Annotated in this window: 103 protein-coding genes, 1 pseudogene and 1 riboswitch (1 of these 105 only partly in view); of the genes and pseudogenes, 47 read left to right on the top strand and 57 right to left on the bottom strand. The window is 39.0% G+C overall.

Features of this window, described 5'->3' with window-relative positions; genetic code table 11:
- The first annotated feature begins 1 nt into the window (after position 1).
- Complete coding sequence (locus MMY79_RS03370) at positions 2–145, top strand: entericidin A/B family lipoprotein (protein WP_003655297.1); 144 nt, start codon at positions 2–4, stop codon at positions 143–145.
- A gap of 125 nt (positions 146–270) precedes the next feature.
- Positions 271–1,407, top strand: coding sequence for a succinyl-diaminopimelate desuccinylase (dapE, locus tag MMY79_RS03365; protein WP_252612015.1), 1,137 nt, complete (start codon positions 271–273; stop codon positions 1,405–1,407).
- 33 nt (positions 1,408–1,440) lie between these two features.
- Here the strand turns inward: dapE and MMY79_RS03360 are convergent, their stop codons facing one another.
- The 6 genes from MMY79_RS03360 to pilG all read right to left on the bottom strand — a co-directional run bounded on the left by MMY79_RS03360 (position 1,441) and on the right by pilG (position 10,052).
- Entirely contained in the window at positions 1,441–1,908 is a 468-nt protein-coding gene (locus MMY79_RS03360) for a hypothetical protein (RefSeq protein ID WP_252612013.1), read from the bottom strand.
- Positions 1,908–6,413, bottom strand: a complete 4,506-nt coding sequence (locus MMY79_RS03355; protein WP_252612011.1) for a hybrid sensor histidine kinase/response regulator — start codon at positions 6,411–6,413, stop codon at positions 1,908–1,910. Before MMY79_RS03355 ends, MMY79_RS03360 begins: the two co-directional genes overlap by 1 nt.
- 148 nt (positions 6,414–6,561) lie before the next feature.
- On the bottom strand, positions 6,562–8,643 hold the full coding sequence (locus MMY79_RS03350) for a methyl-accepting chemotaxis protein (protein WP_252612009.1): 2,082 nt from the start codon (positions 8,641–8,643) through the stop codon (positions 6,562–6,564).
- Between the two features lie 43 nt (positions 8,644–8,686).
- On the bottom strand, positions 8,687–9,223 hold the full coding sequence (locus MMY79_RS03345; RefSeq protein ID WP_005309806.1) for a chemotaxis protein CheW: 537 nt from the start codon (positions 9,221–9,223) through the stop codon (positions 8,687–8,689).
- A gap of 59 nt (positions 9,224–9,282) precedes the next feature.
- Positions 9,283–9,645 (bottom strand): response regulator, encoded by a 363-nt coding sequence (locus tag MMY79_RS03340; protein WP_016137139.1) that lies wholly within the window; start codon positions 9,643–9,645, stop codon positions 9,283–9,285.
- A gap of 23 nt (positions 9,646–9,668) precedes the next feature.
- Positions 9,669–10,052 (bottom strand): twitching motility response regulator PilG, encoded by a 384-nt coding sequence (pilG, locus tag MMY79_RS03335; RefSeq protein ID WP_000389061.1) that lies wholly within the window; start codon positions 10,050–10,052, stop codon positions 9,669–9,671.
- Positions 10,053–10,336: 284 nt separating this feature from the next.
- Between pilG and MMY79_RS03330 the strand changes: the two genes are divergently transcribed.
- The 4 genes from MMY79_RS03330 (at position 10,337) to MMY79_RS03315 (ending at position 17,038) form a co-directional block, all read left to right on the top strand.
- Positions 10,337–10,972 carry a hypothetical protein gene (locus tag MMY79_RS03330; protein ID WP_252612007.1) on the top strand — a complete coding sequence of 212 codons (636 nt, stop codon included), beginning with the start codon at positions 10,337–10,339 and terminating at the stop codon, positions 10,970–10,972.
- Between the two features lie 68 nt (positions 10,973–11,040).
- Complete coding sequence (locus MMY79_RS03325) at positions 11,041–12,150, top strand: efflux RND transporter periplasmic adaptor subunit (RefSeq protein ID WP_252613416.1); 1,110 nt, start codon at positions 11,041–11,043, stop codon at positions 12,148–12,150.
- 15 nt (positions 12,151–12,165) lie between these two features.
- A complete protein-coding gene (locus MMY79_RS03320) occupies positions 12,166–15,264 on the top strand; it encodes an efflux RND transporter permease subunit (RefSeq protein WP_252612005.1) in 3,099 nt (1,032 codons plus the stop codon).
- A 58-nt stretch (positions 15,265–15,322) separates the two neighbouring features.
- Positions 15,323–17,038, top strand: a complete 1,716-nt coding sequence (locus MMY79_RS03315) for a proline--tRNA ligase (protein WP_252612003.1) — start codon at positions 15,323–15,325, stop codon at positions 17,036–17,038.
- 244 nt (positions 17,039–17,282) lie between these two features.
- On the opposite strand, the gene MMY79_RS03310 is transcribed toward MMY79_RS03315, so the two are convergent.
- The 4 genes from MMY79_RS03310 to MMY79_RS03295 form a co-directional block, all read right to left on the bottom strand.
- Positions 17,283–17,624: a YegP family protein gene (locus MMY79_RS03310; RefSeq protein ID WP_005309794.1), complete on the bottom strand. Its 342-nt coding sequence runs from the start codon at positions 17,622–17,624 to the stop codon at positions 17,283–17,285.
- Positions 17,625–17,835: 211 nt separating this feature from the next.
- Positions 17,836–18,180 carry a zinc ribbon domain-containing protein YjdM gene (locus MMY79_RS03305; protein WP_016137144.1) on the bottom strand — a complete coding sequence of 115 codons (345 nt, stop codon included), beginning with the start codon at positions 18,178–18,180 and terminating at the stop codon, positions 17,836–17,838.
- A 91-nt stretch (positions 18,181–18,271) separates the two neighbouring features.
- Complete coding sequence (locus MMY79_RS03300) at positions 18,272–18,628, bottom strand: DUF488 family protein (RefSeq protein WP_016137145.1); 357 nt, start codon at positions 18,626–18,628, stop codon at positions 18,272–18,274.
- A 107-nt stretch (positions 18,629–18,735) separates the two neighbouring features.
- Entirely contained in the window at positions 18,736–19,188 is a 453-nt protein-coding gene (locus MMY79_RS03295) for an SRPBCC family protein (protein ID WP_174759921.1), read from the bottom strand.
- 211 nt (positions 19,189–19,399) lie between these two features.
- Between MMY79_RS03295 and MMY79_RS03290 the strand changes: the two genes are divergently transcribed.
- The 3 genes from MMY79_RS03290 (at position 19,400) to MMY79_RS03280 (ending at position 21,987) form a co-directional block, all read left to right on the top strand.
- Positions 19,400–20,122 (top strand): folate-binding Fe/S cluster repair protein, encoded by a 723-nt coding sequence (locus MMY79_RS03290; protein WP_252612001.1) that lies wholly within the window; start codon positions 19,400–19,402, stop codon positions 20,120–20,122.
- A gap of 146 nt (positions 20,123–20,268) precedes the next feature.
- Positions 20,269–20,979, top strand: a complete 711-nt coding sequence (locus tag MMY79_RS03285) for a DsbC family protein (protein WP_252612000.1) — start codon at positions 20,269–20,271, stop codon at positions 20,977–20,979.
- 183 nt (positions 20,980–21,162) lie between these two features.
- Positions 21,163–21,987, top strand: coding sequence for a tetratricopeptide repeat protein (locus MMY79_RS03280; RefSeq protein ID WP_252611999.1), 825 nt, complete (start codon positions 21,163–21,165; stop codon positions 21,985–21,987).
- Positions 21,988–22,018: 31 nt separating this feature from the next.
- Here the strand turns inward: MMY79_RS03280 and MMY79_RS03275 are convergent, their stop codons facing one another.
- The 4 genes from MMY79_RS03275 to MMY79_RS03260 form a co-directional block, all read right to left on the bottom strand.
- Positions 22,019–22,942: an AEC family transporter gene (locus tag MMY79_RS03275; protein WP_252611993.1), complete on the bottom strand. Its 924-nt coding sequence runs from the start codon at positions 22,940–22,942 to the stop codon at positions 22,019–22,021.
- 56 nt (positions 22,943–22,998) lie between these two features.
- Positions 22,999–24,108 carry an NADH:flavin oxidoreductase/NADH oxidase gene (locus tag MMY79_RS03270; RefSeq protein WP_252611991.1) on the bottom strand — a complete coding sequence of 370 codons (1,110 nt, stop codon included), beginning with the start codon at positions 24,106–24,108 and terminating at the stop codon, positions 22,999–23,001.
- Between the two features lie 9 nt (positions 24,109–24,117).
- Complete coding sequence (locus MMY79_RS03265; protein WP_252611988.1) at positions 24,118–26,256, bottom strand: TonB-dependent receptor; 2,139 nt, start codon at positions 26,254–26,256, stop codon at positions 24,118–24,120.
- A 133-nt stretch (positions 26,257–26,389) separates the two neighbouring features.
- Positions 26,390–26,956, bottom strand: coding sequence for a DNA-3-methyladenine glycosylase (locus tag MMY79_RS03260; protein WP_252611986.1), 567 nt, complete (start codon positions 26,954–26,956; stop codon positions 26,390–26,392).
- Between the two features lie 76 nt (positions 26,957–27,032).
- Here MMY79_RS03260 and mutM point away from each other — a divergent pair, with 76 nt between their 5' ends.
- Both mutM and MMY79_RS03250 read left to right on the top strand, forming a co-directional pair.
- Positions 27,033–27,857 carry a bifunctional DNA-formamidopyrimidine glycosylase/DNA-(apurinic or apyrimidinic site) lyase gene (gene mutM / locus MMY79_RS03255; RefSeq protein WP_252611984.1) on the top strand — a complete coding sequence of 275 codons (825 nt, stop codon included), beginning with the start codon at positions 27,033–27,035 and terminating at the stop codon, positions 27,855–27,857.
- A gap of 20 nt (positions 27,858–27,877) precedes the next feature.
- On the top strand, positions 27,878–28,168 hold the full coding sequence (locus tag MMY79_RS03250) for a peptidylprolyl isomerase (protein WP_252611982.1): 291 nt from the start codon (positions 27,878–27,880) through the stop codon (positions 28,166–28,168).
- Positions 28,169–28,178: 10 nt separating this feature from the next.
- Here the strand turns inward: MMY79_RS03250 and MMY79_RS03245 are convergent, their stop codons facing one another.
- The 3 genes from MMY79_RS03245 to typA form a co-directional block, all read right to left on the bottom strand.
- Positions 28,179–28,532, bottom strand: a complete 354-nt coding sequence (locus MMY79_RS03245) for a gamma-glutamylcyclotransferase family protein (protein WP_252611980.1) — start codon at positions 28,530–28,532, stop codon at positions 28,179–28,181.
- A 139-nt stretch (positions 28,533–28,671) separates the two neighbouring features.
- On the bottom strand, positions 28,672–29,103 hold the full coding sequence (gene mscL, locus MMY79_RS03240) for a large conductance mechanosensitive channel protein MscL (RefSeq protein WP_042897461.1): 432 nt from the start codon (positions 29,101–29,103) through the stop codon (positions 28,672–28,674).
- A 258-nt stretch (positions 29,104–29,361) separates the two neighbouring features.
- On the bottom strand, positions 29,362–31,191 hold the full coding sequence (gene typA / locus MMY79_RS03235) for a translational GTPase TypA (protein WP_131323268.1): 1,830 nt from the start codon (positions 31,189–31,191) through the stop codon (positions 29,362–29,364).
- Positions 31,192–31,361: 170 nt separating this feature from the next.
- Here typA and MMY79_RS03230 point away from each other — a divergent pair, with 170 nt between their 5' ends.
- The 5 genes from MMY79_RS03230 to MMY79_RS03210 all read left to right on the top strand — a co-directional run bounded on the left by MMY79_RS03230 (position 31,362) and on the right by MMY79_RS03210 (position 36,924).
- Positions 31,362–32,732 (top strand): uracil-xanthine permease family protein, encoded by a 1,371-nt coding sequence (locus MMY79_RS03230; protein ID WP_252611978.1) that lies wholly within the window; start codon positions 31,362–31,364, stop codon positions 32,730–32,732.
- 63 nt (positions 32,733–32,795) lie between these two features.
- A complete protein-coding gene (locus tag MMY79_RS03225; RefSeq protein WP_252611976.1) occupies positions 32,796–33,809 on the top strand; it encodes a class I SAM-dependent methyltransferase in 1,014 nt (337 codons plus the stop codon).
- Between the two features lie 21 nt (positions 33,810–33,830).
- The gene (locus tag MMY79_RS03220; protein ID WP_252611974.1) at positions 33,831–35,291 is read left to right on the top strand and encodes an amino acid permease; all 1,461 of its coding nucleotides are present in this window, start codon (positions 33,831–33,833) and stop codon (positions 35,289–35,291) included.
- A 265-nt stretch (positions 35,292–35,556) separates the two neighbouring features.
- Positions 35,557–36,762, top strand: a complete 1,206-nt coding sequence (locus MMY79_RS03215) for an RtcB family protein (protein WP_252611972.1) — start codon at positions 35,557–35,559, stop codon at positions 36,760–36,762.
- Positions 36,763–36,765: 3 nt separating this feature from the next.
- Positions 36,766–36,924, top strand: a complete 159-nt coding sequence (locus MMY79_RS03210) for a hypothetical protein (RefSeq protein WP_005036254.1) — start codon at positions 36,766–36,768, stop codon at positions 36,922–36,924.
- A gap of 124 nt (positions 36,925–37,048) precedes the next feature.
- On the opposite strand, the gene omp38 is transcribed toward MMY79_RS03210, so the two are convergent.
- A complete protein-coding gene (gene omp38, locus MMY79_RS03205; protein ID WP_238612556.1) occupies positions 37,049–38,107 on the bottom strand; it encodes an outer membrane protein Omp38 in 1,059 nt (352 codons plus the stop codon).
- Between the two features lie 379 nt (positions 38,108–38,486).
- On the opposite strand from omp38, the gene MMY79_RS03200 reads away from it, so the two are divergent.
- From MMY79_RS03200 to MMY79_RS03190, 3 genes are all read left to right on the top strand, one after another.
- On the top strand, positions 38,487–39,002 hold the full coding sequence (locus MMY79_RS03200) for a GspH/FimT family pseudopilin (protein WP_252611969.1): 516 nt from the start codon (positions 38,487–38,489) through the stop codon (positions 39,000–39,002).
- A 108-nt stretch (positions 39,003–39,110) separates the two neighbouring features.
- Positions 39,111–40,286, top strand: coding sequence for an acetyl-CoA C-acyltransferase (locus MMY79_RS03195; RefSeq protein WP_252611967.1), 1,176 nt, complete (start codon positions 39,111–39,113; stop codon positions 40,284–40,286).
- Positions 40,287–40,416: 130 nt separating this feature from the next.
- Positions 40,417–40,860 (top strand): VOC family protein, encoded by a 444-nt coding sequence (locus tag MMY79_RS03190; RefSeq protein ID WP_009389331.1) that lies wholly within the window; start codon positions 40,417–40,419, stop codon positions 40,858–40,860.
- A gap of 49 nt (positions 40,861–40,909) precedes the next feature.
- Here the strand turns inward: MMY79_RS03190 and MMY79_RS03185 are convergent, their stop codons facing one another.
- The 5 genes from MMY79_RS03185 to MMY79_RS03165 form a co-directional block, all read right to left on the bottom strand.
- On the bottom strand, positions 40,910–41,398 hold the full coding sequence (locus MMY79_RS03185) for a DUF934 domain-containing protein (RefSeq protein ID WP_252611964.1): 489 nt from the start codon (positions 41,396–41,398) through the stop codon (positions 40,910–40,912).
- A complete protein-coding gene (locus MMY79_RS03180) occupies positions 41,391–43,034 on the bottom strand; it encodes a nitrite/sulfite reductase (protein WP_252611962.1) in 1,644 nt (547 codons plus the stop codon). Before MMY79_RS03180 ends, MMY79_RS03185 begins: the two co-directional genes overlap by 8 nt.
- Positions 43,035–43,199: 165 nt before the next feature.
- The gene (locus tag MMY79_RS03175; protein ID WP_252611960.1) at positions 43,200–45,605 is read right to left on the bottom strand and encodes a glucose/quinate/shikimate family membrane-bound PQQ-dependent dehydrogenase; all 2,406 of its coding nucleotides are present in this window, start codon (positions 45,603–45,605) and stop codon (positions 43,200–43,202) included.
- A gap of 173 nt (positions 45,606–45,778) precedes the next feature.
- Entirely contained in the window at positions 45,779–47,011 is a 1,233-nt protein-coding gene (locus tag MMY79_RS03170) for a carbohydrate porin (RefSeq protein WP_252613414.1), read from the bottom strand.
- A 155-nt stretch (positions 47,012–47,166) separates the two neighbouring features.
- On the bottom strand, positions 47,167–48,285 hold the full coding sequence (locus MMY79_RS03165) for a CaiB/BaiF CoA-transferase family protein (RefSeq protein WP_252611958.1): 1,119 nt from the start codon (positions 48,283–48,285) through the stop codon (positions 47,167–47,169).
- A gap of 210 nt (positions 48,286–48,495) precedes the next feature.
- On the opposite strand from MMY79_RS03165, the gene MMY79_RS03160 reads away from it, so the two are divergent.
- The 5 genes from MMY79_RS03160 (at position 48,496) to MMY79_RS03140 (ending at position 54,331) form a co-directional block, all read left to right on the top strand.
- Positions 48,496–49,506, top strand: coding sequence for an AraC family transcriptional regulator (locus MMY79_RS03160; protein WP_004789200.1), 1,011 nt, complete (start codon positions 48,496–48,498; stop codon positions 49,504–49,506).
- Between the two features lie 170 nt (positions 49,507–49,676).
- Complete coding sequence (locus MMY79_RS03155; RefSeq protein ID WP_252611956.1) at positions 49,677–50,882, top strand: acetyl-CoA C-acetyltransferase; 1,206 nt, start codon at positions 49,677–49,679, stop codon at positions 50,880–50,882.
- Positions 50,883–50,900: 18 nt separating this feature from the next.
- On the top strand, positions 50,901–53,036 hold the full coding sequence (locus tag MMY79_RS03150; RefSeq protein ID WP_252611954.1) for a 3-hydroxyacyl-CoA dehydrogenase NAD-binding domain-containing protein: 2,136 nt from the start codon (positions 50,901–50,903) through the stop codon (positions 53,034–53,036).
- A gap of 164 nt (positions 53,037–53,200) precedes the next feature.
- Complete coding sequence (locus tag MMY79_RS03145; protein WP_252611951.1) at positions 53,201–53,455, top strand: hypothetical protein; 255 nt, start codon at positions 53,201–53,203, stop codon at positions 53,453–53,455.
- 15 nt (positions 53,456–53,470) lie between these two features.
- On the top strand, positions 53,471–54,331 hold the full coding sequence (locus tag MMY79_RS03140; protein WP_252611948.1) for a patatin family protein: 861 nt from the start codon (positions 53,471–53,473) through the stop codon (positions 54,329–54,331).
- 29 nt (positions 54,332–54,360) lie between these two features.
- Here the strand turns inward: MMY79_RS03140 and MMY79_RS03135 are convergent, their stop codons facing one another.
- The gene (locus tag MMY79_RS03135; protein WP_252611946.1) at positions 54,361–54,780 is read right to left on the bottom strand and encodes a GNAT family N-acetyltransferase; all 420 of its coding nucleotides are present in this window, start codon (positions 54,778–54,780) and stop codon (positions 54,361–54,363) included.
- 12 nt (positions 54,781–54,792) lie between these two features.
- Complete coding sequence (locus tag MMY79_RS03130) at positions 54,793–56,004, bottom strand: SAM-dependent methyltransferase (RefSeq protein WP_252611944.1); 1,212 nt, start codon at positions 56,002–56,004, stop codon at positions 54,793–54,795.
- 127 nt (positions 56,005–56,131) lie between these two features.
- Between MMY79_RS03130 and MMY79_RS03125 the strand changes: the two genes are divergently transcribed.
- Together MMY79_RS03125 and MMY79_RS03120 are read left to right on the top strand one after the other, a co-directional pair.
- Positions 56,132–56,773: a hemolysin III family protein gene (locus tag MMY79_RS03125; protein ID WP_252611942.1), complete on the top strand. Its 642-nt coding sequence runs from the start codon at positions 56,132–56,134 to the stop codon at positions 56,771–56,773.
- A gap of 133 nt (positions 56,774–56,906) precedes the next feature.
- Complete coding sequence (locus MMY79_RS03120) at positions 56,907–58,217, top strand: MFS transporter (RefSeq protein WP_252611940.1); 1,311 nt, start codon at positions 56,907–56,909, stop codon at positions 58,215–58,217.
- Positions 58,218–58,283: 66 nt separating this feature from the next.
- Here MMY79_RS03120 and MMY79_RS03115 read toward each other — a convergent pair whose 3' ends face one another.
- Both MMY79_RS03115 and secA read right to left on the bottom strand, forming a co-directional pair.
- Positions 58,284–58,730: a hypothetical protein gene (locus MMY79_RS03115; protein ID WP_252611938.1), complete on the bottom strand. Its 447-nt coding sequence runs from the start codon at positions 58,728–58,730 to the stop codon at positions 58,284–58,286.
- A gap of 130 nt (positions 58,731–58,860) precedes the next feature.
- On the bottom strand, positions 58,861–61,581 hold the full coding sequence (gene secA, locus MMY79_RS03110) for a preprotein translocase subunit SecA (protein ID WP_252611936.1): 2,721 nt from the start codon (positions 61,579–61,581) through the stop codon (positions 58,861–58,863).
- A 406-nt stretch (positions 61,582–61,987) separates the two neighbouring features.
- On the opposite strand from secA, the gene MMY79_RS03105 reads away from it, so the two are divergent.
- The 3 genes from MMY79_RS03105 (at position 61,988) to MMY79_RS03095 (ending at position 64,255) form a co-directional block, all read left to right on the top strand.
- Positions 61,988–62,629: a peroxiredoxin gene (locus MMY79_RS03105; protein ID WP_252611934.1), complete on the top strand. Its 642-nt coding sequence runs from the start codon at positions 61,988–61,990 to the stop codon at positions 62,627–62,629.
- A gap of 238 nt (positions 62,630–62,867) precedes the next feature.
- The gene (locus MMY79_RS03100; protein WP_252611932.1) at positions 62,868–63,680 is read left to right on the top strand and encodes an MBL fold metallo-hydrolase; all 813 of its coding nucleotides are present in this window, start codon (positions 62,868–62,870) and stop codon (positions 63,678–63,680) included.
- Entirely contained in the window at positions 63,677–64,255 is a 579-nt protein-coding gene (locus tag MMY79_RS03095; RefSeq protein WP_252611930.1) for a dual specificity protein phosphatase family protein, read from the top strand. Before MMY79_RS03100 ends, MMY79_RS03095 begins: the two co-directional genes overlap by 4 nt.
- 28 nt (positions 64,256–64,283) lie before the next feature.
- Here MMY79_RS03095 and MMY79_RS03090 read toward each other — a convergent pair whose 3' ends face one another.
- The 5 genes from MMY79_RS03090 to MMY79_RS03070 form a co-directional block, all read right to left on the bottom strand.
- Positions 64,284–65,342 carry an SPOR domain-containing protein gene (locus MMY79_RS03090; RefSeq protein ID WP_252611927.1) on the bottom strand — a complete coding sequence of 353 codons (1,059 nt, stop codon included), beginning with the start codon at positions 65,340–65,342 and terminating at the stop codon, positions 64,284–64,286.
- A complete protein-coding gene (gene folC / locus MMY79_RS03085) occupies positions 65,333–66,619 on the bottom strand; it encodes a bifunctional tetrahydrofolate synthase/dihydrofolate synthase (protein ID WP_252611925.1) in 1,287 nt (428 codons plus the stop codon). The genes MMY79_RS03090 and folC overlap by 10 nt, the downstream gene beginning before the upstream one ends.
- The gene (accD, locus tag MMY79_RS03080) at positions 66,616–67,512 is read right to left on the bottom strand and encodes an acetyl-CoA carboxylase, carboxyltransferase subunit beta (protein ID WP_252611923.1); all 897 of its coding nucleotides are present in this window, start codon (positions 67,510–67,512) and stop codon (positions 66,616–66,618) included. The genes folC and accD overlap by 4 nt, the downstream gene beginning before the upstream one ends.
- Positions 67,509–68,312 carry a tryptophan synthase subunit alpha gene (trpA, locus tag MMY79_RS03075; RefSeq protein WP_252611922.1) on the bottom strand — a complete coding sequence of 268 codons (804 nt, stop codon included), beginning with the start codon at positions 68,310–68,312 and terminating at the stop codon, positions 67,509–67,511. The genes accD and trpA overlap by 4 nt, the downstream gene beginning before the upstream one ends.
- Before the next feature lie 245 nt (positions 68,313–68,557).
- Positions 68,558–69,607, bottom strand: coding sequence for an AraC family transcriptional regulator (locus tag MMY79_RS03070; RefSeq protein WP_252611921.1), 1,050 nt, complete (start codon positions 69,605–69,607; stop codon positions 68,558–68,560).
- 120 nt (positions 69,608–69,727) lie between these two features.
- Between MMY79_RS03070 and MMY79_RS03065 the strand changes: the two genes are divergently transcribed.
- A complete protein-coding gene (locus MMY79_RS03065) occupies positions 69,728–70,603 on the top strand; it encodes a metal-dependent hydrolase (RefSeq protein WP_252611920.1) in 876 nt (291 codons plus the stop codon).
- Positions 70,604–70,611: 8 nt separating this feature from the next.
- On the opposite strand, the gene MMY79_RS03060 is transcribed toward MMY79_RS03065, so the two are convergent.
- The 5 genes from MMY79_RS03060 to MMY79_RS03040 form a co-directional block, all read right to left on the bottom strand.
- Positions 70,612–71,607 carry a DUF2804 domain-containing protein gene (locus MMY79_RS03060; RefSeq protein WP_252611919.1) on the bottom strand — a complete coding sequence of 332 codons (996 nt, stop codon included), beginning with the start codon at positions 71,605–71,607 and terminating at the stop codon, positions 70,612–70,614.
- Between the two features lie 269 nt (positions 71,608–71,876).
- Positions 71,877–72,089, bottom strand: coding sequence for a hypothetical protein (locus tag MMY79_RS03055; RefSeq protein WP_252611917.1), 213 nt, complete (start codon positions 72,087–72,089; stop codon positions 71,877–71,879).
- 152 nt (positions 72,090–72,241) lie between these two features.
- Entirely contained in the window at positions 72,242–72,751 is a 510-nt protein-coding gene (locus MMY79_RS03050) for a DUF1543 domain-containing protein (protein ID WP_252611915.1), read from the bottom strand.
- A gap of 10 nt (positions 72,752–72,761) precedes the next feature.
- Positions 72,762–73,991, bottom strand: coding sequence for a tryptophan synthase subunit beta (gene trpB, locus MMY79_RS03045; RefSeq protein ID WP_002116129.1), 1,230 nt, complete (start codon positions 73,989–73,991; stop codon positions 72,762–72,764).
- Positions 73,966–74,634 carry a phosphoribosylanthranilate isomerase gene (locus MMY79_RS03040; protein WP_252611912.1) on the bottom strand — a complete coding sequence of 223 codons (669 nt, stop codon included), beginning with the start codon at positions 74,632–74,634 and terminating at the stop codon, positions 73,966–73,968. The genes trpB and MMY79_RS03040 overlap by 26 nt, the downstream gene beginning before the upstream one ends.
- Before the next feature lie 126 nt (positions 74,635–74,760).
- A riboswitch (cobalamin riboswitch) is annotated at positions 74,761–74,968 on the top strand.
- Positions 74,969–75,003: 35 nt separating this feature from the next.
- Here MMY79_RS03040 and MMY79_RS03035 point away from each other — a divergent pair.
- The 3 genes from MMY79_RS03035 to MMY79_RS03025 all read left to right on the top strand — a co-directional run bounded on the left by MMY79_RS03035 (position 75,004) and on the right by MMY79_RS03025 (position 78,326).
- Positions 75,004–76,866, top strand: coding sequence for a TonB-dependent receptor (locus MMY79_RS03035; protein WP_252611910.1), 1,863 nt, complete (start codon positions 75,004–75,006; stop codon positions 76,864–76,866).
- A gap of 94 nt (positions 76,867–76,960) precedes the next feature.
- The gene (locus MMY79_RS03030) at positions 76,961–77,539 is read left to right on the top strand and encodes a cob(I)yrinic acid a,c-diamide adenosyltransferase (RefSeq protein WP_049838110.1); all 579 of its coding nucleotides are present in this window, start codon (positions 76,961–76,963) and stop codon (positions 77,537–77,539) included.
- A 73-nt stretch (positions 77,540–77,612) separates the two neighbouring features.
- Positions 77,613–78,326 (top strand): glycerophosphodiester phosphodiesterase family protein, encoded by a 714-nt coding sequence (locus MMY79_RS03025; protein WP_252611908.1) that lies wholly within the window; start codon positions 77,613–77,615, stop codon positions 78,324–78,326.
- A 27-nt stretch (positions 78,327–78,353) separates the two neighbouring features.
- Here MMY79_RS03025 and MMY79_RS03020 read toward each other — a convergent pair whose 3' ends face one another.
- Positions 78,354–78,887, bottom strand: a complete 534-nt coding sequence (locus MMY79_RS03020) for an META domain-containing protein (RefSeq protein ID WP_252611906.1) — start codon at positions 78,885–78,887, stop codon at positions 78,354–78,356.
- Between the two features lie 208 nt (positions 78,888–79,095).
- On the opposite strand from MMY79_RS03020, the gene MMY79_RS03015 reads away from it, so the two are divergent.
- The 3 genes from MMY79_RS03015 (at position 79,096) to MMY79_RS03005 (ending at position 82,457) form a co-directional block, all read left to right on the top strand.
- Entirely contained in the window at positions 79,096–80,268 is a 1,173-nt protein-coding gene (locus tag MMY79_RS03015) for an acyl-CoA desaturase (protein ID WP_252611904.1), read from the top strand.
- Between the two features lie 99 nt (positions 80,269–80,367).
- A complete protein-coding gene (locus tag MMY79_RS03010; RefSeq protein ID WP_252611902.1) occupies positions 80,368–81,810 on the top strand; it encodes a protein adenylyltransferase SelO family protein in 1,443 nt (480 codons plus the stop codon).
- Between the two features lie 65 nt (positions 81,811–81,875).
- Positions 81,876–82,457 (top strand): L,D-transpeptidase family protein, encoded by a 582-nt coding sequence (locus MMY79_RS03005; protein WP_252611900.1) that lies wholly within the window; start codon positions 81,876–81,878, stop codon positions 82,455–82,457.
- A 71-nt stretch (positions 82,458–82,528) separates the two neighbouring features.
- On the opposite strand, the gene MMY79_RS03000 is transcribed toward MMY79_RS03005, so the two are convergent.
- The gene (locus MMY79_RS03000) at positions 82,529–83,215 is read right to left on the bottom strand and encodes a response regulator (protein ID WP_003655179.1); all 687 of its coding nucleotides are present in this window, start codon (positions 83,213–83,215) and stop codon (positions 82,529–82,531) included.
- 21 nt (positions 83,216–83,236) lie between these two features.
- Positions 83,237–84,895 carry a sensor histidine kinase efflux regulator BaeS gene (baeS, locus tag MMY79_RS02995; RefSeq protein ID WP_252611896.1) on the bottom strand — a complete coding sequence of 553 codons (1,659 nt, stop codon included), beginning with the start codon at positions 84,893–84,895 and terminating at the stop codon, positions 83,237–83,239.
- A gap of 132 nt (positions 84,896–85,027) precedes the next feature.
- Between baeS and MMY79_RS02990 the strand changes: the two genes are divergently transcribed.
- From MMY79_RS02990 to MMY79_RS02975, 4 genes are all read left to right on the top strand, one after another.
- Complete coding sequence (locus MMY79_RS02990; protein WP_005309618.1) at positions 85,028–85,405, top strand: hypothetical protein; 378 nt, start codon at positions 85,028–85,030, stop codon at positions 85,403–85,405.
- Between the two features lie 291 nt (positions 85,406–85,696).
- Complete coding sequence (locus tag MMY79_RS02985) at positions 85,697–87,499, top strand: acyl-CoA dehydrogenase C-terminal domain-containing protein (RefSeq protein ID WP_252611894.1); 1,803 nt, start codon at positions 85,697–85,699, stop codon at positions 87,497–87,499.
- 167 nt (positions 87,500–87,666) lie between these two features.
- Positions 87,667–89,448: an acyl-CoA dehydrogenase C-terminal domain-containing protein gene (locus MMY79_RS02980; RefSeq protein WP_252611892.1), complete on the top strand. Its 1,782-nt coding sequence runs from the start codon at positions 87,667–87,669 to the stop codon at positions 89,446–89,448.
- 122 nt (positions 89,449–89,570) lie between these two features.
- Positions 89,571–90,053, top strand: a complete 483-nt coding sequence (locus MMY79_RS02975; RefSeq protein ID WP_004789131.1) for a phosphate-starvation-inducible PsiE family protein — start codon at positions 89,571–89,573, stop codon at positions 90,051–90,053.
- Positions 90,054–90,101: 48 nt separating this feature from the next.
- On the opposite strand, the gene MMY79_RS02970 is transcribed toward MMY79_RS02975, so the two are convergent.
- Positions 90,102–90,485: an RcnB family protein gene (locus MMY79_RS02970; protein WP_004789127.1), complete on the bottom strand. Its 384-nt coding sequence runs from the start codon at positions 90,483–90,485 to the stop codon at positions 90,102–90,104.
- A gap of 164 nt (positions 90,486–90,649) precedes the next feature.
- Here MMY79_RS02970 and MMY79_RS02965 point away from each other — a divergent pair, with 164 nt between their 5' ends.
- Positions 90,650–91,096 carry a hypothetical protein gene (locus MMY79_RS02965; RefSeq protein WP_252611890.1) on the top strand — a complete coding sequence of 149 codons (447 nt, stop codon included), beginning with the start codon at positions 90,650–90,652 and terminating at the stop codon, positions 91,094–91,096.
- Between the two features lie 278 nt (positions 91,097–91,374).
- On the opposite strand, the gene MMY79_RS02960 is transcribed toward MMY79_RS02965, so the two are convergent.
- A complete protein-coding gene (locus MMY79_RS02960) occupies positions 91,375–92,838 on the bottom strand; it encodes a phospholipase D family protein (protein WP_252611886.1) in 1,464 nt (487 codons plus the stop codon).
- 75 nt (positions 92,839–92,913) lie between these two features.
- Complete coding sequence (znuD, locus tag MMY79_RS02955) at positions 92,914–94,989, bottom strand: zinc piracy TonB-dependent receptor ZnuD (protein WP_252611884.1); 2,076 nt, start codon at positions 94,987–94,989, stop codon at positions 92,914–92,916.
- Positions 94,990–95,125: 136 nt separating this feature from the next.
- Between znuD and MMY79_RS02950 the strand changes: the two genes are divergently transcribed.
- Both MMY79_RS02950 and aspS read left to right on the top strand, forming a co-directional pair.
- A complete protein-coding gene (locus tag MMY79_RS02950) occupies positions 95,126–95,890 on the top strand; it encodes a DUF4184 family protein (protein ID WP_252611881.1) in 765 nt (254 codons plus the stop codon).
- Positions 95,891–96,060: 170 nt separating this feature from the next.
- Positions 96,061–97,845 carry an aspartate--tRNA ligase gene (gene aspS / locus MMY79_RS02945; RefSeq protein WP_252611879.1) on the top strand — a complete coding sequence of 595 codons (1,785 nt, stop codon included), beginning with the start codon at positions 96,061–96,063 and terminating at the stop codon, positions 97,843–97,845.
- Between the two features lie 64 nt (positions 97,846–97,909).
- Here the strand turns inward: aspS and MMY79_RS02940 are convergent, their stop codons facing one another.
- A complete protein-coding gene (locus MMY79_RS02940; RefSeq protein ID WP_252611875.1) occupies positions 97,910–98,938 on the bottom strand; it encodes a stealth conserved region 3 domain-containing protein in 1,029 nt (342 codons plus the stop codon).
- 203 nt (positions 98,939–99,141) lie between these two features.
- Here MMY79_RS02940 and MMY79_RS02935 point away from each other — a divergent pair, with 203 nt between their 5' ends.
- Positions 99,142–99,360 carry a hypothetical protein gene (locus MMY79_RS02935; protein ID WP_174732785.1) on the top strand — a complete coding sequence of 73 codons (219 nt, stop codon included), beginning with the start codon at positions 99,142–99,144 and terminating at the stop codon, positions 99,358–99,360.
- 38 nt (positions 99,361–99,398) lie between these two features.
- Here MMY79_RS02935 and MMY79_RS02930 read toward each other — a convergent pair whose 3' ends face one another.
- Positions 99,399–100,328, bottom strand: a complete 930-nt coding sequence (locus MMY79_RS02930) for a lipooligosaccharide outer core biosynthesis glycosyltransferase GtrOC6 (protein WP_252611873.1) — start codon at positions 100,326–100,328, stop codon at positions 99,399–99,401.
- A 29-nt stretch (positions 100,329–100,357) separates the two neighbouring features.
- Positions 100,358–101,113: a glycosyltransferase family 25 protein gene (locus MMY79_RS02925; RefSeq protein ID WP_252611871.1), complete on the bottom strand. Its 756-nt coding sequence runs from the start codon at positions 101,111–101,113 to the stop codon at positions 100,358–100,360.
- Between the two features lie 68 nt (positions 101,114–101,181).
- Between MMY79_RS02925 and ghy the strand changes: the two genes are divergently transcribed.
- A complete protein-coding gene (gene ghy / locus MMY79_RS02920) occupies positions 101,182–102,072 on the top strand; it encodes a glycosyl hydrolase Ghy (protein WP_252611868.1) in 891 nt (296 codons plus the stop codon).
- Here the strand turns inward: ghy and MMY79_RS02915 are convergent.
- The 8 genes from MMY79_RS02915 to MMY79_RS02880 all read right to left on the bottom strand — a co-directional run bounded on the left by MMY79_RS02915 (position 102,069) and on the right by MMY79_RS02880 (position 111,677).
- Entirely contained in the window at positions 102,069–103,103 is a 1,035-nt protein-coding gene (locus tag MMY79_RS02915; protein WP_252611866.1) for a glycosyltransferase, read from the bottom strand. The genes ghy and MMY79_RS02915 overlap by 4 nt on opposite strands.
- An 11-nt stretch (positions 103,104–103,114) precedes the next feature.
- Positions 103,115–103,879: a glycosyltransferase family 2 protein gene (locus MMY79_RS02910; protein WP_252611864.1), complete on the bottom strand. Its 765-nt coding sequence runs from the start codon at positions 103,877–103,879 to the stop codon at positions 103,115–103,117.
- Positions 103,876–104,631: a polysaccharide deacetylase family protein gene (locus tag MMY79_RS02905; RefSeq protein WP_252611862.1), complete on the bottom strand. Its 756-nt coding sequence runs from the start codon at positions 104,629–104,631 to the stop codon at positions 103,876–103,878. The genes MMY79_RS02910 and MMY79_RS02905 overlap by 4 nt, the downstream gene beginning before the upstream one ends.
- Positions 104,628–105,656, bottom strand: coding sequence for a glycosyltransferase (locus MMY79_RS02900; RefSeq protein ID WP_252611861.1), 1,029 nt, complete (start codon positions 105,654–105,656; stop codon positions 104,628–104,630). The genes MMY79_RS02905 and MMY79_RS02900 overlap by 4 nt, the downstream gene beginning before the upstream one ends.
- A gap of 22 nt (positions 105,657–105,678) precedes the next feature.
- Positions 105,679–106,569 (bottom strand): ELM1/GtrOC1 family putative glycosyltransferase, encoded by an 891-nt coding sequence (locus tag MMY79_RS02895; RefSeq protein WP_252611858.1) that lies wholly within the window; start codon positions 106,567–106,569, stop codon positions 105,679–105,681.
- Between the two features lie 67 nt (positions 106,570–106,636).
- On the bottom strand, positions 106,637–107,563 hold the full coding sequence (locus MMY79_RS02890; RefSeq protein ID WP_252611856.1) for a branched-chain amino acid transaminase: 927 nt from the start codon (positions 107,561–107,563) through the stop codon (positions 106,637–106,639).
- 24 nt (positions 107,564–107,587) lie between these two features.
- On the bottom strand, positions 107,588–110,338 hold the full coding sequence (gene glnE, locus MMY79_RS02885) for a bifunctional [glutamate--ammonia ligase]-adenylyl-L-tyrosine phosphorylase/[glutamate--ammonia-ligase] adenylyltransferase (protein WP_252611854.1): 2,751 nt from the start codon (positions 110,336–110,338) through the stop codon (positions 107,588–107,590).
- 67 nt (positions 110,339–110,405) lie between these two features.
- On the bottom strand, positions 110,406–111,677 hold the full coding sequence (locus MMY79_RS02880) for a HAMP domain-containing sensor histidine kinase (RefSeq protein ID WP_252611851.1): 1,272 nt from the start codon (positions 111,675–111,677) through the stop codon (positions 110,406–110,408).
- A gap of 272 nt (positions 111,678–111,949) precedes the next feature.
- Here MMY79_RS02880 and MMY79_RS02875 point away from each other — a divergent pair, with 272 nt between their 5' ends.
- A complete protein-coding gene (locus tag MMY79_RS02875) occupies positions 111,950–112,165 on the top strand; it encodes a hypothetical protein (RefSeq protein WP_252611849.1) in 216 nt (71 codons plus the stop codon).
- A 16-nt stretch (positions 112,166–112,181) separates the two neighbouring features.
- Here the strand turns inward: MMY79_RS02875 and MMY79_RS02870 are convergent, their stop codons facing one another.
- The 3 genes and pseudogenes from MMY79_RS02870 to MMY79_RS02865 all read right to left on the bottom strand — a co-directional run bounded on the left by MMY79_RS02870 (position 112,182) and on the right by MMY79_RS02865 (position 114,963).
- Complete coding sequence (locus MMY79_RS02870) at positions 112,182–113,165, bottom strand: hypothetical protein (protein ID WP_252611847.1); 984 nt, start codon at positions 113,163–113,165, stop codon at positions 112,182–112,184.
- 11 nt (positions 113,166–113,176) lie between these two features.
- Positions 113,177–113,275: pseudogene (locus tag MMY79_RS19440) on the bottom strand (XRE family transcriptional regulator); the annotation flags it as partial.
- Between the two features lie 407 nt (positions 113,276–113,682).
- Positions 113,683–114,963, bottom strand: coding sequence for a hypothetical protein (locus MMY79_RS02865; RefSeq protein WP_252611845.1), 1,281 nt, complete (start codon positions 114,961–114,963; stop codon positions 113,683–113,685).
- 180 nt (positions 114,964–115,143) lie between these two features.
- Here MMY79_RS02865 and MMY79_RS02860 point away from each other — a divergent pair, with 180 nt between their 5' ends.
- On the top strand, positions 115,144–115,343 hold the start of the coding sequence (locus MMY79_RS02860) for a helix-turn-helix transcriptional regulator (RefSeq protein WP_252611843.1). Its footprint extends 520 nt past the window's final position; 200 of the gene's 720 nt are visible here — the first part of the coding sequence; it begins with the start codon at positions 115,144–115,146; its stop codon lies beyond the right edge, outside the window.

Raw genomic sequence — 115,343 nt, 5'->3', positions numbered from 1 at the left:
AATGATGAAAAAAGTTTTAGCTGCTTCTGTCATGATTGCTGTTGTTTTAACAGGCTGTAATACGTTTAAGGGTTTTGGTAAAGATGTTTCTAAAGCAGGTGATGCTGTAACGAATACTGCTGAAAAAACACAAGATAAAATGTAAGTTAGAGTTATCACTAAAAAACCTTATCATTCCGATAAGGTTTTTTTATTTTTACGTACCCATCACGTAGAGATTCGCCTATTATATCGGACTATATTTCACCTGATCAGCACGCAATTTCCGGTATGAACCATTCAGATACTCTCTCGCTTAGCCTAGAACTTTTACAACAACCTTCTGTTACTCCAATTGATCATACTTGCCAGACCATCATGGCAGACCGTTTAAGCCAAGTTGGTTTTCATATTGAACCAATGCGTTTTGGTGATGTAGATAATCTCTGGGCACGTCGCGGAACTGAAGAGCCTGTATTTTGTTTTGCAGGCCATACTGATGTTGTCCCAACAGGCAAGTTAGAATCGTGGAATTCAGATCCATTTGCACCTGAAATCCGCGATGGAAAATTATATGGTCGTGGTTCGGCAGATATGAAAACTGCTTTGGCTGCTATGGTTGTCGCATCTGAGCGTTTTGTAGCAAAACATCCAGACCATAAAGGCTCTATCGCATTTCTGATTACGTCCGATGAAGAAGGCCCTGCGATTAATGGTACGGTCAAGGTTATTGAGACGCTTGAACAACGTAACGAAAAAATTAAATGGTGTTTGGTAGGTGAACCTTCAAGTACTCATAAATTAGGTGATATTGTTAAAAATGGGCGTCGTGGTTCGCTTAATGCAGTATTAAAGGTCCAAGGCAAACAAGGCCATGTGGCTTATCCACATTTAGCACTTAACCCTATTCATGAAGCAGCACCTGCTTTAACAGAGCTATGCCAAAGCGTGTGGGATAATGGAAATGAATATTTCCCAGCAACATCATTTCAGATTTCAAATATTCATGCTGGAACTGGTGCAACCAACGTCATTCCAGGTACTTTAGAAGTTACTTTTAACTTCCGTTATTCAACAGAAGTAACAGCTGAACAGCTTAAACAACGTGTTCATGAGATTTTAGATAAACACGGTTTACAGTATGAAATCGTTTGGAACTTGTCTGGTTTACCTTTCCTAACACCAGTTGGTGAACTCGTTAATGCGGCTCAAACTGCTATTTTAAATGTAACTGGCACTGAAACTGAGCTTTCAACAAGTGGTGGTACTTCTGACGGGCGCTTTATTGCTCCAACAGGTGCACAGGTATTGGAGTTAGGGGTTCTTAACGCAACAATTCATCAAATTAATGAACATGTTGACGTGCATGATCTTGATCCACTCACTGATATTTATGAGCAAATTTTAGAAAATTTATTAGCTAAATAAAAATTAAAAAGGAACTCAAATGAGTTCCTTTTTTTATAGATGAAGTGTGTTTTGTATATATTGCAAATTAGGCACGTGGTAGCGTTGATTCTCCATACGTACATATTTAAATACAGTTGGATGCTGTAAAGTGTCTTGTGTATCTTCATTTTCATCTACGACTTCAGAAATACGTAAACGAACTGAAGCTGGCATCGATTTGCAGATGAGTGCAAAACGTTGGCTGATATCTTCACTTTCAATAACCAATGCCACCGCTCGCGAGTCAACATTATTATGCAATGAATAGACTGGAAGCTTTACGTCATGCCATTCAATATGCTTAATACCATTTTTAACATCCATAGCTGATAACACGATGTTTTGTGGCAATAGCATCGGCACTTGCTGATCACATTCAATAATATATGCATCAATAAAACCAGTTGAAACAGTAATTAAATGTTGAAGTTCTTGCTGATCCATTTCATTAATTAATGATGTACTTATCTGACTCTTCATTAGGCAAGTTCCTCTTCACGTTTCGTGAAAAAAGCATCAATATTGTGAAGTAAGTCTTCTTCTTGGAAAGGTTTACCCATGTATTGGTTGACCCCTAAAGCAAATGCTCGTTCACGGTGTTTTTCACCAGTTCTTGATGTAATCATAATGACTGGCATATCTTGATGCAGATCATGATGTCGTACGAGGTTAAGTACCTCAAAACCATCCATTCGCGGCATTTCGATATCAAGCAACATCAGATCTGGTTTAATATTTTCCAACTGCTCAATTGCATCAATACCATCTTTAGCAGTGACTACGTCATAGCCTTGGCGTTCGAGTAAACGAGTCGTCACCTTACGGACTGTAACAGAGTCATCTACAATCATAATGAGACGGCGTTCGTCAGACTCGCGTTGTCTATAGACAGTCTCATTGAGCGACTTATGTCGACGAGTAGACTGAATTTGGCGAGCAATATTTTGTCCATCTAAAATTAGACAAACTTGACCATCACCTAAAATAGTTGCGCCTGCAATCGCACCAATACTAGAAAACTGCTGCCCGATTGGCTTAACTACAATCTGCGCTCGTGAACCAATAAGCTGATCAACCAATAATGCAATAGTTTGTCCATTATTCGTCTTAATCATTAATACTGGTAGCGAATACATCATCCCACTTAAACGTGGAATCGGTTGATTACCAACAAACTCAGATAAGTAGCGTAATGGATAACGTTTATTTTCAAATTCAAAGAATTCTTGTGCGCTTCCAAAATACTGTTCTAATGATGTTGGGGAAACTCGAACAATTCGATCAATTTGAGCCAACGGAATTGCAAATTGTTGATCTGCAACTTTAACCATTAAGGCATCACTAACAGCTACTGTGGTTGGAACACGTATGGTAAAGATCGTTCCTTGCCCATAAACAGAATCGACACTCACATGGCCGCCCAAAGCTTTAATATCACTTTGTACAACATCTAGCCCGACACCACGGCCTGAAATCTGAGTGACTTGATCGGCTGTACTTAACCCTGGATGGAAAATCAGTTGTAGAATATCTTGATGTTCTAATACTTGTTCAGGATTAATCAAACCAGACAAGAGAGCCTTTTGACGGACCTTCTCGATATCAATACCTTGGCCATCATCTTTAAAGGTAACAACAACATCCGTACCTTGACGATTAATATTCAGTTCAATACGTCCAGTTTCTGGTTTTTGCGCTTGTTCACGTTGTGCACGATCTTCTAGACCATGGTCAATTGCATTTCGAAGCATGTGCTCAAGTGGTGTAACCAAACGCTCTAGCATTGTCCGGTCTAGCTCACCTTCGGTATTATTCACAAAAAGCTCTGCTGGTCGATCCAATGCCGTAGAAGTCTGTCTCACAATTCGTTGTAAACGAGGTAGCAATCGAGAGAATGGTACTAATCGCGTTCGCATTAGTCCTTCTTGAATTTCGGCTTGAATACGTGATTGCTGTACCAGCAAACTTTCGGTGTCTCTGATTTTTTCTGATAATGTATTTTTGAAATCCACTAAATCCGATGCAGATTCGGCAAGTGATTTCGATAATTGATTCAATGAAGAATATTGGTCCATCTCTAGAGGATCAAATTCTGTATAACGAGAATGCTCAATACCGTGTTTTGCAATAATCTGGCTTTCTAATTCGCCTTCCATTCGACGTAACTGGTCTGCAAGTCGTTGAATGGCTAATTCCATTTCCACTAGCGTATGACCAAATTGACTGAGATCCATTTCAATTCGTGAACGGTTAATCGAATTTTCACCAGACAAATCAATCATTTTCTCGATTAAATCTGCTGAAACACGAATCATCTCATTATTTTGTTCAAGATGCTGCGTTTGCTCCCATGCTCCCAACATTGGCGGTGGTTCTGCCCCATCACCTTGCACGAAGCTCATGACAGGTTCAGTGCCAAATAGATCAGTTCTAGTCAACTTACTTGGAATTTGTATTGCGGTTTCAATAAATTGAATATTTTCTAAACTTTGTTGTAAACCATCGAAATGTTGATAATTTTGCTTAAAAATTGCCTCTTTTAGCCAGACAATCGCACTCTCTAGCAAGTTGTCATAAATATTTGAGCTAAAATGATAAAGCGCAAATTTTTCAAAAGCATTTTCAAGTTGATAAGCAATCGCTTGTACGGTTTCTAGTCCCAGCATACGGGAACCACCTTTCAAGCTGTGCACTGCTCTTTGTAGCTGAAGCAAGATACTACGATTAGTACGCTGCTCAAACCACTGCTTTAATAGGTGATCAGCCATCTCTAAGAGCTCAGCCGCTTCCTCCATAAATGTCTGTTCGACAACAGAATCAATATCCTGATCTTGGATGCTGTCTGTATAGCCTTCTGCATCAAAAACTTGTAATTCTGTGTGTTCAACAAGCCTAATATTAGACTCAACAATCTGCTCAAAATTAGAAGTTAACTCATCGAGATTTAAGCCAGTATTGTCTATAGCTTCTTGTTGTAATACTTCAAAAATTAATTCCGGTATTGCATCTGTTTCAGACTCAGCTTGCGTCTCTTTAACAGTAGATCCAAGTGAATTATAGACCTTGGCTGCACTCTTAAGCGCTTGAATAGTATGAGAAGCAGCGTAATCTAGGTGCTGTTCACGTACTATTTGTAGACGATCAGCCAAATCATCTTGGACCAGACGGATAAAATCAATGAGAGCAGTTGAAGTAATTAACTGTCTTTGAATTAAGCGCTCATAAATACTTTCTAATTCATGTGCGATTAAACCAATATAATTTGCCTGAATCATATTTGCCCCACCTTTTAAGGTATGCAAATAACGCATCAGATTATTAAGAGCAGCGAAGTTCTCTTGATCATTAATCCAAATATTAAGATCTGTATCCATTCCTTCAAGCAACTCATCAGCTTCTTCAAGAAAAATATCTAACAGCTCTGGATCGAAATAACGGTTTACGTGCTCACTAGACATGAACTGGCGATCTAAATGCACACTCTGACTCATTGCTACATGATCAGTTAATACACTTTCGATAGAAACCGAAGATTCATGTGATGTTTGTTCTACATCAATACTAAATAACGACTCAACAACGTCCTGATCAGTGTCTAATGATTCCGAATTAAGGCTTGGAATATGTTGGGTATATAGTTTTAGCTCTTCCAAAACATTGTGGTGTTGCTCAATAATACTAACTCGTTGACCCGCAGCTAATGCATCAAATAATTGAATTAATTGTTGATGTGCTTTCTGATAAATTTCAAAAACATAATCTGATTGCAATAAATCAGGGCGATCGAGCAATACGTCATAGCTATCTTTCAGCTGGTTCGTATATTCATATAAACCAACCATGGCCTGAGACTGAGTATGTTGCAGTAGCAAATCAGCTTGTTCACTCAAACGTTCAAGATAGTGAGGAAACTCTGAACAAATTCCTTTCTCAAAATCCAACTCTGCATCAAGTAATTCTGAAACATCAAGCTGTAACAGCTGAGATACCAAACCATGTGGAGGCATGAGTGGGCTTGAATGCTCCCCATGCTGCTCCATATAAGCATCCCAAACCTGATTGAATTGCTTCAGGTTAGAGTCTAATTGTTCATTAGAGCAATGTGCAGCTAATAGATCTAAACTATTTCGAATAAACTGACGGTAATCACGAAGTAGTAAAATTTCTTCTGAATGAGAAGAAAGTTCTTCTTGTAATAAGATTTTGAATAAATGCTCAACCTTCGTACTAGCATCAAAAATTGCTTCTACTTGAGCCATTGCCGAGCTACCGCGCAATGTATGTAACGCACGGATGAGCGCATTATAACTTTCGTGCTGATGTATTTCTTGTTCTAAGAACTGATCGATAGTCGCTAAGTGCTCTTCCGCTTCTTCCATAAATAAAACTAAGGTTTCAGCAAGGTTATGTTCACTTTCTATAGTGGTTTCTAGAGTTAAATTATCTGACACCGGTTCTAAATCATTCACCTCTAAACCAGTCTCAGTTTCCGCAGTGAGAGTATCAGACAATAATAAAAGTTCTTCTAAAGCAGGCTCTAAACTTTGCTGTTGTTGTAATTGTTGTCCCAATAAAATAAGAGGTCTAAAATCTACTGTATGTTCCTTTTTAGATTTAAAGTCATCTACTAATTTAAAGAAATAGAACTTAAATACCAACTGAACATATTGTTGGATGTTAGGAGTTAATGTGAGACTCTCATTGATGATCCGATTAAGCGTATCTTCTACAGTCCAAGCAAGCTCAGCAGAGGATTTCGCTGCAATCATTCGCCCTGAACCTTTCAAGGTATGAAAATGGCGACGGATGTCAGTCAGCGTAGCAACATTTCTAGATTGCATCCATTCATGAATCAAAGATTGCAATTCAACAAAAATTTCTTCAATTTCTTCAACAAAAATATCAAGAAATTCGTCATCTTGTTGAGAATAGCTATCTTCCGGTAGCATCATTGCTTCAGTTAAAGTTTTTAATATTTCTTTCATAGCAAAGGCTTCTTTTGCTTGTCTCCTAAATGGAGAAAAACGACAGAGTCAACACCAGATAAATAACTGTGTCCCCAATATTTATCTGGTGTTGTTAATACTTTTTAGAAGAATAGCTAGTATAGAAATAGCTACCCTCGTCCCCAATTTAATCAGGTAATTTAAAGTCCGTTACCGATTCACGTAATGACTCTGCCATATTTGCTAATTCAGAAACAGAACGCGCTGTATCGAATGTTGCAGTTGTCGTTTGCGAAGTAATTTCTTGTACGACGGTCATGGTTGTCGCAATGTGACTCGCAGATGCTGACTGAAGTTTTGCTGCATCAGAAATACTGGCCATTAGGTTTGCCAAGTCACCAGATACTTTTTGAATCTCGTCCAAGGCAATACCCGCATCTTTTGCCAAGTTCGCTCCGCGCACAACCTCAGTTGTTGTTTGTTCCATTGAAATAACAGCTTCGTTAGTATCGGTCTGAATTGTTTTAACCAGAGTTTCGATCTGTTTAGTTGCCGATGCTGAACGTTCCGCAAGACGCTGTACTTCATCTGCAACCACGGCAAAACCACGTCCTGCCTCGCCTGCCATAGATGCTTGAATTGCTGCATTTAATGCAAGAATGTTTGTTTGGTCCGCAATGTCATTAATTAACGATACGATGTTACCAATTTCTTGTGAAGACTCACCCAAACGCTTAATACGTTTAGAAGTTTCCTGAATCTGTTCACGAATCGTGTCCATACCTTCAATTGAACGGTTTACCACTTGTGCTCCATTAGAAGCAATTTCTACCGAACGCTCTGCTACCTCGGTTGATTCCGATGCATTTGAAGATACTTTGTCAATTGATTGCGCCATTTCATTCATTGCGGTTGATGCGCCGGCAATTTCTTGTGCCTGATGCTCTGATGCTTCTGCCAACTGGTTAGTAATATTTTGTGTATCATGCGTATAACGGGCAACTTCCTGAGACGTTTCATGAATTCGGGATACAAGATCACGTAATTGGTCAATCGCAAAGTTAATCGAGTCGGCAATCGCTCCAGTAAAGTCTTCAGATACTGTTGCATATGAACGCAAGTCACCATCTGCCAAGTCAGCGATTTCATCTAGTAAACGTAAAATCGCGTTTTGGTTACGGTCATATTCTTCTTGTAAAGTAGCTACACGTTGTTTGTCTGCTTTACTACGAAGTGATAAAAGCTTCAAGACTGAACTAATTAAACCAAGAAGTGATAATGTAAGAAGTGCAACTAGAGCAAAGGCTTTCCAACCATATTGTGTTTGCTTAGAAAGATCACCCAATACAGATAACATTTCATCAGATTCCGAGAGGATCTCCCCTGATGACTGACGTACGTTTACAATCTGATCTGTATGCTGAAGAACTGATGCTGCGGCAGATTTTAAAACTTTATCATATTCAGATTTAATACCTTCCAAAGATTCGCGTACTTCTGGAGACTCAACTCTAGTAACGCCCAATTCAGCATTTCCATTTAGCTGTGCATTTAAATAGACACCAAATGTCTCAATATCGACACCAAAGTCATGTGCTGAGGTCTGAGAATTCTCTGAACCAACTAAAACAGTGTTAATAGAACGTAAAATACGTTCTGCAATAAATACTTGGTTCTTAGCAATAATCACCTGACTACTCGGTGCTTTTTCGCGAACCATCTTATCAACCATCAAGTTATATTCAGCCTGAATCTCAGGAATAGAATCACTAATCGAGATGTTCATGTTGTATAACTGATTAATTACGTCCTGATGTGACGAGATCAAGTTAATGTCATACGACAAAGCTTTCCACAGAACCGCAACCTTTTTGTATTCTTTTGAAGATGTACCATGAATATTTTCAACATCTTTCATATTTTCTGCAAAAAGTTTATTTGATTCAGCTAAGTCTTTCATAGCTTTAGGTGATCCAGAAGCCGTTGCTTCTGTAGCCTGTCTAGAAATCGTTTGTGACAATAAACGCAACTCACCCAAACTACGTGTTAATTCGTTATGTCGAGGTACGCTATAAAATAAATAAACGAGCGAAGTTAAAGCAAATACCAAACATAACAACGCTACATAAAGGATAGGCTTGGACTTTTCACTTTCCCCAAATAAACTGGCGTATTGCTCAATTCCTGACTGGATTTTTGCAATAAAATTGAGACCCGATTTTTCGGACGCAACACGATTGCCGCCTTTCTTTTTAAGCTTAAAGCCCATAGCTTCTCCCCAGAAAATACTCTGTTTTTCACAGCGTAAAAAATTAGTTTATAAATTTTGTCGATGCATTCATGTAATGTGGGTTTTGCAATAAACGACTAAATAAAAAGACATGCCAATGCTGGTTATGTTGATGAAAATAACCTTGGCAATAATCTTTTAGGTTTTCCTCTAAGTCTAAGCTTTGAGAAAAAAAACTTTTTTTATTAAAGTGCTGAATCCCCAAGACCTGATCCACAACCAACCCCACATACTGGTCGTGATGGCTAATACATAACACTTTTTGGGCAGACGAAAATGTACTTCGTTGCCCTGAAATAAAATGAGCCAAATCAGAAACCGAAAGCAACCGCCCCCGAATGTTCGCCAAACCCTTCACCCAACTTTGAGCATTTGGAACTGGCGTATATTTCGGTGGATAGATAACTTCTGACACTTCTCCAAGTGGTGCGACGAAGTATTGCCCTCTCATTTCAAAAGCAATCCCTGACCATCGCTGTGCTTCATTTTGAACTGAAGCGTAATTCTTATTACCCCGTTTAGACAAACGAAGTAACTCGATAAATCCATTCGCTGCCATACTCGATCCTATAAAACGGGCACACAATCCCGTTATTTATGTTTTTATGGATGGATGAGTTAATTTAGAAATTGTTTAATTACATCAATCAATTGCTTTTCTTCGATAGGTTTAATCAAATAATCGATTGCACCTTGACGCTTGCCCCATACTCGGTCAGTTGCTTGATCTTTAGTGCTCACAATAACAACTGGAATATGTTTAGTTTCTTCATCACGGGTAATCTGGCGTGTTGCCTGAAAGCCATTAACACCTGGCATTACCACATCCATTAACACTAAGTCAGGCTGTTCTGCTTTTGCCAAAGTTACACCATCTGCACCATTAGATGCTTCAAGTACGTCATAGCCATGCTTGGTTAGAATTTCTCTAAAACGATAAGTCTCTGTTGGTGAGTCATCAACAATAAGAATACGTGCCATTTCTTTGCCCTTAAATTAGTTAATTATGAACTTACATGATTACGAATCGCGTTTAACAATTCATCTTTGCTAAAAGGTTTCGTCAAGTACTCATCTGAACCTACCACACGCCCTTTTGCCTGATCAAATAAACCATCTTTACTAGAGAGCATGATAACGGGAATGTTCTGATAATTTTGAGAGTTTTTAATCAAAGCGCAAGTTTGATAACCATCTAAGCGAGGCATCATGATATCGACAAAAACAATATCTGGATTTGCCTCAGCAATTTTGGACAAAGCTTCAAATCCATCTACCGCAGTAATCACTTCACAGCCTTCTCGCTGTAATAAAGTTTCTGCTGTACGGCGAATAGTTTTTGAATCATCAATTACCATTACTTTCAGATTTTGGAATGCATCTTCCATTTAATCTTCCATCCCCATAAATATAAAATATAAATGCAATTTAACTTAAATTTGTTTTTACGCATTTATACGCATTTTTAACATATCTCATGGTCTATTTTCAATGAGGCATTTTTGTCTACTTTCTCATTTATAAACAATAACTTTTAACCTCATCACACTTTAATTAAAATTATCATTTTTTTTATAATGACTATATTTTTATTCAGCTAAATAATAACTAATATAATAAAGATTAATTATTTAAAAATAAGCGATTTAGCTTTCTTTTTTGGGGATTTTCAATGAATAATCGGATGAAATATGCCTTTTATAGGAGCTGCTTGTCTGTATCTGTAGGCATTATTTCCTTCGGTTCACTCTGTTTATCAACGACCTTGGCTCTAGCTGATACTCCCAAAGTAGTCTGGTATCGTTATTATGATCAACAAGGTACAGCCAACATTAGTACGTCAGTCACTCCTGCTCACATTCGTTACGGTTATGAAGTTCTAGATCAAAATATGCAAGTGATTAAAAGAAACCACTCTTATAATGCTCAGGCTGATTTAAATCAATCAAATCAAAGAGCACTGTCGGCACGGCATAGAGAACTAGATATCAAATTAAAAAATGCCTATAGCAGTAGTAAGACAGCCATGCTTAAAAGAGATCAGGCATTACTTGCTATAAAGAAGCAAATTAACTATCAAGAGGAACAACTCGACCAGTTACAACAAGACAAAATTTTATTTAAGCGTCAAGAAATGGAATATTTCAGAAAGAGAGAAGTCATTCCTGAGCGACATAAGACTTTGATTGAAAACAATCTAAATAATATTTATAGGGTCAAACAAACACTTGAAACACTTTCCAAGACTTACAAACGTACCAATAGCGAGTATGAAAATATTATCGAACGTTTAAAAAAGCTTGAATAACTGTAAAGGTTTATCAAGAATAGGGGCAAAATAAAATTTGAATTATAGGATGATGCTGTATGCATAAAATGCATCTCACCCCTTCCACTATTTTTAAACTGAGTATTATTAGTTTATGTTTGATTTTAGCTGCATGTAATCAGCAAGAAACGACTAAAACAACGGCATCAGCTCCAGCAAAAATTGAACTCATTCCTCAAGACCTGATTGCAGTTAAAGAAGGAGCACTTGACTCTCAAACTGCATTTACGGGAACCATCCGTGCGGTTCAGCAAAGTTCAATTCAGGCTCAAGTGAGTGCCACGGCGACGACTGTAACTACAAATGTTGGTCAACAGGTACAAAAAGGCCAAGTTTTAGTGAGATTGAATAATCAGGACAATGTTGCACGATTAGCACAAGCGCGCGCCAACCTTGCCTCGGCTCAGTCACAAGCTGAACTTGCACGCAATTTAATGAACCGAAAGCAACGACTTTTTAATCAGGGGTTTATTGCTCGTGTCGAGTTTGAACAAAGCCAGGTTGACTATAAAGGGCAACTTGAAAGTGTAAAAGCCCAACAAGCGAATGTTGATATTGCTCGTAAGGCTGATCAAGACGGTATTATTACCAGCCCAATTTCAGGCGTCATTACTAAGCGACAAGTCGAACCTGGTCAGACTGTATCAGTTGGTCAAACATTATTTGAAATCGTAAATCCAGACCAACTTGAAATACAAGCCAAGCTACCCATTGAGCAACAGTCTGCTCTTAAAGTAGGTAGCAGCATTCAATATCAGATTCAGGGAAATTCTAAGCAATTAAATGCGACGCTTACACGTATTTCACCTGTCGCAGATCAAGACAGCCGACAAATCGAATTTTTTGCCGTTCCTAAAGAAAAAATTGATTCGTTAAGCATTGGCGCTTTCATTAATGGAAATATTCTCCGCAATGACACTCAGCAAGGCCAAACGATTCCTTTAGACAGCATTCAAAATATGCAACATGATCCTTTTGTATGGGTGGTACGTAATCACACCATTCAAAAAGTTAAAATTCGAGTAGTTGAACAGCGCTATAACGACAATATTGCTTTAGTTGATGGTCTACAACGTACAGATCTAGTGAGCCGTATTCAATTTGAAGATTCCGACATTAATAAAAAAGTGACGGTTACAACCGAAAAAAATAAATAAGGTAGCAAATAGCATATGTGGTTTACTCGAATCAGTGTGAAATATCCCGTTTTTACTATTATGATGATGCTCAGCTTAATGGTACTCGGGTTAGCTTCTTGGAAACGAATGACGGTTGAAGAATTTCCGAACGTCGATTTCCCATTCGTAGTAGTGACTACGCAATATGCTGGTGCTTCACCTGAAGCGGTTGAATCAGATATTACAAAAAAACTCGAAGATCAGATCAATACAATTTCAGGGATTAAACAAATCACTTCACGGTCAAGTGAAGGCTTTTCGATGATTGTGGCTGAGTTTAATCTCGATACTTCATCGGCCCTTGCAGCACAAGATGTTCGTGACAAAATTGCTCCAGTCACAGCCCAATTTCGTGATGAAATTGATACACCGATTGTACAACGCTACGACCCCTCTTCTAGCCCGATCATGTCGGTGGTGTTTGAATCAAATAGCATGAGTTTGGCTCAACTAAGTTCATATGTAGATAAACGTATCGTGCCGCAGCTTAAAACCGTGTCTGGTGTCGGCAATGTGAATTTATTGGGGGATGCCAAACGGCAAATACGCATAAAAATTCTTCCTGAGCAACTGCAAAGTTATGGGATTGGCATTGATCAGGTCATTAATACGCTAAAAAATGAAAATATTGAAGTTCCCGCAGGAACCTTACAACAGAAGAATTCTGAACTGGTTGTACAGATTCAATCAAAGGTCATTCATCCACTTGCTTTTGGTGATTTGGTGATTGCCAATAAAAATGGTTCACCAATTTTTCTAAAGCAAGTTGCAACGATTGAAGATACACAAGCCGAACTACAATCAAGCGCATTTTATAATGGAAGAACAGCAGTCTCTGTCGATATTTTAAAGAGTTCCGATGCCAATGTGATTCAGGTTGTCGATAAAACCTATCAAACTTTAGAGAAATTAAAAACACAAATGCCTGCGGGTTTAAACTACAAAGTTGTGGCCGATAGCTCGAAAGGAATTCGTGCTTCAATTAAAGATGTGACCCGTACCATTATTGAAGGTGCTGCCTTAGCAGTTTTAATTGTTCTATTATTTTTAGGCTCTTTCCGCTCTACCGTTATTACAGGTCTAACCTTACCGATTACTTTGCTAGGAACCTTAACTTTCATTTGGGCTTTTGGTTTCAGCATTAATATGATGACGTTATTGGCTCTATCGCTCAGTATTGGCCTATTAATTGATGATGCGATTGTGGTTCGGGAAAACATCGTAAGACATACTGAACTTGGCAAAGATCATGTGACTGCTGCCTTAGAAGGTACGAAAGAAATTGGTTTAGCGGTACTCGCGACCACACTTACCATTGTAGCTGTATTTTTACCTGTCGCCTTCATGGGCGGACTGATTGGACGTTTCTTTTATCAGTTTGGCGTAACGGTGAGTACAGCCGTTTTAATTTCAATGTTTATTAGTTTTACGCTCGATCCAATGCTTTCTGCTCACTGGAAAGATCCAGTCAAGAAAAAAGATAATTGGCTACAACGCTTTTTTAACTATATTTCTAATGTGTTAGATCGACTTACTCATGTTTATGAAAAACTCTTAAAGCTGGCTTTACATTTCCGTTTCATCACAGTCATTATTGCAATTGTTTCACTATTTGCTGCACTAGGACTATCTAAACTGATTGGGACCGAATTTGTACCTACTCCAGATAAAGGTGAAGTTCGTATTCAGTTTGAAACCCCTGTAGATGCTTCTTTGGAATATACCCAAGCAAAATTACATCAAGTTGATAAGATTATTAGACAGTTTCCCGATGTGGTTTCTACTTATGGCGTGGTCAACAGTGAGGTAGACTCTGGTAAAAACCATGCAGGTTTAGGCGTGACCTTAAAGCCAAAACAAGAACGTAGCTCAGATTTGAATACACTCAACAATGAGTTCCGTGATCGTTTGCAAAGTGTAGCGGGTATTCGAGTGACCTCTGTTGCCGCAGCACAAGATTCTGTCTCTGGCGGACAAAAGCCAATCATGATCTCTATTAAAGGATCTGACCTAAATGAGCTACAGAAAATTTCAGATCGTTTTATTGCTGAAATGGAAAAAATTAAAGGTGTCGTAGATTTAGAAAGCTCATTAAAAGAACCTAAACCGACTCTAGGTGTCCATATTAACCGCGTACTGGCAAGTGATTTAGGCTTATCTGTTTCTCAGATTGCAAATGCGATTCGCCCATTAATTGCGGGTGATAATGTCACAACTTGGAAAGATCGCGATGGCGAAAATTATGATGTGAATGTACGTTTAAATGAAAATAAACGTATGCTTCCACAAGATGTGCAGAACCTATATCTCAATTCCAATAAGACCAATGCGACTGGGCAAAATATATTAGTTCCACTTAGCGCAGTTGCAACAACTGAAGAAAAACTCGGTGCTTCACAAATTAACCGACGTGATCTTGAACGTGAAGTACTGATTGAAGCAAATACCTCAGGACGACCTAGCGGCGACATTGGTCAAGACATCGATAAAATGCAAAAGGCATTTAAACTACCTGCTGGATATACATTTGACACTCAAGGGGCAAATGCTGACATGGCTGAATCTGCTGGATATGCCTTAACAGCCATCACCCTTTCAATTGTATTTATCTATATTGTTTTAGGTTCTCAGTTTAATAGTTTTATTCATCCTGCTGCAATTATGACCTCTTTACCATTGTCCCTCATTGGTGTTTTTCTCGCCCTATTCTTGTTCAAAAGCACCCTAAACCTGTTTTCGATTATCGGTATTATCATGTTGATGGGACTCGTCACCAAAAATGCGATTTTGCTCATCGACTTTATTAAGAAAGCAATGGATCAGGGGACAAGCCGTTATGATGCCATTTTACAAGCAGGCAAAACTCGTTTACGTCCAATTTTAATGACGACAAGTGCCATGGTGATGGGGATGGTTCCTCTAGCTTTAGGTCTTGGTGAAGGTGGTGAGCAAAGCGCGCCAATGGCTCACGCTGTGATTGGGGGCGTGATTACTTCTACCCTATTGACTCTTGTGGTTGTACCCGTCATTTTCACTTATCTAGATGACTTGAAAAACTTTATGCTGCGTCAAACTCGACGATTCATGTCATAATGCAGCGATTATCGTATAATCTGCGTTTTTATAACGCTTAACTTTTAGGACTTTTTCCATGCGCGCAAGCCGCTTTTTATTTGCAACGTTGAGAGAAACCCCAAATGATGCTGAAGTGATTTCACACCAGCTCATGTTACGTGCGGGGATGATTCGTAAATTGGCATCTGGTTTATATACATGGCTGCCGATGGGAACACGTGTGCTTAAAAAAGTAGATGCGATTGTTCGTGAAGAAATGAACCGCTCAGGCGCAATGGAAGTATTCATGCCCGTGACTCAACCCGCAAGTCTTTGGGAAGAATCGGGTCGATATGAACAATATGGTCCTGAATTATTACGCTTTAAAGATCGTCATACGAACCCATTCGTACTTGGGCCAACGCATGAAGAAGTTATTACAGATATGGCGCGTAACGAATTAAAAAGTTATAAGCAACTTCCGGTAAACTTCTATCAAATTCAAACCAAATTCCGTGATGAAATTCGTCCACGTTTTGGTGTAATGCGTTCACGCGAGTTCATCATGAAAGATGCTTATTCTTTCCATGCAACTCAAGAGTCATTACAAGAAACTTATGACGTAATGTACGATACCTATAGCCGTATTTTCACTCGCTTAGGTTTAGATTTCCGTCCAGTACAAGCCGACACAGGTTCTATTGGTGGTTCAGCTTCACACGAGTTCCACGTATTGGCTGCTAGTGGTGAAGATGACATCGCATTTTCAACTGAATCTGATTATGCAGCTAACGTTGAAATGGCTGAGGCTGTTCTAGTTGGTGAACGTGCGGCACCTACGCAAGAACTTAAATTGGTTGAGACACCAAACCAAAAAACGATTGATGATGTATGTCAGTTCTTAAATGCTGACCCTAAGCAATCTGTTAAAGCATTATTGGTTCAAGGTGTTGCTGACGAAAAAGGTAATGTTCCTGTTGTTGCTTTATTTGTACGTGGCGACCATGAACTTAATGAAATTAAAGCTGAGAAGCATCCTTTAGTGGCTGCCCCTCTTACTTTTGCAACTGAAGAACAACTTCAAGCATTTGGTTTAACTGCTGGCTTTACAGGTCCACAAGGTTTAGTTGAAAAAGGCTTAACCGTAATTGTTGACCGTGCTGCATCTGTTCTTTCAGACTTCGTTGCTGGTGCAAATGAAGCTGATAAACATGCTGTTGGCGTAAACTGGGAACGTGATGCGCAAATTACCGAAGTTTTTGATTTACGTAATGTAGTTGAAGGTGACCCATCTCCAGATGGTAAAGGCACACTACAAATTAAACGCGGTATTGAAGTAGGTCATATTTTCCAGCTTGGTACTAAATACTCTGAAGCGTTAGGCTGTAAAGTTCTAGGTGAAGATGGCAAACCATTTACAGTAACCATGGGATGCTACGGTATTGGCGTAACACGTGTTGTTGCAGCTGCAATTGAACAAAACTACGATGACAAAGGTATTATGTGGCCACAAGCTATTGCACCTTTTGAAATTGCAATTGTTCCAATGAATGCACACAAATCACCACGCACTCTTGAAGCAGCAGAATCACTTTATGCAGAACTTCAAGCTCAAGGTTTTGATGTGTTGCTTGATGATCGTAACGAACGTCCAGGCGTTAAGTTCTCTGATCTTGAGTTGATGGGTATTCCACACCGTATTGTGATTGGTGAAAAAGGTCTTGATGCTGGTACTTTTGAATATAAAGGCCGTCGCGATGCTGAAGCGAGCAATTTAACCAAAGAAGAACTTTTAGCTAAGTTAGTACGTTAATTAAATACATGTCATTGCCTCAAATGGTAGTGGCATGCAAATGTTATTTATATCGGTATCGGTAATAACTTACTTTTGTTTCGGCAAAAGTAACAAAACCATTTGTATGACTGACGGTACGTCCATGCTACCGCAGCCATACAAGCGGCATCCCTGCCACTATCACAATAGTAAATTTCGTACTATTCTGTTCAAATAAAAAACTGCCCCTTAAAAGAAACAGTTTTTAAATCACCATAAAAATCTATGCCTGAACCGTTAAGTCTTTAATAGTTGTCGATGAACCATTGGTTTTAACAGACTCAATTCCTTTATCGCGTGAAGCTTCGCTCGCATAGAATTGACTTGTGCCAATAATTTGATGATTTGCAGCTTTTAAATTGAAATAAGGTTTCCCATTCTTTGCAGTTAAACGCTCATATCGTGCGTCATCACCACTATTTTTCTGAATTGATTCAATACCATTTACCGCAGAAGCTTTAGCCTTATATAGCTCACTATTTAGAATAGGTTCACCATTTCCTGCCTTTAAAATAAAGCGGTATTGTCCATCACTCGCTAGTGAAATTTCGTACCATCCTGCCATAAAAACCTCATTTTTTTGTTGGTGTGGGTATGACTTTCGTTATTATTCTGGACGAAAGTTATTTGTTATTTATGACAATATAAATGGGCTATCATTCTTTGAATAGCCCATTTTTTATACTTTTTCGTAATAAAATTATAATGATGTTAGAAAATTAAAAAGTAGATATATAAGTGTATATCTCTACTGAAATGTAATGAAAATTAACAATTTAAGCTTTTTTTACAAATTCAGATTTTAACTTCATCTGACCAATACCATCAATTTTGCAATCGATATTGTGGCCATCACTAGCATCTGGAACTAAACGAATTGTTTTTACTTTCGTACCTACTTTTACGACCGAAGATGAACCTTTAATTTTTAAGTCTTTAATGACAGTTACACTGTCGCCATCAGCTAATACATTTCCATTAGCATCTTTAATAATTTCTTGTTCTTCAGTAAGCGATGCATCCCCTTCTTTCCACTCATTTGAGCATTCAGGACAAATCAATAAGTCGCCATCTTGGTAAGTATATTCTGATTGGCATTTTGGGCAGTTTGGCAAAGACATGAAAAAAATCTCAAAAAGTATATTATGCGAGATATGACTCATTTTTTAAAGTTTTAAATAAAAGACTTTTACCAAAAAAAAATTTATACATTCATTTTGAGTTTTTACTTAATAAATATTCTTTCAAAATAATTGCATGGTTATTCTCAACATCTTTTGCTGAGTATAAAAGCGTAACTGTATGTTCTGCTGCGATGTGTTGTAGCTCTTCAACTGCGGAGTTGGTTTCAAGCTCTTTTAAATAACGCTGCTTGAACTCTTCCCAATGATCTGGCGTTGCTGCATGGAACCACTTGCGCAGTTCAGTTGAAGGCGCTACTTCTTTTAGCCACAAATCTAAATGGGCATTTTCCTTACTAATCCCCCTACTCCATAGGCGGTCAACCAAAATTCGCTTCCCATCACTAGGGTCAGCATTTTCATAAATTCTTTTAATGTGTATATCCATAATCTTTCTCAGGGTAAGGTTTATATTTTAGATAGATCTTATAAAAGAAAAGTGAGCAGATTTAGCTCCACTCACCTTTTAAAGATTTCATTAAAATTTTAGAGGATTTACTGATCAGGGATATCCGCTTCGATTAACAAAGTCAGTAAAGATAAAGATTCTTGCCATCCTAAATAGCACGCCTCTTCGGGAATAACTTCTGGTATACCTTCTTGCGTGATGTGTACTTCAGTACCCACCATTACAGTTTTCAATGTAATAGTGACTTGCATCGTGCCCGGTAAATTTGGATCATCAAATTGATCGTTATAGCGAATTAATTCATTTGGAACTAATTCAACATATGTTCCACCAAAAGCGTGTGTTGAACCTGTCGAAAAATTGGTAAAACTCATTTTATATGAGCCACCAACATTTGCATCAAAACTATGGACCTTGGCAGTAAAGCCGTGCGGCGGCAGCCACTTTACTAAAGCATCTGGATCTAAAAATGCACGGTAAACTCGCTCGGCTGGAGCCTTAAACACGCGATGAAATTTCACTGTTCCTGTTGCCATCATATTCTCCTTATTTTAATTTCTTTTAAATTATCGAAATTATGCTTATTAGCTTAAACCTTCAGATTTATCCAAACGTATATTTTTGGTGTTTTTCAAACAAAATACTTTCTTCGGGCCTAATCAAATTACGAAAACTATGGCTGATTTTTTAGTAAAAATGGAGCAAAATAGTCAGCAATCATAAAGAAACATATTGAATTTGAGATTAATCATGAGTCTGCTCGCTTTCTCCTCATATGCTTTAAACGGTGTAGATGCACAAAAGTTTTTACAAGGCCAAGTTACTGTAGATACTGAACGTTTAGCTGAAAATGAAACTCGCTATACAGCCATTTGTGATCTTAAAGGTCGTATTCACTTTGGCTTGTGGCTAAAGAAGATTAATCCTGAAAGTTTTGAAATTGTAGTTACTCAAGATCAAGCAGAAGAGTTTGCCAAACATGTTAAAAAATTTGGTGCTTTTTCGAAAATGACCTTGAGTGAGCAAGGCCCTGCTTTTCCAACGATTTCAGGTCATCAGACTGAATTCTCTGCACAAGAAACTGATATTTCTGAATGGCAAAAACAAGCCATTATGACTGGTCAAGCGTGGATTACTCAGGCTACTGAACATGTATTCCAACCACAAGAATTACGTTTACATCAACGTGAAGGCGTCAATTACGATAAAGGTTGTTACCTAGGTCAGGAAATTGTGGCGCGTCTTTGGTTTAAAGCAAAACCAAAACATTGGTTACATCTGGTTCAAGGTACAGGTGAAGCACCTGCTTCAGCAACTCAATTAAATAACGATGTTGAAATAGTTAATAGTATTGCAAATGATAAAGGCTATCTTGCTTTAGTCGTTGCAAAACCTGCTGCTCTACAAGAGTTAGGGCTTCAAGTTCTTGAGTTACCTGAAGCTTTAAGTGGTGATGTTGCAAGACCACAATAATAATTTTTATTAGTTTAAACTGCCCACTTCCAAGTTAGTGGGCTTTTTTATAGATACAAAACACTAATGAATTCATTAGATTAGAATATCAATTTTTTAAGTTTTATATGCCATCATTAACCCTGTTGAAATTAAAGAGAAAAAAGATGAAAACTAAACTTGCTACACTCATGTTGAGTTTGGCTATTTTCGGTTCTGCTCATGCTGACGTTAAAGCACTTGAACAAAATCTTAAGACGAATTATCCCGATTTACCTGTAAAAGGTGTTTATCAGTCGCCAGTTCAAGGCATTTATGAAGTGTATACAAGTGGTCGCATTGTCTATACCAACCAAGATGCTAAGTACTTTTTTGTTGGTAATTTAGTCGATATCAAACAACAAAAAAATATGACTGAAGAACGTATTGCCGAATTAGGTAAAATTGATGTTAAAAGCTTACCGCTCAATCAAGCAATTAAGTACGTAAAAGGAAAAGGCGAACGTACGATCTATATCTTTAGTGATCCTGATTGCCCATATTGCCAACACCTAGAACAAAATATGGTTGGGGTTGATAACGTAACGGTATATGTTTTCCTTTACCCTCTGACCAGTTTGCATCCAAACGCCGAAAAAGTATCTAATCAAATCTGGTGCTCAAAAAACCCAGGAGAAGCTTGGACGAACTATATGCTTAACCGTAAGTTACCTACGACCAGCAAAAACTGTTCAAGCCCAATTCAGAAAAATATCGCTTTAGGTCAAAAATTAAATATTGATGGAACACCTACCCTGTTCTTGCAAGATGGTCAAAGAATTTCTGGCGTACCAAGTGATGCCAAGCAAATTGAAGCATTACTTCAGTCAGTAAAATAATAATATTACCCACTCCGTTGTATGAATGTGAGTGGGTCTTTTTCTCCACAATTTGCCCAAAGTGCAGCGCTTTATATACAAATCGGCTGTTTACTTTCAGCAATCAATATTTATGATGAGAAATTGAAACTATTTAATGCATCAACGGAATGATGTAGCTACGAAGTAAAAGGTTAAAAAGAAATGAAGAAATTACTAATCGCAAGCCTAATCACACTTTCAAGTGCATCAATTTTTGCAGCGGATAGCACCTCAGCTGCTACTAAAACAGATGCGTTTAAACAAGCCGAACAACTCTACGCAGCAAAAAATTACCCTGCTGCCTTTCAGGAAATGCAGCGCTTAGCCCAAACAGGCAATGCTCAAGCGATTTATAACCTAGGTTATATGACCCAAACGGGGCAAGGAACAGCAAAAGACTCTTCTAAAGCCCTCAAATATTATGAAGATGCTTCAAATAAGGGTTATGCCCAAGCGAGTTACACGCTTGCACAAATTTATGAGACTGGTGAATTAGGGGTTGCCAAAGATAGCAACAAATTCAGTCAATTTATTCAAAAGGCATCGGCTCAAGGTTCTGATGATGCAACTGTGAAAATTGCGACGATTTTATTCGCTCAGAAAAAACCGCAGTCACATCAAATTGCCCTTCAAAAGTTGGCGCCTTTAATTAGAAAGGGTAACTACCCTGCTACTCAGGTGAAAGCCCTCTATGATATTAGCCAAGGTGTGGAAAATAAAAATCCGTTAATGAAACGCCAAGGCATCGAAGCTTTACAGTCAATCGCTCAAAAAGGCTACGCTCCTGCGTCTATGGCTTTAGCGACTATGATGGCGAATGGCAATATCATTCCGCAAAATTTACCTGAGGCCAAAAAGATCTTTACTGAACTTGCCAATCAAAATGTTCCGAATGCTAAAGAGTCTTTAGCCTCGGTTGATAAGATTATTGCAGAAAAAAGTAAACAGACTGCAAATGCTCCGGCACAGGCGGCACCGAAAAAATAATGGATGATTAGCCCCTTATGGGGCTTTTCTTTTACCACCACAAAGCAATAAGCCCACTCACCCCAATGAAACCAACAACTGTACTAATCATAAGCGGCGTTAATGCTTTTTCATTTAATCCATAAGCCTGTCCAAAAATTCCGAAAGCGATCGGCATTGGTAAAGCGGCAATTAATGTTCCTGCGTAAAGCATCTCACGACTTACATCTGGAGTTATCAAAAAAAGTGCAAAAATAACCGATGGCATCAAGATAACTTTAAATATCGCCAACAAAATACTTTCTGTATTTACTGTTGTTATTCCAATACCCACTAAACTCCCGCCAATTGCAAACAAAGCCAAGGGCGAAGCTGTGCGTCCAAGTAACTCTAGAGACTGATCAAGCGTTGTAGGAAGATTAACATCGAAAAGAATACATCCCATCCCAATCAAAATCGCGATAATGACAGGATTTTTAAGTAAATTTAAAAAAGTCTGTTTTAAAAGTGGTAATACTTTCTGCTGTTGGTGTAAGCCAGCTTCGGCCAGAATGAGCATCAGCGCCACAATCAATAAATTCTCAATGATGAGTGTCAAAGAAATATAGATCGCTGCGTGATTACCTATCAACATAGTTAAAATAGCTGTTCCCATAAATCCAGTATTGGACATAGATGCACCCATCGAGATGACGGCGCTATGGGTTAAACTATTTTTAAAATATTTTCGATAAAGAATAAAAGCCAAGAAAAATAAAATTAAGGATCCACCACCATAAGCAAGAAAATAAGCTGGGTGCCAAATATCTTGCAAGTTTTTATTTGCCAATGAGTGGATTAAAAAAGCCGGTAAGGAAATTTTAATTACAAATGCGCTAAGTGCCCGGATCTGTTCAGGTGTTACCAATTTAATGAGGACACAAACATAGCCCATCAATAGCAATATCAAGATAGGTAAAATAACCTGAAAAACCACTGAACGTCCTCACTTAACAAAAGGAAAATGGGCAAAGATGACTTTGCCCAACACAATTAAAAAGAGTTAAAAAGTTGCTTTAATCCATGAGGTTGGCAACGTAAATACTGAGGCGTAATTTTAACTTCTGCCCCTAAAGCAGCGGCTGCATGCCAAGGCCATCTTGGGTCATATAACATTGCACGAGCAAGACCAATAGCATCAGCTTGCTGGTTCTCCAAAATCTGTTCGGCGTGTTCTGGCTCAGTAATTAGTCCTACAGCAATGACTGGAATAGACACATGCTTTTTGACTTGTTCAGCAAATGGAACTTGGTAACCTGCCCCAATCGTAATAGATTGATGCTCGTGCAAACCACCACTAGACACATGCACGTAGGCTGCACCCAACTGCTCTAAAGCTTTTGATAAGCCAACCGTAGATTCAACATCCCAGTGCTCGATACTCTCTAACCAATCGGTCGCAGATAGTCTAACACCAACTGGATAACCTTCAGGTACAGCCAATTTAATTGCCTGAAGAACCTCAAGAGTCATACGCATACGGTTTTCTAAAGAACCACCATATTCGTCTGTGCGTTGATTGGCAATTGGCGATAAAAACTGGTGCAGTAAGTAACCATGCGCAGCATGAACTTCAATCAACTCAAACCCAGCTTCTACTGCACGTTTTGCCGCAGCAGCAAAGTCTTGTTGAACTTGTTTAATTTCATCTATTGTTAATGCATGTGGCGCTGCATCATGAACCGAAAAAGTACTTGTACTTGGGGCAACCGTTTGCCAACCATGAGGCTGATTTTTTGCAATTTGACCTTTACCCAACCACGGCTTTTCAGTCGATGCTTTACGACCAGCATGTGCTAACTGAATTCCAAATGGCATAGGAGAAAGTGTTTTAACTTTCCCCAATAAAGTTTTTATCTGGTCACGTTGCTGGTCATTCCAAAGGCCAAGATCAGCATAACTAATACGCCCTTCAGCCTGTACGGCAGTCGCTTCTACAATACAAAGTCCTGCACCAGACAATGCATAGTTTGCCCATTGCTGTTCATGCCAATAGGTAATTTCACCATCATCTGTTGCCGAATATTGGCACATCGGAGCAATTACAATTCTATTGACCAGTTGTAATGAACCAAAGTTAACCGTTTCAAATAATTTTGCCATTTTTAATTCCTAGAATTGCTTAATTACACGTAAACCAGCACTCCAGTTACGTCCATCTGCTGGTTCAAAGTAGCGTCCAACTGGTTGAGTTGAATCATTTACGATCACTGAACCTGCATAGTTTTTATCAAATAAGTTATCAACACGGGCAAAGCTATTCACTTTCCAGTCGCCCATTACCCATGCATAACCAACATGAGCTGAGGTTACACTGTAGCTTGGCGCTGCGTCACTGTTAGTATCATTCACGTATACTTTATCCATATACTGTACATCTACCCCGCCATATAGACCGTGCGATGGCTGCCAAGTCAAAGACGCATAAGCTTGGTTTTTAGCAATACCTGGAATAGCATTTCCTGATGGAATTTGAGCAATACTTCCTAATGCTGGAATATCAGCATCAAAAGTTGCATCTAAATATGTATAACTTGCAGTCGCAGTTAAATCTCGCCACAACTTTTTATTCCATGCAAACTCTACACCTTCACGTAAAGTTTTATCTGCATTACGGAACGTTGATCGGCCATTTGAATTGCCTGCGGAAACGATGTCATCTTTGGTTTTAGTTTGAAAAACTGCCAAAGTAAAATCACCTAATTGGTTTTGTGATTTTAAGCCTGTTTCATAGGTATCGCTTGTTGATGCTGTTAAATCAAAATTAAAACCACTTTCTCCGTCTGGACGATATGCCATTTCAGTAAAAGTTGGCGTTTCAAATCCTTTCGCATAACTCACATAGGCCATCAGTTCAGGTAAAATTTGCCAGCTTAAAGCAGCAGAAGGCAAAACTTTACTGTAATCAGTCTTACCACTATCGTCACCATTACTTAAATAGTTATCTTTAGATTTGTAATGGACATTGCTATAGCGTACACCCGTGTCTAAACGCCAAGTTGGTAAGAACTGCCATGAAACTTGTAAATAGGGGTCGATATTCCACAAAGTATTGTCTTCATCACGACGCAAATTACCTTTGACGCCATAAGAAGGCTGTCCGTTTACTAAATTAAAGTTTTCAAAACCTTTCCGGTCTTCATCCATCGCATCAAGTGCAACACCGACACTTAGAGTGGTATTTGGAAGTAACTCTTTGCCTGTCCAACGTAAATCAGCACCATAATAATCACGTTCAAAATCAATGACCCCACCGGCCTGATTGATACTTGCATCTTGTGTTGATTTAGGAATAGATTGATATTGAGTAACTTGACGATTACCTAAGTATGCCATGGCATATAGTTCATTTTTATCATTAATCGGTTTAGACCAAGTCACGCCCGTTTGAGTTTGTTCAATATCTTTACGGACATTAAATTGTTTTAAAAATGGAACTTGTTGCTTTGGATTAGCATTCCACTGGTCATGCGTTAAACCCTGTGGGTCATCTGCATGGATTTTGACATAGTTGGTGACCCAGTTGATTTTACTACCATCATCAAGATTCCAACTGAGCTTTGCATTGTTTAATACTTTTTCTGCACCACTATGTTCTCGGTAACCATCAGTGTCGAAGTATGATGAACTAATAACATAGCTTGGTTCATTCGCACCCTTTGCCCCACCTTGTAGCACAAGTCCAGCTCGACTTTTATCGTGGCTGCCTCCCGAATAGCTTAGCTCAATTGAGTCTTTCCCTTGACCTTCTTTAGTAGAAGTTAAAATTGTACCGCCCGATGAGTTTCCATATAGCGATGAAAAAGGTCCCGTTAGAACTTCAACATGGTCCAGACTACTTAAATCGATATTAGACGTTTGACCTTGCCCATCTGGCATTGTTGCAGGAATACCATCCACATACAGGCGAATGCCTCGAACACCAAATGTTGAACGTGCACCAAAACCACGCATAGATAACTGTAAATCTTGTGCATAATTTTCACGATTGCGAAGCTGTAAACTCGGTATACCCTTCACAACTTCGGTTAAATTTACTTGTGAAGAAGTATCGACTTGAGGTGCATCTATTCGAAAAACCGAAGCTGGTGTTTGCAAATAGGTTGTATCGGTACGGGTTACCTCAACATGTAAAGTTGGCAATATAGCAATGTCTTGAGCTGAGTCATCTGCCCAAACAAATGGGCTAGAAATGCAGCCCATACTCATTAAAATACAGTAGTGAAGTCGGTCTAAGCGTAATAAGGACATGCTTATTTCCTTTATTTATATTGTAGTTATGATAACAAAAAGCTGTGTCATGTCTGGATATTGAATTCGATCTGCATTGTTGTAAATCTGGAACAGTCTTTTCAATATTTAAAAATTGATTTCCAAATTTGAATTAACGGCTTAAAGACGGATGGTCTTTCCAGCAATATCGTTCCGGCCAGTCTTTTGCTTCTTCGGCATAGTCAATTCCAATACGTGGCGTCATGACCACTTCCGGCTGTGTTGAAGTTGCTTCAATCCATAGCCCAGATTTTTCACCTAATGTTTGACCTTTTAAAGTCCGATCAATACCTAAATAGCGTGTCAGTTTGCCAGGTCCAGCTAAAAGCTTATATTCTTTTTTGGTTGAAGCATTATTTAAAAATGCAGAACGAATCATCACCCCTTCAGGGATGCCTTCTGTCTGAGTAATGAGATTGAGCATTTCATACATGCCATAAATTAAATAGACGTAAATCGTGCCTCCAGTGCCATACATTACATCTGTTCGAGCAGTACGTTTATCATTGTAGCTATGGCAAGCTTTATCCCGAACACCCAAATAAGCTTCAGTTTCGGTAATCGTACACCGAATGACTTGTCCATCAGGTTGTCGCTTACACAACACACATCCAATTAAGTCATAAGCCACTTCTGAGGTTTCACGTTGAAACCAGCTTAATGGTAAAATATCTGACATAGTAATCTCTTAAATATTACATATCACACGTTATACTTGATTAATCCAGTATATCTGTTAATTCTGCGAGTTGGCGATGCCTGAGTTACCCGAAGTCGAAACAACCAAAACCAGTTTATTTCCCCTATTGAATCAGAAAGTTCTAAGTGTTGAAGTACGTAACCCAAGCTTACGCTGGGCAATACCAAATGATGTTCAAAAGCTTGTTGGGCAACGTCTTATTGGGCTAAACCGTCGTTCTAAATATATCTTGGCAGAGTTTGAACAAGATCAAATGCTCTGGCATTTAGGAATGTCAGGAAGCTTCCGCTTGTGTCAACCAAATGATGAGCTGAGAAAACATGATCACTTCATCATTCACTTTGAAGAACATGAATTACGCTACCATGACCCGCGTCGCTTTGGCTGTATTCTCTGGCTAAATTCCGAAACACAAGGAAAGTTAATTGATACTTTAGGGCCAGAACCTTTAAGTACCGACTTTAATGCAGAGTATTTAGCTTCAAAACTTAAAAATAAATCTGTCGGCACAAAAATTGCAATTATGGATAATCATGTTGTGGTGGGTGTTGGCAATATCTATGCAACTGAAAGTTTATTTAATATCGGAGTTCATCCTGCTCAGCCAGCTGGGGACCTAAGTTTTCAGCAGATCGAGAAACTGGTTATCGAAATTAAACGAATTTTAAAATCGGCGATTGATTTAGGTGGTTCAACTTTACGAGACTACAGCAATGCCATGGGAGAAAATGGTTATTTTCAGCAAACACTTCTCGCCTATGGTCGTGCTGGAGAAATGTGCGTTAACTGTGAAACCACTTTGGAAAACTTAAAACTTGGTCAACGCGCCAGCGTATTTTGCCCACAATGCCAACCGCTTAAAAAGCTGAGAAAGCCTTAATTTTTTTGGAGAAAGACAACATGCAAACAGCAATTGTCCGTCATATTTTAGTCAAAGATAAAGACTTGGCAGAACAGTTAAAAAAGAAACTACAAAATGGCGGTGACTTCGCAAAAATTGCCAAACAATATTCTACCTGTAATTCCGCAAAACGCGGTGGAGAACTAGGCGAAGTCAAAAAAGGCCAACTGGTTCCTGTCATCGATAAAGTAGTATTTACTGCTGCTGAACGTGTGTTACAAGGCCCAATCAAAAGCCAGTTTGGTTATCATCTTTTAGAAGTTAAATTCAGAATGGGCAGCTTACGTTGATTCCATTCATTTAATTATTTTTTTCAGAGGCTTGAGTCTGTGCATTCAGTTGATATGTCCAAGCCTTAACCATTTCTCCTGACTCAAGCTTCACATCTGCGATGACACGCTGGTATTGAAAACCTTCAAAATCATCAAGCATCTGCCAGTTTTCAGCCAACTTTTCTGTGTTAAATAGATAACCCTCTACCCAGTTTGCTTGCAAATCTAACTCTAGCGCTTTTAAGCCTTTATCTGGTCCCCAATCTAAAATGTGAATCACGCCTCGCACACTGGCTTTTGCCCAGTGACCACCAATCTGCTCTAATATATGAGCATTTGCTTTATTTGGGCATAAGGTTCCATATACAAAAAGCTGATTCATTTATTTACATCCCTTTTACATATGCATAGCTGAGCTTATCGGTAACTTTATAATTTTATCAACATCCTTAGCCCAACATAAAATAATTAGTCATAAAAAACGGCACCTTGAGTACCGTTTTTATTACTTCAGAATATTGTTAAGCTTGCTTTTTCAACTCATCACGAATTTCACGCAATAACTGAATATCTTCAGGAGTTGCAGCTGGAGCTTCTGGCTCATTCTTATCACGGCGAAGTCTATTTAATAATTTCACCATTAAGAAAACGACCCAAGCCAAAATTAGGAAGTTAATTAAAATGGTGAGGAAATTACCATAGGTTAGAACATTGATACCTGCTTTTTGCAAAGCATCTAAAGATTGCAGATTGGTTGGGTTTGCTCCTAGAACAATAAATTTCTGCGAAAAATCAACGCCACCACCAGTAATTACACTAATGAGCGGCATAATAATATCTTTTACTAAAGAGTCTACGATTTTGCCAAAAGCACCACCAATAATCACACCAATGGCTAAATCCATCATATTGCCTTTAATGGCAAATTCTTTAAATTCTTGAATAATACTCATCTAAACATCTCCAGATGTCGGGGGTCGAAACACGTCATATTTTTCTTTTTCATTGGCATCTTATCGATTTAGATAGTACTCGCCATGATCTTGATAATTTAATATTTTTATCAAAAAAAAGAAAACTATCTCACACTTTAACAACATATTCTCTGATAAGAAAAATATGATTTTAAGCTTAGTTTAATTTTAAATATAACGATTAAAAAAACCGCTGATCGAAATCAGCGGTTTTTATCATCCGAAAATAAGAATAACTTATTTGTTACGCTTACGTTCGTTTTCAGTCAACCAGCGCTTACGGATACGGATTGACTTAGGTGTTACTTCAACTAATTCATCATCTTCAATGAACTCAAGCGCTTGTTCAAGCGTGTATTCAACAGCAGGAACAAGAGTCAACGCATCGTCAGTACCAGAAGCACGTACGTTAGTTAACTGTTTAGCTTTAGTTGGGTTAACCACCATATCGTCTGAACGTGAGTTAATCCCTACGATCATACCTTCGTAAACTTCTAACTGTGGTTTAGCGAATAGACGACCACGGTCTTGCAAGCTGAACAATGCATAGCCAAGGCAAGTACCTTGAACCATAGAAATCAACACACCGTTTTGACGCTTCGCAACAGTACCTTGTTTCATCGGACCGTAGTGAGAGAAGCTTGAAGTCATGATTCCTGTACCAGAAGTCATAGTCAAGAATTCTGAACGGAAACCAATTAAGCCACGTGAAGGTACAGTTGCTTCAATACGGATACGGCCTTTACCGTCAACTTCCATATTGGTCATTTCACCTTTACGGCTACCCATTTGTTCCATTACAGAACCTTGGTGCTGTTCTTCAACGTCAAATGTAACGTTTTCGTAAGGTTCTTGTTTTTCACCGTCAACTTCTTTCAAGATTACTTGTGGACGAGATACGCCCATTTCGAAACCTTCGCGACGCATGTTTTCAATTAAAACTGAAAGGTGAAGTTCACCACGACCAGATACTTTAAAACGGTCTGGACTGTCAGTGTCTTCTACACGTAATGCTACGTTGTGAATTAATTCGCGGTCTAAACGTTCACGGATGTTACGTGAAGTAACGAATTTACCTTCTTTACCTGCAAACGGCGAGTTGTTTACTTGGAAAGTCATTGTTACTGTAGGTTCATCTACAGACAATGGTGGTAAAGCTTCAACATTTTTCGGATCACAAATCGTGTCAGAAATATGAAGTTCATCAATACCTGTAATACATACGATATCGCCTGCTTGAGCAGAATCAACATCAACACGCTCTAGACCGTGGTAACCCATAATTTTTAAGATACGGCCGTTACGTGTCTTACCGTCTTTATCAATGACAGTTACAGGTGTATTTAAACCAATTGAACCACGTTGAATACGACCAACACCGATAACACCTACGAAGCTGTTATAGTCAAGTGAAGAGATCTGCATTTGGAATGGACCATCAGCATCAACTGCTGGCGGTTCAACAATGTCAACGATTGTTTGGAATAATGGCGTCATGTCGTCAGCCAATTCTTCTGGAGAAGGACCAGCAACACCACGTAAGCCAGATGCATAAACAACTGGGAAGTCTAGCTGTTCGTCAGAACCGCCAAGGTTGTCGAACAAGTCAAATACTTGGTCAATAACCCAGTCTGGACGCGCGCTTGGCTTGTCAACTTTGTTGATAATTACGATTGGTTTTAAACCACGAGCAAACGCTTTTTGAGTTACAAAGCGAGTTTGTGGCATTGGACCTTCTTGAGAGTCAACCAATAACAATACACAGTCAACCATCGACATTACACGTTCAACTTCACCACCGAAGTCGGCGTGTCCCGGGGTGTCGACGATGTTAATACGGTATTCTGTATTCGTACGAGCATCGGTCCATTTAATTGCAGTGTTCTTTGCAAGAATGGTAATACCACGTTCACTTTCAATAGCGCCCGAATCCATGACACGCTCAATCTCACCTGCGCGATCACCAAGAGCACCTGATTGTTGAAGTAATTTATCGACAAGTGTGGTTTTACCGTGGTCGACGTGGGCAATAATTGCAATATTGCGGAGATTTTTGATATCTGACATAGAATTCGATAAGCCTGAAACTTGAGGGCAAATTATACAGAAAAATAATAGATTTTAGTAGTGACAGTTTATTGACAAGCTCATTTTTTTTCACAAGTGGTCGGCATTTTGTTTTGTAAAGCCGTGTAACTCGATTAGAATAGCGCCATCTTGCCCATAGCATTTGAGTTATGTTTTCTCAGAATCAATCTCCCCATTCGCAAGACCAGCTTGACTTGGTCTATGGTTTAAATGACCGTCCTAAACCTTTCATAGCCTTCCTCGCTGCCTTTCAGCACTTACTTGCCATTATTGTTCCAATTGTGACACCAGGCTTGCTCATTTGTTTAGCTTTAGGTGTATCCCAACAAGATACCAACATGATTTTATCCATGTCTTTGGTCATTTCTGGGATTGCAACCTTCTTACAATGTAAAAAAGTGGGTCCTTTTGGCGCAGGTTTACTGATTGTTCAGGGCACCAGTTTTAACTTTATTGGTCCAATTATTGGGATTGGTAGTGCAATGGTTGCCGCAGGAACACCAGTCAACCAAGTTATGGCTGCAATATTTGGTGTAGTAATTGCTGGCTCCTTCATTGAAATGGGTGTTTCTCAGATTCTTCCATGGGTAAAAAGATTAATTACTCCTTTGGTGACTGGTATTGTTGTTTTATTAATTGGCTTAACGCTTATTAAAGAAGGCTTAATTAGTATGGGTGGTGGCTATCAAGCCATGCAAGATCATACTTTTGCAAGTGCAGACAACCTTATTATGTCATGTACCGTGCTTGCCATTATTATTGTGCTCAATCGTATTCGAGTGATTTGGATTAAAAGTTCAGCTATTTTAATCGCTTTAGTGAGTGGTTACATTCTTGCTGGATTTATGGGTCATCTAGATTTTTCTGGTATTAAAGACGCGCCACTCATACAAATTCCAACACCAATGCACTTTGGTTTGAGCTTTTCTTGGGGATTATTCATCCCAATGGCATTCATTTATTTAGTGACTTCTTTAGAAGCAATTGGTGATGTGACAGCAACCAGTAAACTTTCCAACCAACCTGTTAATGGCCCTGAATGGATGAAACGCATCAAAGGTGGCGTATTAGTGAATGGTGCAAACTCTTTGCTAGCTGGACTATTTAACACTTTCCCTAGTTCTGTTTTCGCTCAAAACAACGGTGTAATTCAACTCACTGGGGTTGCTAGCCGCTATGTAGGTATTTGGATTGCTGGATTACTTATTTTATTAGGCCTATTCCCTGTGGTAGCTGGTGTTATACAAGCAGTTCCTCAAGCTGTCCTAGGTGGCGCTGTTATGGTTATGTTCGGTGCAGTAGCTGCATCAGGCATTAACATTCTTTCTTCAGTTCACCTTGACCGCCGAGCACTATTAATTATTGCCATCTCACTTGCATTAGGTTTAGGTGTTGCTCAAGTTCCTCAGATTTTAGAGCACCTTCCAGAATTATTTAAAAATATATTTAGCTCTGGCGTGGCAACTGGTGGTATAGCAGCATTAATTTTAAATGTTGTGCTTCCTGAAACGCATAAATAACTAACTTTTAATTTTGATTACTGCCCAGCTCCCACTGGGCATTCTTCTTCATGAGAGATGTACATGGATCCTAGAAGTGAAGTGGTATTAAGACAGCAAGACTATTTGAAAGGTAGAATCTTGTTAATTAATGCACCGAATGATGCCTTAGTCAGTCAATTACCCGCTGGGACTGATGCGTCAGTCTGGACATGGAATCATGCCGACTATCAGGGATTTATTAATAGTGGAACAAAAGCGCACTTTTCAGTTGAGTTTCCTTCACAAGAATTCGACCAAGCAATCATTTTTGTTCCAAAATCTAAAGAGCTCTTGAATTACATATTGCATGTAGTAATGAGTCATCTTCAAACCAACCAATCTGTTTTTTTAGTGGGTGAAAAAAAGGGTGGTGTAGAAAGAGCCTCTAAACAATTACAAAGCTTTGGCAAAGTACTAAAACTTGATAGTGCTCGTCACTGTCAATTGTGGCACTTAAAGATTGAGAAAACAGAACAGATTAAATCTCTAGAAAAATGGCTTAAAACTTATACAGTTCAGGTTAATGAACAAGAACTTACGATTTGTGCCCTTCCTGGTGTTTTTAGCCAAAATCATCTAGATGTCGGAACTGCTGTTTTACTCCCTTATCTTAATCAGGTGAAATCAGGTAGAATTGCCGACTTCGGGTGTGGTGCTGGAATTATCAGTTGCTATTTGGCAAAAATAAATTCAAGTAATATTATTCACGCCCTAGATATTGATGCTTTCGCTTTACGGTCAACGGAAATGACTTTTAGTCGAAATGGAATAAGTTCAGACCAGTTGAGATTGCAGCCTGTCATAGGTATTGCAGACGCTCCAACAGAACTCGATGCCATTGTCAGTAATCCCCCTTTCCATCAAGGTATTCATACCGACTATGATGCAAGTGAAGGACTCTGCCAGAACGCTAAAAAACATTTAAAGGCATCAGGCGAGCTATGGATTGTAGCAAACCGTTTTTTAAACTATCCGATCTTAATTGAGAAGCACTTTGGTCAGTGCCAGATTAAAACTGATCTTCAAGGCTTTAAGGTGTTATATGCCTGTGCATAACAAACTATGTAAGGAATCTCCATGAGCGAAACACATGCTCCTGAAAAACTCCAGCGTAAGCTTGGGGCTCGTCATCTGAATATGATCGCCATTGGTGGTTCCATTGGTACAGGCCTCTTCCTTGCTTCTGGATCGACCATTGCAAATGCTGGCCCAGGTGGAGCGCTACTCGCCTATTCTCTTATTGGTATTATGATTTACTTCTTAATGACCAGTTTAGGTGAACTTGCAACCCATAATCCGACTTCTGGGGCTTTTTTTACATATGGCAGTCGTTATGTCGAAGAAGGCTTTGGCTTCGCTTTAGGCTGGAACTACTGGTATAACTGGGCAATCACAGTCGCATTCGAACTTGTTGCAGTTCAGTTTATTATGAAGTTCTGGTTCCCTGATATTCCAGGGTTTTACTGGAGTGCCCTGTTCCTTATCGTAATTTTTGCAATCAATGCCATGACAGTAAAAGGGTTCGGCGAAAGCGAATTCTGGTTCTCAATGGTCAAAGTGATCGCCATCGTTGCCTTTATTATTATTGGTTTAGCTATGATCATTAAGATTATGCTAAATCCAGGTGTCGCAGCTTTTGGAAACTGGACTTATAAAGATGCGCCTTTTGTAGGTGGTTTACAGGCGATGATCGGTGTAGCAATGATTGCCGGATTCTCTTTCCAAGGGACTGAAATGGTTGGGGTTGCTGCTGGTGAATCGAAAGATCCAAAGAAAACGATTCCACTTGCAATCAAACAGATTTTCTGGCGAATCTTATTATTTTATATCTTATGTATTTTCATTATCGGCACGCTAATTGCCTACGATGACCCAAATTTACTACAAGCTGCTACCACTGAAAATATTGCGCTTTCACCATTTACATTACTCTATGAAAGAGTAGGCTTTGCTTTCGCTGCTGGTCTAATGAATGCCGTAATTCTAACTGCTATTTTATCAGCAGGTAACTCGGGTATGTATTCTTCAACCCGTATGTTGTTTAAAATGGCTCAGGAAAACCGTGCGCCAAAGTGGTTTGGAAAGCTTGATAGTCGTGGCGTCCCAATGAATGCACTATATGCCACAACATTTATCGCTGCTTTTTGTTTCTTAACGACTTTTATCGGTGAAAAACAAGTCTTTAACTGGCTACTTAATATGTCAGGTATGTGCGGCTTTATTGTTTGGTTAGGCATTGCGATTTCGCACTATCGTTTCCGCAAAGGTTATATTGCTCAAGGATATAAATTAGAAGATTTAGCTTACCGTGCCAAATTTTTCCCATTTGCCCCTTGGTTTGCATTTATCCTCTGTTCAATCATTATTTTGGGACAAAATTATCAAGCCATTTTAGGTGGAAAAATTGACTGGTTAGGTCTACTTTCAACCTATATTAGCTTGCCATTATTCTTAATTATTTGGTTAGGTTATAAGTGGAAAAATAAGACTAAACTAATCCCTTACGACCAAATGAATGTGAAGCCAGAGCAAGACTAAAATTAGTAATTAAAAATAAATCAAAGATCAAAAACTTGATCTTTGATTTAAAAGGCGTAAAATGCCGTTCAGATTTTCAACGGCGCTTTTAAATAAGGAGGACATCATGCCAACACTACAAGGTAAAACAGATTAAATAATTTGGCACGATGTCAGCTCACGGACAAGTGTACAAATTCACTTCACTTGTCCGAATGCTCAAATTTAAGACCTAGCATTCGCTAGGTTTTTTTATGCCTGCTCGGACAAAAATAAGAGAAAAATTATGGGCATACAAAAAATATTAAACGAGGAAGCACTTTACGGTGTTCCCGTTAAAATTTTCACTCAAGATATAGATAGTGAAAGTATCGAACAACTCAAGAAAATGGCTCAACTGCAATTTATCTATTCACATATTGCAGTCATGCCAGATGTTCACATAGGAAAAGGCGCGACTGTAGGCAGTGTTATTCCAACTACACATGCCATTATCCCAGCTGCTGTAGGTGTAGATATTGGCTGTGGAATGAATGCAATTCGTTTAAGCCTCAAGGCCTCGCAGTTGCCTGATAATTTAAGCCGTTTACGTGATGCAATCGAACGTAAAGTACCAGTTGGATTTGCGTTACATAAACAAGTTAAAGCAAAAGCTTCAAGCATTATTCCGCTTGAAAAACGCTTAGAACCGATCATCAAAAAGCATCCTGGCCTTGTTCGAATGCTTCGACAATTTGATGCAACATGGCAAAAGCAACTTGGTACTTTAGGTGGTGGCAATCACTTTATAGAATTATGTATTGATGAAAATCAAGACGTATGGGTGATGCTACATTCAGGTAGCAGAGGACTGGGTAACGTTATTGGTACTTATTTTATTGAGTTAGCCAAGAAAGAAGCTCAGCATCGCTTTGGTCACGTGCCTGATAAAGATTTAAGTTATTTTGCCGAAGGCTCAAACAGCTTTAATGATTATGTAGAAGCTGTAGAGTGGGCTCAAGAATATGCTTTTGAAAATCGCAAAGAAATGATGCGTTTAATTTTAGAAGCAATTCGTCCACTTCTACCCTCTTTTCAAATGACCAAAGAGGCTATTAATTGTCATCATAATTATGTAAGCCGTGAAACACATTTCGGTGAAAATTTATTGGTTACTCGAAAAGGTGCAATTCGAGCAGGCTTAGATGAATTAGGCATTATCCCAGGTTCAATGGGAGCACGCTCTTATATCGTCAGAGGTAAAGCAAACCCTGACTCATTTTGTTCTTGTTCTCATGGTGCGGGTCGCAAAATGAGTCGAAGCAAGGCAAAAACTCTTTTTAACCAGCAAGATCTTATTGAACAAACCCAAGGTATTGAATGTCGCAAAGACAGTGGTGTTGTCGATGAAATCCCAAGTGCTTATAAAGATATTGATGAAGTCATGGCAAATCAGGCTGACCTCATTGAAGTTGTTCACACACTTAAACAAGTTTTATGTATTAAAGGTTAAAACATGAAAATTAAAGAAATGTCAAAAATCAAAGTCCGTAATCAAGTGGCTCTTTCCCCTTTACTTCACAAAGGTGGAATGCATGAAACAGAGAAACCTCGTGCTCAACATCGTAGAGATAGACAAGATACTAAACAGCAATTGAGAAAAGGTGATTGGTAAATAGTTTAGACCAAGATCGAAAGTAATTATTATTAAGGAGACATAGAAATGACTAAATATTTTAAAAATCGCAATAAAAAAAGCGACTCTAACGAGTCGCTTTTTTACTGTTCAAGAACTCAAATTATTGAGCTGCTGCAGGAGCTGCCGCTTCTTGACCAGGTTGAACAACTACAGTACGGCTACCAGTGATTGTCGCGAATACACGACGGTTCATAGCACGGCCTTCTTTAGTTTTGTTGTCAGCAATCGGTTGATCCCAAGCGAAACCTTGAGTAGACAAACGAGATGCATCAACGTTGTATTCGTTTACAAGAGCTGATTTAACAGAGTTAGCACGAGCTAAAGATAAACGTTCGTTTAACTTACGTGGACCAGTGTTATCTGTGTGACCTTCGATACGTGCAGTAGCGTTAGGGTATTCAGTTAACTTCTCAGCAACTTTAGCGATTTCTGGCTTGTATTGGTCTTTGATGTTTGATTTGTTAGTATCAAAGAACACACGAAGTTCCATGTTAAGGTCTTCAGTTAACTCTTGTGGTTGTGGAGCAACTGGAGTTGGTTCAACTGGAGCAACTTCTACTACAGGAGCAGCAGGCTTCAAGTGACCACCAAGAACTACGTTTAAACCAGCAAGAGCTGTATAGTTCCAGAATTTTTCGTCAAAGTTATAAGTACCACGAGCTTCTGTACGAAGAGATAAAGCATCGTTTAAGCGCCAGAAAGCACCAAAACCAGCATTACCTAAAGTACCTTCTTCATCGTTATGGTACGCAAGATCAGGAATCTCGTATTTGTAGTGACCAGCACCTAACAATACGTATGGCTTGATTTTGCTGTCATAGTTTTTAGTGATTAAATCAGAAGTAACATAGAAGTTACCGTTGATTTGTTTTTGTTTGTATTCAGCGCCAGCAGCAAGACCGTCTACATCACCTTTAACTTGGTTATATTCAGCTTCGAAACCTAACCATGGTGTTAACTCGATACCAAGAGCTGCACCAACGAATAAATCGTCTTGTAGTTCAGGTCCGTTAGTTAACTCACCTTTGTCACCGCCATTGTTGTGTTGGCTGTCTTGGAAAGTGTAACCAAGCAATAATGGTGTAACAGTTACGCCAGCATTAGCAGCAGCTAATGGAGCAGCAACAAGCATAGCAAGTGCAATACGACTCAATTTCATGGATATCCTCCAGAGATAACAATTGTTGTTCAAGCTCAGCCTAAATTTATTGGCCCCTGAGATATTTTCACCCCAGTATTATTTTTAAGCTATTCACATTTGAATCATACAAACACTTGATAGACTTTCCAAGTGCTTGATAATTTTAATCAAGTAAATTATTGACAAAATTACTTACAATTTCCGTTGTAATTCGGTAATTTTTTACTCAACTAGCAAATATGAACAACTTCTTTCTTTCGCTTAGGGTGATTTTACCAGTATTCTAGCGTCCTGATAACCTTTATTTAATTTTGTGTTTCCTCATTATAAAAAGCCATATAAATCATTGATAGAACGCATAAAATCAAAATATTTCTTTATATATTAAGGAATTTTAATGTTTAAATCTCCCGGTTTCACATTGATGGAACTCACTATAACGCTCGCAATTCTTATGATTATGCTCACCCTAGCCGTTCCTTTATACCATCAATTTATGGCTTCGTTAGAATTAAAAAACACGCCTCAACTACTGACAATTCATATACAAAAAGCCAAATACGACGCAATTCTACGACATAAGAGTGTCGTACTTTGCCCAAGTGTTGATTTAACGCTATGTAATAGTAATTGGAATACAAGCCTTATAAGCTTTGTAGACACCAATCATAATCTACAAAGAGAAAGTAACGAAGAGATATTGACCAATGTCGAGCTTAACAATCGTTATGGTTCTTTAAAATTTCAAAAGTTCGGCAAAAAATTAAACAGTATCGTATTTCAGGGCGACACTGGATTGCCACGTGAGTCTAATGGCAGTTTTACGTATTGTTCTTATGATCAGCTTAAAAACTTTAAATTAGTCCTCAGCAAAATGGGCCACACTCGTTTAGAAGACTTTAAAAATTGTTAGAACTCTACAGTCTAACGCAGAAGATATCTCTGCCTGATTTTTACAATATACTGCCTAGGTTTTAAACATTTCTTATTTTGAGATTAAGAACAATCGGAGATTACAACAATGACTGACATCGTAATTGTTAATGGTGCTCGTACTGCTATGGGTGGTTTTCAAGGAGCATTATCGGGACTGACAGCACCTGAATTAGGTGCTGTCACCATTAAAGAAGCAATCGTAAGAGCAGGTTTACAACCTACTGATGTCGAAGAGGTCATTATGGGTTGTGTTCTTCCTGCTGGCTTAAAGCAAGGCCCTGCTCGCCAAGCAATGCGCAAAGCTGGCTTACCTGATTCTACAGGTGCTGTGACGATTAATAAGCTTTGTGGCTCTGGCATGAAAGCCGTGATGCAAGCAACCGATATGATTAAAGCAGGTAGTGCTGAAATTGTTGTTGCTGGCGGTATGGAATCTATGACAAACGCGCCTTATGTTTTACCAAAAGCACGTGCTGGCTATCGTATGGGCCATGGTGAAATTAAAGATCATATGTTTCTTGATGGACTTGAAGATGCCGAAACTGGTCGTTTAATGGGTTCTTTTGCTCAAGATATGGCAAATACTCGTGGCTATACACGCGAGCAAATGGATGACTTTGCAATTCGTTCTTTGAAACGTGCTCAAACGGCAATTACCGAAGGTTATTTCAAAGATGAAATTGTTTCGGTTACCGTACCTAGTCGTAAAGGTGATGTTGTTGTTGATCAAGATGAACAACCCTTAAATGCAAAGATCGACAAAATTCCTTCACTTAAACCAGCTTTTGCAAAAGACGGAACAATCACAGCAGCAAACGCGAGTTCTATTTCGGATGGCGCATCTGCATTGGTACTGACATCAAGTGAAGTTGCAGCACAGCGTGGTTTACAACCACTTGCAAAAATTATTGCAACAGCTTCAAACTCTCAACATCCTTCAGAATTTACAATCGCTCCTGTTGGTGCCATCGAAAAAGTTCTGAAAAAAGCGGGTTGGAATGCTCAAGATGTCGACCTATGGGAAATTAACGAAGCTTTTGCTATGGTCACTATGTGCCCAATTGATGATTTCAAACTTGATGCTGAAAAAGTCAATATCAATGGTGGTGCTTGTGCCCTAGGTCATCCAGTAGGTTCTACAGGTTCTCGTATTATTCTTACACTAATTCATGCACTGAAACGTACTGGCGGTAAAAAAGGTATTGCAGCACTTTGTATTGGCGGTGGTGAAGCAACAGCCGTTGCGATTGAACTTTTTTAATTAAAATTAACTATTTTAAAATCCCACTTCGGTGGGATTTTTTTATGAAAAAACTACAAAAAATGACCCACAAAATCACTTTTAAGTTTTAACTTATTCTTTTAAACGAAAACAACAATGGACAATAACAATGCAACTCAATCACTATCTCAATTTCCAAGGTCAGGCAGAGCAGGCCTTTAATTTTTATAAATCAGTTTTTGGTGGCGAGTTCGCCATGTTGAGTCGCTATGGTGATATGCCACCGTCAGAAGGTGTGACATTATCTGAAGCGAACAAAAATCTGGTTCTTCACGTTTCTCTACCCATTAATGAATACACTGTACTTATGGCATCAGATACAAATGATCAGTTCTGTGCGCCTAATAGTGTTTTTACCCAAGGCAATAATCACTACATCGCAATTAACCTTGAAAAGGATGAACAAGAAAAAGCTAAACAACTTTTTGATGCTTTATCTGTTAACGGTCAAATTGAAATGCCTCTAGAAAAAACATTCTGGGGTGCATTATACGGAGCGTTTACCGATCAATTTGGTATAAAGTGGATGGTTAACTGCCAACTTGATACATAATTTTCAATATAAAAAATCCCGCAAATTGCGGGCTTTTTTATTTCAGGATTTATTGAGCACCTGTTTGATAACTCGCTTCTGGCACACCAGTTGAAGCTTGATACGGATTGGTAAAGTCTTGCAAACCTGCCGCAGCTTCGTGTACGTCTTTGCCTTCTTTTACGACAAAGCTATCAAAACCAGAACGCTTTAAGTAGTTTAAAACATCCTTAAACACATCACCTGTTGCACGTAACTCACCTTGGAAACCTTGGCGGCGTAACAGTGCTGCAAATGAGTAACCTCGGCCATCACCGAAACCTGCAAACTCAATAAAAATTGCATCAAGTTCATTTAATGGAAAAGTATGATTTTCAGGTGAATCATTCACAGTCACATACAAAGCTTTTTTGCCTTGAACGTTAGCTAATTGGTCGAGCTGAGCTGTTGTTACGACAACGTCACCTTGGGGAATAACACCATCTTCAGCAATGATTTGATAAGTATTATCTGCAATCGTGCCATCTTTATAAAGCACTGGTAGAGCTGTATTAAGCATATGCACGCTCCTTAAATGGTTGAATTCCTACACGGCGATATGTATCTACAAAACGCTCACCTTCAGTACGCAAATCAAGATAAGTATTTAATACTTCTTCAATTACGTCGGCAACAGCATCTGCTGCAAATGATGGTCCCAAGATGTCACCGATTGATGCATCATGATCTGAATTACCACCTAATGTAATTTGGTAGAATTCGGCGCCTTTTTTATCTACACCTAAAATACCGATATTACCAACGTGGTGGTGACCACAAGCATTCATACAACCAGAAATATTTAAGTCTAAATGACCAAGGTCATAAACTTTGTCTAAGTCATCGAAACGGCGTGTAATTGCTTCAGCAATTGGAATTGATTTCGCATTTGCAAGTGAACAGAAATCACCGCCTGGGCAACTAATAATATCGGTAATAAAACCAATATGTGCACGTGCCATATTTTGCTGTTCAAGCGCTTGCCATACATCAAACAAATCTTTTTGAGGTACATCTGCCAAAGCAATATTTTGTTCATGAGTCGTGCGAAGTTCACCGAAAGTGTATTTATCAGCAAGGTCTGCAATAAAATTCATTTCTTCGGTGGTCATATCACCCGGTGCAATACCTGCACGTTTTAGAGAAATCGTAACAATGCGATAGCCCTTCACTTTATGCGCGTGCGTGTTGATATTGAACCATTGCTTGAATTTTGGATGCTCAGCAAATAAAGCAGTGAAGTCTTCATCTGCCAAATCTTGATAGTCAAATGGAATGAATTCTTCATCCAGTTTTTTCAAGATTTCTGGCTGAATTCTTAATGATTCACGTGTATGTTCAAATTCAGCTTCAACTTTCTGTGCAAACACTTCAGGAGTTAATGCTTTAACTAGAATTTTGATACGTGCTTTATATTTATTATCGCGACGGCCATGCAAGTTATAAACACGTAAAACAGCTTCTAAATAAGCAATTAAATCTTCACGTGGTAAAAACTCACGAATAACGCTACCAATGATCGGAGTACGGCCTAAACCACCACCAGCCATAATTTTATAGCCGATTTCGCCCGCTTCATTACGCACGATATAAACACCAATATCGTGGAATGCAGTTGCCGCACGATCTTTTTCTTCAAGTGCAGAAACAGCAATTTTGAACTTACGTGGCAAGAATGCAAATTCTGGGTGGAATGTACTCCACTGACGAATCAATTCACATGTTGGACGTGGATCTGCAATTTCACCAGCAACCACACCTGCATATTGGTCAGTTGTTGTGTTACGAATACAGTTACCACTGGTTTGAATGGCATGCATTTGTACAGTTGCAAGTTCAGCCAAAATATCTGGCACATCTTCAAGTGCAGGCCAGTTCAACTGGATGTTTTGACGTGTAGATACGTGTGCATAACCACGGTCATAAGCAGTTGAAACTTCAGCAACTTTACGTAATTGCTTAGAATTCATTAAGCCATACGGCACAGCAATACGCAACATAGGCGCATAGCGTTGCACATATAAACCATTTTGCAAACGTAATGGACGATATTCGTCTTCAGAAAGTTTGCCAGCTAAATAGCGTTCAGTCTGATCACGGAACTGAGCAACTCGTTCATTAACCAGCTGCTGGTCGAAATCGGTATATAAATACATGGCGTATGGCTAGTAGATTCATTATTAAGGCGGATAGCATAACGAGCTTTCATTCATCAATAAAATGCTTTTTTTGCATATTTAATAACGGTTTTATTGATAAGCTTTAATATAAATCGACAAAAAAAAGCCTGGATAAATCCAGGCCCTTTCTATAGAAGCTTTTTATTTGTTATCTGGTAAGGCATAGGCCACTAAATAGTCGCCCATTTTTGTACCAAATGAACCATGACCACCAGCCATAATCACAACATATTGCTTACCATTGATTTCATAAGTCATTGGTGTTGCTTGTCCACCTGCTGGCAAACGCGCTTCCCAAAGTTTCTTACCATTAGTAACGTTAAACGCACGTAAGTAGTTATCTTGAGTTGCACCAACAAACATGACATTACCGGCAGTAGAAATTGAACCACCTAAACCAGGCACACCAATTTTTACAGCTGGTAACTGGAACAAGTTCGGTAAGCTGTCACGAATTGTACCAATACGTTTTTTCCATACCACTTCATGAGTTTTCAAATCAACGCCAGCTACATAGCCCCAAGCTGGTTGTTTACAAGGTAAACCAAGCGGAGATAAGAATGCGCTAATTTCAACACCATAAGGTACGCCGTACATCGGTTGTACGCCCTGCTCAGTTCCCGCACCTTTTGCAGTTTGTGCACGGTTTGGATCAGCAGGAATTAAACGACTGACGAATGGCAGACCAATCGGGTTCATTACAGCAACCTGACGGTCAGGGTTAACTGACATACCACCCCATTCAAACACACCTAAGTTACCAGGGAAAACTAAAGTACCGTTTTCAGATGGTGGAGTATAAATACCATCGTAATTTAGACGTTTGAAAGATACACGACACATGAGCTGATCAAGCATAGTGGCACCCCACATGTCTTTATCAGTCAATTTATCTTGTGGAGCTAAGTTCAAGTCAGAGAATGGCTGAGTTTTTGAATAATGCTCGCCTTTAGTTTGTGGTCCACGTTGAACTGTTTGTGGAACTGGTTTCTCAGTTACAGGAACAATTGGTTGACCATTACGACGATCAAGAACAAAGGCATTACCTGTTTTTGTCAATACATAGATTGCAGGAACAGTTTGGCCAGCTTTGTTTTTAATATCAGCTAAAGATGGTTGTGACGGTACGTCCATATCCCATAAATCATGATGGGTTGTCTGGAAGTTCCACACTAATTTACCAGTTGAAGCATTAATCGCTAACATCGAGTTTGCATAACGTTCTTTCAACTCAGTACGGTCGCCACCCCAGATATCTGGAGTACCTACACCTGTTGGAACATAAACGATATCAAGTTTGGCATCGTATGCTAAAGGAGCCCATGCATTTGGTGAGTTATGAACGAAATTCGTACCTTCGCCCGGCATTGCATTTGGATCTGCTGCGCCAGTATCAAATACCCAAAGTAGTTTACCAGTGTTAACGTCGTATCCACGAATTACACCAGATGGTTCTTTATTTGAGTAGTTATCTGTTACCGAACCAGCAATAACAACTGTTGAACCAGTCACGATACCAGGAGATGTTGGGTTGTAACCACCTGGGTAAGCATATGGCATAAACTCTTGCAAGTTCACTTCACCATTTTCACCAAAGTCAGTACATGCTTTACCAGTGTCAGCATTTACCGCAACTAAACGGCCATCATTCACAGGAACAAAGACTTTACGCGGACATTGTGTAGAGTCAGATTTCTTGCCCTGGAGACTCGTTGCAAACTCAGTTGTATTGTTTGCATCGTAATACATCACACCACGGCAAGTTAAATGCTGGAACGATTTATCCGTTTTAAGCTTCGGATCAAAACGCCATTTTTCTTTACCTGTAGCTGGATCAATTGAAATTAATTGTTGATGGGCTGTACAGATAAACATGTTATTACCGATTTTAATCGGTGTAACCTGATTGGTCGTTTCGCCAGAGTCATTACCCGTTTTAAGATCACCAGTACGTAAAGTCCAAGCAACTTTCAAATCTTTTACGTTTTGATCATTAATCTGCTTTAACGGAGAATAACGTACACCTGCCTGAGTACGACCATACGCTGGCCAGTCACTCTCTGCTACACCAGGCACTGCTTGAGCAGTTTCTGGTTGAGGTGTCTTGATTTCACCATTAATTTCTTGCGGATCGTTGAAAATCGAATAGAGCATCAACAAAATTGCAATTGCTAGAGTTGAAGATAAGGCAACTTTACTTGATCCAAGGTTGCTGATTCCACGAGTTACGGCTGGAACCAATAACCATAAACCAAGAATACCTAAAATATCTAAACGAGGTGCAAGCGCCCAGAAGTCTGTTCCAACTTCCCAGACACCCCAAATAATGGTACCCAGCATTAAAGCAGCGTACGCCCACAATGCTGTAGATGCGCGCTTATAGAGTTGCCATGCAACAATTAGGAGTAATACACCAGCAATAATATAGTAAATTGAACCGCCTAATGTAGCGAGCCAAATACCTCCAATTAACAGGAATAACGCTAATAACCCAATAATAATTACGGTAAAAGTCGTTAAACCTGATCTTGAAGTAGGTTGAGTCATAAACCACCTCTTATCAATCATCATTTTTATCGGAAAGATAGGCCAAGCTTTTCATCAAAAATCGGCCTATCGATACATCTAAAACAAAACTCAGGCATAAAGAAAAAACGGAAGGTCAGGATCATTCAATCAATGATTTAGCCCTCGACAATCCGTTTTCAGAGTAATTACGCTTAGAATGCAGTTGAGAATTTAATACCGCCTACCCAAGTGTTATCACCATTTTTTAATGCACCAACATGACGAACATATTGCACATTTGGACGGATAGTTAACCAGTTTGTCGCATGAATACCGTAGTAAAGCTCGGTATTGTATTCAGTGTCGTATTCTTTATTTTGGACATCGTTCCAATCATCGTTGATATGGATACGTGCAACACCTAATGCCAATTCATCTTGAGGACGTTGATTGAGCAAACCTTTATAGACTAAGCCTACATTTTGCATGTTATCAATTTTGTTGGTATCAGAGTCGTGGAACGTCAGGTTCACAAATCCAGTCAAACCGCGGTCTGTTTGATCAGCCGGCTGGAATAATTTTTGTTTTGCAGTTACCCACACACCTTGCTTATGAGATGTTTGAGTCTTATTTGTAATTTCTTCGGCATCAGCAGTGCTGTAGTAATACCCTAAACGGTATTCACCAGCCATACTTTGAGCGCCTAATTTAGGTGACCAAACTACTTCAGCAGGAATAATTGCCCCATGTGAACCATCAGTGCTTAGGTTAAAACCTTTGCCTCGGTCCAAATTTTCCGGGTTATATTCATATACACCCACTTGGGTATATAAGTCTGGTTGCAAGTTATATTTAACACGCATAGCCCATTGGCTGACTGGCCAGTTATACCACTGATCACCAACCCAGTTACCGACTTGCGAGCCACAAAGTGCCAAGTTCTGGAAATCACAGTCAAAACTATTAAAGTCTTCACCTTCACCAAAACGACCCACTTTAACGTCTAACTTCTGATCAAGGAATTTCTTCTTGATCCACATATCTGTTAAACGCCAAGTTTGCTCACGCCCCCACACTTCTTGTACTGAGCTTAAATGCCCAGCTAAAGCTGGTGAATGTTCAGAAAGTGATTGCCCGTCACGATAAGTTAATGTGATTTGAGCTTCAGTATCTTGCCACCCTAAAATTTTGTTTAAATCAAAATGAGTTCCTAGAGCAAGTTGCCCCGTATAAGCACTACCATGCGTAGATGTATTTTTTGAATCTAAAATACCGGCATATTCACCGGTATATCCAAAAGAAAAATCATAACCTTGTGCTTGTAACGCGGTGCGTTGGCCGTTCCAATCACCCAACATCCACGGACTATTTGGGTCGAATACAGCAGCAGCTTGTGCGTGCTGTATGAAAAGAGTAATTGATAAAACGGATAAACAGGAAGCCATCAAGGATTTATGTGTTTTCATGTTTACATACCTTTTATGTCTTTGTTTATAAAGGGTACGCTAATTTTATGTAAAGAAATTATTCAAAATGTTAATCAATTGATTAATCTAATAATAATCTTAATACACATTGTCTATGAAATGGCCTCAGCTCTTTACCATTGTCCTTCACCAAGTTTTTGACCTATAAAGGAATATCTCATTTTTGATCTTGAAAACTTAATTGGGCAAGCCAACTGCGGTTCTGTATCTGCTGTATTATTTTGCAAAGGTACATCCACAATCCATCCACGTTGTTGTGCTAAGGGCGAGTTTAATGACTCAGTGAGACTTAAAACAGGTTCTACACACACATCAAGATTTGCAAATATTTCATGCCACTCTTTAAACGTTCTGCTTTTAATTTTTTCTTGAATAGCTTGTTTAACTTCTTGTCGATCTTCAGCATCTAATGAAGCACCTTTTTGTAATAATAAAGGCAGATCAAGAGCGATTGATAAACCTGACATAAATTGTGGTTCAAGACTACCAATTGAAAGATAACGACCATCTTGGGTCATATAATAGTCATAGAAAATACCACCATTAAGCATGCCATGCTCTGGAGCCTGTTCGACTTGTGCAGCAAGTGTGGCTGATGCAGCCATACTATTTAAGCTAGCAACACAATCGGTCATGGAAATATCAATATATTGCCCCATACCACTACGCCCGCGTTCAACCACCGCCGCTAAAATAGCAATAACGGCATGAAGTGAACCACCTGCAATATCTGCAACTTGAATACCGAGTGGTGGCGGACCACTGTCTTGTCGGCCGCTATACCCAGCAATACCGGCTAAAGCTAAATAGTTAATGTCATGTCCTGCTCGGTCTTTATAACTTCCAGTTTGCCCATAACCTGTAATTGAGCAATAAATTAAGCGTGGGTTAATTTCAGCAAGTGTTGAGTAGTCTAATCCTAGACGGCGCATAACATCAGGTCGAAACTGCTCTATGACAATATCAAACTCGGAAATTTTGGCTTTAATTAATTCGATACTCGCTGAATCTTTTAAATCGAGAACAATCGACTGTTTATTTCGGTTTAAATAACTATGTGCCGTTGCTTGCCCATTTGCATAGGGCGGCATGATCCGAATTAAATCTGGACGCGTTGGAGATTCGATATGGATGACTTCTGCCCCCATATCAGCTAAGTACATTGTGGCAAAAGGTCCGGGTAAGAGTGTCGAGAAATCGAGAACTTTAAGTCCATTTAATGCTGTCGTCATCGTTTTTTTAACCACTATTATTCATATTTTCTTTTATATTAGTTAAGCAAATATTCTAAAACAATGTCATGTTCAGCCATTTACCTTGATCATTTCGGCAATTTAACATGTAAAAAGTGCTTTTACTCTGTTGTAAATCGCCAATTTATTTTTTTAGACGGTCATTTAGGTCAATTTAAAGTGAACATCAAAGAGACTGAAGGATTCAATATGAGTCGCGATACGATTAGCATCCACTTCGTCAATGCGGCTTTGACAGGCGTAAAGCGCCTTGGCATGGATGTTGAAATGCTCCTTTCACATGTGGGCATTGAAGCGGAATTATTACGTCAACCTAAAGCTCGAATCTCACCAGAACAATACACTCGTTTTATAAAAATGTTGTGGATGGTCACACAGGATGAACACGTTGGATTTGACGTACAACCACGTCGTCTGGGCACTTTTGCCATTATGTGTCAGTTGATTATTCACGCAAAAACATTGGGCCAAGCCCTTGAACTGTCATCTCAATTTTACAAATTATTTGGCGATGAATGGTCTGTCAGCCTAGAACGTGACAAACATGAAGCACGCCTAGTTCCGCTCATTCCAAAAACTTTAGATCCAGATCATTTCATTACCGAAAGTATGCTTATGATTTGGCACGGTCTAGCATCATGGCTCATTGAACGCCGTTTGCCATTAGAGCGTGTTCATTTTAGCTATCCACGTCCTGCACATGCAGATGAATATGATGCATTATTTTTTGCACCAGTTATGCAGTTTGATGCACCGCGTACTGAAATAACCTTTGCGGCTGATTATCTTGATTTGCCAATCCGTCAAGATGAAAAAACGCTAGAAGAATTCTTAAAAGCAGCACCTGCTCAGCTTTTAGTAAAATTCAAAAATACCAACTCGCTAACTTCTCGTATTCGTGAAGTGCTCAAAAGCCAGATTGGTGAAGAAATGCCAACGCTTAATGACGTTGCATCAATGTTGTATTTATCTCCTCAAACCTTACGTCGCCGCTTGGCTGCAGAAGGTAAAAGCTATCAAGGCGTAAAAGATGCTTTACGTCGAGATGCTGCAATTCACTTATTACTCAACCCTGAATTAACACTTGAAGACGTTGCTCAACAAGTTGGATTTAGTGAAACCAGTACCTTCCACCGCGCATTTAAAAAGTGGACGGGTGTAACCCCTGGCCTATATCGCCAGCTACACGGTTACCACTAATTCTTCAATCTCTTTAGTTTCACATTTAGCCCAAGTTCAACTTGGGCTTTTTTGTATTTCTATTGGCAAAAATCATCACCTGACTGGTGCGCTTATCGTCATTGCACTCGCTATTAAAACCAGTACACTCAAAACACAAATAAATTTTAAGCAATAAAAAAGGAACTGTTATGAGCGAGGCTTATATTATTGATGCCATTCGCACACCACGCGGAAAAGGAAAAAAAGACGGCTCTCTTTACGAAGTAAAACCAATTACCTTACTCACCACCTTATTAAATGAATTACAGCAGCGCCATCAACTCGATACATCTAAAGTCGACGACATGGTTTTAGGCTGCGTAACGCCTATTGGTGACCAAGGCGGTGATATTGCCAAAACGGCAGCGATTGCAGCAGGTTGGAATGATGATGTTGCTGGAGTTCAAATCAATCGTTTTTGTGCTTCAGGGTTAGAAGCAGTCAACATGGCAGCCATGAAAGTTCGTTCTGGTTGGGAAGATTTAGTGGTTGCTGGTGGCGTTGAATCAATGTCACGCATTCCAATGGGTTCCGATGGCGGTCCGTGGGCGCTAGACCCTGAAACAAATCTTAAGTCATCATTTGTTCCACAAGGTATTGGGGCTGACCTCATTGCAACCTTAGATGGTTATAGTCGTGAAGATGTTGATAATTTCGCTGTGAAGTCACAACAAAAAGCAGCAGCGGCTCAATCAAATGGTTATTTCAATCACTCTGTCGTACCAGTACAAGATCACGCAGGCGTGGTGATTTTAGATAAAGATGAATTTATTAAAGGCAACACTACACTCGAAGGTCTAACGAAGCTCAACCCAAGTTTTGAAATGATGGGGCAAATGGGCTTTGATGCGATCGCTTTGCAAAAATATCCAGAAGCACAGAAAATTAATCATGTTCACCACGCAGGTAACTCATCAGGTATTGTTGATGGAGCAGCTGTAGTTTTATTGGCCTCTGAAAAGGCTGTCAAAGAACAAAATTTAAAACCACGCGCTAAAGTGTTGGCGACTGCATTAGTCGGTACTGACCCAACGATTATGCTGACTGGCCCTGCTCCTGCTGCACGTAAAGCTTTAGAAAAAGCTGGCCTTACTATTGATGATATTGACCTGTTTGAAGTCAATGAAGCATTCGCGGCAGTTGTAATGCGTTTTATTAATGAGCTCAACATCCCTGCTGAAAAAGTCAACGTAAATGGTGGTGCGATTGCTTTAGGCCATCCATTAGGAGCAACAGGTGCCATGATTTTAGGCACACTACTTGATGAGCTTGAACGACAAGATAAAAAGCGCGGTTTAGCGACGCTCTGTGTTGGCGGTGGGATGGGTATTGCCACCATTATTGAACGCGTATAAAAATTAGGGAAATAAAAGATGAGTGCAATTCAATACGAAAAAAATGCCGACAATATTGTCATTTTAACACTTGATTCAACTGGTCAATCTGCAAACACCATGAATGCCGAGTTTCGTGACTCGCTCGATGAAGCAACACAAAAACTTAAAGCAGAAACAGAACTTTCAGGCGTTATTTTCCGCTCGGCTAAAAAAACTTTCTTTGCAGGCGGTGATTTAGATGAGCTGATTCAAGTTCAGCCAGAACATGCAACTGACTTTTTTAATATGGTTGAAAAACTAAAAGGTCATTTACGTACAATTGAAACCCTAGGAATTCCAGTGGTTGCTGCATTAAATAGCACAGCACTTGGCGGTGGTTGGGAAATCGCATTAAGTTGCCATCACCGTATTGCAATTAATGACCCGAAAAGCAAATTTGGCCTACCAGAAGTCACTTTAGGCTTATTACCAGGCGGCGGCGGTATTGTACGTATGGTACGTCTGCTTGGGCTTCAAAATGCATTTCCATTTTTAATGGAAGGCAAACAGTTCGGTGTTGATAAAGCAAAATCTTTAGGTTTAATTCACGATACTGCTGAAAATGAACAAGAGCTTTTAGATAAAGCAATCGCATGGGTAAAAGCGAATCCAAAATCTCAACAACCTTTTGATGTGAAAGGCTACAAAATCCCAGGTGGTGATCCAAAAACTCCAGCAGTTGCGCAAGTTCTTGCAATTGCCCCAGCCATGTTAAGAGACAAAACCAAAGGCTGTTACCCTGCCCCTGAAGCGATTATGGCTGCCGCAGTTGAAGGCGCTCAAGTCGATGTCGATACCGCTTTGCGTATTGAGTCTCGCTACTTTACCCAACTTACAACAAGTCAAATTTCTAAAAACATGATCGGCACTTTCTGGCATGGTCTAAATGCAATTAAGTCTGGTGCTAGCCGCCCTGCCGATGTGGCAAAATGGCAAGCGACTAAAGTTGGTGTATTAGGTGCAGGCATGATGGGTGCTGGTATTGCCTATTCAACCGCAATTAAAGGCATTCCAGTTGTCCTCAAAGATGTATCTGCAGAAAATGCTGAGAAAGGTAAAGCTTATTCACAAAAGCTTCTTGATAAACGTGTTTCACAAGGCCGTATGACCGCAGAAAAACGTGATCAGGTTTTATCTCTCATTACGGCTACAGCTTCAGCTCAAGACCTTCAAGGCTGTGACTTAATTATTGAAGCGGTATTTGAAAACCAAGAACTCAAAGCTAAAGTCACTCAAGAAGCGGAACAATATCTAACTGCCAACGGTGTAATGGCATCAAATACATCAACCCTGCCAATTACAGGTTTAGCTCAAGCAAGTAAGGATGATAAAGCTTTTATCGGTCTGCATTTCTTTAGCCCTGTCGACAAAATGCAGTTGGTCGAGATCATTAAAGGTAAAAATACCTCTGCAGAGACACTTGCTAAAGCCTACGACTTCGTACAACAAATTGGAAAAACACCGATTGTTGTCAATGATAGCCGTGGTTTCTTTACGAGTCGTGTGTTTGGTACGTTCATTCAAGAAGGTATGCGTTTGCTTGCAGAAGGTGTCCACCCAGCACGTATTGAGATGGCTGCCCTTAAAGCAGGCATGCCTGTTGGGCCACTCGCCATTCAAGATGAAGTGTCTTTGACATTAACCGAACATGTTGCTAGTGAGGCACGAAAAGCTCTGCAAGCTGAAGGTAAAGATCTACCTAAAACCTCTGTAGATGAAGTGGTTCACACCATGATTCATGAGCTAAACCGTAAAGGTAAAGCTGCTGGTGCAGGTTTCTATGAATATCCAGAAAATGGTAAAAAGCACCTTTGGGAAGGCTTGAACCGTTGGCAAAAAAATCATGATATTTCTGAACAAGATATGATTGATCGCATTCTGTTTGTACAGGCCTTAGATACCTTACGTTGTTACGAAGAAGGTGTGTTGGAGTCTGTAATTGATGCCAATGTCGGTTCTATTTTTGGAATTGGTTATGCACCTTGGACGGGTGGAGCGATTCAATTCCTAAATCAGTATGGTATTGATAAAGCACAAAAACGAGCTGAAGAGTTAGCTGCAAAATATGGTGAACGTTTTACACCTCCAACTTTGCTAAAAACCAAAGCTGAGCAGAAACAAAATATTCAATAACTTAGACTTATTGAATATTTAAAAACTGCATAAACCTTGCCCATATAAATATATTTTATTTATATGGGTTTTTCTTTATGACCTTTAAGATTTCAGCCTCACACCTAAATATGCTATAAATAGACTTCATTTTTGTGCTTCTACAGCACATTCGAGAAATTCTTATGTCCGATAAAAATTCTTCCGAGTCAGCAGTTCTAGGCTGGAAATTTGTTCTGATCGTTGGTGTTTTAAGTACGATTTTCCTTGGCTTTTTCTATTTAGCGATGAGTAATGAACCTGACTATATGCCAGGAGCACAGCGCAAAGCACAACAAGAGCAAATGCAGCAAAAAGCTGAACACTCTACGGAGCAACACGCTCAACATGATGATATGCCTGAAATGGACATGCAAGAACATAAGCACTCAACTCAGTAATCAGATATTTTTCAAATGACAGATTTTTCCCGCAACGCACTGGTTGTAGAGGGTGGAGGCATGCGTGGTGCCTTTACCAGTGGTGTACTTGACGCATTTTTACAACAGCAGTTCAATCCTTTTGACTTATACGTTGGTGTATCGTCTGGTTCAACCAATGTGGCTAACTACTTGGCAGGCCAGCAAGGCCGCACTCTAACGTTTTATGTCGATCACTCACTCCGCCCTGAATTCATCGATTACAAACGCTTTTTCAAAGGCGGTGATTTACTTGATTTAAAATGGATGTGGGAAATTGGTGAGCAAGAGCACCCGCTTGACCAACAGAGTCTTTTTGCCAAAAATCCTGATTTTTATATGGTGTTGACGCATGCCAAAACAGGTCATGCAGAATATCTTCGTGCTGGTAAAGATAATTTGCTAAATGCACTTCGTGCTTCTAGCTCAATTCCAGTTTTAACGCGTCATCCTGTCGACATTATGGGTGAACCTTATTTTGATGGTGGCGTTGCAGATGCCCTACCGGTTCGCTGGACGGCGCAGCAAAGTGATGTAAAAAAACTATTGGTTTTACGCACACGCCCGAAAAACTACTTTAAGGCGAGTAGTCGAGGTGATCAATTCCTCGCGAAATATGCATTTAAACATCACTATGGTTTTGCAAATAGCTTACGTAGCCGTTGTGCTCGCTATAACGCTTCGGTCGATTTTGTCCGTGGTCAAAACCCAGAACAGCAAATTTTAGAAGTTTGCCCACCGCCACTTAAAAATATGGCTGGCCGTTTAAGTACTAATCCTAAAAAGCTTCGTTATAGCTATGAAGTCGGTTTAGAAACAGGGCTGCAAGCAATTGAAAGCTGGAATGCAATGAAATAAATCTAAATTGAGATTTCTAAAAAGAAGTCTCAATTTAACTCTAAAACCATATCTATATGTGGAATACCGCAGTCTTCGTAAACTTCACCCTGCACTTTAAAACCTAAAGCTTCGTAAAAAGCTGTCACATAAGTTTGCGCAGAAAGCTTTAAATGAGGCAGTTTATGACTACGTGCATAGTCAATAATATGCTGCATTAGAATTTTACCTATACCTTGCTTTCGATAAGGCATTAAAACAGCAACACGCCCTACGCTATGTTGTGGCAACAAACGTGCTGTAGCGATAGGCTGCTCTTTGTCATAAACAATAAAATGCAAAACTGTGGCATCTAAATCATCCCATTCATCTTCAGCCGCAATTCCCTGTTCTTGAATAAAGACTAGCTCACGGATGTATTTCGCATCTTGCTCAAGTTGTTCCCAACTACCCACTATAATTTTATACATCCGCTCACCGTCCTAGCACTTGCAGCCAATATTTTCGATCGGCAACTGATCTTGCAATAGCAATTCCAACGTTTGTTTTTTAATACCATACATTTCTTTCAATGCTTGGATTTGAACCATAATCTTGGTATCAGGTTCAGAAACATTTTTGCGTTTCGTCGCCAAAATCATTTTATTTTTGCTGGTATGTTCAAGCGATACAAACTCAAAAACTTTAGTTTCATAGCCATACGCTTTTAAAAGTAACGCACGTAAAGTATCGGTCAGCATTTCGGCTTGTTGCCCTGCATGAATACCAAACTGTAGCATTGGTTGTAAAACTTCTGGGCTATGTAATTGAGGGCGTAACTCTTTGTGACAACACGGCGCGCACATAATCATTGAAGCGTTTAAACGAATTCCAGTATGAATGGCAAAGTCAGTTGCAATATCACACGCGTGTAAGGCAATCATAACGTCCAGTTTTTCTGGCTGATAACTACGGACGTCACCTTCAAAAAAGTCTAAATGGTTAAAATGCACTTTGTCTGCAACATTCTGGCAAAACTCAACCAGATTCGGGCGCAATTCGACTCCAGTAATCAACGGTGTTTTCTGCTGCTCTTGTAAATAATCATACAAAGCAAAAGTTAAATAACCTTTACCCGAACCAAAATCGACAATGCGTAACTCTTGTTGAGATGCATCAATTTGCTCATAAGCGCTCGCAAAGATTTCAATAAATTTATTAATCTGTTTCCATTTACGCGCCATGCTTGGAATGATTTGGCCTTTTTCATCGGTAATACCAAGCTCTTTTAAAAATGCATTGCCCTGCTGTACATAGCGTTGCTTTTCACGATCATGAGTCTGAACGGTTTGGGTCGCATTTACTGCCTGCTTTTTACCCATATTTAATAGCGCTTTTTTCTTATTTTTTTTAAGTTGAATTTCTTGATTAGTTGAAAATAAATTCGCTTGCTTACACTGTATGATTAACTGCTCAATCTGCTGCAAACCATCTTCGAATGAATAGTTTTTAGTCATATCTTGGGTAGTATGATGGTATAAAGCTGAAAGCTGTTTTTGTCCATGTAGCTCTACAACGCGGAAAGTAATTTTTTCCAGCTGAGCCAACTCTCCTTTATATTGGCTCAAGATCAAACGCTCAAAAGCTTGTTGGTCAAGCATTTGCTTGATTTCATGAAAGAATTGCTGTTCTTGCTCAAAGGAGAAAACCGACACGGATATACCTAAAAATGAAGACTCATATAAGATAGAAGTTTAAAGGGTCTAGGATTAAAAATAAAATAACTTTACGACTGTTTTGTATTTCTATACATTCGTATTTTTAATCAAAAAAATTAAACTTATGAGTAAATCTATGTTGGAAACTTACGATCCAAAAGAAGAACTATTTAATGCCTACAGCCATGGGGCTGGTATTATTATGGCAGTTATAGCTTCTATCTTTTTAATTATAAAGGGATCTTATCTTTCAACTGCTCAATGGGTGGGTTTATGGGTTTACTCATTTAGTCTCATTCTAGTTTTCACCAGTTCAACACTCTATCACTTTGCTCAAACACAAAATTTACGCTACTGGTATAAGAAGCTTGACCATACAGCTATTTATTATTTAATTGCTGGAACTTATACCCCATTCTTAAGCATCGCAATTCCTACTACAAAAGCTCATTATCTGCTAATTGCACTATGGGGCATCGCTGCAATTGGTACACTTTTCAAGTTAGTTTTTATTCATCGTTTTCAAAAAATTTCTTTGCTCGCTTATATTTTAATGGGATGGCTTGCCGTGTTTGTTATGGATGACATGCGCACTTATTTAAGTAAAGATGCATTGATTTTCTTGATTATTGGCGGATTAGCTTATACGGTTGGAGCATTGTTTTACGCGTTAAAAAAGGTAAGATATACCCATGCGATCTGGCACATTTTTGTGCTTTTAGGTGCAGGAGCACATTTTCTTGCGATCTATTGGTACATAGTTTAGTTCATTTTTCACTCTTATTCAGTGATCCTGAAAGAGTCATGGATGATGTTCTTTCACGCTATTCTTTTAGAAAAATACATCTTTAAAAGGAATAGTAAATTAAAAATAAATTTTAACTGATATAAGGTTTTATATGGATTCAACCTCTGCGCCTGCTGCTCCAGCAGTAGCCACTAATTCAAAAATGCGGGTTTTGTTTGCAAGCTTAGTCGGTACAACCATTGAGTTCTTCGACTTTTATATCTATGCAACTGCTGCCGTTCTTATTTTTCCTCACCTGTTTTTCCCTGCTAGTAGTGGCAGTGCCGCAGTCTTACAATCTTTAGCAACCTTCGCGATTGCCTTTATTGCCCGCCCCATCGGTGCAGCAATATTCGGTCATTTAGGAGACCGTATTGGTCGGAAAGCCACATTGGTTGCAGCTTTACTGACCATGGGTATTTCAACCGTATGTATTGGTTTACTTCCTACCTATGCGCAAATTGGGATTTTTGCTCCCTTATTATTGGCCCTATGCCGTTTAGGACAAGGTTTGGGATTAGGTGGTGAATGGAGTGGTGCGGTATTACTTGCAACTGAAAATGCCCCTGAAGGGAAAAGAGCATGGTATGGCATGTTCCCGCAACTCGGCGCTCCAATTGGCTTTATTTTGGCAACTGGTTCATTTTTATTATTGAGTGCGACTATTCCTGAGCAGGCATTCATGCAATGGGGCTGGCGTATTCCATTTATTGCAAGCGCTGTATTAGTCATTGTGGGCTTATATATCCGTTTAAAACTCCATGAAACTCCAGCATTCCAAAAAGTTTTAGATAAGCAAAAAGAAGTAAATATTCCGTTTAAAGAAGTCTTAACCAAACACACAGGTAAACTTATTCTTGGCACGATTGCAGCAATCTGCACGTTTGTCGTGTTTTATCTTACCACCGTATTTGCCTTAAACTGGGGAACCACAAAGCTTGGCTATGCACGTGGTGAGTTCTTAGAACTTCAACTCTTTGCCACACTTTGCTTCGCTGCATTCATTCCTTTATCTGCTATTTTTGCAGAAAAGTTTGGTCGTAAAACAACCTCAATTGGCGTCTGTATTGCTGCTGCAATTTTCGGCTTGTTCTTCTCTAGTATGTTAGAGTCTGGAAATACCTTAATCGTTTTCCTTTTCTTATGTACGGGCTTGGCGATTATGGGATTGACCTATGGTCCGATTGGCACAGTTCTTTCTGAACTTTTCCCAACCTCAGTTCGTTACACAGGTTCAGCATTAACGTTTAACTTAGCAGGCATTTTTGGTGCATCATTTGCGCCACTTATTGCAACTAAGCTTGCTGAAACTTATGGTTTATATGCGGTTGGTTATTATCTTACTGCAGCATCACTTTTATCACTTGTCGCGTTCTTACTCATTCGTGAAACAAAAAATGATGATGTAAATAATCAGATTTAAAGTTTTAAAGGCACCCTCATAAAAAAGCCAGTTCAAATTGAACTGGCTTTTTTATACATATATGAATTAATTCATTGATGCTGGATTCGAAGGCGCAATGCTATTTGATACAGCAGCAGGAGCTGTTACATTACTTGCTGCAACAGCAGCTGGCCCAGCAACAGCAGCTTCACCAATGAGTGCAACTTTAGCTTTCTCTTGGCTCTTCGCAGATAAAGCAGGGTTAGTTGCCACAATACGATTAATATTTGCTGAGTTTGCCGGAGCAATCGCAGTCGTTTGTAAAATAATTGGGCGATTACCTGTGTTACCCAACGTATAGCGAATGCCTGTACGCGGACTAATCACTGTTGTATTTTCTTGCTTCACTACAGCCTGAGCCGAAGTTGGCCCTTTTGCTGCAAGTACTTTATCAACCGTTGTCGTTTGAGGGGCTGAAGCTGCTTCTGCTGCGAAAACAAAACTAGGCACAGCAAGAACAGTTAAAAATAAAGGTTGTAATACTTTTTTCATTGTCTTTCCAACATACACTCTGGATGAGAAGTAAATAGCATTTAATGCTTAAAACTGCAAACATTATTCACAGGCTTACTACAAACATAAAAAAAGCAGAACAATTGTTCTGCTTTTTTTTGAAGGCAGATTAGATCTTACCGTGACATTGCTTATATTTTAGCCCTGAACCACATGGGCATGGTGCATTACGGCTTTCTGGAACAGGGAAAGCTTGCTGATCATCAGACTCGTTCATGGTTTCTTGAGAAAGTGTAACTTCGCCAGTTAAACCATCTACATCATCATGTTCAAAAGAAAGCTTCATCGACTCAGCTTGCTGCTGCTGTTGAGCTTCCATTTCTGCAAGTTCTTCTGGTGTTGGGATATGTACACGAGACAAATCAGTCACAACATCAGTTTTAATAATGCTCAACATATTTACAAACAGGTTGAAAGCTTCTTTCTTGTATTCCTGTTCAGGGTTCTTTTGCGCATAGCCACGTAAGTGAATACCTTGACGCAAATAATCCATTGCAGCTAAGTGATCTTTCCAATGACGGTCAAGAGAGTTTAAAACGAAGTGACGTTCAAGCATTGCTGCTGATTCATCACCCATTTGAGCACGACGCTGACGATAACGCTCAATCACTTCATCACTGATTCGCTCAACTAAACCTTCTTCATCTAGACGACGGTCTTGGTCTAACCATTCTTGAATTGGTAGCTCAATACCCAAATCAATACGTAAAGCGTTTTCTAAGCCTTCAACATCCCACTGGTCATGAATTGACTCTGGTGGAATAAAGTTAGCAATCACGCCTTTCATCACTTCATGATGCATTTCTTCAACGTATTCTTTTAACGTATTTTCAGCTAAAACTTCATCACGTTGTGAATAAATGATCTTACGTTGTTCATTATTCACATCATCGTATTTCAATAAGTTTTTACGAATATCAAAGTTACGCGCTTCAACTTTACGCTGAGCATTCTCAATTGAACGACTCACCATTTTGTGTTCAATCGCTTCATTTTCTTGCAGACCCATCGCGCGCATCATTCCAACTACGCGATCACCTGCGAAAATACGCATAAGGTCGTCTTCAAGAGACAAATAGAAACGAGAAACACCAGGGTCACCCTGACGGCCCGCACGACCACGTAACTGGTTATCAATACGGCGTGATTCATGGCGCTCAGAACCAATGATGTGCAAACCACCTGATTTCAATACATCTTCGTGGTCTTGTTCCCATTGTGCTTTCAGATGTGCTTCATCTTCAGCAGTAGGGTTTTCAAGTTTGGCAAGTTTTGCTTTCCAGTTACCACCCAAGATAATGTCCGTACCACGACCAGCCATGTTAGTTGCAATCGTTACTGCATTCGGGCTACCCGCCTGAGCAATAATGTCAGCTTCACGCTCATGTTGTTTTGCATTCAACACTTCGTGGTGAATACCAGCTTGCATTAACTTAGAAGATAAAATTTCACTGGCTTCAATGGTCGCTGTACCAATCAGAATTGGTGCAACACCTTGCTCACGAATATTCGTAATTTCCTGAATAATCGCATCGTATTTACCGTTACGGTTTAAATAAATTAAATCGTTTTGGTCATTACGTACCATTGGGCGATGAGTTGGAATAATCACAACATCAAGGCCATAAATTTCTTTCATTTCCGCAGCTTCAGTATCAGCAGTACCTGTCATACCTGAAAGCTTTTTATATAGACGGAAATAATTCTGGAATGTTGTGGTCGCTAAAGTCTGGTTTTCAGGCTGAATTTCCAACCCTTCTTTCGCTTCAACTGCTTGATGCAAACCTTCTGACCAACGACGACCCGGCATTGTACGGCCAGTATGTTCATCAACAATCACGACTTCACCATCGTGAATAATATAGTGAACATCGCGTTGGAATAAGAAATGTGCGCGAATAGCCGCAGACACATGATGAACAAGGCTTAGATTCGTTGCTGAATATAGGCTTTCACCTTCAGCCAACAAGCCCATCTGAATAAGTTCTTGCTCAACAGTTTCATAACCAACTTCGGTCATTTCAACTGAACGCTGCTTTTCATCAATCCAGAAATGCCCACCATCTGCCACTTTCTCTTCTTTTTGTGGATGTAATTTAGGGGGAATCGAATTAATTGCAGAATATAGATGCGAAGAGTCTTCACTTTGACCAGAGATAATTAATGGCGTACGTGCTTCATCAATCAAGATTGAGTCAACTTCATCGATAATCGCATAGTGCAAACCACGTTGTTTCTTTTCTGCTAAAGAAAACACCATGTTGTCACGTAAGTAGTCAAAACCGAATTCGTTATTGGTACCATAGGTAATATCAGCAAGATAAGCTTCCGCTTTTTCAGACGGACCTTGCATTGAATAGATTGTACCAATAGATAAACCCAAAAATTCAAATAATGGGCGGTTCAACTCAGCATCACGCTGTGCCAAATAATCGTTCACCGTAATAACATGAACGCCTTCACCACTTAATGCGTTTAAATAACACGCCAAAGTACCCATCAGGGTTTTACCTTCACCGGTACGCATTTCAGCAATTTTACCTTCATGTAAGGTAATACCACCAATAAGCTGAACGTCATAGTGACGCATGCCCATTACACGTTTGGCTGCTTCACGACAAACTGCAAACGCTTCTGGAAGTAATTTATCTAAACTTTCGCCATTATTATAACGTTGTTTGAATTCTGGAGTTTTTGCAGATAAGTCTGCATCGCTTAAAGCTGATATCGTCGGCTCGAGCGCATTGATTTGCTCAACAATTTTGCGCATGCGTTTGAGTTCACGCTCATTTTTTGTACCGAAGATACCTCCGATCAGACTTGCCAACATGGATAAACTCTCTAAATCTTGCTTGGTCAAATGAATAAACTTTTTCTCAGTCGTTTATTATGGTGCCAGAAATTTGAAGTACAAGGGGTTTGCACAAAACCCCTAAAAAAAATCTGATAGTTAGATGAATGGTATTTCATTCATCTAGTCCCCCTTAATGTGTTTGGCACCTAAAAATGCACCATTAACGCTCATCTATTAAGCATAACTTCCGAGAAATCTAATTTAGCAAATTTACCTTAAAGTTACATTGATTAAGCACTTAAAATAGTGAGTTTTAGTTATATATATTTACACTTATATAAAAAATTCATAATAAAATACAAAAACAATAATTTTAATCATAAAGTAAATGCTGCATATTCATTCAATCGAATAACAAATTATGAGCAATTGAGGAAATATCATGACACTACGATTAGGAGACACTGCCCCCGATTTTCAACAAGAATCGAGCGAAGGCATTATTCATTTTTATGATTTTCTAGGAGATAGTTGGGGAATCTTATTTTCACATCCAGCTGACTATACGCCAGTATGTACAACAGAGTTAGGTTACACAGCAAAATTAAAAGATGAATTTACGAAGCGTAATGTTAAAGCGATTGCTTTGTCCGTAGACGATGTAGAGTCTCATAAGGGCTGGATCAATGATATTAATGAAACACAAAACACAACGGTAAATTTTCCAATCATTGCAGATAAAGATCGTAAAGTATCTGAGCTTTATGGTTTCATCCATCCTAATGCCAGTGAAACACTCACAGTGCGTTCTTTGGTGATTATTGATCCTAATAAAAAAGTTCGCTTAATTATTACCTACCCTGCTTCAACAGGCCGAAATTTTAATGAAGTCTTGCGCGTTGTTGACTCATTGCAATTAACTGACAAGCATAAAGTCGCTACACCAGCGAACTGGCAGCAAGGTGAAGATGTCGTTATTGTGCCATCACTTAAAGATGAAGAAGAGATTAAACAGCGCTTCCCTAAAGGCTATACAGCGGTTAAACCATATTTACGCCTCACGCCACAGCCTGAGCAAGATTAAAGCCTTTAAAAAGGCTTTAATCGAAGCGCAAGACAAGCGAAGCGCGTAGGCAAGCATTCGAAAAGTTGGATACAAGACAAGCAAAGCGCGTAGTAAATCCTAAGCAAAATAAATCAATTTTTCACCCTTAAAAAGTCATCCAACGCGATGGCTTTTTTATTTATGTATTGAATACACATGGTTTTTACTGCTCAGATCAGTTATAACTCGAAGCGATTCGGTATAAAAAATAAAAATCATGATCTATAAAATTCATCATTTAAAGTGTGGCAGCATGTGCCCAGTTTGTGCCCCACTCTTTGGACAAAAAGGCTTCCGGGCTGAGGTCGTCTGTCATTGCCTTCTGGTTGAAACTGATCGAGGCTTAGTACTTATCGATACAGGCTTTGGCTTGCAAGATTATTTACATATGAAACAGCGCCTAGGCTCATTAGTTAAGCGTTTAGGCAAAATTGAGCCTAATCTTGAGTTTAGTGCCATTCAGCAAATTCAAAAGCTCGGGTTTAATCCGAAGGATGTACAACACATCTTTGTCACTCATCTTGATTTTGATCATGCAGGTGGAATTTCAGATTTTCCACATGCCACTGTGCATGTTTTAGCAGCAGAATATAACGCAGCCCAACTTCCAAATTTTAAGGGTAAACTTCGCTATAGAACCAATCAATATAAAGATCATCGCTACTGGAACTTTGTTGAATACCAGCAAGGTGAAGCATGGTTTAATCTCGAAAAGGTAAAAGGCTTTCCGCTGTTTCAAGATGAAATTTTAATGGTGCCTCTATTGGGGCATTCAGCTGGTCATTGTGGCATTGCGATAAAGCAACAGAATCAATGGTTATTATTTTGTGGAGATGCTTACTACTCACATCTAGAGTTAAACCCTAAAAATAAATTAAGATCGCTCAGTCTGCTGGAAAAAACATTTGCAGAAGATAATGAGCAACGCCTTGTTAATCTCAAACGCTTACAGCATTTAGCTCAACATGAGCCAACGATTGAAATAATTTGTGCTCATGATCCTTATGAGCTTAATCGGTATCAAACATGAAAAAATTATCGCTCATCACACTTCTCATCTGTATAAATTTACAAGGATGTATGCAGCATGAAAGTATTGCTCATGAGCAACGACCAAAAGACTGGGGTACTTTAGTCTCTCAGAGCCATAACTTTTATCAAATTAGTAGTGATGTTTTTCGCAGTGAACAACCGAGTCCTGCAATGATTTCAGAATTAAAGAACCATCAAATTGGAACGATTATTAATTTAAGGGCCAAAGATGCAGATACTTTAGTTTTTAAAGATGAAAATTTTAATCTTGTGCATATTCCTATCAACACATGGGCAATTGACCGACAAGATTTATTAGAAGTCATGCAACAAATTAAGATTGCTAAACAGAATAATCAACGTGTTTTATTGCATTGCTACCATGGTTCAGACCGTACAGGAGCTAGTGTTGCGATGTATCGAATTATTTTTGAGAATTGGGCAATTGATGATGCAGTTAAAGAAATGAAGCAAGGTGGTTATGGCTACCATATTATCTGGAAAAATATTGACCGTTTATTTACACCTGAGAATGTAAAATGGATTCAACAGCAACTGTCGAATCCATCTTAACTACCTCTTGAGTAAACCTTAGATCAGATTAACGCTGATCTAATGGCACCCAATCAATAACCCAAGCCGATTTCATATTTAAACTTGAATCAGAAGTAATTTTCTTACGGGCTGCATCTGCTGTATCACGGTCTTTCGCAGGGCCTACCATAATACGGATTCCCTTGCTAGTTTGGCTGGTAGTTACCTTGTAGCCTTTAGCTCGTAATTTAGAAACAACTGAATCTGCATTTGCTTGGTTAGCAGCCAATGCAACTTGCACCATCCACTTTTTATCACCATTTTCCAGCAGCTCACGTGCTTTTTCAGCATCAGCTTTTTTATCAGCTTCTGCTTTACGTTTAGCCTCTGATGTTTTCTTATCTGCTTCTGCTTTGTGTTTTGCTTCAGTCGCTTTCTTATCTGCTTCTGCCTGACGTTTTGCTTCAGCTGCTTTCTTATCAGCTTCTGCCTGACGTTTTGCTTCAGCTGCTTTCTTATCAGCTTCTGCTTGGCGTTTTGCTTCAGCTGCTTTCTTATCAGCTTCTGCCTGACGTTTTGCTTCAGCTGCTTTCTTATCAGCTTCCGCTTGGCGTTTTGCTTCAGCTGCTTTTTTGTCTGCATCTATTTTTGAAGTATTAGTTGTTTTATTCACCGCATTAGTTTGCTGGTTTTTAGCTTTCGCGTCCCCCACTAACTCTGGTGGAATATTATCTGAACTTTCTTGAGCAGCTGTACGACGTGCATTAATGGCAGCGTACTCTGCTGCGGCTTTACGAGCAGCATCAGCTTCAGCTTGCTGTTGCATGGCTAAAAACTCAGCTGCACGTGCTTCTTGCTCAGCAACCGCTTTTTCACGCGAACGGCGCTGTTCTTCTAGCAAACGTTTTTCTGTTTCAACATCAACCGCTAGAGGTTGTAGTTGTACCATTTGTCCTTCGGTTGCTTGCTTTGGCTTAGTTTGAGTTTTTGGCGATGTGGATGCGGGTGGTTGAACTTCAACCTGTTTTATTTCCTCATTTCCTTTTAGAAGTAATGCTGCCAATAAAACACCACCTCCCAGTAAAACAACACCACCCATCCAGCGTTGTTTGTTATTCATTGACATTCTTCCAAATACTCCCAAATCGCTTCTAAAGTATGAAACGAACCACAGGCCAAAATCAGCTGATTGTTATTTGTTTGCTCAAGCGCTGATTTAAATGCCTCTTTGATATTGCCATATTGTTGTACTGTCTGACCTTGCAAGGCATCATTGAGTTGCTGAATCGGTGCAGCACGCGGCACATTCAACTCAGCAATTTTCCAATGTAAAACAGTAGGTTTCAATAAATCGACTACTGATTTTATATCTTTATCTGCCAGCATTGAAAATACTGCGACAACTTCTGTGTACTGTTTATTGTATTCTAAGAAATTTCGCAATTGCTTTAACAAAAATTCAACACCATGTGGATTGTGTCCGGCATCAAAAATTACTGTTTTTCCTTCAACTTGACGCTGTTCAAAACGCCCTGCTAAACGTGCAGCTCGAATACCTTTTTCTAAAGCAGACTGAGAAATCTCAAGTCCGCTATTTAAAATAGCTGCAACCGCTCCCGCAATATTTTCAATGGCTAAATGACCTAAAGGAAGCTTTAAAGTAGTTCCTTCTGAGGCAAAGTACCAGTTTTGTCCATCATCGGCGAGTTTATAAAAATAATCACGATTAACGGTATATAAGTCTGCTTGCGTACTTTCTGCTTTATCTTGAATTGCTTGAGGTAGAATTTGTTCGCCGGCAAAGACAACTGGAATATTTGGACGAATAATGCCTGCTTTTTCAAAAGCAATTTTTTCGATGGTATCGCCCAACCAGTCAGTATGATCTAGGCCAATATTAGTAATAACTGCAACGTCGGGATCAATTACATTGACGACATCTAAGCGTCCGCCCAAACCAACTTCGAGCACCCATACATCACATTGCTGTTGTTTAAAAATGACAAAAGCAGCCAAAGTGGTTGCTTCAAAAAAAGATAAGCTCAAATCGCAATCGCGACGAGCCTGATCGACTTTAACAAAAGCATCAATCAGACTTTGATCATCGACTTCGACTCCACCTAATTTAACTCGCTCATTAAAGCGATAGATATGGGGCGACTGATATAACCCAACTTTACAACCCTGCTCATTTAAGATAGCAGCTAGTGTGGTTGTAGTTGAGCCTTTACCATTCGTTCCGGCTACTGTAAAAACTTTAGCAGTAGGCTGAGTTACACCCAGCTTTTCTGCAACAGGAATTACACGTTCCAGACCAAGATCTATCCCTGTAACGTGAACATGGCTCCAATAATTGAGCCATGTATCTAAAGAGTCTATTGAAAGTGGAGCTTGTTGATTCAAGGTAAGTTCATCAATTTCGATACAAGTCGAGATACAGTATCACGTAAAGCATGACGATGAACAATCTGATCGATTACACCATGATCAAGCAAATATTCTGCACGTTGGAACGGCTCTTCCAATGTTTCACGTACAGTTTGCTCAATTACACGTTTACCAGCAAAGCCGATCATCGCTTTAGGTTCAGCAATATGAATATCACCCAACATTGCTAAAGAAGCAGTTACACCACCATACACTGGATGTGTTAACACTACGATATAAGGTAAGCCTGCATCTTTTAATCTTTGGATCGCTGCTGAAGTACGCGCCATTTGCATAAGTGACAACATGCCTTCTTGCATACGTGCACCACCAGAAGCTGCGAAACAGATCAATGGTTGACGTTTTGCAATAGCAAGTTCAGCAGCCTGAACAAAACGGTCGCCCACTACAGTACCCATAGAGCCGCCCATAAAGTCGAACTCAAAAGCACATGCAATCATATCTACGCCATTTAAATTGCCTTGCATTGCAATTAGAGCTTCTGTTTCACCAGTTTTACTTTGCGCTTCACGCATACGATCTGGATATGGCTTGGTGTCGACAAACTTTAACGGATCTTTCGCGCTAAACTCTTGTCCTAATTCTGCTACTACATTGTCGAAGAACCAGTTCAAACGATCACGAGCTTTCATACGTAAGTGTTCATCACACTGCGGACAAACATATGCATTGAAAGAGATTGCTGTACGTGTCACTAGAGCATGACATTCAGGGCATTCAATCGTTGGCTCAGTAAATGTTGCTTTGAGAATTTGTTGCTCGTTTGCGACTTCAATACCTGGAACCGGACGTTTTGTCCATGGGGTCGAAGGGCTAAGAACTTTCCCTGATTTCACTTCTTGATTCATACTAACTCATCGAGCGCGGCTCGAAGCTCCTTGACTTTATTCACCGTCTGTTCAACAGCGTCATCCGCTGCCAACGTTGCAAAATTTTTAACGAAAGCACTACCTACAATCACAGCATCAGCAACGCTACCCATTGCTTTTGCTGAAGCGGCATCACTAATACCAAAACCAACACCTACTGGAATATCAGTGGCATTTTTGATTTTTTGAATACGTGCAGCAGCTTCTGCCGTATCTAGTGTTGCGGCTCCCGTTACACCCTTGAGTGAAACATAGTAGATAAATCCACTTGCCTGATTTGCCACATGTTGAATGCGTTGGTCTGTAGAAGTTGGCGCGAGTAAGAAGATTTGATCCATGTCATGTTGCTTCAACACAGCAGCAAACTCTTTTGACTCTTCTGGCGGTAAATCCACCAGTAATAAGCCATCTACACCACACTGTTTCGCATGAGAAACAAACTTCTCGTAACCAATCACTTCAACCGGATTTAGATAACCCATTAAAACAACAGGTGTGTCCTGATCCTGTTCACGAAACTCCTTTACCATATTAAGAGCATCTAATGTGTTAGTCCCTGCTGCAAGCGCACGTTCAGCTGCAAGCGCAATTACGGGACCATCGGCCATTGGATCTGAAAATGGTAAACCAAGCTCAATGACATCTACTCCTGCCGCAACCATTTTATGCAGTAACGGAACTGTTACTTGCGGTTGTGGATCACCCGCCATAACATAAGATACAAGCGCTTTACGTTGTTGGGACTTAAGCTTTTCAAAACGGGTGGCAAGACGTGACATAGGGTTGTGCTTTCCTTGAATTATTTAAAATTGAGGAGTTGTTTGTAGAAATACAAGAACATCGCATTTTAACGCTATTTTTTGTCCATTGAACAGGTCTAACGTTATGGCGATATTCGATTATATGATTCATACAACCCATGGCGTACATTTATCAATATTTTGAAACTTTTCTCAATGATCAAAGCTTCCTATTTTCGAACCATTATTAGATCGTCATCTGCATAGAAAATCGCCAAAAAATGCTATTTCACTGCATTTTTATTTGTTAGCTGTAATTGTTTTTTTCTGGTTAGCAAGGTTTGCCCTGTCAAATTTTTATGGGCGCGTGCAAGTGCCGACTGGTCCGAATATCCTAATTGTTCAGCAATTAAAGTGAGGCTTGCATTTTGGTTGAGTAATATCTCACAGCGCCTCATACGCTCCGCATCTAAAATTAATTTAAATGAAGTGTTTAATGACTGTAGCTGGCGCTGCAAGCTTCGCACTGAAATATTCAACTCGATGGCAATATCTTCTATTTTAGGGGCCTGCTGCCTTTGCTTAAAATATTCATGGACGATCCAATGTATTTGCTGAGCTAAATCTGTATGTATTTTACGCTGAGCTAATGCTTCTTCTGCCTGTTTCACTAAAAGTTGCATTAAGGTTGGGTCTGCATGCTGAGGGCGAATACTTAGCCCCTCACTTGCAAAAGTTAATGCATAGTAAGGTTTTTCAAATGATAATTTGCATTGAAAAAACCGCTGATAGTGCACTAACGGACCACGTGCACGGTGCACGAACTCAACTTGTTGCAAGAGAAAATCATGAAGTGGGGCTATCTGTTTAGCAAGCTGTACCATCGCTGCCAAAGTCAGTTCACAAAGGATGATATTGCTGTCATCAACCAACGGCCAATACAAGCGAATTTTAGAAGCATCTTGCTCAATTTGCATAGGCACCACTTGCTCACCGTCAATCACCAGACGATGAAACTTCATAATATATTCAAGAACCTCCGCAAAACTACCACTTCGGGATGCCATATAACCTAACACTCCAAAATTGGCAGGGGTAATGCAAGTGGCCATTTCCAAAGCTAAATTAGAAACTTGTAGCTGGGATTCAGTTAGCTCTAAAAGCTCAAGAAAAAAAGTTAAAGATGATTGAGCATCAATAGACGAAGCTAAAATATTTTGAACTTGACGCTCCTGAACATCTGTCAGATTTAATGCCTGCCAGTCTATTTCCCTTTCTTTTAAGTAAGTATTCCACAAGTAAAAATAACCATTTGAAATCGTAAAATCCTGCATGGCTCATCCTTTTTTTACTGCCATCTTGTCGCAAACTGTATAAAAATTGGCAATAACTGTCAAAACAAAGCCGACCAGTCGCGACATACTAGTGAACAAGTTAGATGCGAGAAATAAAATATGAACGCACATGTTTCTTATCAGGTCGAGCCAGTGGTTCGTAAAGATCTAGATTTTCATTTAAACGAAGCGCCTCGCTTTTGGTTTAATAATGATCCTTTTTTGACTCGTATGTTTGATGCACTCAGCTTAACCTTTCCTGATGGAGAGCGTTATTTTATCGAATGTGTTCGTATGTTCCGTGACAAAATTGATGATCCAGAACTACAAAAACGAGTTGTGGACTTTATAAAACAAGAAGCTCAACACGGTATTGCTCATGACAAAATGAATCAGCTCATGAAAGAACAAGGTATGCCTGTTGACCAATTCACAGCTACACTAAAAAGAATTTTCCGTTTTGAACTCACCAAACGCTCACCGCAATACAATATTGCAATGACGGCAGCAGCTGAACATTTAACAGCATTAATGGCAGAAACGTTTTATAGCAATAAAAAAACTTTGGAAAATGCCCACCCATATGTTCGAGCACTGTTTGCTTGGCATGCCATTGAAGAAATGGAGCATCGTGATGTTGCTTTTGATGTCATGAAACAAGTGGGTGAGGTTCCTGAGTCGACTCGTCGATTTGTATTGGTTCTTACGACAGTACTTATGTTTGGTTTTACGCTCTATCGCACCAACATCATGTTGAAATGTGATGGCTTTAGTTCTAGAGAAAGACTCTTGATGAGTCTTAAAGGTTTACCTTGGTTCTTTGGTAAAAATGGCACATTAACTGCTATGAAAAGCCAATATTTAGATTGGTTTAAAAAAGATTTTCATCCAAGTCAGCATCCAGTCATTCATCAATACCCAGTTTGGATTGAAACACTCGAAAAGACGAATGATCCTATTGCAGCTGGTGAAGCATTTTGGCAAGCAGGTTTATAACCTGCTTGTTACCATTTTGCATAATGTTGTTCTAATAAACCATATTGTTCATTGCAATTGATTATATCGGTCGCCTCATATTCAATCGTGCCACTAATTTTAGCTTGCCACTGATTGAACTGGCTCCCAATCATTCTCAAATTAATATTTTCATATCTACACCAACCAATATGAACCTGTAGATTAAGCTTTTGATCTAGAGAGCTAATTTTCCAAAGTTCATCATTTACTTTTTCAAATAAAACATCAGTCAGTGGAAATAAAACCCCATTCACCCATAAGCAATTTTCATTACCAAAGCTTTCATTAACCCCTGAAGATAAATTTAAACCAATACGCCGCCCTTGCTCATCCCAGAAGTTACATGAAAGCCAGAACCAAGCCGTTTCAGGTCGCAAAAAACCACATGTATCATCTAAAGATGCAAATGTCTTTTCATCAAATTGGACGACTTGATTTTGTTTATTCATAAACATCCCCTCTACAGCCAATGTGGTCTGCTTTTGGGTATAGGTCCAACCGTTAATTCCTGTCGGTGTACATAAACTTAATATATCGGTTCCAGCACAAAAAATCCGAGCACTAAGTTGAATCTCACCATATTTAGTGACTCGAATGTACCGCACACCATTGGCATGCTGGATATCAAACTGATAAGGCGATTTAGAAAAATAGCTTTGATTAAACAACGGCTGTTCATCTAGATAGGTTTTATGCCCCAAAGGCTGAATTGCATTCCACTCAATGACCTGCTGAGTTTCATGATCATAAATATAGAAAAAACCGTGCCCGACCCAACCGATATCTGCAATCGCTAAACCAATACTATAGTGTTTGTGTTGAATACCGCAGAATTTAAATTTTTTATATTTTAATTGCTTACGCCAGCCTTTAAGGACCTTACCATAAGGCGTTTTATAAATATAATGTTGTACATGAATGGTGGACGGTACAGATTCAAAACGCCCGTAACGAGGCTGTCCATTTTCTTGAATTAAATCCATTATTTATTATCCAGTGATTTCCTATCCATCTATTCAATAATAATAGACTGTTCAGTGACCAATTGGCTACCACATCTGCTTGATCTTCAAATGACTTTTATATTAACAATAAAAAAAGAGCATAGTGAATATACTCTTTTTTCTAATATCTGCCTAAATCTATATACAACCATTTAAACTCTTTGAGAGCCTGTTTAAACAGCTTTGACTGACTCATCAATAAAATTAAAATTCAACTCATAATGTAAGCATAATTCAATTTCTAAAAGTTAAGCGTCATCATCACTCGCTTGCTCAGACTCTGATTCTTGCTCATTACTATCCTGATTTTCCAATTTTTTTTCAGCGATCTTTGCGGCTTCATAGCCTGCAAAAGCACCTGCTGCTTTTTCTAGAAAACCTGCATCTGGATCTAATTTATCGACGCCTTGTTCCGCGATAATTGCACCAGCAATTTTACCTACTTCGTCTAAAAGACCCATTTTTATTACTCCAAAGAGCTTATGTTGAGTCACTAGTTTAAGCAGATGAATTGTAAATAGTGCTACAAAAAAGTTGTGATTTGAGAGAGCTGTACATGGAATCAGCAACTTTTTATATTTTCTTTTTATCTTTAAGCTTTTTTTAAGAAAAATTAGACAATTAAATACGTATTTTCCCAAATTGTTGCAGCAAAATCGCCTTTTATTAAATGAATATAGCGCCCTGCTACACAATCTATCGCTAAGCAGTCATCAATATCAATGACTCGATCTGTGTGTGCTTTTTGCCACTGTTGATCTATAAATTGTTTACCTAATTGTTTTGCAATGACAGCATTTGGTGCAACTACAAACTCATAACGGTGAAGCTCACCGAATTCACGAGCATTATATCCGCCCAGATTAATTAAATATAATTTTAAATCATCTGGTTGTGGAGCAGCATCTGTAAAATGAATTTGATAACTTTTCCCTTGAGAGCTAACTCCAGAGAGCTTGGCCCAAGCATCAATATGTAATCCTTGAGCCTCACCAAACCAAGCCTGTTTAAGTTGAGGATAAACTTCTTCCAAAGTATCTCCTACCGCCATGACAACATCATGAACTTCTGTATTAGCGCGTGCATGACGCCCACCTAACATCACCATAAACAAGCTTGGCATTATAGTTCTCTTACATCTCGACCATTTCTACGCCATCAATGCGTGCAACTGTCATTAAATCTTTATCACCACGGCCTGAAACAGTCGCAATAATAATCTGATCTTTAGACATCGTTGGCGCAAGCTTAGAGACATAAGCCATCGCATGCGAGCTTTCAAGCGCAGGAATAATTCCTTCGATTTTGGTTAAATCACGGAAACCTTGTAGAGCCTCTGTATCATTAATCGGCACGTATTCTACACGCTTCATATCTTTTAAGAAGCTATGCTCAGGGCCAACACCTGGATAATCAAGGCCCGCTGAGATACTGTGCGTTTCAATAATTTGGCCTTGCTCATCACTCATCAAGTAGGTACGGTTACCGTGCAATACACCTACATGACCTGCATTTAGTGGCGCAGAGTGTTTACCAGTTTCAATACCAAAACCAGCTGCTTCAACACCATACATTTTCACATTGGCATCGTTTAAGAACGGATAGAACAAGCCCATTGCATTTGAACCGCCACCCACACATGCAACTAATGCATCAGGTAAGCGACCTGCTTGCTCCAAAATCTGTTTGCGCGCTTCACGGCCAATAATCGACTGGAAGTCACGAACGAGTTGAGGATATGGATGTGGGCCTGCAACTGTACCAATCACATAGTACGTCGTATCAACGTTGGTTACCCAGTCACGCATTGCTTCGTTCATGGCATCTTTGAGCGTTTTAGAACCACTTTGTACAGGTACAACAGTCGCTCCCAATAAACGCATACGATAAACGTTCATGGCTTGACGCTTAACGTCTTCAGCACCCATATAAACAACACACTCAAGGCCTAAACGTGCTGCAATCGTTGCAGTTGCCACGCCATGTTGCCCAGCACCAGTCTCGGCAATAATACGTTTTTTACCAGAAAGCTTTGCCAATAACGCCTGACCAATCGTGTTATTTACCTTGTGTGAGCCTGTATGATTCAAGTCTTCACGTTTAAGATAAATTTGCGCACCACCTAACTCTTTTGACCATCGCTCAGCATAATAAAGTGGACTAGGACGACCTACATAGTAGGCGAGATCGCGGTCGAATTCTGCCAGAAACTGTTCATCATTTTTCATGCGGGAATAAAGATTTTCTAAATCTTCTAATGCCGCCATTAAAGTTTCTGACACAAAACGTCCGCCATGGATACCAAAATGCCCTGCAGCATCTGGGTACTGTGTATAGTCAATCACATTGTTTTGCTGATCCACGTTGGACTCCTTGCATAAATCGTTCAATGAGTTGTTGGTCTTTTATACCTTTTGCGGACTCTACGCCTCCGCTCACATCTACTGCAAAAGCACCGGTAGTATGAATAGCGTCAATGACATTGTCAGGGGTTAAACCACCTGCCAAGATTAAAGGAATATCAAGTTTTGGAAATTTAGACCAGTCAAACTGATGTCCTGTGCCCCCTTTAAGCTCAGGATGCCAAGCATCGAGCAATACAGCACTGGCACCAGCTGCCTGATATTTTTGAATTTCAGCAATTACATCTAGATCAGGTTTAACCTGAATCGCTTTATACCAGCGACGTTTACAGTGGCGAGCTATTTCCTGACATTGTTCTGGAGTTTCGTCGCCATGTAGTTGTAATACATCTAGGGGAACACAATCAAGTACATCCTGAATTTCAGTAGCACTTGCATTAACAAACAAACCAACCATTTGTACATAAGGTGGGATTACTTTTGCTAATTCTTGAACCTGCGCAACTGTCACGTGTCTTGGACTTGGCGGAAAAAAAACAAAACCTATCGCATCTGCTCCAGCAGCAACAACTGGCTGAACATCTTCAATGCGAGTAATTCCACAGATTTTTGCTCGTGTACGTTTTTGGTTTGATGGGCTCATGATCTGCCTAAACTACAACCATTTCTTAAAATAAGCGCCATTGTAATGCAATTTTTGCCCCTTGCGTAAAAGTTCTCTGGGAATTGCTCCAAATGACATTGTATGAAATAAATCGCCACTTTATACTGCGTAAAATTGGAAGCAAGTGTAAGCAATTAATGCTTTAGGGAAGCTGGTGAAAGTCCGGCACTGCCCCCGCAACGGTAACAATGTAAAGCATATTTTTTAAGTCGATATCGACTTACGCCACTGCAGTAATGTGGGAAGGTGAATATGTCCATAACATGAATATGGCGCTGAAGTCCGGAGACCTACTTGTTTCATCTATCTACCCGATCATTCACGTGGGGTGAATGTATGGAGCATGTTATGTCTAAGTCTTTTCAACCTACTCGTCTGGTAGGGGCTATCGCTATTGCGATGGGGTTTTCACCTGTTATTTTTGCTGAAGATACAACGAACGCAACTCAACTTGATCCAATTGTAATCACTGCATCAAAAAGTGCGGAAAAAGCTAGCGAAGTTCCGGCGCGGATTTCTATTATTGAACCTAAAATTGTAGAACAGTCACCTATTGCTGAATTACCACACTTATTAATGAGTGATGCAGCTATTAATATGGTGCAAAGTGGTGGCTTAGGGCAAACATCTTCAATTTTTATTCGTGGTACTAATTCTGAGCATGCTTTGATTTTACGTGATGGCGCACGTCTGAACACTGCCTCAACTGGTGCAGCAAATCTTGCATTTATTGATACCACAGATATTAAACAAATTGAAATTCTGAAAGGACCAGCATCAGTTCTTTATGGTACTGATGCTATTGGTGGTGTTGTACAAATTATTTCAAAGACTCCAGAAAAAACTTCTGCATTTGTAACAGGCGAAATTGGCGAAAATAAAACTTATAAATCGATTGTAGGCGCAGATCTTGCCGAAAACGGATTTTATGCGCAAGTTCGCGGTCAACGTTTAGAGTCTGACGGTTCACGTATCACTGATCTAAAAGGTAATGACATTAAAAAAGCCTCTTATGATCAAAAAGGCTTCAGTACTAAAGTTGGGGTAGAAAAAGAAGATTTCGGGGCATCTGTTGACTACACACAAAATGAAGGAACAAGCCAATACGATACTTTTCGTTATGATGGTTCATTGACTTCTCAAGATTTCAAAAATGAATTACTTAATATTCGTGGTCGTGTAAATCTTAATTCTGATATTTCTATAAATGCAAGATTATCTCAATTTAAAGATGAACTTGATCAAAATGGTTCAAGTGATTTTGTACATAGTACGACAAAAGAAGCAGAGGTTTACGGCAAATGGCAATTCACCTCATCTCAAAATGTATTGGCAGGCGTAACTCATCAAAATATTGATGGCGATGTACTCTCTTATGGCTCACCTTACGATGAAGACGTTAATAGCACAGGCTATTTTGTACAGCACCAATATCAAAATAATGGTTTAAACACTCAAGTTGGTGTTCGTGTAGAAGATAACCAAAAATATGGTACACATACAGTTGCACAAGGTGCTATCCGTTATCAACTTTTACCACTGACAAGTATCTATGCCAACATTGGTTCAGCTTTCAAAGCACCTACCCTTAATGACATGTATGGTTCTGGGGGTAATCCAAACCTAAAACCAGAAGAAAGTATTTCTTATGAGGTCGGTATAGATCAGAAGCTAAACTACAACATTTCAACTGGACTTTCAGCGTATTACACTAAAATTGACAACTTAATTGAATCACGCTGTATAGCTGTATGTAATGGCGATTGGGTAAATACATTCCCTATTTATCAAAATATTAATATCGACAAAGCATCTATGCGCGGTGGCGAAGTTTATGCAAACTGGACTAAAGATGACTTATTTATTAAATCATCTTATAACTATGTTAAAGCCATCAATGATGAAACAGATCAAGATTTATCACGACGCCCTCGTCAAAGCTTTACCTTAAGTACAGGTTTACAAAACGAACATTACGGATTGAGCGTTTCTCTTTCTGCTAAATCTAAAGCAAAGGACTACAACCAAGATACGCCGGGCTATACGACTGTTGACTTTAATGGTTACTGGAATGCTACGCCAAACATTAAACTCTTCACTAATATCCAAAATTTAGGTGATGTGAAATATAAAACTGCTTCCTATGACAAAGGTATCTATTATGTCAACGGCGGCCGCCTTGCGTCAGCTGGTGTGACCTTAAGCTACTAAGCAAAACTTTATTATAAAAATATTTTCTTAACTCCAGTTTCGGGGTAATGTTCTGACCGACATTATCCCCTTTTTTATGTTCAGGATATCCACCATGGGACACCGTTTAAGCAAGATCTATACACGCACAGGCGACTCAGGCACAACAGGTTTAGGCGATGGCTCTCGTGTTGCCAAAGATGATTTACGAATTGCAGCACTTGGTGATGTCGATGAACTTAATGCCATTATTGGGGTACTTCGCGCTCAAATCACAGCGAGTCAAGTGACCAACAAAGCCGATTGGGACAAAAGTCTGAGCCTTGTTCAACATTGGCTTTTTGATTTAGGTGGAGAGGTTTGTATTCCAAACTACAATTTACTTGAACCTGTTTGTATTGAATTTCTTGAAAAAGAAATTGACCGTATGAATGAAGACTTACCGATGCTTAAAGAGTTTATTCTGCCATCTGGCTCTTTAACTTGTAGTTATGCTCATCAAGCCCGTGCAGTTTGTCGCCGTGCGGAACGATCTCTACTGTCGGTACAAACACGTGATCAAAACATTCAAACCACCGCGCTTCAACTTTTAAACCGTCTATCTGACTGGTTGTTTGTTGCATCTCGTGCTTTACAACGTGCTGAAGGTGGACAAGAAGTGCTTTGGCAAAAAAATATTAATGAGATTATTTAAAAATAGATTAGATTAAACATGGTCTCTACTCTTTTGAAGAGACCATCATTAAAATACTTGATAGAAGAAAATTATGCGCATTATTGGTCATCGTGGTGCACGCAAAGAAGCTCCTGAAAATACACTAGGTGGGTTTCAGCACATAAAAAATTTAGGTATTCGTGGTGTCGAATTTGATATTCGTCAGCTTCAAGACGAAGAGTTGGTCGTAATCCATGATGATAATTTTTTACGTACAGCCGGAGTCGACCAAATTGTTGAGCAATCCACTTTGGCTCAAGTGTTGTCATTTGATCATCGTCAAAACTGGCCTGACTGGCCAAATTCAGAGCCAACACCAACTCTCACAGGCGTTTTAAATTTACTTGATAACTTCGATCATATTGAAGTGGAAGTGAAAGCTGTAAGAGACATGGTTTTAGCAGAAAAAATTGTTCAAAAACTTGAGACCGAATTACAAGGTTTTGAGAAAGTCGTCACTATCACAAGTTTTGATCTTCAGATTTTAACTGCCTTACGTGATATAAACTCTCAATTCAAACGTGGATTGTTAGTCGAGCTTCCAGTTGGAGCAACAGCAATTGAACTCGCTCATCAATATGGTTGCTGTCATATTGGGTGGCACGATCAACTCGCAACAGATGAAATGATTCAGCTTTCACAACAGGCCGACTTAAATATTAGTGTCTGGACAGTCAATGATGTAGAAAGAGCAAAAAGGCTCAGAGATTTAGATGTACAAGGGCTAATTACAGATATTCCAACTACAATGTTACAAGTTCTATAAATATAAAAAAGGTGGTAAAACCACCTTTTATTTTTTTTGCGCCTGAATGAGACGTTGCCCACTCTGATCGAGCAGATATAAAGTATTACCCACTAACTGGAAGCGTTGAATACGTTGTAAAGCATCCACCAACTCTGCTTCTTGAGCTAAAGCACCATCGCAACTTAAATGTCCTGCATTAACCTGCATATCAAGTTTTTGCTGGCTAAAATCAAATGTATATCGACCAAAAACTCCGTTACAGCCAGTATGGCCTGATACGGTTTTGATCGCAGAATTTAGAGAAAGAGTTGGCCACTGTGTAAAGAATTTTGCCTTATGGCCACTGACTTGAGTAATCTGCCAATCAATATCTTGAATGCCATCAGGACTCACTCTCTTTTTTACAACAGGAGGTTGAACATGATGAACTGTTTTTTTTGTTTGAACTTTTTTTGTATTTTGATCGGGTGCACTTTGACATGCTGCTAATACAAGACTGATTGTGACCAAGATACACTTCAATGATAATTTTCTTGCAATATCAATGCTGTTCTTTTTTTTCAATCGTTGTACGTTCATTAAACAACTTCTCCTACTTGAAAAACTCTGTGACATAGTTTAAATCTGTTACCGTTCTTTCAATACATCTGTACAATAATGTTAGTGATTCTCACTAAGCACGTGCTAATATGAAGGATAGAATAGCAATATATCTTGATGATTGGTTTTGCTATGTCGTTTTGTCTTTGTACCTTGTCTAACAAGGATTCTAGGAGCGCTGCCGGATATGACTTCCGCCCCACTCAAAGCCCCAATTAACTGGACCGCTAGCATTACCTTAATTGGTTTACCAATTCTTGCCGCAATAATAATCCCGATTTACGCGTATTATTATGATTTTAGTGTAAGCGCATGGGTAAGCTTATTTTTTCTTTTAGCTCTAAGTAGTATGGGGATTACTGCTGGTTATCACCGCCTGTGGGCTCACCGAGCTTACGAAGCGTCGTTACCGCTTAAAATTCTTTTAATGATCGGTGGAACGTTTGCCGTACAAAATAGTATTTTGTTCTGGGCATCTGGTCACCGTACTCACCACAGACATGTTGATCATGTTGATGAAGATCCATATTCAATTGAGCGTGGTTTTTGGTATGCCCATATGGGTTGGATGATCCGCGATCATTCACCATCTGAGCCTGACTTTAAAAATGCACCTGACTTGCTCAATGATAAATTGGTTATGTTCCAGCATAAATACTACGGTTTACTCGTAGTTGCAGTTCATGTTGGAATTTTAGGTTTAATTGGTTGGGCAACTGGCGATTTATGGGGTGTAGTCCTCATTGGTGGTCTCTTACGCTTAATCATTAGCCATCAAGTGACTTTCTTTATTAACTCACTTTGTCATATGTTTGGTAAACGTCCTTATACAGACGAAAACTCGGCACGTGATAATTTCTGGTTAGCTATCGCCACTTGGGGCGAGGGTTACCACAACTATCACCATATCTTCCAATACGATTATCGTAACGGTGTGAAATGGTGGCAATATGACCCAACAAAATGGTTGATTTGGTCTTGTTCTAAACTTGGTTTAGCTAAAAATTTACGTCGTATTCCAAGCTTTAATATTAAAAAAGCAGAACTAGCGATGAAGTTTAAATATGCCGAGCAAGATCTTGCTATCTATGGTCATGATGTAAATGCTGACATTAGTCAAATGAAGCAACGTATTGCACAAGAGTACGAAGCATTTACCCATACTTTAAATGATTGGGCAAAACTTAAAGAACAAGAGTTACAAGTGAAAAAAGCAGCAATGGCTGAAAAGATTCATAGAATGGATCACAAGCTTAAAGTTGATTTTCAATTGCTTGAACACCGTCTAAGTCATCACCGTGAATGTTTAGAAACACTTATGCGTAGTGTTAAAAAGAATACCAACGTGGTGTCTGAGTAAAATAAATTCTGATCAAAAATAGCTCTTTCGGGAGCTATTTTTATGCCTGCTTTTTAACTATGGTATAGTGAAATCCGCTCTCTCTATTTTGCCAAGCCCATGCAATTTAATCCGCTCTACTCTTCACTTCCTTCTAAATTATTTCATGTTCAGCAGCCATCACCTTTACGTGGTGCAAAAGCAGGCCATTTCAATACTGCTTTGGCAGATGAACTGCAATGGTCAGAGGAGGAAAAAAATGCATGGGTTGAAATCTGTAGCGGACAGCGTACTTTCACTGAATTCCCTTCTCTGGCGATGGTCTATGCTGGCCATCAATTTGGACAATGGGCAGGACAACTCGGTGATGGTCGTGGCTTACTGATTGCACAAATACTCAATACAAAAGGTCAAACCATAGATCTACATCTAAAAGGTGCTGGCCCAACACCCTATTCAAGAATGGGAGATGGACGCGCAGTATTGCGTTCTGTCATCCGCGAATATCTAGCTGGACATGCTTTAAATGCTTTAGGGATTGCTTCTAGTCACGCGATAGGTTTTACGACCTCTACTCAAGGGGTACAGCGTGAAAAACTAGAATTGGGTGCAATGCTACTCAGAACATCTGAATGTCATATCCGTTTAGGACATTTTGAATGGATTAATCAGTACGCTCCAGATTTGCTGCCAGAATTCACTCAAAAATGTATTGAATGGCATTACCCTGAGTGCCTAGAAACAGAGAAACCTATTTTATCCTTTGCCAAAAAGGTAATTGAACGTACTGCAATCATGATTGCGAAATGGCAATTGGTTGGCTTTGCTCATGGCGTGATGAATACCGATAACTTAAATATTACAGGTTCAACACTCGATTTTGGTCCATATGGTTTTATGGAGCGCTTCCGTCCGAACTGGATTAATAACCACTCAGATTACCAAGGTCGTTATACTTATCAAAATCAGCCAAGCATAGGCCATTGGAATTTATGGACGTGGTTAAACAACTTAATTCCACTTGCTGAACCTGAACAAAAGGATCAGTTCAAAGAAGAGTTAGCGCGTTGCTTAGAACAATTTGAACCAACTTTTATTGAACATTACACAACTGGTTTATGTCAAAAAATGGGACTTCCCCATTTCCATAAAGACAGTCTTGATTGTAGTTTTGCATTTTTAAAAATCTTACAAACTGAACAACTCGATTACACTCAGAGCTTTATCCGACTTCAAAATAAAGAATATAAAACTCTACGAGATGATTGCCTTGATCTTCGACAGTTTGATGAGTTTCTTAGCCAATATCAAAGTATTCGTGAACATCAAGATACTGATGAACTTGATGCAAAGATGCAGGAAGCAAATCCGATTTATATTTTACGTAATCACATGGCTCAGCGTGCTATTGAAGCTGCGGAACGTGATGATTTTAGCGAAGTAGACCGCTTGTTTAAGCTGCTTGATCAGCCATATACAAGACAACCAGAGCTGGAACAGCCACAAGATTTAGGTCCGTTACCAAGTGACGTACCAGACGTAGCAGTCAGCTGTTCTTCTTAATACTTTAAAAACTAAAACTCTCTTAAGTCACTTAAGAGAGTTTCTTAAACATCAAAGAATAATATATGAAAATTAGACCTATCATTATTTGTACACTTCTTATAGTTCCACTCGGAATCGCTTTTTATAATTATGAAAAATATTTACCAACTTTTACGCCAAGCCATCAAGCGCTTTCAAATAAAGAGATCTTAGAACTCATCAAGACAAAGCCCGTCACCTCAATTGAAGTGTTTAAAAGTCAATGCATACTTCTGCTCAAGAGTAATCAGGATGTGATTCGTCGTTATCCTATACGTCTTGGCTTTAATCCCAAAGGACATAAACACTTTGAAAATGATGGAAAAACACCTGAGGGGGTCTATTCTATAGATTGGCGCAATTCACAAAGTGCGTACTATAAATCGTTGCATATTTCCTATCCCGATACGAAAGATATTGCTTATGCCAAGCAACATAATCAACCAACAGGTGGAGATATCATGATTCATGGATCAGTTCCAAAATCCTTTTTGTCTATGCCTTTTAGCTCGACTTATATGCCACATAAAGATTGGACATTAGGATGTATTGCAGTTAGAAATGCAGATATAGATGAGATTTGGCAATTCGTACCAAATCATACGAAGATTACTATTTATCCATAAAATCTTTAAAACTATCCACATTTTCTGTGGATAACATTGTGGTTATCCACAGAATAACTTTCGCCTGTGTTTTACTCTTCAGGATATTCGAAGCGGTAACCTACACCGTAAACAGCTTGAATCCATTCATGACGGTTACCAGTTTCAGCCGCTTCACTAATTTTTCGGCGCAAGTTTTTGATATGGCTGTCAATTACACGATCGGCAACATCAAAACTATCTGGATTAATATGATCCAATAATTGTGCACGTGAATATACTTGCCCTACATGCTCTAAAAATAGCTCAAGTAAGCGAAATTCGGTTGGCGTTAAGCTCAATGATTTTTGTTGATACCAAATTCTTTGCTGCGCTTTATCAATTCGAAAAGAATCGTTTTGTTCAGGTTCTGCCTTCCGCTCTAAACGGCGTAAAACTGCCTGTACACGAGCAACTAACTCTTTTGGGCTAAATGGTTTACATACATAATCATCAGCGCCCATGTTGAGACCTAATACACGGTCAATTTCCTCTGTACGGGCAGTGACCATAATAATTGGTAAATCTGACTGTTCACGAACTTTACGGCAAATGGTCAAACCATCCATTCGTGGAACCATTAAGTCCAGAACCATTAAATTAGGTTTACGTTGCTGGAAACTCGCATAGGCATCTTGACCATCATGAAACATACTTACTTCAAAACCGGCAGCTTCAAGATAATCACGCACTAAATGCGCTAATTCGACTTCATCTTCAACCAACATCACATGTTTCATGAGATATTTTTCCTTTTATATTTAACTCTGCTTTTTAAAAGTGAGCACACAACGTAAACCACCTAACGGTGAATGTTCAAAACTGAGTGTACCAGCAAGCGCCTGCGCAATTTTACAAGACAAAGCCAAGCCTAGCCCTGTTCCACCTGTACTACGCGTACGCGAATCATCTACGCGATAGAAACGTTCACCTAAACGGGATAACTGCTCATCGTTTAAACCAAATGGGCTGTCATCAACATACAAAGTCCACTCCTGCGGAGTTTGAGCCGTATGAATATGAATTTTGCCACCTGTTTCTGTGTAACGAATACTATTACTAATTAAATTAACAATAATCTGTTTAAAGCGATCACGGTCTAATAATAGCGGAGAACTTGTTCCTTCAACCTGAATTTCGAGACCAGCCTGCTCAAGTTTAGGTTTAAAGTTTTCTACTTCCTGCAATACTACTTCCCATGGATTGATAGAACTCAAATAACATTTAAGCTGCTGGGCATCTGCCTGTGCCAAGTCTGCAAGGTCCTGGGTCAATTTTTTCAGGCTTGAAACCTGACGCATCATTGCATCTAGATGTTCAGGAGTCGCTTTTCGAATCCCGTCTTGCATTGCTTCAATTTGTGCTTGTAATACTGCCAGCGGCGTTTTTAACTCATGAGAAGTATCTGCTACCCATTGACGTCGCGACTCTTCATGCTGATGTAAAATTTCTGCCAAATGGTTCAATTGAGTTGATAAATCGCCCAATTCATCATTTCGTTTAATAACCACTTGATGTTGATAATTTCCTTTCGTTAATTCATTAGTTGCATTTAATAAACGCTGAATCGGCTTTTTAAAATAAGTCGCCATTAATAGCGCTGCAACTAAACTTGAAAGTAAAGTTAAAGCATAAATTAAGAGTAAATAGCGCTTTTGATTACTAAAGAAATTAATACTCAAAGCATCTTCTTTATCTAAAACAGGTTTTAAACCTAAATATCCAACCACTTGATTGTTTAAGATAATCGGGCGAAATGACATCTGATCTGAAGAAGGCGGTTCACCCACAACAAACTGGTGCCGTGCATCATATAAAGATAAACGAGAACTTAAACCCAAACGGTCGGGCAAAGCAATAAAACGCTTCTTACCATTTTGAGTTTCAATATCTTTTAAGCTCCCCTTCTTTGACTTGTTTTTATCATCACTTGAGCGAAATTGGTTTGCACTTAAAGGGAATCTTAGCCCTTCAAAGGGTTGATATTGAGAGGGTAAATTTTTCTCAAGCGTTCTTAGCTCTTCATCACTAAAAATAGTATTTTTATTTGTCGGCGCCACTTGAGGTGAAATATTAATGAGGGCATGTTCATCGAAAGAATGCTGTTGTATCGCAATGTCATATTGACGACGAAGCCACCACTGTGAGAGACGATCGTAGTCATCGGGAGCCGCGGTTCCTTCAATTTGTAAAATCTGTGCCTGAATCGCATTCCCCCAATCATGGTACACCGTATAGACATTGCCCAGATTGGTAATAAGGCGGTCGAGCTTCTGCATTTCAACGTCGGCCACATATTTGGCAAAGTTCTTTTGCATTGTCCAATGTAAAACGCTCAAGCTTGCAGTCGCAATAAGCAATGTGGTGAGCAAGACTGTCAAAAATAACCGTAATGCAATGGGAACACGTAGAACGTTCAAAAGCACTCTCTCATTTTTACCCTATATTTGGCATTGTAACCAACAACGAAAAGAAAAACTCTCCATTGTTTCTACATCTTTATTATCTAATCTTTAAGGCATCGGTAAACACAACATTAAAAGGCTTTAAATATGAAAATGACGGCAAAAATTGCATTATTCAGTGCGGCAATTGTAACAATGGGAAGTTTAGCGGCGTGTCAATCAACAACTCAACCGCCTAAACCTGAGCGTGGCATGATGCAAGATGGCCCACGTGAAGGCCACCACCGAATGAAACATCGTGAGTTCACACCAGAGCAAAAAGCAGCATGGGAACAACACCGTGCTGAACGTCAAGCTCGCTTTGAACAAATCCAAAAGGCATGTGATGGCAAGGCCAACGGACAAGCAGTAAATGTTCAAGTTGGCGATAAGACACTTGAAGGTACTTGTAACCTTCGTTTTGAACCAAAACGCCCTCAACCACCAGTTAACGCTCCAGCTCCTGCATCAGCTCAAGCAAAATAATTTTAAAAACTAAGAAACAAAAAGGCGCCTCTAGGCGCCTTTTTGTTTATACATAACTGTTTACGATTTTGACTATTTGTATCATATAAACATAACCAAAAGTGTTTACACTCAAAGCACTTACATAGTTTAAGTATTTTTTTCTTGACTTTGCAGTCACAAAGTAAAGGTCCTGAGGTGCTTGTACAGTTATGCAAGTTGTTGCACGATGTAATAGTCCAAGGTGCCTCATGGCACATTCTCATAGATTAAGATTATAACTCTGGTTTCACCAGTATTGAGGAACCCGATATGCCACAATACAAAGCGCCCTTACGTGATATGCAATTCGTTTTGCATGAATTATTAAATGCTGAAGAACACTATGCAAAATTACCTGATTTCCAAGGTAACGTAAGCCGTGAATTGGTTGATCAATATTTAGAAGCTGCGGCAGACTTTTGTGAAAATGAACTTTCTCCTTTAAACCAAGTTGGCGACCGCGAAGGTTGTACTTGGAATGATGGTGTAGTTACCACTCCAACAGGCTTTAAAGAAGCTTATCAAAAATATATTGAACTTGGCTTCCCGTCTTTATCAGCAGAAGAACAATACGGTGGTCAGGCTTTACCTAACTCTTTAGGTATTGCAATTTCTGAAATGGTTGGTACAGCAAACTGGTCTTGGGGTATGTACCCTGGCTTGTCTCACGGAGCTGTACGTACATTAGAACATCATGGTTCTGATGAACAAAAAAATACTTATTTACCAAACCTTGTTTCAGGTGTTTGGACAGGTACGATGTGCTTAACTGAATCTCATGCAGGTTCGGACTTAGGTATTATCCGCTCTAAAGCAGAACCAAATGCTGACGGTAGCTATGCAATTTCTGGCGAGAAAATCTTTATCTCTGCTGGTGAACATGACATGGCTGAGAACATCATCCATATCGTTCTTGCTCGCCTACCAGGTGCACCAAAAGGCACCAAAGGTATCTCATTATTCATCGTTCCTAAATTCCATGTAAATGCAGATGGTACTGTGGGCGAGCGTAATGCAGTCCGTTGTGGTTCTATCGAACACAAAATGGGTATTCATGGTAACGCGACTTGTGTCATTAACTTTGACCAAGCTAAAGGTTACTTGATCGGACCTGAAAACCGTGGTTTGAACTGTATGTTCACCTTCATGAACACAGCACGTATTGGTACTGCTGTTCAAGGTTTAGCAGCATCTGAATCATCTTTCCAAGGCGCGTTAACTTACGCAAAAGAACGTTTAGCAATGCGTTCACTTTCTGGTCCAAAAGCTCCAGAAAAAGATGCAGACCCAATTATCGTTCACCCTGCTGTTCGTAACATGCTTTTAACTCAAAAAGCGTTTGCTGAAGGCGGCCGTGCACTTGTTTACTTACTTGCTCAATATGCTGACATCGTTGAAAAAGGCGAAACAGAAGAAGAGCGTAAGTTTGCTGACAACATCTTGTCTTTATTGACTCCAATTGCAAAAGCATTCTTAACTGAAACAGGTTCTGAATCTGCTAAGCATGGTGTTCAAGTCTTCGGTGGTCATGGCTTTATTTCTGAGCATGGCATGGAACAAATCGTACGTGATACACGTATTGCATGTTTGTATGAAGGTACAACTGAAATTCAGGCACTTGATTTGTTAGGCCGTAAAGTATTGCAAACTCAAGGTGCAATGCTGAAAGACTTTACAAAAATGGTTCACAAATTTGTTGAAGCAAATAAAGACAACGCTGCCATGAAAGAATTTGTTGAGCCGCTTGCAGCTCTTAACAAAGAATGGGGCGATCTCACCATGCAAATTGGTATGCGCGCAATGCAAAACCCAGATGAAGTAGGTGCTGCTGCTGTAGATTACCTCTACTTCTCAGGTTATATCACTTTAGCGTATCTATGGGCTCGCATGGCACTTGTAGCGCAAGAGAAATTGGCCGAAGGTACGACCGATGTTGATTTCTACAATGCGAAAGTTACGACTGCTCGCTTCTACTTCAAAAAAATCTTGCCACGTGTTCGCTCACATGTTGATGTGATTGCAGGTGGTCTAGATCCATTGATGTCATTAGATGCTGAACATTTCGCTTTCTAACCATAGTTAGTTGCGATATGCAATGTTAAAAAACAAAAAAGGACTGCTCAGTTTTGACGGTCCTTTTTTTATAAAATCAATGATAAATTTACACTTTAAATTCCATATCCATTTCGCTTTACAGGATATCTAGCACAGGCCAATGTGCACAAAAAAGGTGAACGATTATGCCAATTTACAATGCTCCTTTAGCTGATATGAAATTCATCTTAAATGATGTATTTAAAGCAGAACAATTTTGGCAGTCTAATGAGAAACTCGCTCATGTAGATGCTGCAACAGCTGAAGCAATTTTAGAAGAAATGGCTAAATTTGCTCAGAACGTGACTCATCCATTAAACCGTACCGGTGATGAAGAAGGCGCTCGCTATGAAAACGGCGAGGTGTTCACACCAGCTGGTTTTAAAGATGCATTCCGTCAATATGCAGAAGGTGGTTGGATTGGCTTAGGTGCCGATGAAGAATGGGGCGGTCAAGGCATGCCAAAAATGCTCACCGTTCTTTCTGATGAAATGTTATTTGCAACTAACCCATCATTCATGCTCTACCCGCTTCTTTCTGTGGGTGCAGGCATGGCTTTAAACAGCTATGCATCTCAAGAACAAAAAGAAACTTACTTACCTAAGATTTATTCAGGTGAATGGTCAGGCACGATGTGCTTAACCGAGCCACATGCAGGTACTGACTTAGGTATTATTAAAACTAAAGCAGAACCTAATGAAGATGGTACTTATAACATTACAGGTACTAAAATTTTCATTACTGGTGGTGACAATGATTTAGCAGAAAACATTATTCATTTAGTACTTGCTAAGACTCCAGATGCCCCTGCGGGTTCACGTGGTATTTCTTTATTCATCGTACCAAAGTATTTGGTGAATGAAGATGGTTCATTAGGTGAACGCAACCTAGTTGGCCCAGGTTCTATCGAGCATAAAATGGGGATTAAAGCGTCTGCAACTTGTGTGATGAACTTTGATGCAGCAAAAGGTTATCTTGTTGGTAAAGAAAACGAAGGTCTTGCTGCCATGTTTGTCATGATGAACTACGAACGTTTATCTATGGGTATCCAAGGTTTAGGCGCATCTGAATTTGCTTATCAAAATGCAGCGCAATATGCGACTGACCGCTTACAAGGTCGTAGCGCAGCTGGTGTTCAATCACCAAATAAACCTGCTGACAGCATTTTAGTCCATGGTGATGTTCGTCGTATGTTGTTAAACGTACGTGCAAACAATGAAGCATCACGTGCTTTTGCAGTCTATGTAGGTCAACAGCTCGATATTACTAAGTTCTCAACTGATGCCGAAGCTGTGAAAAAAGCCAATAATCGCGTTGCGCTTTTAACACCAATTGCTAAAGCTTACCTCACAGATACTGCATTCCAAGCAACTTTAGATGCTCAAATGGTGTTTGGTGGTCACGGTTATATTCGTGAATGGGGTATGGAACAATGTATCCGTGATCTTCGTATTGCTCAAATCTACGAAGGAACGAACGGCGTTCAGTCTCAAGATTTAATTGGTCGTAAAACCATTAAATGTGGTGGTGCGTTCATTGCTGAATATATTACTGAAATTCGTGACTTTGCAAATGACTTAGACACCGATTTGAACTTCATTAAAGATGCAACTTTAGATGCTGCAACCGAAATCGAAGCAATTACTCAGTTTATTATTGAACAAGCTGCTGAAAACGTAGACTTCCCAAATGCCGCTGCTGTTGATTATTTACATGCAGTTGGCCTACTTAGCTTCGCGTTTATGTTTGCGAAAATTGCAGCGGCAGCAAAAGATAAGTCTGGTGATTTCTACCAAAACAAACTTGCTTTAGCTCAATACTTTGCTGATCGTATCTTGCCGGATATTGATGCACGTATTGCTAAAATTAAAGCGGGTTCTGACTTAATTATGGGCTTCAGCGAAGACTACTTCACGAATCAAGCTTAATTAAGTTCTTTATAAAAAAGCGCCTGAATATTCAGACGCTTTTTTATTTTGTATTTACTATTTCCATTGGCATGAAATTTGTTTAATTTCTAAACATTAAGAAACAAACAAAAGATCTTACTATGCCTGATCCTAAAAAATACGAGCGAATACTTGACCGTTTTGGTCATTACGCCGTAGAAGCCTTCCACTATTTAGCCCTGTTTATTATTGGATGTATGGTGGCTTGGTCCGCAGCCAATACTGTTTTTGAAATTTTGACTGTCAAAAAGTATGCTTCAATTGATGATATTTTATTATTATTTATATACTTAGAACTTGGTGCGATGGTTGGAATTTACTTTAAAACCAATCATATGCCTGTACGCTTTCTTATTTATGTTGCGATTACGGCCTTAACCCGCCTACTCATTTCAGATATTCAACATGACCATAAAGCGGATATGGATCAAGTCATTATTACCGGCTCAATTCTTATTTTAGCCCTGTCTATTTTGGTTGTTCGTTTTGCATCTTGGAACTATCCTTCAGTAATGAAAGAGAAACATGCAAAAACACCAACACCCTTAAAGCCCCCTCAGCCTCAAGATGATGAATTAGCATAAAAAAATGGCCTCAATATTGAGGCCATTTATATATTCTAGATTTCAAAATTAACGGACACGATAAATTTGGTGTTTTGAGTCTACGAGTAAATATTGATTCGGTGTTTTAACCCAACGGTATCCACGTGGTGGCTCATACAAACGATGCGATCTCCAGTCTGAAACATAATAGCGACTATTGCGGTATTCTGCTGGAACACGATCGCCACGCTTAAATGCTACATATCGGCCATAGTGCTTACCACGATCGGCATTTGACCACTGTGGAGCACGATGATCATTTCGGTAGTCATGACGGCGGTCATCACGATGTTCATATCGATCATAGTTTTTACCATGATTATTGTCCCAACGATGACTTGTATCGGCCATCGCAGTAGCTGACATACCCAACATTAATGTTGAAAGTACAAGAACGATTGGCTTTTTCATGGCCTATTTCCTTTTATCTTGATCTGAACCTAGATTAAAAGAGAGTCAAGGAGAAACCATGAATAAAACGGCTTTGATTGATATTGTTTGTAATGACTATAAAGAAAATATGAAGAATCTGTATCTGTGCTACCATTACCATTTTTCAAACTAGGTCAATTGCTGTGTCTGAAATCAGTTTTGAACGTCTTCATCAATTTTTTTGCAAAGTTCCAACCGTACAAGAAGCCCGTATCATGGCACATGGAGCAGATGGCGAACATGCTTGGTGGTTTAAGTTCAGTATTGATGTGGAACATCCTTTAGCATGGCAAACAGTTCAAGAATTAGGACATGTTTTAAATTACCTATCAACCAATGAACGTCTACCGACGTTATTCTTCCCTGTTTCTCCACCGCCTTATATGAATGGTGAAGCAAAAGATTTTTTATCGTGGATTATTCAGTGTAATCATCCTGAATTTAACCCAGATGTGGTTTGTGACTGGCTTGAGGCACGTTTACCAAATCCTGTTGATGATGAGTCGCAGTGGAAGATTAAGACTGATTTGAGTGAGTTGGAAAATTTAGATGATAAGACTTTGGATCAGTTGATTCCTCCAGCGCCTTAAATTATTTGAATGATGGGATAGGCTAAGTGATATAGAAATTAAATATTTTCCAATATTCGCTGGTGCTAAATGTCATCCACAACCTGACCGAAATTTATGAATATATTGTTTTTGCAATAAAATCGGTTAAATGAAGGTATTGAACAGGTTTTGTGGATGACAAATGCCTTTGGTTACTTTGGGCAAAACCAAAGTAACGAATAAGCTCCAAGTTTAGAATCAAACTAATTAAGACTCCGTCGTGAAGATAGAGCCTCAAGCTTTATATAAACCTAAGCTTAGAAAGTCGACAACCCTGACCATTCCATAAAACGATAAATCCAATACTTCACTTTAGACTCATCTGCATACTTCGCGTAATCCACGCTCATCTGTCTACCTTGTAGGTTTGACCAAGAGGTATTGAAGTAATCTTGAGCATCTTTAAAGACCTGATTTTGAACTTTACCCACAACCAACATATCAGTTTCAAGGTTGTAATTTTTTAAATTACGAGCTGTAAAATTAGCAGACCCTACAATCAACTCAGCTTGTTGGTCGTTATATTTCAAAATCATTTTGCTATGGTTCTGCTCACCATGTGTGTCACACCAACGGATTGGAATGCCCACAGCATGTAGCTCTGAAGCCACCTGACGGTTTGGAATACCATTCTTTTGTCGACCAAATGCATCTTTATTTGGATCAAGTAAAACTCGGACAATAACCCCTCTTTCTTGAGCATTTTTTAGAGCCTGAATAATCTTGCGTTCAGATAAATAGAACATACTTAAATCAAGATGCTCTTTAGGCTTAGCTGAGTTAATCAATTTCAATACAGATTGATAAATCGCCCCTTCAGTTAACACCTGAACTTGAGGTTTGGTTACGTCTTTTTCAAAGTCACCTAAAATGAGCGATGGAGAACTACTACCTGACATTCGTGCAACCGCAGCTTCAGATTGTAAAACATCTGCGGCTGTCGCTCCTGTTACAACTAATGCAACATTTGAGTGTCTAGAACTACCATCATGTGGATTTGCTGAAGTCACCAGCGACTTCCAACCAGCATCGGTATCGACAACTACAGTTTTACGGTGATTCGCCTTAAAGTTAAATAAGTTCAAATAACTGCGCAGTGTAATTTTTTCATCACCAAATGGATTTGGTAACCAGCCTTTTTCAGGGTTATTTCCAACATTCTGACAGCAGATGTACCATAAGCCTGACCAGAATGGATTAGAAGCACGTAAAGGGCCTAAATTGGTTTCAATCACATCTACACCTGCTTGACGTAACTGACGGTAATGTTCAGGGTTTAAACCACCATATACCGAGTTAATCGGGTCAGTAATTAATACAATCTGGATTTGGCGATTTTGTCTTTTTTTACTTACTAATGCATCAGTTAACTCTTGCATCAGTGGTCTTTGCTTCAGTTTTGAGTCACCCACTTCTGAATTAAACAAGAACATATCGACCACAACCGTGGTTTTTGCCTCATCAATCATTTTCAAGATTTCATTAAAGATGTGCTGATCAACCTGTTGTTGCCCTTTTGCGTCAAGGTAGGTTTTATCTGCTAAAAATTTGACATCGGCATGTCTAAGCTTGCCACTAAAGTTGATCCCTTGTGGCAATGGTTTTACTGTGTGGTAAATTGCCGATGCAAGATATGCAATAGCAACAACGCAAAGTAATATCGCCATATAACGACGCCCTGACCAATTTATTTTTTGATGAATTCTTTGAAAAATACGCATAAAAAAGACCTAACTTGATGCTTTCAAATTAGGTCTTTTGGATTGATTTTTCAAGTTTAGTTTCGTGTTAAAACCTTAAAAACTAAAATCAACACCTACCGTAAAATTGCGTCCAACTTGTGGAATATTTGATAAGAACGATGCATGTTGATAGACCGTGTCATCTAACAAGTTATTTGCTTTCATATAAACACGATAATCTGTTTTTGCACCATATTGCCCAGAATATGCCACCCCAAGATTGAGCATGTTATAGCCTTCAGTGTCAGTCTCGTAAGCTGCGATCTTGTCTTGGTTAAAGACATGATAATACTCGGCAGAACCACTAAAACCATCACCAAAATCTGCATCGACTTTAGTACCTAAACGTCCTGCGGGAATACGCGGAGCGTTACCCTCTGCATCAATTTTACCGCGTACATAATCACCAAAAGCACTGATTTTGTACATTGGGGTAATTTGATAACCAATTTCACCCTCTGCACCATAGAAGCGTGCTTTATCTTGAGTATATTGAACTAAACGGAAGTCTTTATAACGGTCAAGGGTTTGCGCATAGATGTAGTCATCAAACCAGTTATGGTAAACATGAAGATGGTAATCAAGTTTGTTGTTATCAAAATGAAAACCTAACTCAACATTATTCGATTTTTCCTTACTGAGTTGATCATTTCCTAACTCATAAGTATTTGTCGCAAAGTGCCCACCATTTGCATATAACTCTTGAGCTAAAGGTAAACGCTCTTGATGTGAAGCGACAAAAGAGAGTTTATAGTTTGGTGCAAACTCCCAATTCGCAGCACCTGCGTAGGAAAATGCAGAGCCATCAAAATCTTGTTTAGAGTTATCGTCTACATCAACTTCTTGCTGATCTGCACGTGCAGAAAGCTCAAAATGTACGTCTTTCCATTGTTTATGTTCTAAAGCAAATACGCTCCACTTTTTGGTAGTGGTCGGTGCCATAAATGCTTCTTCGCCAGTTAAATTCAGTTTTTGTTGGCCTAACTGTGCACCGATCACCCCTTCCCAACTTGCAATCGGGTTATGTACTAACTCAACACGCCCGTCATAACCTTTGTTTTGGAATCGGGTTGCAATTGCTCCCTCTTCAATTTCATCATGCTGATAGTCAGTATAGCTCGCTTGTGCACGTAACTTTTGGAAGCCAGCAAATGGATCATTTAACTCAGTTTTAAAATCATAACGCTCAGATTTTAAGTCAATCCATGGGCCGCCATGTTCGTGATCATGTTCTTCATGTTCATGATCGTGAGCTTCTTCACCCTCTTCATGATCATGGTCTCCACAATGCAAATGTGCTCTTCCACCTAGATGAGCACTACAACTTTCATATTCATGACTATGCCCTGGTAAGCCATATTGATCGCGACGGTTGCTATAAGAAATACCCGTATAACCACCGTCATAAATCCAAGACAATCCAACGTTAACTGAATCGCCCTGAGCAAAAGTATTGTCTACACGGCGCTCTTTTACACCTTCATGAATGTAATTTGGTGCAATGTAGTTATTCGCATCACGTGTTAACCCTTCAACACGTAACGCGACTTGGTTGCCCAAGCCAACAGTTACTCCAGCACTCGCCAGTTTTTCATCACTTCCTGTGTTGTAACGTAAGCCAACTTGTCCTTCATAACCGTTTTCAGGCATTTGCGTAGGGATCTTGTTATCAATTACGTTGACTAAACCGCCTACTGTTCCAGCACCAAACAGTAAAGTTGAAGGGCCTCGAATCACTTCGACTTGCTTTGCAAGTACAGGATCTACCGTTACCGCATGGTCAGGAGACAAGGTCGAGACATCAATATTTTCTGATGAATTTTGGAGTACTTTAACGCGTGGTCCATCTTGTCCTCGAATCACTGGACGACTCGAACCAGCCCCAAACTGATTAGCGTAAATTCCTACTTCACTACTAAGTGCATCTCCAATGGTGGCAGCCCCTTGCGATAAATGCTTTTGGTCAACAACAGTATCTGCAACAGCAAAATCTTGTGAAGTTTGCTCAAGTGGATGAGCCTTAATTCGAATGGTTTCTAACTTTTCTACATTTTCACTTTCTGCTGCAAACGAAGGAACGGATATGACAGCTAAAATGGATAAGGTCAAAATATTTTTATAAAACTGCATTGGATGTGTCCCGGATCACGATATGTTTTATTTTGTTATATTATAACATTTCAATTGTATTGCAATAAAAAACATTTCTAATTAGACGATTCGTTAGACTAGTTAACCAAATGATGTGAGTAATTTTTGATTTCTAATGCCTTTTACCATCTCTCATGCCGTTATAGCACCACCTCTTTCCAAGCTTAGCCAAAACACTTTACCGATTGCTGCGTTAGCCATTGGCAGTATGACACCAGATCTTTACCGCTTATTTACAGTTCAGTCCAGCATGCTGACGCACCAATGGAAAGGTCTGATTTATCCCAACCTTGCATTAGGCCTCGTCTTTTGTGCAGTTTGGTATTTTCTTTATCGTCCAGTGGTTTACCGTTTTTTTGGTGTGCAACATGATCTTGGCCTCAGCTCTTTAAAACGTATTTTTATGTTTTTCATTGGCGTTATATTTGCACTCATTGTCGGAATAGCGACTCATCTGATTTGGGATGGTTTAACACATGCAGACTTTCGAACATTTGTATTTAAAGATGTTTTAGCGACAACTATTCATTTTTTTGGTCATCCGTACCCCTTGCATCGTCTTTTACAACTTGGCTCCTCTGCTCTTGCCTTACCTTTTCTCGGTTGGATGTGTATTCACTATTACCAGCGCCATAAGCAACATTGGAAAGTAAGTAAAAAAATTAAATTTTTCGCATGGACTCTGTTTATTCTATCTACAGTCTTAGGTTTATTTTCACTTTGGGATTATGCACGCTACATACCCCATGAAGTTTGGCATGCCGATACCTATTATTTTACAGGTCGTTCTATCAATGAGTTTATGCAAGGTTGGTTAAGTACCTTTAGCTTAGGATGCTTATTATTCTTGTTTTTAGATCGGCAACAAAGAATGGGGTGAATCAGAAAATTTGCTACCAAATTGCTCATTTTCAGGTTAATTGCCGTGGTTTTTTGATCTAGTTCTTGTGGCAAACCATGCAACAAGGCATAATCGAAAACTTATTTTTTTGACGGTGCGCGGTTTACGCATCCGTCTTTTCAGCCAATATAGTTTGGATATTTTTCATCATGATGCGAACTCATTACTGTGGCTCTTTAACTGAAGCCCAAATCGACCAAACCGTTACACTATGCGGTTGGGTACATCGTCGCCGCGACCATGGCGGTGTTATTTTCCTTGATATGCGTGACCGTGATGGTCTCGTTCAAGTGGTTATTGATCCAGATACTCCAGAAGCATTTGCAACTGCAGATAAAGCACGTTCTGAATATGTATTAAAAATTACAGGTCGTGTTCGTCGCCGTTATGAAGGGACTGAAAATGCCAACATGGTGAGTGGTCAAATTGAAGTTTTAGGTAAAGACATCGAAGTTCTTGCCGCTTCAGAAACACCTCCATTCCCATTAAATGATGAAAATACCAATATTTCTGAAGAAATTCGTTTGAAATATCGTTTCTTGGATATTCGTCGTCCTGAAATGTTGGATCGTTTACGCTTCCGTTCTAAATTGACCAATCTTATTCGTAACTATTTCGAAGATAATGGTTTCTTAGACGTTGAAACACCTATTTTGACACGTGCAACACCTGAAGGTGCGCGTGACTACTTAGTACCAAGTCGTGTACAAAATGGCAGTTTCTATGCACTTCCACAATCACCACAATTATTCAAACAATTGTTGATGGTGGGTGGTATTGATCGTTACTACCAAATCGCGAAATGTTTCCGCGACGAAGATTTACGTGCTGACCGTCAACCAGAATTTACTCAAATCGACGTTGAAACATCGTTCATGAGTGACGATGACATTATGGACTTAATGGAAGTCCTAACTGTGAAGATGTTCGATGAACTTCTTGGCGTTAAATTCGATAAATTCCAACGTATGACTTACGCAGATGCAATGCGTGACTACGCATCAGACAAACCTGATATGCGTATTCCGTTGAAACTCGTTGACGTTGCAGACTTAATGCAAGAAGTAGAGTTCAAAGTATTTGCTGGTCCTGCAAAAGATCCTAAAGGTCGTATTGTTGCCTTACGCGTTCCGGGTGCAGCAGCATTGCCACGTAGTGCAATCGATGAATACACTAAATTCGTTGGCATCTATGGTGCAAAAGGTTTGGCTTACATCAAAGTTAATGAACTCGCTAAAGGAATTGAAGGTCTTCAATCTCCAATCGTGAAATTCATTGAACCGATCGTACTTGAATTGTTGGCACGTGTTGGTGCACAAGATGGCGATATCGTGTTCTTTGGTGCTGATAAAGCTAAAGTTGTAAATGATGCAATGGGCGCGCTTCGTGTGAAGATTGGCCATGATTTGAATCTTTCAACTTGTGAGTGGGCTCCACTTTGGGTTGTTGACTTCCCAATGTTTGAAGAAACTGACGATGGCAAATGGACTTCTGTTCACCATCCATTCACTCTACCAAAATCAAGCGTAGAAGAAGTGAAGAGCAATCCAGGTGAAGCACTTTCTGTTGCTTACGACATGGTATTGAACGGTACTGAAGTTGGTGGTGGTTCTCTACGTATTTATACATTAGAAATGCAAAAAGCGATTTTTGAAGCGCTTGGTATTTCTGATGAAGAAGCAGAAGAGAAATTCAGCTTCTTATTAAATGCACTTCGTTACGGTGCTCCTCCTCACGGTGGTTTGGCATTTGGTCTTGACCGTTTAGTAATGTTAATGACTGGCGCGACTTCTATTCGTGACGTTATTGCATTCCCTAAAACTAAGACTGCTGAATGTCCGCTTACTCAAGCACCTGCTCCTGTTGAAGCAAATCAGCTTCGTGACTTGGGCATCCGCTTACGTGAGAAGCCAAAAGCTGAAGAATCTAAATAATTTTTAGATTTTCAAATAAAAAACCCTGCTTATGCGGGGTTTTTTATTCATTAATTTTCAAATTTTAATGAGATATTTCTTTTTCAAAACTTGAGAGCGTTTGAAATTTTTGATCAAAAATTTGAATAATTTCTGTTTTAAGCTTTTCAAAATCGACCACATGTTCATCATCATTTAGACAAATTTGTGGAAGTTGTTCATTCTTAATAACCTGATTAATTTCAGGAAGATTTTGTAGCCTTAAGTTAAAGTTTTGGCCACGTTCAAATATATTGACAGGATAAAAGCGGGATGAGCACAACTGCCACAACCGAAAAAGATACTGATTAACATCTAAAGGCTGTCTAAATCGATGACTTGATACTTCTTTTAAATAAGCTTCTTCAGTTTTCCAAACTTCTTCAAATACCGATTTCAAAAAAGGTTGAGGCAAATGAGTACTATAAAAACTTGAAAATTTTCGATTATATAAACTTAAAAAATTACCCAAATTACTACTCATAGAATAGCGATAGTTAAAAAGTGCATAGGGATTTTTATGAAGTAATTTTCGCTTATCAAAATGCTTATTAATTATTGCAACATCCGTTAGGGCAACTGCGCCTAAAAAGTTCTCTTCACCTACAACCATAAGTGGCTGTAAACGCACACCATCACAAGGTAAACCATTTCTAAAAAAGAACTCAGGCTCTAAAGGCCTATTGATAAAAGTATCATCATTAAAATAGACAAAATGCTCTGCTAACCCCTCAATTTTATGAATATTGATTTCAATAGCATGTGAGCTAAATGTCGGTAAACAGTCTGATTCCATAATTTGATCATGTGTGACCAAATTTAACTTAGGATGATTTTTGACTAAAAATTCAGGGAAATGGCCACAAGTCACCAAGTGGATTTTTCTAACCCACGGACAAAATTTCTCAACAGATCGAAACCAGTAATGAAGATTATTCCAGTCGCGATAGCGACATTGATCAACAAGTTCACACGCCTTTGTTTTAGTTTCTTTGGATTTATAATATAAGTATTGCTGCTGCCATTTCGTATCAGTTGAGTCTACCCAAATCATTACAAAATCAACAGGCTGCATTAAACATATATCCAAATAAGTACAGAAATTTACTAGAAAATTTCAGATAAAAAATGGAATTCAAGGTTTATTAATGTTAATAAAAATTCACAATTTATTCATATTTTTAATTTTTCTACACAATTGACTCAATTTAGACTCTATTGAGATGAAAGTGGGCAAGTGGCATAATATCACCACTTTTTCTCCCTTGGTGATTCATTATGGCAATGCGCCCTGATGTACGTCGACATGCTTTAATCGTAATTGTATTCTCTCTTGCGCAATGGTTTTTCATGCGCTATATCCTTGCAAATGAATTATTTAACATCACTACAAGTCAACGTATTCTTTATTTCTGCGTAAGTAGCTTAGCAGGTGCATTGCTTATTTTTGTTGCACTGATTTATATGGTTTTAAAAGGAAATGCGGATAAAAATTAATATCCGCTTTCCCCATAAAATTTAGATAATCCTAAAATTTATTTCCCAAGATAGTTATCACATAACTGTATCAATTCTGGATGTCTGTCATGCTGATGGACAATAGGAATGATTTTTTGGTTACGATTGATAATAAGCCCTTGATCATTAATTGTAATTTGATCTATTGGATACAATCCAAGAGTTACAATAATAGACTCAAATGGCTGACAGCGAGTTACATCAGCTAAATCATTGGTAATTAATAGTTTATTGTGCATTGCCTGATCATAAATTCTTTCAGACATTTTTTGATATGGCTGTTTGCAGAATTCTTCAATCATTTTATTGATGTAGACTTTAATCGAGTTCATATCTCCAATTGTAACGCCTGAGCACGAAACCTGCTCATCTTTCGCACTATTATAAAAACCATCTCCATATGCATCGATAATCCATTTTTGATTATATTGCTCAGTGCCTATCGTATAATCTGGATTTTCCATACCAACAAGGAGCCCTTTGCCAAGATCTTGAAAAGGATTACCCTGAAAAAAAACATCTCGCACATCGCTGAGCAGCACATGTGAAGCATCAGGATGGCTTTCAACAACTTCATTATATTCAAAAAAGCGACTCACATGCGGATAGCCTGTGATTTTAAGGGCTTTTATTTTTGAATCAGGAACTGCTTCATTTACACTTAATCCAATAATTTTCTTAAGAATATTTTTTATAAACTTAAACTTGTAAATACCTGAGTATTTTGACTTCGATTTAAATTTCCCAATAGTTGAAACTTTAAATTCAATTTTAAAATTTTTGATATCTGAAAATGCATTAACAAACTCTGTCATTTGCTCTTTATAGATAATTAAAGTTAATACGCCATCAAAGTCTGTCTTTTCCAAAGAATATACAAAAGAGGAAATGAGATCAGCACTGTATCCAGTTGCTGACCCGATAATAATATTTTTTTGCTTAATCATAAAATTACTAAGAAAATCTAAAAAAACGACTAAATTATATATTTATTAAGTATATATTTCTTTAGTTTAACTCTTAGGTAACGTAACAAATCACCATCATCTTGTGAAATAGGTGTAATTAAGCTTCTTTCCTTTTCTAAATAACTTAACGCATCATTATTTTCGATGATCGGATGATCGAATAAGAAACTGACATAGAAACTGAAATCACCTCGTCCAACAAGGTCTTGCCAGTGATCATAAATTTTTATCGGCTGATGATAATCAACCAACATTTGTGCCATTTTACGGTCTACAACATAGGCATACGCATAGGCTAGTTTTTCAAGATAATCATAATCAACTTTTAGAATTTTTTGGTTATACAACTCTTCGGGTAAAAACTTTCCTCGAACACGATTGCATATTTTCATTTGAATACCACCCAAGCTTAGGAAAAAGCACGGACCTAGATTCAAAGAACTAATATGTTTTTCTAAATCTTGGAAATCAATTTCAAAACGTTCGATCACATCATCTTCAAAAATAATGGCATATTCTTCATCAGAATTTAAAAAATCTTTTAGTGCAGCAATATGAGACATGGCACAACCAAGCTCACCAGGCGTCATCGGTTTTTTCTTGCCTGCTACACCCTGTTGAAAATACTCACTAACACTTAAATTTTTACCGATTACCCCAAATTGCTTAAATTCATCGCGATATTTGTAAAATGTTGCTTGAGAGTACAACTTTTTTAAACGTTCACTATTAGCAGATTCAATACTGATTAAATATTTTTTCATTTCATTCAAATGTTAAAATGAGTCAAGGATAGTCTATCTAATTATAGTTATATCGAGTGTAAAATTTAATGCTAAATCGCCTGATTCAAAAAAAATGGTACAAATACCAACAAGCAAAAAAAGCAAAATCTTTTGACTCTCATTGGTATATGCGTTTTGGCTGGTTAGAACAACCGTTTACAACACTTGAGCAATTAGATTCTCTCTTTGAGATCCACTCCCCTAAAAAGTTTACATTTGCAGATAGCTTTTATGCTTATGAAAATGGTCGTCATTTCATTTTCTTTGAAGAAGTAGATGACAAACATCCAGTAGGCTTTCTTTCGGTCTTAGAAGTTTTTAAAGATGGCACTTACGCACCACCCGAGACAATCTTAAAGCTCGACTACCACCTTTCTTATCCTTGTGTATTCAAAGTAAAAGATACTTGGTACATGATCCCAGAAACTTCTGCCAACAAGACGATTGAACTTTGGAAATGTACTGAATTTCCACTGAAATGGGAAAAGCATTCTAATCTGATTGAGAATATCGAAGCAGTCGACAGCACACCTTTTTATCATGAAGGCTTATGGTATCTTTTTACTTCAACGCGTCGTGATTGTAAGAAATTTGGTGATCGTTTAGATCTATTCTTTACCGAAGATATTTTAAATCCGAACTGGCAAGAGCACCCAATGAACCCAGTGTGCCGAGGCAGTCAGCAGTTCCGTATGGCGGGTAAACCTTTTATTTGTAAAGGGCAACTGGTTCGACCAAGCCAAGATTCGTTAAAACGTTATGGCGGCAATATCGAATTAAAAGCGATTACTCAGCTTAGCCCGACAGCTTATGAAGAAAAATTACTAGAAGTAGTTTTACCAGACTGGAATCAAGCAGATGACGGTTGTCATACCATTAATGTCGAAGATAACTTCGTAGTACTTGATGCCATTCGCCTTACACCAAAAAATAATTAAGTTTTCAGCAGGCCTTTATAAATATTAAGCGTCTGCTCAGCCATGGCTGGTACAGTCAGTTCAGCCTTGGCTTTTGCATACAAAGGGCCAAAGTCATTTTGAGCCTCAGGTTGAAGCGCACATTTAATCGCTATTGCTAAACCTTGTGCATCTCCAATTTCTGCCAGATATTGCTCTGGCAACCACTCAATCACACCGTTCACTTTGGTTGAAGCCATTGCTTTATCGGCCTGTAAAGCTTCGACCATGACGAGTGGAAAACCTTCACGATCTGATGACAAAACCACGATATCTGCTAATTGCACCAGATCTCGAGCATCGGTTCTAAACCCAAGAAAAGCGACCCGATCTTGCCTGTTTAATTCACTGACTTGTTTTTCTAAACTTGCTCGAAGTGAACCATCACCAATAATCCATAAATTGGCATCAATCTGTTGCATCGACTCAATCAGTAAACTGATATTTTTTACTGGCTCTAGACGTCCAATACACATAACAACTTTTTTGCTTGTGTCTAGTTCAGCAAAATCATTTTGAATCGATTGAACTAATTTTTCTTTATTTTCCGTTGTAAGTACAGGTTGAGGATAGACCCCGTTGTAAACCACGTGTGCTTTAGACTCTGGAATGCCTTGTGTTAGCGCTTGGCTCACTGCAATAACTGCATCACCTGCTAAATAAGCAGACTTATTCTTTTTAGTACCATGTACTGTTGTCACAAATTTTGGACCAGATAAAAATGGCTTAATTCGGGCAATCAGCTCAGCCGCCTTTCCTGCTTGTGCATGAACAATAACAGGTTGAATTTGCTGGATAAGATTTTTAAGTTGCCAGAGTAAAAAAATATTCCAACGGCTACGTGCAAAATCAACAGCATGAAAATGTACTTGTTGGCTAAATTTGTCTAGATAGCAAGGATGTGCAATCACATGTACTTCATGATTTAAAGCAAGCTCATTAACAAGGTTAAAAGTGTGCTGCTCTAAACCACCAATTCCACCACTAGTTGCCAATACCTGAACAATTTTCATAGCTTGCCTACTTATTTTTTATCTTTATTCATAGTCTGTTCAAACAGTTTGGCTTCTTTTAGAAAAGCATAAAATGCGTTAATCATACTATTTACGAAACCACGCCAACCATTTAAGAAACTACGGCGAATAAAATAAGACTTCAGAAAAGTCACTGGCATCACCAAAACCAATTTTGCAACGCTTGGAGACTTTCCTTTTTGGAATTTCTCTAATGCTTTTAAATTGGAATATTGATTATTTTTTTCGACTTTAACGAAAATACTCGACTCGCCATAATGATAAATATCATATTGAGCACGTTGAGATTCACCCTCCACAATCACATTTTCATGGACTTTATTGGCAAGGTCATAATGTCCTTTAGACTTGCGAAAAAAACGTACCTTTGCATGTTTTTTAGTATGTTTGCTGTTGGGAACACCTAAGAACACATCATTAATCGGTGTAATTAAAGCATCAAGCTTGTTCTGCTGAATGGTCTCAACAATTTCTTGTTTTAACTCGTTAGATAAGACTTCATCACCATCTAAATTGAGTACCCAATCATTACGGCACTTTGCTAAAGCCAAACTTTTTTGTCCAGCATAACCTTGCCAATCTTGATGAGAGATTTGCGTGTTTTCAAAGCGCTGAGCAATTTCATAAGTATTATCAGTACTGCCAGAGTCTAAAATAATGACTTCATCAAACTCACTGACACTTTGTAATGTTCGCTCTAACCAAGCACCACAATTTAAAGTGACAATATAGACACTACATGGAATTTTATTCATAACTTATAACGTCCTTTAGCAAGGGCGATATGCATCTGTAAAGCATTCATGGCACCATGCGTGCTGACACGTGGAATATTAAATTGGTTAACAGCTTCATAGGCTTCGATTTTTTTACGAGTCGATACTGCGTTTTTAAAGCCAATCTCTTGAGCCATTTTTTGGTGCTTTTCGTTAAATCGACCAAATGGATAGGCAAAGCTCGGACACTTCCCAACTAGTGCTTCAACATCTTGTTTAGACTGAAACATTTCGTCAAAAGCAGTTTGATCATCAAGCTTAAGTAAGTTCACATGATGTTGTGTGTGTGCACCAAACTCAATGAAACCTGAATTCGCCATTTCATGAATTTGCTCATGAGTTAGCTTTTCGATTCCTTCAATTTGCGTTGCCAAATAAATGGTTGCTTTTGCATTATATTTTTTAAGTAATGGATAGGCATAAAGATAATTATCCATAAAGCCATCATCAAAACTTAAAGCAACGACATTCTTTTGATTACGGTATTGTTCAAGCTCAGAGACAAAGCAAAAAGTAGCCCCTTTACGCGTCAACAACGTTAAGAGTTGTTCAAACTTTTCAGGAGGCATGTTCATGCCAGAGGCTGCATCTTTAGGTGTCACCTGATGCAGCATGACAATACGTGGTAGTTTGTTCGAACGAAACGGAAGCCAGAAAGTATAATTACCCAGCACATATAACAGTGCAGCAAGTACTAATAGGCCTACCGCAACGTACAAAAACCACATCATGCATAAACCTCATGTGACCATTCATAATCTTCTGAAAGGGGCTGCTTAAATGTCACTTCAACCATAAATTGGGTGATGCGTTTAGCATTGAAAGACCTACGAGTTTTCGCCCAACCCTCTTTCGCTATTTTTTCAGCCTGATCTGGGTTTTGATCAAAGAATTGGATCTTCTTGGCCAAATCGAACTGATCATCAAAGTAAACCACTTCCTGTTCAGTGTAGAGCTTCTCAAAGCCCGGAATTCTTGGACTAAAGGTCAATAAACCATTACCGGTCAGTTGTACAATACGGTCAGAACTATACAAGGTCACATCGTTACGACGTGAATAATTGAGTCCCATTTTTGTCTCAGACAGAACCTTATAATAACCTTTACCGTAAACACCCGGCTGTTCAAAGCAACCATAATATTGATAGTTCACATGGCCTTGTTTCAATGCATCTGCCAAATCTTTTAAGAACTTCTCACGCTCAGGTTCTTTATAAACCACGCCACAGAAAATAAAAGTCTTGTCTGTGTTAGCGTTTGAAAATTGTTGTAGCATTTCTACATTACGGTGACCAACATTTGGCAAATAGGCGACGCTTAAATGAGGCTGCTTTAATTTTTGTAGATATTCTCCACCTGTTGTGCAGAAAATAGCGTCCAGATAAGGTGAAAATGCTTTTACGAAATCGAGTTTGCTTTCGAGATAAAGTGGGTCAACATACCAAAATGCAATTTTAGTGTTTGGATAAGATTCTTTAATCTGTCTGAGGACATCTGGACTCATTAAGTCACTATGCCCAATAAGTACCAGATCAGGTTCAATATTATTAACGACCTTTAGTACTTCTTTATTGGCCCAATTGGCACCCAGTTTTTTTGTTTTAAAAATGGTTCCCATTCGAGCCATGTCACGAAAACTAAAGTCATAAACGAAATGGCCATTTTCAATTAATCCGGCAGAAATTTTACGGTCTGTGCAGTAAAAATGGGCGCCTTGTTTATTAAAGCCAAAATTCGCAATATGCAATATTTTCATTTATTTACTCAAAATAAAAAATTTAATTTTTCGCTAAAAGATATGTTGCCACACGGTCTGCTTCTTTAAAAGCATAAGGTTGTGGTAACTGTACAACACAAGTCTGCTGTGAAATTAATTTTGATTCTAACATTTGATCAACTGAGTGGGTAATCCGGTCGTCTTTCAAACGGTCCATTGCCATCACCCCGACTCGACAACCTGCGGTAAGCGCCTCAAAAATCATAGATACGCTGTCTTCTGTTACCCAAACAGCTTCTGCTTTTTGCATTTCTTCAAAAATCCAACCCTGTGGTGTTTGCTCAACTGGGAATATTTGTAAATGCCCAGCAAAGCTTTGCTGTCTTAAAATATCGATAAATTCTGCTGGCGTGCGACGTGAAGTTGTCAAAATAATTTCAGCGTCTGGATTATTATCAACAATTTTTTGAACACTGCTTAATACTTTATTTGGGTTCCATTGATGTCGTTTAGATGAACCACCTAAAGCAATTAAAATTCGGTCTTTTTGATGGCGGTTTTCATTACGAATGGGATTTAATGCACCACGTGTGACAATCACATGGCTATCGGCATGAATACCGTCATGTTCTGGAATAACAGCATAATCAAAGCAAACCACAGGTAAGTTAGGCTTCATCAAAATAATAGTTTTGGCCTTTCTAAAAATTTTGCCGAGTAACCAAACACGAAAATGAGTGTGACTTCCCACTCCAAATATAAAATCGGGTGCTTTTTTTAATAACGTTTTTTTTGAAGAGAAAAACGCCTGAATTAAAGAAATAATTGGCAAATCAGAAATAAGGATCTCTTCAAAAGTTGTTTCTGGCTGTTGTCTTTGCATTGCCTGAAACAAGCCTAATGCTTGTGAACGGTGCCCTGCCTTACCATCAGAGACATAGACAATATGCATAAAAGCTCCCGAAGCCAAAAATAAAAAGGCGAAACTTATGTTCGCCTTTTTATGTTAACGGATTAACTTATTTTACGTAAGTTAACCAGTGTTCATATTTCGGATTTCTACCTTGAACTGCATCAAAGTAAGTCTTTTGAATTTCAGTAGTGATTGGGCCACGACCACCTGCACCGATTGGACGGTCATCATATTCACGAATTGGCGTTACTTCCGCAGCAGTACCAGTGAAGAATGCTTCATCTGCAATGTAGAATTCGTCACGTGTAATACGACGCTCAACCACTTGATAACCAAGATCTCTAGCAATCGTCATTACTGTTTGACGTGTAATACCATCAAGCGCACCACCAGCGATATCTGGAGTGTGTAAAACGCCATCTTTAATCAAGAATACGTTTTCACCAGAACCTTGGCACACATAACCTTGTGGGTCCATTAACATTGCTTCGTCGTAACCAGAATGTGCAACTTCTTGGTGAGCAAGAATTGATAATGTGTAGTTACCAGATGCTTTTGCTTTACACATCGTCACGTTTGGATGATGGTGAGTAAATGATGAAGTTTTAACACGAATACCATTCGCCATTGCTTCATCACCAAGGTATGCGCCCCACGCCCATGCTGCAACTGCGGCATGAATCGTGTTATTTGTTGCTGCAATACCAAGTTTTTCTGAACCGATCCAAATAAGCGGACGTAAATAGCAAGAAGCTAATTTATTTTCACGAACAACATCGATTTGTGCTTGTTCAAGCGCTGCTTGATCATACGGTACTTTCATTTGATAAATTTTTGCTGAATTTAACAAACGTTTTGTGTGGTCTTGAAGACGGAAAATGGCAGTACCTTTAGGTGTTTCATAAGCACGAACACCCTCAAATACGCCCATACTGTAGTGTAAAGTATGGGTTAAAACGTGAATCTTTGCATCACGCCAATCAATTAATTGTCCATCTTGCCAAATAAAACCATCACGATCAGCCAAATTCATGGAACACTCCAAATTGTTATAAAATCATTCACTATCCAACTCAACCGAAGCGGTTGGGTCTATTAATCTTTGCCACAAATTGCAAACGACCGCACGGGTACTACGCCAGTCCGCTGCGCTGACTTGCATGGATTGATTTGCAAGGGCTAAACGGTGGCTTTCGGCACGTTCACTAAGATAGGCTCGAATTAATGCTGTGGCATCTTCACTGGATAAGCAGTCTGCTTTAGCAGCATCTTCTAAAATTCTTACATTATCAGAATAATGGGCGAGATCGGGGTTCGTCCCGCTCCATGCAAGTACAGCATACTGTGCCATAAATTCGATATCTACGATACCACCTGCATCCTGTTTTAAATGAAAAATACCATGTTTTTTTTGTTCAGAAGATGAACCTAGGTGGTCTTTCATTTTCTGACGCATTTTCAACACTTCTTCACGAACATAAGCCTCATCTCTAGATTGAGTCAATATCTCGCGGCGAAATATTTCAAATTTCTGGCAAAGCCCCTCATCGCCAGCAATAGAGCGTGCTCGAACGAGTGCCTGATGCTCCCAAAGCCATGCACTTTTCAACTGATAGTGTTCATAAGCCTTGAGACTTGTCACCAATAAACCAGCCTCACCTGAAGGTCTTAAGCGCGTATCAATTTCATAGACACGACCATCAAGCGTTTGAGTGGTCATGAGTGACATAAACTTTTGAGCGACACGCATAGCAAACTCAAAGCCTGTAATAGACTTCGTTCCATCCGTATCTGATTGCTCATCGAGATAATGAATAAAAACAAGATCTAAATCGGAGCCATAACCCAGCTCAATGCCCCCCACTTTGCCATAACCAATAACAGCAAAGGCTTTGTAGTCGAGTGAGCAACGTTTTCCATCGACATCACATGGATAACCATGACGCTTTGCCACAGTCTGATAAGCCAAATTAAGCGTTGCATTTACACTAACTTCAGCAATATCGGTTAATGCATCGGATACTTTCATTAGTGGGCTTTCCGCTAACACATCACTTGCTGCAACAGTAAGTACATTGCTCTTTTTAAACAACCGAAGTACCCGCATTTGGTCTTCAACTTGATCAATCTCAATGCGAAGCAACTGCTGGCGTAAAGAATCCTCTAAGTCCTTGCGTTTTGGCAACTCAAAGCCCATCGATAGAAACTCATCAAGCAGCACTGGATATTGTGTTAACTCTTCACAAATCCAAGGGCTTACGGTCGCCATTTTAACTAAGCGTTGTAGTGCACCTTTACTTTCAATCAGCATCACCAAGTACACAGTTCGGCGCATGACTGATTCAATCAGCGGCATTAAGCGTAAAAGTGCGGTTTGAGGTTGTTCAGATTGTAAGATTACTTCAATTAAATGAGGCCAGAATGTTTTTAAACGTTGGACAGCATTTGAAGGTAATTTTTTGAGTGCGTGACCGTGCCAGAACTCATGAATCAGATTTTTCGCATTGTCATCCAACACTTCATCTAACTGCTGCTCTAATTGCCCAAAGTTTTCAGTTGCGGCATTTGAACTTGTATCTTCAATGAGCTGCTTAAATTGAACTTTAACTTTTTGACGTTTCTCGTTAAGAACATCAATAAATTCATTCCAGCTCGCAAAACCCAAGGTGTCGATAATACGCTGTCTTAGGTCTACTTCTTCTGGCAACAGTTGTGTTTGCTGGTCATTCAGCGCTTGAATCGCATGTTCAACACGGCGCAAAAATAGATAGGCATCTTCAAGTTCTAATACCGCTTGTCTTTCTAACAAGCCTGCTTCACCGATGTGCTCAAGGCTGACTAAACATTGGCGGTCTTGCAGCTCACGTTTAGAGCCGCCATAAATAAGCTGGAAGACTTGAACAATAAACTCAATTTCGCGAATACCGCCTGCCCCGAGTTTAATATCATCCTCAATATGGCGACGTAACACTTCACGCTCAATCATCGCTTTCATATCACGCATAGCGGCAAAAGCGGTGTAATCAACATAACGACGGAACACAAAAGGACGTGTCATTTCCAACAAGTCTTGCCCTTCTTTACCACCAGTTACAACGCGCGCTTTAATCCATGCATAGCGCTCCCATTCACGACCATGCTGACTTAAATATTTTTCTAAAGCTGCATGACTAATCGCTAGTGCCGAGCCATCTCCCCAAGGACGCAAGCGCATGTCAACTCGAAATACAAAACCATCTGCGGTAATGTGTTCAAGCAAATAAATGAGTTTTTGTCCCCACAAAATACAGAACTGCTGTACATCAATGCATTTACGACCATTGGTTTCCCCCTGTTCATCAAAAGCAAAAATCAAGTCAATATCACTCGATAGATTAAGCTCTTGTGCACCAAGTTTACCCATGGCAACGACAATCAAGTCTTGAACTTTGCCAGAGTAACTCATCGGTTCACCGTGTTTCGCCACAAGCGCAACACGTGCAAAATCCTTTGCCGCACAAATACTGGCATCGGCAAAATCAGAAAGTTCGCGCGTGAGTGTGACAACATCGGTAAGCTGATTGGCATCCTGCCAAATCCAACGGAACATTAAACGACTTCGTAAAATGCGTAATCCACGCATCCAAGATGTTTCGTCACCAATTCCATCTAATGTGGTTTGTACAAATTGATAAATCTGTTCGGTCGAGAGCGGTGCAGTAAATTGATCTAGTTGGTAATCTTGTTCTAAAACAGCTTGATGCAAGCCTAAAACTTGTTCTGCATACTGACTCGCACGCAATGTTTTTTGTAACTGCTCCGCATTCATATAAAAAGCTCTTTTCCTCGTACTCTGTTTTTAGTTATAGCAGTTCAAGTAGCAGTAGGAAAAGGGCTTAGACTAATTTTGCTTCCGCTGAAGAGTGATGCTCTGCATGAACCTCATGACATTCCTGAGCCGAAGGCAATAAAACTTTAAATGTCGTTCCTACACCTTCTTTTGAGCTGACATCAATTTGCCCCTGATTAATCTCAACAAAACGCTTACAAAGACTCAAACCTAAGCCCGCACCTTTTTCACCTGCGGTTCCCTTAAAGCTGGCTGTAATACGTGGATGGAACAAATTTGCCATTTGTTGCCCAGTCATGCCTAGACCAGTGTCTCGAACTATTATTTCTATATCTTTGTCAGCTTGTCTGGCTTCAATAAAGACTTTGCCCGATCCGTCAATATCTGTAAATTTCAGCGCGTTTGACACCAGATTTTGAATTACAGAGGTCATCATATTGATATCGGCATAGATATTTAAATCATCTGGAACATCATTAACCAGTTCAATATTTTTCTTTAAAGCTAACGTGTGCAGTACATCACAAACGATATTGCTGACTTGTCTAAGCTTAAAATTAATTGGGTGATAAACAAAACGCCCACCCTCTGCCATGGCCCATGTCAGTAGGCTTTCAAGTAAGTTATAAGTCGATTGCGAGGTGTCATATAAATAATCTGCGATGTTTTGAATACTCGACTCATCTAAAGTTTCACGCTCTTTGGCGAGTACCTCTGAAAACCCGAGTAACCCATGAAACGGTGCTCGTAAGTCATGCGAAATAATCGAGAAAAATTTAGTTTTACTTGAATTAATCGCAACTTGTTGTTCGTAGAGTTCGTTTAACTCTTCATAGTTAAACTTCAATTCGACTTGCTGCATAAAAGTAGAACAGTAATCGAGCAGTAATTGAATATCATCATCTTCAAATGTAGCTGCGTCATCATCGAAAAAGACCGCGAAGCCCATAGAGGTTTTATCAGGGTGCAAAAGATGCACGGCCAATGCCCTGCTGCACTCAATGTTTAGTTCTTTTAAATAATTGGTTAAGTTTTGATAGAAAGGATGTAAGTGATTAATGATCTGTTGTTTAGCAAAACACTGTTTTAAATGTTTCGAAGGCTTAAAAGAAATGGCAGTCATACCTTCGGGGCAACGATGCCAAAAGTAAGGTTCCTGATTAAAAGTCAATAAGGCTTTTTTACACTTCAAAAGACGAAGACTAAACCGGAAAAATTGCTCGATGTAGTTCTGCTCGGCATTTAATCCGAGTAACAGAGATATCCTACAAGCACTTAATTGCTCAACCTGATTTAGTTCTAAACGCTGGAATGTCATTGCCCGCCTCACAGATTTTGTCGTTTTTGGTCGGAACCGCTCTTAAAAAATGTACTTATAATCATTATGATCTACTACAAACTTTAACACAGTACATAAAAAGAGCAACGTTCTTTTCAAAATAGAAATGTGAAGTTTCAATTAAAGGTTTTCAGATACATAAAGTGAGTATGCTTTAGGAAAATACAACAAATGTTTGAAGGTAAAGAGTTGTAAGATGTTAGAAATGCGAGTTTACAAATAGCTTCTTGTTTAATGGACAGGACAGAGAAATGCACTCAACACTAGAAGTTAAAAGCCAAAAGAAAATGACAGCTAAAGAAATATTGGAAGAAACTGAATATCCACTTGAGAACCTTCAAAACTTACTTTTTGCTTTTTCAAAAATGAAAGTCGATGATGGTTTAAAAGAACAAGAATTTAGCGCCATCATCAACACGCTACACCACCAAGTGGTCAACATTAATCGCACGATTCATGCCAAATGAATTAAAAAAACCCGACTTAGGTCGGTTTTTGGTTATTTAGATATTGATCCCATTTACTTAGAGTATCGGGATGACTAAAACATGATTTTTCAAAAAAAGTAACTAAAAAAGGTATTAGTTCATCGGGGTAAAATTGGGAAAAAATACCAGTATTTTTTACTAACTCATGACAATCTTCAAAGTATGTAGCAGCCCATAATAAAGTTAACTGCTCATGATTAGACATCGTATTTGATGTAGTTTTCCTAAAAAAAACGTTCTCTTCTTCAGAGATTTCTGAGTTATTAATTAAATCATAAATACTTTGATATAAAAGAAAATAACTATTGATTTCATTTAATCCTTTATCAGCACCCGCAATATTATCTAAAGTTTTATTATATAAGGCACCTATTTCACTTCTCGACAATTTAAGGTCAAATATTCGGCGCTGGCCTAAAAAATAAAGTGCAATTTCTTTAAATATTTCCTCAGAATGCCAAACTCGCCCATCAATGAAAATCTGAATCGAATTATATTTTGCAAGTTTATAATTTATTAAAGAATTATAAGTATTTATAAAATTTGAATATATTGTTTCCTTAAGTTGAGCACGATGAGTTGATTGGGCTAGATCTAATTGTTGAGTTGTTGATTCTCTAGCCTGTTCAAGCTGTTCTTTTGTAGCTTCTTTTGCTTGTTCAAGCTGATTTTTTGCTGCCTTTCCTGCTTGCCTAAGCTGTTCCGCCATTGCGTCTCTTGCATGTATATTAGCTTGTCTCTGCAAATAGGCTGTATAAATAACAATTATTAACGTGAGAGATGTTAAAAGCGCAGTTAATGCTCCAAAAATGTCACCTATTGGACCTAATGAAGTAAATGCCTCTGGAGTAAAAGGAGGCTTAACTAATAGTTTAAATACCCACTCTTTAAAAATCAGAGGAAACTTTATCCATACAATAAGAACAAATATGAGTACTAAAACCCATAAGAGGATTTTCTTTAAATTATTTAAGGTCATTTTGAAGTATTTTATTTAAATTGATTTGCATAAGTCTCAGCAATAGAGACTAACCCAGAACGCATTTCTTCACGTGTTTGACGGTACAACTGAATCAGCTTTGCTTCATCATATATTATCAAAATTCCGTCAAAAATTTCTAAAACAAAAAACCCCTAAGCCGTTAGCTTAGGGGTTTTTGTAGAATCGTAAGATTCTGAATATGGTCCCGAGGGTCGGACTCGGTTTATGCTTACATCTCTTTGATAATAAAAAACAATTTTAATAAGAATTTTATATTGGATGTCTTTATGGATGTTTATTCTACTAACCATGATCAAGTGATTATTATTTATCCAAACAGTACATTACTCTAATCATGTACCTTCAGACAAAACAAAAAAGAGGGATTTACATTTGCCGTTTCAATCGAATAGCAGCTTCAAATACCTATCTAGTGAAACTGAAAAAGGATGAAGATAAATAAGAAAAAGCCCCGATGATTAGAAACCAACGGGGCTTTTAGATTTAAAGCGATTTAGGCTGCTTTTATTACCTCTGCTTTCTTTGTACTAGCAGCATGTTCAAGCATAGCATTTTCAAGCGACTCCACACGCTCAGGTTTAGTTGCCAGTATTTTAGTTACCAAGTTTTCAAGATCAGCAATTTTGTACCCAGTTGTATTCACCCCAAAGCAGAATTGGTTTGATTCAGATTTAAGCTGTGCATCATCTAAAGCCTTTTTAGTTAAGCTTGGAGATAATTTTTGTCCGTAATGATCAAGCCATTTATCAATCAATTTCTGGTTCAAACTACGTTGAAAACCGTACTCTTCGATCAATGCTTTGAATGATGGTAAAGCTAATTTAATTGCTACGCATACTTTGAAAATGTCTGGTAAAGAGCATTGAGCTGTATACTTCTGCATCATGCTATATACGTTTTTAAATACTTCATCTGAAATCATCTTGGCAATCACTAGAAATGGCTTCCATGCTTTAGCCGTTTCAGCTACTAAGTCAGCCGTTAGCTCATCAATTTCTTTACTGCTTAAATACTCCTTGATAATACTGTTTAAATCATCACGCCAGTTCTGACGTAGAACTTTATGCATCAGGATACCAATATCTGTTTTAGGGTTAATTTTCGTGAAATCTTCACGTTTCACATCCTCTTTTACAAACTCAATATCATCTTTCACATAGGCAACTAATGAAGGCTGCTTTGCATGTACGTACTGTAATTCACCAGTAGTAGCAATAAAGGTTGATCCATGTTTAATGTCAGCCTTATTAGAATGTGAACGAAATGGTGAATTTGTCATATTGCCATCGGTGACAATGCCATGTGTCGCGTATGGAGATTTAAGCTTCTCGACTTGAATTTGATAAGAGTCTTCTCGGTCTGAAATCACAGCATCAAAGTCTAAAGCACAGCGTATACCTACAAGTAGTTCAGCCATTGTCTTATCAGTTACTTTATAAGCTAGTGCATGGTGATAGCCTTTACAGTACGCATTCGCAAGCTGTGAAACTGCAAGCATATCTTGTAAAGCTGAATCCTCAATCAAGGGAATGAAACGTTTTTGTTGCTCAAAAAAACTAGTTAGTAATGAAGCTGTTTGTTCATTTTGATGAATGTAGCTAACTTTTTCTAATGCTGCTTCAGCTTCAGTTTGATTAATAGTTTGAATGTCTGTAGGTGCATCATCATCGGCTGCTAGGTTTTGTTGCTCATCTTGTAAACGTTTTAATTCAGCGATTTGTTCTTCATTGGCAACGTTGGCAGCAACTAAAGCTTGGAGTTGTTCGATCGTCATTTAATTTTTCCTCTTGGAATAGTTTTAAAAAGATATTCCTGATCAGGGATAAGGCGACTATACACACAGAAAAAACTGCTTGCAACAGAATTTCTGCTTTAATCATAAAAAATGTTTAAATTGCTTTTACTGTTAAAAACCAAAAAAGTGCTATAATAGTTGCATGACTAGGAGATACCGATGAACCAACAAGAAAAATTTGAATACGTAACATCTTTAGGAGCAATTTCAGGCTTTCTGCTATCAACTATACGTTCACAGGTTGGTTTACAGCAAAATGAGATTGCAAAGATCTTCGGTATAGCACAAGCAACGTATGGAAATATGGAACGTGGGGAAGCTGCTATAAATGTTGATTTTATTTTTATGCTGTGCTCTAT

Origin of the sequence: Acinetobacter sp. XS-4 (assembly GCF_023920705.1) — a bacterium.
Lineage (GTDB): Bacteria > Pseudomonadota > Gammaproteobacteria > Pseudomonadales > Moraxellaceae > Acinetobacter.
This window is presented reverse-complemented; position numbering and strand designations above follow the sequence as displayed.

Bases quoted from the DNA above. Each gene is read 5' to 3' on its own strand.
- MMY79_RS03000 (WP_003655179.1), bottom strand. From the start codon at position 83,215: ATGAAACATGTGATGTTGGTTGAAGATGAAGTCGAATTAGCGCATTTA.
- MMY79_RS03135 (WP_252611946.1), bottom strand. From the start codon at position 54,780: ATGTATAAAATTATAGTGGGTAGTTGGGAACAACTTGAGCAAGATGCG.
- MMY79_RS02960 (WP_252611886.1), bottom strand. From the start codon at position 92,838: ATGCGTATTTTTCAAAGAATTCATCAAAAAATAAATTGGTCAGGGCGT.
- MMY79_RS03070 (WP_252611921.1), bottom strand. From the start codon at position 69,607: ATGCAGGATTTTACGATTTCAAATGGTTATTTTTACTTGTGGAATACT.
- MMY79_RS03215 (WP_252611972.1), top strand. From the start codon at position 35,557: ATGGGCATACAAAAAATATTAAACGAGGAAGCACTTTACGGTGTTCCC.
- MMY79_RS03360 (WP_252612013.1), bottom strand. From the start codon at position 1,908: ATGAAGAGTCAGATAAGTACATCATTAATTAATGAAATGGATCAGCAA.
- znuD (WP_252611884.1), bottom strand. From the start codon at position 94,989: ATGCAGTTTTATAAAAATATTTTGACCTTATCCATTTTAGCTGTCATA.
- trpA (WP_252611922.1), bottom strand. From the start codon at position 68,312: ATGTCACGTCTTGCCACCCGTTTTGAAAAGCTTAAGTCCCAACAACGT.
- MMY79_RS03280 (WP_252611999.1), top strand. From the start codon at position 21,163: ATGAAGAAATTACTAATCGCAAGCCTAATCACACTTTCAAGTGCATCA.
- MMY79_RS03160 (WP_004789200.1), top strand. From the start codon at position 48,496: ATGAGTCGCGATACGATTAGCATCCACTTCGTCAATGCGGCTTTGACA.
- MMY79_RS02870 (WP_252611847.1), bottom strand. From the start codon at position 113,165: ATGACCTTAAATAATTTAAAGAAAATCCTCTTATGGGTTTTAGTACTC.
- MMY79_RS03020 (WP_252611906.1), bottom strand. From the start codon at position 78,887: ATGAACGTACAACGATTGAAAAAAAAGAACAGCATTGATATTGCAAGA.
- pilG (WP_000389061.1), bottom strand. From the start codon at position 10,052: ATGGAAGATGCATTCCAAAATCTGAAAGTAATGGTAATTGATGATTCA.
- MMY79_RS02950 (WP_252611881.1), top strand. From the start codon at position 95,126: ATGCCTTTTACCATCTCTCATGCCGTTATAGCACCACCTCTTTCCAAG.
- MMY79_RS03370 (WP_003655297.1), top strand. From the start codon at position 2: ATGATGAAAAAAGTTTTAGCTGCTTCTGTCATGATTGCTGTTGTTTTA.
- MMY79_RS03010 (WP_252611902.1), top strand. From the start codon at position 80,368: ATGCAATTTAATCCGCTCTACTCTTCACTTCCTTCTAAATTATTTCAT.
- MMY79_RS03105 (WP_252611934.1), top strand. From the start codon at position 61,988: ATGACACTACGATTAGGAGACACTGCCCCCGATTTTCAACAAGAATCG.
- MMY79_RS03095 (WP_252611930.1), top strand. From the start codon at position 63,677: ATGAAAAAATTATCGCTCATCACACTTCTCATCTGTATAAATTTACAA.
- MMY79_RS03015 (WP_252611904.1), top strand. From the start codon at position 79,096: ATGACTTCCGCCCCACTCAAAGCCCCAATTAACTGGACCGCTAGCATT.
- MMY79_RS03355 (WP_252612011.1), bottom strand. From the start codon at position 6,413: ATGAAAGAAATATTAAAAACTTTAACTGAAGCAATGATGCTACCGGAA.
- MMY79_RS03180 (WP_252611962.1), bottom strand. From the start codon at position 43,034: ATGTATTTATATACCGATTTCGACCAGCAGCTGGTTAATGAACGAGTT.
- MMY79_RS02900 (WP_252611861.1), bottom strand. From the start codon at position 105,656: ATGAAAATATTGCATATTGCGAATTTTGGCTTTAATAAACAAGGCGCC.
- MMY79_RS03260 (WP_252611986.1), bottom strand. From the start codon at position 26,956: ATGTCAGATATTTTACCATTAAGCTGGTTTCAACGTGAAACCTCAGAA.
- MMY79_RS03090 (WP_252611927.1), bottom strand. From the start codon at position 65,342: ATGTCAATGAATAACAAACAACGCTGGATGGGTGGTGTTGTTTTACTG.
- MMY79_RS03325 (WP_252613416.1), top strand. From the start codon at position 11,041: ATGCATCTCACCCCTTCCACTATTTTTAAACTGAGTATTATTAGTTTA.
- MMY79_RS03040 (WP_252611912.1), bottom strand. From the start codon at position 74,634: ATGAGCCCATCAAACCAAAAACGTACACGAGCAAAAATCTGTGGAATT.
- MMY79_RS03250 (WP_252611982.1), top strand. From the start codon at position 27,878: ATGCAAACAGCAATTGTCCGTCATATTTTAGTCAAAGATAAAGACTTG.
- MMY79_RS03100 (WP_252611932.1), top strand. From the start codon at position 62,868: ATGATCTATAAAATTCATCATTTAAAGTGTGGCAGCATGTGCCCAGTT.
- MMY79_RS03035 (WP_252611910.1), top strand. From the start codon at position 75,004: ATGTCTAAGTCTTTTCAACCTACTCGTCTGGTAGGGGCTATCGCTATT.
- MMY79_RS03170 (WP_252613414.1), bottom strand. From the start codon at position 47,011: ATGGCTTCCTGTTTATCCGTTTTATCAATTACTCTTTTCATACAGCAC.
- MMY79_RS03155 (WP_252611956.1), top strand. From the start codon at position 49,677: ATGAGCGAGGCTTATATTATTGATGCCATTCGCACACCACGCGGAAAA.
- MMY79_RS03310 (WP_005309794.1), bottom strand. From the start codon at position 17,624: ATGGCAGGATGGTACGAAATTTCACTAGCGAGTGATGGACAATACCGC.
- MMY79_RS03345 (WP_005309806.1), bottom strand. From the start codon at position 9,223: ATGGCAGCGAATGGATTTATCGAGTTACTTCGTTTGTCTAAACGGGGT.
- MMY79_RS02865 (WP_252611845.1), bottom strand. From the start codon at position 114,963: ATGACGATCGAACAACTCCAAGCTTTAGTTGCTGCCAACGTTGCCAAT.
- MMY79_RS02980 (WP_252611892.1), top strand. From the start codon at position 87,667: ATGCCAATTTACAATGCTCCTTTAGCTGATATGAAATTCATCTTAAAT.
- MMY79_RS03340 (WP_016137139.1), bottom strand. From the start codon at position 9,645: ATGGCACGTATTCTTATTGTTGATGACTCACCAACAGAGACTTATCGT.
- MMY79_RS03150 (WP_252611954.1), top strand. From the start codon at position 50,901: ATGAGTGCAATTCAATACGAAAAAAATGCCGACAATATTGTCATTTTA.
- ghy (WP_252611868.1), top strand. From the start codon at position 101,182: ATGCTAAATCGCCTGATTCAAAAAAAATGGTACAAATACCAACAAGCA.
- MMY79_RS03305 (WP_016137144.1), bottom strand. From the start codon at position 18,180: ATGTCTTTGCCAAACTGCCCAAAATGCCAATCAGAATATACTTACCAA.
- MMY79_RS03165 (WP_252611958.1), bottom strand. From the start codon at position 48,285: ATGACGACAGCATTAAATGGACTTAAAGTTCTCGATTTCTCGACACTC.
- MMY79_RS03060 (WP_252611919.1), bottom strand. From the start codon at position 71,607: ATGGATTTAATTCAAGAAAATGGACAGCCTCGTTACGGGCGTTTTGAA.
- MMY79_RS03330 (WP_252612007.1), top strand. From the start codon at position 10,337: ATGAATAATCGGATGAAATATGCCTTTTATAGGAGCTGCTTGTCTGTA.
- MMY79_RS03055 (WP_252611917.1), bottom strand. From the start codon at position 72,089: ATGGGTCTTTTAGACGAAGTAGGTAAAATTGCTGGTGCAATTATCGCG.
- MMY79_RS03065 (WP_252611920.1), top strand. From the start codon at position 69,728: ATGAACGCACATGTTTCTTATCAGGTCGAGCCAGTGGTTCGTAAAGAT.
- MMY79_RS02880 (WP_252611851.1), bottom strand. From the start codon at position 111,677: ATGACATTCCAGCGTTTAGAACTAAATCAGGTTGAGCAATTAAGTGCT.
- MMY79_RS03300 (WP_016137145.1), bottom strand. From the start codon at position 18,628: ATGGATATACACATTAAAAGAATTTATGAAAATGCTGACCCTAGTGAT.
- dapE (WP_252612015.1), top strand. From the start codon at position 271: ATGAACCATTCAGATACTCTCTCGCTTAGCCTAGAACTTTTACAACAA.
- MMY79_RS03210 (WP_005036254.1), top strand. From the start codon at position 36,766: ATGAAAATTAAAGAAATGTCAAAAATCAAAGTCCGTAATCAAGTGGCT.
- MMY79_RS02930 (WP_252611873.1), bottom strand. From the start codon at position 100,328: ATGATTAAGCAAAAAAATATTATTATCGGGTCAGCAACTGGATACAGT.
- MMY79_RS03030 (WP_049838110.1), top strand. From the start codon at position 76,961: ATGGGACACCGTTTAAGCAAGATCTATACACGCACAGGCGACTCAGGC.
- MMY79_RS03120 (WP_252611940.1), top strand. From the start codon at position 56,907: ATGGATTCAACCTCTGCGCCTGCTGCTCCAGCAGTAGCCACTAATTCA.
- MMY79_RS02970 (WP_004789127.1), bottom strand. From the start codon at position 90,485: ATGAAAAAGCCAATCGTTCTTGTACTTTCAACATTAATGTTGGGTATG.
- accD (WP_252611923.1), bottom strand. From the start codon at position 67,512: ATGAATCAAGAAGTGAAATCAGGGAAAGTTCTTAGCCCTTCGACCCCA.
- omp38 (WP_238612556.1), bottom strand. From the start codon at position 38,107: ATGAAATTGAGTCGTATTGCACTTGCTATGCTTGTTGCTGCTCCATTA.
- MMY79_RS03270 (WP_252611991.1), bottom strand. From the start codon at position 24,108: ATGGCAAAATTATTTGAAACGGTTAACTTTGGTTCATTACAACTGGTC.
- MMY79_RS03140 (WP_252611948.1), top strand. From the start codon at position 53,471: ATGACAGATTTTTCCCGCAACGCACTGGTTGTAGAGGGTGGAGGCATG.
- MMY79_RS03220 (WP_252611974.1), top strand. From the start codon at position 33,831: ATGAGCGAAACACATGCTCCTGAAAAACTCCAGCGTAAGCTTGGGGCT.
- MMY79_RS03265 (WP_252611988.1), bottom strand. From the start codon at position 26,256: ATGTCCTTATTACGCTTAGACCGACTTCACTACTGTATTTTAATGAGT.
- MMY79_RS03190 (WP_009389331.1), top strand. From the start codon at position 40,417: ATGCAACTCAATCACTATCTCAATTTCCAAGGTCAGGCAGAGCAGGCC.
- MMY79_RS02910 (WP_252611864.1), bottom strand. From the start codon at position 103,879: ATGAATAAAATTCCATGTAGTGTCTATATTGTCACTTTAAATTGTGGT.
- MMY79_RS02975 (WP_004789131.1), top strand. From the start codon at position 89,571: ATGCCTGATCCTAAAAAATACGAGCGAATACTTGACCGTTTTGGTCAT.
- MMY79_RS03145 (WP_252611951.1), top strand. From the start codon at position 53,201: ATGTCCGATAAAAATTCTTCCGAGTCAGCAGTTCTAGGCTGGAAATTT.
- MMY79_RS02925 (WP_252611871.1), bottom strand. From the start codon at position 101,113: ATGAAAAAATATTTAATCAGTATTGAATCTGCTAATAGTGAACGTTTA.
- mutM (WP_252611984.1), top strand. From the start codon at position 27,033: ATGCCTGAGTTACCCGAAGTCGAAACAACCAAAACCAGTTTATTTCCC.
- secA (WP_252611936.1), bottom strand. From the start codon at position 61,581: ATGTTGGCAAGTCTGATCGGAGGTATCTTCGGTACAAAAAATGAGCGT.
- MMY79_RS03225 (WP_252611976.1), top strand. From the start codon at position 32,796: ATGGATCCTAGAAGTGAAGTGGTATTAAGACAGCAAGACTATTTGAAA.
- MMY79_RS02990 (WP_005309618.1), top strand. From the start codon at position 85,028: ATGAAAATGACGGCAAAAATTGCATTATTCAGTGCGGCAATTGTAACA.
- MMY79_RS03050 (WP_252611915.1), bottom strand. From the start codon at position 72,751: ATGCCAAGCTTGTTTATGGTGATGTTAGGTGGGCGTCATGCACGCGCT.
- MMY79_RS02905 (WP_252611862.1), bottom strand. From the start codon at position 104,631: ATGATGTGGTTTTTGTACGTTGCGGTAGGCCTATTAGTACTTGCTGCA.
- MMY79_RS02890 (WP_252611856.1), bottom strand. From the start codon at position 107,563: ATGAATTTGGCTGATCGTGATGGTTTTATTTGGCAAGATGGACAATTA.
- MMY79_RS03290 (WP_252612001.1), top strand. From the start codon at position 19,400: ATGAGTCTGCTCGCTTTCTCCTCATATGCTTTAAACGGTGTAGATGCA.
- MMY79_RS03025 (WP_252611908.1), top strand. From the start codon at position 77,613: ATGCGCATTATTGGTCATCGTGGTGCACGCAAAGAAGCTCCTGAAAAT.
- mscL (WP_042897461.1), bottom strand. From the start codon at position 29,103: ATGAGTATTATTCAAGAATTTAAAGAATTTGCCATTAAAGGCAATATG.
- MMY79_RS03295 (WP_174759921.1), bottom strand. From the start codon at position 19,188: ATGATGGCAACAGGAACAGTGAAATTTCATCGCGTGTTTAAGGCTCCA.
- MMY79_RS03245 (WP_252611980.1), bottom strand. From the start codon at position 28,532: ATGAATCAGCTTTTTGTATATGGAACCTTATGCCCAAATAAAGCAAAT.
- MMY79_RS03185 (WP_252611964.1), bottom strand. From the start codon at position 41,398: ATGCTTAATACAGCTCTACCAGTGCTTTATAAAGATGGCACGATTGCA.
- MMY79_RS02895 (WP_252611858.1), bottom strand. From the start codon at position 106,569: ATGCATATTGTCTATGTCTCTGATGGTAAGGCAGGGCACCGTTCACAA.
- MMY79_RS03320 (WP_252612005.1), top strand. From the start codon at position 12,166: ATGTGGTTTACTCGAATCAGTGTGAAATATCCCGTTTTTACTATTATG.
- MMY79_RS02985 (WP_252611894.1), top strand. From the start codon at position 85,697: ATGCCACAATACAAAGCGCCCTTACGTGATATGCAATTCGTTTTGCAT.
- MMY79_RS03195 (WP_252611967.1), top strand. From the start codon at position 39,111: ATGACTGACATCGTAATTGTTAATGGTGCTCGTACTGCTATGGGTGGT.
- MMY79_RS03200 (WP_252611969.1), top strand. From the start codon at position 38,487: ATGTTTAAATCTCCCGGTTTCACATTGATGGAACTCACTATAACGCTC.
- glnE (WP_252611854.1), bottom strand. From the start codon at position 110,338: ATGAATGCGGAGCAGTTACAAAAAACATTGCGTGCGAGTCAGTATGCA.
- MMY79_RS02875 (WP_252611849.1), top strand. From the start codon at position 111,950: ATGCACTCAACACTAGAAGTTAAAAGCCAAAAGAAAATGACAGCTAAA.
- MMY79_RS03125 (WP_252611942.1), top strand. From the start codon at position 56,132: ATGAGTAAATCTATGTTGGAAACTTACGATCCAAAAGAAGAACTATTT.
- MMY79_RS03350 (WP_252612009.1), bottom strand. From the start codon at position 8,643: ATGGGCTTTAAGCTTAAAAAGAAAGGCGGCAATCGTGTTGCGTCCGAA.
- MMY79_RS03315 (WP_252612003.1), top strand. From the start codon at position 15,323: ATGCGCGCAAGCCGCTTTTTATTTGCAACGTTGAGAGAAACCCCAAAT.
- MMY79_RS03115 (WP_252611938.1), bottom strand. From the start codon at position 58,730: ATGAAAAAAGTATTACAACCTTTATTTTTAACTGTTCTTGCTGTGCCT.
- MMY79_RS03005 (WP_252611900.1), top strand. From the start codon at position 81,876: ATGAAAATTAGACCTATCATTATTTGTACACTTCTTATAGTTCCACTC.
- MMY79_RS03285 (WP_252612000.1), top strand. From the start codon at position 20,269: ATGAAAACTAAACTTGCTACACTCATGTTGAGTTTGGCTATTTTCGGT.
- typA (WP_131323268.1), bottom strand. From the start codon at position 31,191: ATGTCAGATATCAAAAATCTCCGCAATATTGCAATTATTGCCCACGTC.
- MMY79_RS02915 (WP_252611866.1), bottom strand. From the start codon at position 103,103: ATGAAAATTGTTCAGGTATTGGCAACTAGTGGTGGAATTGGTGGTTTA.
- MMY79_RS03175 (WP_252611960.1), bottom strand. From the start codon at position 45,605: ATGACTCAACCTACTTCAAGATCAGGTTTAACGACTTTTACCGTAATT.
- MMY79_RS02935 (WP_174732785.1), top strand. From the start codon at position 99,142: ATGGCAATGCGCCCTGATGTACGTCGACATGCTTTAATCGTAATTGTA.
- MMY79_RS02940 (WP_252611875.1), bottom strand. From the start codon at position 98,938: ATGCAGCCTGTTGATTTTGTAATGATTTGGGTAGACTCAACTGATACG.
- MMY79_RS03230 (WP_252611978.1), top strand. From the start codon at position 31,362: ATGTTTTCTCAGAATCAATCTCCCCATTCGCAAGACCAGCTTGACTTG.
- aspS (WP_252611879.1), top strand. From the start codon at position 96,061: ATGATGCGAACTCATTACTGTGGCTCTTTAACTGAAGCCCAAATCGAC.